This is a genomic window from Gilvimarinus polysaccharolyticus (assembly GCF_001187555.1).
GTDB lineage: Bacteria > Pseudomonadota > Gammaproteobacteria > Pseudomonadales > Cellvibrionaceae > Gilvimarinus > Gilvimarinus polysaccharolyticus.
The window spans coordinates 613,262-728,604 of the sequence record NZ_LFIJ01000002.1 but is presented as its reverse complement, the minus strand read 5'-3'; the positions used below and the strand labels follow the sequence as shown (position 1 = coordinate 728,604).

Below are 115,343 nucleotides of genomic sequence, written 5' to 3'. Positions count from 1 at the left end.
GATAATCAGGCGGGCGTTAATATTACCGCCACCAAACTGCTCGGCAAGATCGGCGGTCGAGCCCGTGCCCAACTCATCGGGCAGCCCGTCACGGCGGCGCAACCATGTGTAAGGGCCGCCATAATGGGCAATATATAGTGTGAGGTGATCACTCATTGTCTGTCGTTTGTCCGATAGTCGTGGGCGTTGCCGCCCGTTCGAGGTCGAGTATATAGTCGTACACATCACGGCGCGCAGTAACGGTAATTTTTCCTTCTTCGCGCTGCAACAAGCTCTGCATGCTGCGGCGTTGGTCACCCAACTGCACACGAGTTGTCACCCTAAAAAAATTACTCGCCGTGGCGGCGTAACTGTCATCGACTTTGTCGCCAACAACTGAATCCCAAGCTGGGTTGTCGGCAAATAAATTTTCCGGACCGTATTCAATGCCGGCCTCTTGCATCACTTGACCCACCTGCTCAAGCGTTAACGGTGTCAAAGAATCTTTGGTGTTAAACGTACGCAACAATTGCGGATGAATCGTATTGACGTTTAACTTGCTCTCCGACTGTAACACCGTAATAAATGGTCGCAACAGCGCCATTAACTCACCGGTCATAGACTTCACCATACGCAGCTCTTCTACGCTGGTAAAAGCGCCGGCGTTAGGCGGCAAGTACATGGGGTCGAGTGACTGATAGTAATCGCGCTCGGCGCCGTTATAGCCGCTTATGTCATTATCGGTATCAGTCCAATCCACCATCGCCTCCAGCAGGCTAATGGCTTGCTCTTCGGTTATTGGATACTGCTCTGGAAAACTTTGCAGTAAACGCAAAAAGTGCTTTTGCGGTGTACTAAAACGTTCAGGGTCGTTAGGCGCACCATCCGTCTTTTTAAAGTTCTCGGTGACGGTTACAACGTCGTTGAGATTTATTTTTGCCGACGCGTCTTCTATTTGCGCCAAAATCACCCCGCCCTCTATCGGAAACGGTGGCAGCTCTTGTGCCCAAGGCTCTAGCAAGCTGTCGACGGTAAGCTCTTCATCTAACTCTAGAAAATAAATCGCCAAACTCTCAGCACCGGATAAATACGCCCGCGCCTGCGCACCGTGCCAGCGCGCCTCGGCACGGGCCATACTAAGCTGATAATCCCGCGAAGCTTTTATCGCAAAACCCGTCACCATCGCCACCACTAAGATGGCAAGTATTAACACTGAACCGCGTTGGCGGCGAGGTAAGTTAGTGGGCCAAATCATATAGGCGCTCACTCATCAAACCATCTTCTAACTCTATGGTAATCAGCACCGCCAAGGGCGTGCTGGTATCAAGTTGGCTCTGGCCACTCGCGGGCCAGCTCTCGTCCCAATCGCGAGCGTAATCGTCGCCCTCTAGCACGCCTTGGTCCTGTTGCTGGGCGCGCTGTTCAGACAAAAACCTCAGCTCCAACTTAGTAATACCGGTAAGCATTTTTTGCTGAATCATATCTTCGGTAAACTGCCAATCTGCGATTGCCAGGTTGCGCTCGGGGCGATAATCACGCCACAAAATACCGTCTTTTATGCGGTAAATCACTTGCTGCAAATCACTGCGCGGGCGGTTCATTGGGTTGAGCCAATTGGCGCGAGTAAACTGCAACACCAGCTGTTCAGCCGAGATGTTGTCGTACACGCTGGCGCCACGCACTGGGCGCAATAAGCCACCGGCCACGTTAGGGTCATTACTGGCGTTTACTGGGTTTAGAATGTTGCGTAAATCCTGTCCCAACACTTGCCAGGTGCGATCCAGTTCATTAACCCGAGCCATAACATCGGCGCTGGCGGTGGCGCTGCGCGAGGCGACACTAAAACTTTGAAAACTAAATGTCATAATCACGGCAGTAATCGCCACCACGACCACCACTTCAACTAACGTAAAGCCTTTTTGACGACTAGGTTTATTCATTGATAAACCCCGTAAGGGTCGCAAGAAAGTCGTCTTTGTTATCGATCAATGCTACGCGGATATCAAGTCGTTTAAAATTTTCGACCTCAGTCTCTTGGGTTTCTAACTCCCAGTACCACTTTTGACCACCGCGCGTAACCTCACCATTTTGAGTGTCGGGCAGGTTATATTGCTCGACCAATGCACGGCGCATTTGCAGCCGCGTCAGTTGGTTTTCGGCTATCCAAAACGCTTGGGTTTTTTCGCGAGTAAAGCCCGCACCTTGCAGTTGGCTGGTAATCAGCATCATCAGCGCCGGCAGTGCGGTGGCAACAATCGCCAACGCTACCATCACTTCAATTAAGGTAAAGCCGCGCAGGTTTTTCACAGCTCACGCTCCTGCTCGGCTAGCTCTTGCTCGCGGCTTAACCAGCGAATACCGCCCATCATGTCGATCTCGACGCGTTCCACTTGGTCGCTGTCAAAGCGGGTGAACAGGGCCATTTCTAAGCGGGTAGATTCGCCGCTGGGATAAAACATTAATACCGGCTTAGGCGTTGTTTCGCGCTCGTCGTACTCGTAGGGCTCGCCCTCTATTACCAGCTCCAGCTCCAGTGTCGAGCGCAGACATTGATCACCTAAAAAATCGCTCACCGGCTGCCAACTGCTGTTGCGAAACCGGCGCCATTGATAGCACCAAGTATCACCATCACGGGCCGCACGGGGTTCGGCAAACAGCCCAATCACATCACCGGTGAGTACGGTTTGTTCGGCGACAAACTCGGCCTGTAAGATAAATTTGTCCACCGCCTCTTCTAATTCGGTGGTGTCATCTGGCGCAAACGCCAGGGTTGCCATACCCGCACTCAAACCGATGATCATAACCACAATCATAATTTCGATCAGGGTGAAACCTGTTTGGCGCGAGCGGCGCAACATATCAATTATTGCTCTTCGGGCTGATCCCAGACGCTGATATCGGTACTCTGACCTTCACCACCGGTGACGCCATCGGCGCCTAGCGTGTAAATATCGTACTCACGAGTCTCGCCCGGACTAATAAATAAGTAATGCCTGCCCCATGGGTCCATGGGCAGCTGATCGAGATAGCCGGTTGCACGCCAGTTGCGTGGCACAGGGCTAAGGGCGGGTTTAGTCACCAAAGCATCCAAACCTTGCTCACTGGAGGGATAAACATAGTTATCGATACGGTAAAGGTTAAGCGCCGTTTGAATGTTTTTAAAATCGGCTTTAACTTTATTGATGCGCGCTTCATCGGCGCGATCCAATACCATTGGCGCGACAATACTCGCCAACAGGCCAATAATGACCACCACTACCATAATTTCTATCAAACTAAAGCCGCGCTGGCGGCCGGTTGTTGCCATCATTTGTTGTACCTCTAGTTAACGATAAGTAATTAACAGAACAAGCCTTTAATTACAGATATTACAAAACTATATTGGCCTAACGTTGGGCGCTAAATTACCCTAAACCATTTTATTCATTTCAAAAATTGGCTGCAAAATTGCCAGTACAATGACCAGTACCGCGCCGCCCATCAAGACAATAGTAGCCGGCTCCATCAGCCCTAATGATACCGCCAACACCATTTCCAGCTCGCGCTGCTGATCGCGCGCAGCGTGCTCTAATTGCGTTGGCAACGTGCCGTTGGTTTCACCACTGGCCACCATTTGCACTAGCAGCGGCGGAAAGCAGTTGGCTTTTTCCATAGCGCGATTAAGCGCAGCACCCTCGTGCACCTGATTGGCGATATTCTCACAAGCCTCTTGCAGCACAAGGTTAGTCATCACTTGACCGGCAATACGCAACGCTTGCAGCAGCGGTACACCACTGGACATTAACAGACTTAAGGTCGCGGCAAAACGGGCCGAATTAGATTGATTAACCACATTGCCGATAACCGGCAACTTGAGCATAATTTTGTGCCAGCGGCGCTGTCGCGTTTTATTTTTAAGCCACCGCTTAATTCCATAAAAGGCGGCGGCTACCGCCACCAACACCCAAATACCATAGCTGACAATAAAGTCACTGCTGGCAATTAAGCCGCGGGTTAATAATGGCAATTCACGTTTTGAGTGGCTAAACAAACTGACTAAATCTGGCACGACAAACGCCATTAGCCCGACAATCACTGCGACACTCATCACCAACAGCACGATCGGGTAGATCATGGCGGTTTTCAGGCGCGATTTAAGTTGCTGTGAGTTAAGCGTATGTTCGGCTAAGCGATCCAACACCGGGCCCAAAAAGCCTGAGCTTTCACCGGCGCGCACCATGGCGCGATACATGTCGTCAAACGAGCCGGGGTGTTCGGCCAGCGCTTGAGCAAAACTAAAACCCTCTAATACTTTGGTGCGAATCTGCAGCACGACTTGTTTAACCGCCGGCCGTTGCGCCTGTTTGGCAGTGGCCTGCAAGGCTTCATCGAGCGGCAAGCCGGAACTAATCAAAGAGGCTAACTGACGAGTAACGAGTGTTAAATCACGGCTTTTAAGTTTAGGTTGGGCGGTGGGCAAAAAACTCAAACGGCCGCTGCTGTTATTACCGCCGCGCACTTTGGCATTGCCGGCATCATTAACTTCTAGCGGCTTTAGCTTTTTAGCACGCAGCTGAGCGCGCACTTGGCGCTCCGAGTCGCCCTCCATCATTCCTTTAACGGTTTTACCCGATTCGCTTAACGCACGATAACTGTAAGCTCCCATAAGGTTCTCGGCCTAACCTGCGGTGGTAACCCGCAGGACCTCCTCTAGACTGGTGATGCCTTCGATAACTAAGCGGCGGCCATCATCGCTAATGGAGTCAGAATGCTTACGCGCCTCGGCAATCAGCTCTTGCTCGCCGGCCTCTTCGTGAATGAGGTGGCGCATGTGCTCGTTGATTTCGACCAACTCGTAAATCCCTTTACGGCCGCGATAGCCCATTTGGTTGCATTTGCTACAACCTGCGGGACGATAAATCGTTTGCCCAGCTGGCAGTTTAAGCATCTCGCGCTCGGCCTCGACCGGCTCGTAAAGCTCTTTACACGCCTGGCACAGCTTGCGCACTAGGCGCTGGGCCATCACGACCTCAACGCTGGAGGCGAGTAAAAAGGGCTCTACCCCCATGTCTTTTAAACGCATGATGGCGCCAATGGCGGTGTTGGTGTGTAAAGTTGAGAGCACCAAGTGACCGGTTAAACTGGCTTGAATAGCAATATCGGCGGTTTCTGAGTCGCGAATCTCACCGATCATCACCACATCCGGATCTTGTCGCAAAATAGCGCGCAAGCCACGGGCAAAAGTCATATCGACTTTGCTGTTGACCTGAGTTTGGCCAATCCCCTGGAGCAAATACTCGATAGGGTCCTCAATGGTCATAATATTGCGGCTCGGGTGGTTGATATGACTCAAGCCCGAGTAAAGCGTGGTGGTTTTACCCGAGCCGGTCGGCCCAGTCACCAAAATAATACCGTGGGGCCGACCCAAGGCGCGCGCAAAACGCTCTTGCACTTGCGGCGGCATTTGCAAATCTTTGAGCGACAGTTGGCCGGCGGCTTGATCTAACAGCCGCAACACGATGCGCTCGCCGTGCGCCGAGGGAATCGTCGACACCCGAATATCCACTGCGTGACCGGCCAAGCGTACGGTAATACGGCCATCTTGTGGCAGGCGTTTTTCGGCAATATCCAGTCGCGCCATAACCTTTAGGCGCGACACCAGCACCGGTGCCAGTTCGGCTTTGGGCGAGAGCACCTCGCTCAACACGCCATCGATCCGAAACCGTACAGAGACGCGATCTTCAAACGATTCTAAGTGAATATCCGAGGCTTCTTCGCGCACCGCTTGCGAGAGAATGGCGTTAATCAAACGGATGATGGGGGCGTCATCATCACCGGCCAAAAGGTCGGTGCGGTCGGCCAGATCATCGGCCATGGAGGATAAATCGAATTCGTTGCCTAAGTCTTCGGCGGCGCGCTGGGCGGCGCCATCACTGCTTTGATACTCGCGCGTTAAGCGCTGCTGAAACACATCGGCGGGCAACTCTTCAAGACTCATAGCGCCGTCAAAATAACGCGACAACTCGGTCAGCACATCGAGCGTTAAGCCCGGCTTGTGCAACACGGTATGCGGTTGTTCTGGATCGATCATCACGCCGTGATCGGAGGCATAGCTAAACGGCAGGCGCGGGCTGTCACCTGCGCTGGCGGCCAGCTCTTGTTCTTCATCCTCAACAATAGCGCTTTGCTCAAACTCTTCGGGCATATCAGCCAGCTCAGAAATCTCGCTATTCACCGCTTACTCCTTGGCCTTAGCACGGCCTTCGGTGGGCGGAATTTTATCTGCTTCGCCGCCAGTGGCGTCATCGGGCTCGGTGGCCTCTTCTTGGTATTGATACTGAGCTTGCACCCGACGCAGTTGCTCCTCCCACTCGGGCAACATGGGTAAATCGTCTCGTCTTGTTAACAAGTTAGTGTTACTGCGGCGCTCGAGCATTTCTTCGCGAATATGACGATATTTATCAGCCGTAGCACCCGTTAACATCGCATCGTCCGGCATCACACTGGCGCGAATAAATACCATCAAGTTGGTTTTTGTTTTAACCGTGCTTTGGCTTTTAAATAAGTTACCTAAAATAGGAATATCACCCAATAACGGCACTTTGGATTCACTGATACTGACGTTATCCTGAATCAACCCCCCCAGTACGATAATCGCCCCCGAGGCCGCCATCACTTGGGTGTTAATTTTACGTGTGTTGGTAATTAAACCATTGGCGTCTGAGGTAGGGTCGACACTGGAAATTTCTTGCGCGATATCCATCACCACTGTGTCGCCGTCGTTTACATGAGGCGTAACCGTTAGCAAAATCCCTACGTCTTTACGCTCTATTGTTTGGAAAGGGTTAGTGGGGTTACTGCTACCGGTACCCGTGCCGGTATAAGAGCCGGTCACAAAGGGGACGTTTTTACCCACCGAAATTTCGGCTTCGTGGTTATCGGTGGTAAGCAAACTAGGCGTCGATAGAATATTGGTAGAGCCGTTCTCTTTGAGTAATTTTAATACCGCCAGCATATCGGTATTGCCACCGATGCGACCAACCCCAAAGACTTGGCCGGCAATTCCGGCGAGACCGGAAGCAAGAGTGGCCGTGGCGCTATCGTCATCGGCCAATACCCCTGCGGCCACACTACCCAACGCGGCCCGCTCTGAGCCACCCAACGTCGAGCTACCAAAACCGGAGTCACCACCGTTGTACATCCACTCGATGCCAATCTCTTTCGAGTCGCCCTCTTCCAATTCGACAATGATCGCCTCAACCAACACTTGCGCGCGGCGTATATCCAAACTTTCGACCAACACCATCAGCGATTGCAAAGTATCGCCATCGGCGGTAATTAAAATGGCATTGGTGTCTTCATCGGCTTGAACACTGGCTTTAATTTGGTTGCTAGAAGATGACTTACCGTCTCCCGCTTCCATTTTTTGCATGTTCTGCAACACGCCGTTAAGCACCGTGGCAACTTGCTCGGCTTTGGCGTACTTGAGGTATTCGACCCGCACATTAGAGTTGGTGATTTGCGGCCGATCGAGGCGGCGAATCAGCATTTTAATGCGCTCGCGCTGCATATCATCGCCGTTAACCAACACACCGTTAATACGAGTATCGGCTACCACGGTGACTGGCGCACTGGCATTACCGCGCTGAGCATCGGGCTTTTCTAACTGCTGAATCACTTTAACGATGGCATCGGCTTGCGCGTAGCGCAGCTCTACCAGCTCGGTGCTAACCACTGCGGCTTTGTCGATTTGCGCGATCACTTTTAGCAGGCGCTCAATATTGGCGCGGGTGTCGGTGACGATAATGGCGTTGCTTGGGTCGTACGCTGATATATGCCCGTGCTGTGGCACCAACGGGCGCAACACCGGCAGCAATTTAGCGGCGCTAATGTTCTCCAGTTGTACTACCTGGGTCATATACATATCTTGCGCGTTAAGATTGGTGCCTGTTTCTTGGGTCGGAATCGCCAGCGAACGAGCATCGCGATTAGGCACAATCCGCACCACCTCGCCATTTTCGACAGCGGTAAAGCCGTGCACATCTAAGATCGACAAAAACAAACCGTAGAGCTCGTCGCCATTTACTGGGGCGTTCGATATCACTTTTACCTGACCGCGCACTTTAGGGTCGATAACGATTGTTTTACCGGTAGCCTCGGCGATAAATTTAATCACCTCTTGGATATCGGAATCTTTAAAGTTTACCGTCCAAGTCTGCTCGGCACTGATCACCGCCGCTGGCAGCGCTAGGCTGGCCACTAACAGCGCGACTTTGATTCGCTTGACGCTCGATCTCACTACTAACCTCACTTATTCTAGCTCCACATCAATAGTCACGGTTTCACCATCGCGCTCGATCTCGAGGCTGGCAGAAGTGGTTTGACCCAAATTACGATAAATTTCCATGATTTTGCCGGGATTATCCAAGGCGGTGCCATTTACACCGGTAACCACATCGCCCGCCTTAAGGCCCGCGGCATTAAAAGCGTCGGGGTTGCGCCCAGGGCGCACTCGGTAACCTTTGATCTGGCCGTTTTCACGGTGAATATTAAAGGCCACTACATCCGATAAATTTTGGCTAATTTGCTCAACTACAGCACCAGAGCTGGTGGCATTGACTTGATCGGCCTCAAGCGGGCCCTGTACCGCCGCTTCGGTCTCGTCATTTTCATTATATTGTTGTTCGTCGCCTTCCCAGCTGCGGCTGGCAGCAGGCGGTGGGTCATAACGCACTTGTCGGCGCGGGACGTTAGGGTCTTCTTTGTAGAGCCAAAGCGATTCGTACTGGCCGTTGTTGTCCAAAATAACCCGCAGGCTCAACACTTTGGCAACTTTCACACCGCGCTGGTTTTCGATTTCATCACCCGGGCCGTATATGGCTTGAGCTTTTGCATCGGCAATAATAGCCCGAGCCGACGCATCCACGCTGGAGCCAATAATTCCACTCAACACCAACGACAACTTGGTATCTACCGCTTCATCTTCGATTTGCGGCTGCAATGGTTGAACCGGCTCGTTAACCTGGGCTTCTGTCTCAGCGCCGGCACCGGCGCCAAACAGTGACAACTGACGCAATTCATTTATATTGACGTCGCCCATACGCGGGCCAGTGTTAGTACTAACCAGGGCATTAGCCGAAATTTCGGCAGCGGGAATCTCAGGGGTCGGCACCAACAGCCAAAACAGCTGTGCCAGTGAATGGGTGAGCCAAAGCAGAATCAAAAGACCTGCTAGCTGTTTCCAGCGCCGCTCGGAAACTCGGCGAAATGCTTGAGAGGTGCGGCGCTGAACATTGCCAAGCCGATCTCCGCCTGTCATACCGGGTTTTTGCGTTGTGAAATTCTGCATAAGTATTCGTTTATTAGAGCCTGTTTTACAGCGTTATGCTCTTAACTTGCAGGCTAACCTACATGCAGCGGTATGTGCCGAAGATACAAACTTTTTATTTGCCTTCCATCCACTGGAACCGACCGATTGTACTGCAACACCCGTTGAAAAGCGAAGCCCACAAATGCCCCAATGGGATGTGACGCAAAACTTTTTTGGCACAGCAATAATCCGATAAATGCCGCGACAGAGCCATTGTGACCGTTTTTTACCGCCGAGATTCAACTCAATACACAATTTTTAACCGTCCACTCAACCCGTTTGGACGCTGAGTAACCCGCTTGCTATATTGCTACATCTATTTAGCTGGAAGATGCACCTGTGCCGGTTTATTTAACGTCTACTAGGCTAGACCGGTAAACTTGTTTTTACGCGCCAACATTAATACGCCCGTTTTGTTACACCCATAAGAAGGATAATCAAACATGCGCTCACGCCTACCCATCATCCTAATGGCTTTAACCCTGTCCGCGGCCAGCACACAGGCCGATATACTCTGGCAGGCCGACTTTGAAACTGGCGACTTGTCCCAGTGGTCATACATCAGCAACCCCGTGGGAGCAAGCGTGACCACAAGCTGTACATACCAAGGTGAGTACGCCGGGCAGATTGCTATTACCGGTGCCGAACAGTACCTCTGGCACGGCAACGAGGCGCTTAATCGCAGCGAATTTAATTATAAGCCGGCGGCCACCGGTGAGGGCGACAGCACCTTTTTAGGCTGGAGTTTTTTCTTACCCGAACCACTGCTCGCGGTAAAACACGAGATAGGCTATTGGGAATCGGACAACAGCTGGCAGCAACAAATGCGTTTTAACCTAATTGGCGACACTTTAAGCTTTAGCCGTTCAAACGCCGCCGAGCCTTACTGGAGCCAGCCCGGCTTTGCCAGTGCTGGCGTATGGCACGATGTCGCCATGACCATACACTGGTCAACCGACCCGGCCATTGGCTACGCCGAAATCTGGCTCGATGGCAAACCTCAGGGCCGCATCAACTTGCAAACCCGAGTCAACGATAACGATGCCATGTTTACTCAGATTGGCTTACTGCGCCAGCGCATCGATACTCGCGAGGTGATTTTGATCGACAATGTCCGCGCAGCCGATAATATGGCCGATGTACTCGCTGCTTTTAACCCAGAAGAGCCTAAATTTTGCCCTTAAGCACGGCCACCAAAAGCCGCTGCTGACGTTTTGGAGCCTTAATGCGCCTTGAGTTTATCTCGTCTATTCACGCCGTTAGCGCAGCGCAGTGGAACGCATTACTGAGTTGCGATTATCCGTTTGCACGCCACGAGTTTCTCGCAGCACTAGAAGACAGCCAGGCCGTGGATGGCGACAGTGGTTGGCACAGTCGTCACCTGCTGGTGTATGACGACGACACCCTCACAACAGCACTGCCAGGCTACATAAAAACACACTCCTATGGCGAGTATGTGTTCGACTGGGCATGGGCCGAGGCCTACCAACGCTACGGCCAACACTATTACCCCAAATGGATTGCCGCGATTCCTTTTACCCCATGTCGCGGCCCGCGCCTATTGGGCAACTCCAGCCCAGAACGCATCACAGCGCTAGGCCATGCCCTCAGTGATTACTGCCAAAGCGAAGGGTTATCGGGCTGGCACTGCCTGTTCCCCGAGCAGGCGGTAAGCGATGCACTAACCTGCAACAGCGCTCAGCGGCTCGGTTGTCAGTTTCACTGGTTTAATCGCGCTTACCGCTCGTTCGACGATTTTGTCGCCACTTTTGCCTCACGAAAACGTAAAAATGTACTCAAAGAGCGGCGTCGTGTGGGCGAACAAGGCTTTAGCTTTAGCACGTTAAGCGGCGCCGAGCTTACCCCCGAGCACTGGCAATTTTTTCACCAGCTGTATCAACACACCTACTTAAAACGCAGTGGGCATGGGGGCTATTTAAATGCCGCGTTTTTTCAGGCGCTGGGCGCCAGCCTTGCCGAGCACTGCGTTATGGTACTGGCCCACCACGACTCACAAACTGTGGCCGCGGCCCTGTATTTACGCGATAACCAAACCCTTTATGGACGCTATTGGGGCTGCCTAGAAGAGTTTGACTTTTTGCACTTTGAGACCTGCTATTATCAGGGCATTGATTACGCCATTGCCCAAGGCATCACGCGCTTTGACGGCGGCGCTCAGGGCGAACATAAAATCGCCCGCGGCTTTGAGCCAGTGCTGACTTACTCTAATCATCACCTGAGCGACAAGCGTTTTGCCGATGCAGTACAGAGCTTTGTGACCGAAGAGGGCGCCATGACTCGGGGCTACTATAAAGATGCTCAAGCACATTTGCCCTACGCCCAAACCGAGTTCACAGCGGCATTGAAACCTCAGCCCGACCTTACACCTCAGCCCAAAGATAAGGATTAAGCCTTGCAGCAGCTACTGGCGCGCGCCAACCTCTTTAACATACTCGACAAAATTGATCGCGAGGCCCCCTCATACGAGCTAAATCGCCCCCAAGCGCTACGGCGAGTATTTATCACCTTAGCCTGTGTTTGCGTTTGTTTATTGCTGGTGCACTACGGCAAATACTCTACCAACCTTATCTGGCTGTTGCGCCATAGCGCCGAGTTATTAGGCCAGCCAGCCGACCAGCTAGTACGCCAACTGCAACAATCAGGCTGGCTGCAACTGGTCGGGTACACCTGGTGGAGCTCGGTGCATTTAGTGGGTTATGTGTTGCTGCCCTGGCTGGTGATTCGACACCTGTTAAAGCTGCGAATGCGCGATATGGGCTGGCGCTTGGCAGAGACTCGCGAGCACTGGCTAGGTTATGTACTACTGGCGACGCCGATCTTATTGTTCGTTTATTTAGTCAGTCTAGGGGAGGATTTTGTTAACCATTACCCGTTTTACTCGCTAGCAGGGCGCAGCTGGTTAGATCTACTTGCCTGGGAATGCCTTTATATTGGCCAGTTTATTTTTTTAGAGTTCTTCTTTCGCGGCTTTTTACTCAACGCCCTGCGCCCAGCACTGGGCGCCAACGCTATTTGGGTGATGTGCGTACCCTACCTAATGATCCACTTTCCCAAGCTTTGGCTGGAGGCCACCGGCGCGATTTTATTTGGCTTATTTTTAGGCATTTTAGCGCTGCGTTCGCGATCTATCTGGGGCGGGGTCGCGGTACACGTCAGCATCGCGCTATCGATGGATATTGCCGCACTAATACGTAAAGAGGCGCTACCCGAGCTATGGTGGCCAGGCTTATAACAAGCGTAGGCATTCCCTGCAACGCCGATAAGCGGTAGAATTTGCGCCGTTACTATCACCAACACTATCACCGGCATCGTCGCCCAGCTAAACGCTAGCAACATCAATAGCAAGCCGTGGGCGCTACATAAGGGCAGAGCAATGGGAAGAGCATTCCAAAACCGCAAAGAATCCATGGCCAAGACCTCGGACGCCAAGGCCAAGGTTTACAGCAAATACGGCCGCGAGATATACGTCTGCGCCAAACAAGGCGGCGTAGAGCCTGCGGGCAACCTAACGCTGCGCAGCTTAATCGAGCGCGCTAAAAAAGATCAGGTACCCAGTCACGTCATCGAAAAAGCGCTGGATAAAGCCAAAGGCGGCGCAGGAGAAGACTTTTCGTCAGCGCGTTACGAAGGTTTTGGCCCCGGTAATGTTATGGTGATTGTCGACTGTTTAACCGACAACCCCAACCGTACCATCGGCGATGTTCGCACCTGCTTTAACAAAACCAAAAGTAAGTTGGGCACCTCGGGCACTGTTAGCCACATGTTTGATCACAGCGCCATTTTTGTGTTTGCCGGCGAAGACGAAGAGGCGGTTTTAGAAGTGTTAATGATGGCCGACGTGGACGTGACCGACATTGAGTCCGAGGATGGCAAAATTACCGTATTTGCCCCCAATACCGAATACGCCAAAGTGCGCAACGCCCTAAGCGAAGCTTATGAAGGCATCGACTTTGAGGTGGACGAGATTCAGTTTGTACCGCAAACCGTCACCGAGATTTCTGGCGACGACGTAGAAATGTTTGAAAAGCTGGTCGACATGCTGAACGACACCGATGACGTGCAACGGGTTTATCACAACGCCGAAATTAAAGCGTAGCCGCACCCGCTATCACATAAAAAAGGCGCAGATATAGCTCTGCGCCTTTTTTTGATCTTCACTTTAAGCTTTCGGCAGTGAGCCAATTCAACTTACGAATCACGATCACTCACTTCCTCGCCTTCATCAGCAATAATGATTTCTACCCGGCGGTTCTGTAAGCGTCCTGCCTGGGAGTCATTATTGGCAACGGCATGCGCCTCACCATAGCCGCGCGTTCTTACTCGACTTTCATCGACACCGCCTTGCACTAAAGTATCTTTAACAGATGCCGCGCGGCGCTCAGACAAATCTTGATTGTAACTATCGGCACCGGTGTTATCGGTAAAGCCTTCAATTAAGACTTTGCGCTTAGGGTATTCGTTTAAGAAATCGGCCACTCGCTGTAAAGTGCGCTCCGAGCCCGACTTTATGGTCGCCTTATCTACTTCAAACAAAATATTTCCCAAGGTTAGCACCAAACCACGCTCGGTTTGCTCGGTACTAATATTTTGCAAATCATTTTCAAGTTTATTAGCACGGGTCGCCATCTGTTGCGCATACGCCTCAGCGGCTTGTGCTCGCTCTTCTGCCAAACGGGCTCGCTCTGCCGATTCTTTGGCTTGCGCTGCGGAGTCTTTGGCACGTTGATCCATTTGCTGCGCACGCATTGAAGCTTTCTGGGCCTCTGAGGTGCGAGCCGCTATAATCAAGTTTTTACGTTTCGCATCAGCCTGCTCGACGATCTCATCCGAGGCTTTCATGCGTGCCATCTCAGCCGCGATATCAATTTTACGGTCAACTAAATAAACCTGATGACTCACCGCATTAGGCTCGGCATCTGCGCGCAACAGGGCTTCTAATTTATCCAGTGACTCTTCGGCTTCGCGCAGTTTAATGGGCGCATAACGATTGGCTTGATCAATTGTTGTAACATTATCAAGCTCGGCACGTAAGCGTACCAAGCGCTCATCTGGAGAGTCGGCCGTGGTGGCGCAACCAGTTGCTAAAATCGCTGCCAATGTAGCGCTAAACAATGCCTTTTTGTGATTTTTTATACCGTACATAATTCTATCCTCTGCGTTAGCGGTCGATTACTGCTGGTTATTTTTCACTTCCTGCTCTAGCACTCGCAGATTTTCTTCAACCTGGTCGGCCGCTCGTTCTGATTTTTTGGCGTGCGACTTAGCAATAGCCAAGTCTGAGTCAGCAACTGATCGTTCCAGCCACTGACTGGCTTTAGCGTTGTCTTTTTTTGCTATTGCCGCATTCGCTTTGTCTAAATTTTGTTTTGCATCGCGCAGTGCTAACGGCGCATGTTTTTCGGCGTTTAAACTGCGCGCCTGCTCGACACCAGCCTCGGCCTGAGACAGCAAAATATTAGGCACAGGGGCGTTGTTCGCACATGCCGTTAATGCAAATACGGTCATTAAAATTGTGAAAAATCCAGTTTTTATCCGTCGCATAGTTTTTCTCCGAGTCTTTGTAAGTGCTACAATTATTCTGTAACAACACAAGCAAAATAGCCGCTCAGCGGCCTAATAAGCTTATTCAAAGGGAGTATTGCAAGGGCAGTGCCAGCCTAGCCGGCCGGCGTATCAAGCAGTAATTGCGTTGCCCAAGGCGAACAACGCAATGGCTTACAGGGAAGGGGAGGTTATAGCTTCCAGCGCGGGGGCCGAGCCCATAGACTCATAGACATTCACTAGGGTTATAAAGTAATCGCGCTTAGCGGTCACGATCAACTCATTGGCACTAAACCAGGTTTGCTGCGCCAACAACAAGTTAATAAAGTCGGTATCACCGGCCTCGTAACGGATTTTAGACAAATCATATAAAGCGCGGCTGTTATCAAATGTTTGTTCGCTAATCTCCAATTGCTGTACACGGGTTTGGTAATCTTGCAGTTGATCGAGCACATCGCGATAAGCATCGGCAACCGTGTATAGATAGTTGGCGCGATTGATATCTGCGTCCAACTCGGCAATACGCACCTGTGCTTTTGCTTGACCGCCATCCAATAGCAACACCGAGACGGCCTCGCCCAAGCTACCCGCCCAATCGCTAGCACCAGACAAAACACCACTCAAGCCCCAACTAGCACTTAACGATAAATCAGGCCAACGAGACACTTCGGCTTGATGCAACAGGCTTTGATCTTCGCGCAATGCCAATTGCGCAATTTGAATGTCCGGCCGCTGCTCGAGCAGTTCGGCCGGTTGCAGCGCGGCGATATTTGGTGCATGAAAGTCAGAAAATGTCGTTTTTAGAGCCGCTGGAGTTAAATCGGTATCGCCAAGAAGTAACGCCAAAGCACGCTCGTTAACGGCCACACTTTGTTCTAGATTAATTAATTTACTGCGCGCATTTAGCACCACATTTTTTTGCTGACGCAACTCAATGCCTGAGGCGGAGCCGGCCTCAAATGTTAACTCAAATAACTCCAACAACTTAACACTGGCATCATAGTTTTGCTCGGCCACATTACGCAGCTCGTTAAGTGCTAACGTTTGCACATAGGTGCGAATAAACTGCGCCTGTAACGATATCATTAAGCTGCGCTGTTGCCAGCGCTGTACTTGCAGCTGAATTTCACGCTGATCATCTTGTGCCGCACGCGCGCCCCACAAATCGACCGTGTAACTGGCGCTAAAATTTAAACTATTACTATCGGATGTTTTACCGTATTCATCGTAGTTATCACGATTACTCAAAGCGCCGCTTAAACTCGGCCAATGATTAGCTGCAGTGGAACGTTGTAACTGTTGCGCCCGCTCGATACGCAACTTTGCAATATCTAAATCAAGGTTGTTCTCACGCAGCTGAGCTAACAGTGTTTGTAACTCATCTGGCAACACCGTAACCCAAGCACCTAACGTCTCGGCATCATCGGCCTGAATCCCATGTTGCGTTAAAGCTTGGTTATACACCGCAGCCGTATTGTTAGTGGGCAGCTCAATATCGGGGTTGTACGCACAACCTGCCGCACACAAACTTACAGCGAGTAATGTTTTTCGCATTCGATTACTCCTCCGCCAGCGCGGTAATAGGACTGAGGGATGCGGCCTTGCGAGCCGGAATGTAACCAAAAATCAACCCCACCATAATTGATGTGGCAAACGCGAGCAGCGCCGGCAGTGCGGTAAACGCCACCGCGACACCAAAGTAGCTGATAATAAAAGCGCCACCAAAACCCGCCAAGATGCCGAGGGTGCCACCGCAGATACACACCACTAACGCCTCGATATTAAATTGCCGCAAAATATCTCCGGGTTTGGCGCCAGTGGCAATGCGTAAACCAATTTCGCGGCGACGCTCGGAAACATTCACCAACATAATATTCATAACCCCGATACCGCCAACAAATAACGAGATTGCGGCAATTGAGCCCAACAATAACGTCAAGGTGTTTTGTGCTTCGGTGACAGTTTCTACCAACGATTCTGTGGAGCGAACCATGACATCCTCTTCACTGTGTCGCGCGAGTAGCAAATCCTCAACTTCCTGCTCAAGCCGGGTGACATCTTCCGTCGTTTCGGCTTTAACGGTAATCGTACTGAGGTAATCCCGACCAAAAAACTTTAACCGCGCAGTGGTGATAGGAATCAGTACTTCATCATCCATGTCTCCTCCCATCGGGTCGGCGCCTTTCGCTTGAAGCACACCAATAACTTGATACGGAGTGCTGTTAACCAACACATAGCGGCCGATAGGGTCTTCGCTGGCAGTAAATAAGTTATCGCGAATCGTGGCACCAATAACCATCACCGATGCAAATTGATCGACATCCTTTTGATTAAAAAAGATGCCTTGCGACAACTGCCAGTCGCGCACCGAAAAATATTCTGGTGTGGCGCCTTTAATACCGCCAGAGTAGTCGTTGCCGCCAAAACGTAACGTTGCGCGAGTGCTACGCTCCGGCGCAACAGCCACGACTCCAGGTATTTGTGCAATAGCCGCAGCATCATCTAACGTTAAAGTGGCAATATCACCACTGCCGCGGCGTAAATTAGCGCCACCGGGACGCACCGATATTAAGTTGGTACCGATAGATTCTATACGCCCCAGAACCTCAGCTTTGCCGCCTTCACCTATGGCAATCATAAGAACCACGGAAGCTACGCCAATAATAATTCCCAACAAAGTTAATAAAGTACGAAACAAATTTACCCGCAGTGATGCGGCCGCAATGCGGATCGATTCGAACACACTAATATTGGGAAAGACTTTAATACGATTGCGTACAGGTGTGTCGCTATGCTGTTTCGGCGTCGGATATTTTAGCTCGGTATGATCATCGATGACTAAACCGTCTTTTAACGAGATAACGCGATTGGCCTGTTGCGCAATTTCTTTGTCGTGAGTAATCAGAATAACCGTTACCCCTTGCTGATTAAACTCGCGTAATAGCTCCAGAACTTGCGCGCCGCTATTGCTATCGAGGGCACCGGTAGGTTCATCGGCAAGAATAACCTCGGCGCCATTAACCAGTGCCCGCGCTATAGATACGCGCTGCTGCTGCCCACCCGATAATTCGCTGGGTTTGTGCTCCGCACGCTCGGCCATCCCCAATTGTGCCAGCAACTGCATGGCATGGGGTTGACGTTCATTGCGCGGCAACTGGCGGTAAATGCCGGGCATAGCAACGTTTTCCCACGCGTTGTAATTGGCCAGCAATTGATAACGCTGAAACACAAAACCGAAGGTGCTTAAACGCAGCGCTGACAATTCATCATTGTTAAGTTTAGCAACATCAATACCGCCCACCCGATAGCAACCAGCGGTAGGCTTATCGAGGCAACCAAGAATATTCATAAGAGTGGACTTGCCCGAGCCGGACTGCCCCATAATGGCAACAAACTCGCCCTGCTCAATAGTGAGCGATACATCGCTTAGGGCATTAACAGTGATTTCACCCAACGAGTAGGAGCGGCTAATATTATCCAGCTGTATTAATGGATCAGAAGCCACCACGACGACCACCTCTATTATCCGACATGCCGCCTTTGGGCATGCCCCCCCCAGCACGGGCATTTGCTTTGCTGTCGTCACGGTTACCGGCGACGACAACGTCACCCACCTGTAAACCACTAATAACTTCGGCTTGAGTGCGAGTGCGCACGCCAATCTCTACCGGTACTGGCTCAAATTGACCGGGGGCAGTTTGCTTTACCACCCGACTGCCTCGACGACCGTCTCGAATAGCACCCACTGGAATAGTCACAACTTCCTCTGCGCGACTTTCCACAAAAAAAGTTTGTGCCGTCATCGAGTCCATTAGCCGCGAGTTACGATTTTTGATATCAATCAGGACTTGATAAAGAACAACATCGTTTACCACCTCTGGGGTTGGTAATACTTGACGCACGGTAGAGTTCCAGCGCTCATCTGGATTGCCCAATGTTGCAAAGTAAACATCCATACCTGGTTGAATACGCGTGACATCTGCCTCAGATACTTCAGCGCGCAAGGTCAGTACATCGAGGTTGGCGATTTTCATAATCAACGGAGCATTTTGATTGGCATTAAGCGTTTGCCCCTCGCGCACAGCAATCGACACCACGGTGCCAGTCATGGGCGCGTAAATTTTGGCGTAGTTTAACGTTGCTCGATCGCCTTCGAGCGATGCTTCATCGGCGCGAATCTCCGCCTCCATAGCACGGATGCTCGCGTTAATGGTTTTTACATCTGTTTGACTGCTGGTTAAGGTATCTTGGCTAATCGCATTTTGCGCAAATAAACGCGTGTTGCGGGCTTTTCGTTCTTCAGCCAGATAACTTTCAGCCTGTAGCTTTTCGAGTTGAGCACGCTTATTTTCTAAACTCGCTGTCGCGCCCATTACCTTGGTTTCAAACACAGTCGCGTCAATTTCCGCCAACAAATCACCGCGCTGCACCAAATCACCGACCTCGACCGCTAGTGATTTAAGCTGCCCCGATACCTGCGCCCCAACTTCTACGTATTCTTTTGGCTCAAGCGTACCACTGGCGGCAATGACGTTTTCCACTGTGCCAATTTCCACCTCGTATAAAATATAATCGGGCACTTGGCCCGGTTTTAAATAAAGGTATGTGCTATAGCCGATTGCCGCTAATACAACAACCAAAATAAAAATTTTCTGCCAAAGCCGAGCGAATAGAATTTTCATATCGAGAACACTAATGTTTAAAAATAAAGAGTTGATGAGTATGTATTCTACCCATGCACACTTGGTAGTGGTTAATTTATACAATTGTTTACGTTGCTCAAGAATATGAGCTGATGTCCTTCAAATTCCGCAACCTCATTCGGCTGGACGGCCATACTGAAATCACGCTATTTCAAGCGCGGGACAGCGGCAACATTAGTAAACCGAAAGAGTATGTCAGGGAGAGCTAAATGAATTTATTAGTAACAGTGCCGCTCGGAAAATTCTTGCCACTGCTGAAACGGCGCCTCGGCATTGCTAAGCGCTAAATGGTAAAAAGGTATCTGCCGTTCGGGGCCTGGGATATTAACTTCGCGATACACCAGGGAATCATCAAACCCGGCTTTTGATGCTTGCTCACGACTGGCAGCAAAAATAACTTTATCGGCACGGGCCCAATAAATAGCGCCCAAACACATAGGGCAGGGCTCGCAGCTGGCGTAAATCGTACAGCCCGTTAATTGATGATCATCCAGTATCTGGCAAGCCTTACGAATAACGGCCACCTCGGCGTGAGCCGTGGGGTCGCGATCGCGCGTCACGCTGTTGCAAGCCTCGGCAATAATTTCACCCTCTTTCACTACTAGCGCACTAAACGGGCCACCGCCACTACTGGCAGACTCGCAAGCAAGCTCAAGGCAACGCGCAAGCAATGCACTATCATCGATAGAGGTAGGGTGCTTCATTGTCGATCCATAATAGTTTCGGTTAACCTAAATCCCTTGCGCACACATTAACTAATAAGCCGTGATAACAATTCAAACTTACTTGCCTCGGTATCGACAAAGCGCAATACCACTTTCACCGCTCGGCTTTCTGGACGCGATTCGGCCGCCTGTAAAGAGTGAACATAGGCATTAAGCTGGAGGTGCTCAGTGTCATTGCCAACATCTAATACCACTTGGTCAAACAAGGCCGGTACATGGCTGTCGCGAGCGACCAGCGCGCTAAACGCTTGCAGTGATATCTCGCGCACAATGCAACCCACAGGGGCCTGATTACTGTCAAAGCGCAGCTGCGCCTTCAGTTTATTTTTGACCGATTTAGGCGCTTTTTCGACCGCTGCCGGTGCCGCTTTGGGTGCGGCACCAAAGCCCGCTGTTAGCACATCAACCGAGGCGTTGGCCATGCGCGCAACACCCCCACGATCGGCACCACCCGAACCCGGAGGGGCAGGCAATTTGTCGATTTTTTTTAACTGTTTGGTGACTTTAGCGATCAGCTCATCGGGGGTAAATGGCTTGCTTAAATAATCCGATACTCCCGCTTGTACGGCTTTGATAACGTGACTGCGGTCGCCACGACTAGAGATCATAATAAACGGTGTGCTTTTATAGCGCTCGTCGCCGCGGATACTGGCGAGCAGCTCTGCGCCGTTCATATTGGGCATTTCCCAATCTGACAGCACCAAATCCATGGTCTGTATTTTAAGCTGGGCAAGTGCACGGTTGCCATCGGGGGCCTCAAACACCTCAACACCGGGCAGTTGCTCGCGCAGGTGTTTTTTGACCATGTCGCGGATAAAGCTGGCGTCATCGACCACCAGTATGCGTAATGCCATAGAGCACTCCTTTATATTGCCGTCTTTACACAGTAGCTTATGGCGTGCCCAAGTGAATAGGCAATTAGCGTTAATCTACCTTGCGAGTAAACACCCAATCGCGTTCAGACGATAGCTCTTGTACAAAACCGTAGCCATCAACGTCAAAGCTTTTTAGGTCTTCGGCCGATGTTAGACGATTCTTAATGGCATACGCGCTCATTAAGCCACGGGCCTTTTTCGCATAAAAGCTAATAATTTTATATTGGCCGTTTTTCCAATCTTTAAAGATCGGGGTAATCACCTCACCGCTCAACTGTTTTGGTTTAATGGCTTTAAAGTACTCATTAGAGGCCAAGTTAACCAAACTGGTGCTGTTAACCGCCGCCAATTGCTGGTTAACCGCGCAGGTCAGCTGATCGCCCCAAAACTGATAGAGGTTGGCACCGCGACTATTGTTAAACTTGGTACCCATTTCTAGACGATAGGGCTGAATCAAATCCAGCGGCCGCAGCAAGCCATACAAGCCCGAGAGAATACGCAAATGCTTTTGCGCAAAGGCAAAATCGCGCGCGCTAAAGGTGTCGGCCGCCATGCCTGTATATACGTCGCCCTGAAACGCCAATACCGCTTGCTTTGCATTACTCGGCTTAAAAGGGGTTTGCCATGCCTGAAAGCGATCAAAGTTCAACACTCCGAGCTTGTCAGAGATATGCATCAAGCCCGATATATCGGCTGGCGACAGGGCTTTTAACTCGTTGATCAACACCTGCGAGTCGGTTAAAAAATCGCTCTCGGTGTGTGTCTCAGTCACCGGAGTGGATTCAAAATCCAGCGTCTTCGCTGGGGAGATCAGCATTAACATACAGGGCACCTTTATCGATCTGGGGTTATCACCGAGCTACTCGGGCTTGAGGATGTCCAACCACCAATTTAATGGGGTGGTGCCGTCGGCGGGGTCGTAGACGTTGCCGTACTGCCAAGCGTTATCATCGCTATTGATCGCGTTAAAAACCGCCTCTATCTCTGTAAAACCACAGCTCACGTGCAGTGTGTACACCAGCATCCGCGGCGTTTCGATGTCTAAATCGCCGCCCAGCTTAGCCACCGGTCCGCTCAGTTGATCGGCCAGCGCCTGAATATCGCCTTTGCAAAATACTTGCACAGCAACATTGCCACTGTGGGTTAAAATCTCAAACTCACGCTTATCCGGCTCACAACGAATCACATCGCCGCTGGCAATACCTTTAATAAAGGCCGGTGAGCGCACTAATTGTACCGAGTTATCGTCCAGCACTTTTACCGGGATACGCTCGACCATCGGTTGGCCATCGGGACGCAAGCCGGCAAACAGCTCGACCGCCTGAAGTGTTTGCATGAATACCTCGTTGGGTTAAATTTGTGACATTATAACCACCAAAACACGATCACCGTGCGATCATAGCCGGCAGATCAACAGAAATACCCTTAAAGCTCGCCGCATAATAATTGGAGGCATCTGTGAAGTATTGGATACAACTCGCCCTGCTGGCATCTCTGGCAATCCTAACGACCGGCTGCAGCGTCAATCCGGTAACCGGTCAAAATGAGCTGTCGCTGATGTCGCCCGCGCAAGAGGTTGCCCTTGGTGCGCAGCAGTACACGCCCAGCCAGCAGTCGCAAGGAGGCCGCTATGTGGTCGACCCAGATCTAAACGTATACGTTAACAAAGTTGGGCAAAAACTGGCAGCCGTAAGCGACCGACGCGAGCTACCTTACGAGTTTGTGGTATTAAACAACGATGTACCCAACGCCTGGGCACTGCCCGGCGGCAAGATCGCCATTAACCGCGGGCTGTTAGTGTTGCTGGGCGATGAAGCTGAACTGGCTGCGGTACTGGGCCATGAAATCGTCCACGCGGCGGCTCGCCACGGTGCTAAACAACAAACCCAAGGCACACTGCTTAACGCCGGCCTTATGGCCGCTGGGGTAGCGCTGGCCAGCCAAGATCAACAAACCGCAGGACTTGCGGTAGGCGCGCTGGGCGTAGGCGCCCAAGCATGGCAGGCACGTTACGGCCGCGATCAAGAGCTGGAGTCAGACCAATACGGCATTGAATATATGGTGCGTGCCGGTTACGACCCACAAGGTGCGGTTGAACTGCAAAAGACCTTCGTTAAGCTCTCTGAGGGACAGCAAGCGAATTGGATGGAAAGCTTTTTTGCCAGCCACCCTCCCTCGCAACAGCGGGTCGAAATCAACAAAAAACTGGCCGCACAACGCCCCGGCGGCGCGCGCAACAAAACCGAGTACCAGCGTGCCATCGCCCAGCTTAAAAGCGATCAGAGCGCTTACGCCGACTATCAAAAAGCGTTACAAGCACTTAGCGCAGAAAACGTCGCCGAGGCCAAGCAACTCACCGATCGCGCTCTTGCCAAGCAGCCCAAAGAGAATCTGTTTTGGGAGCTAAAAGGCCGTATCGCAGCCAATGAGAAAGACTTTGCCGGCTCGGAGCAAGCTTTTAGCAAGTCGATTGCGGCTAATCCTGAGTACTTTCGTCCTTATATATATCGCGCTTTAGCGTATCGTCAGCTCGATAAACCCGATGCTTCGGCCAGCGATTTAGACAAGAGCATGCAACTGCTGCCCACCCAAATTGCCAGCTTCTATTTAGGTGAATACGCGCTGCAAAAAGGCGATAAGCAAAAAGCCGTTGCTTACTTTCAGCAAGCCGTCCAGGGCGGGGGCGAAATCGGCCAAGCGGCTCAAGCTCAGCTGCAAAAACTACAACAGCCGCAATAAACGGTATAATGCCCCCCATTAGCCAGCAGCGTTGCTGCTGGCAGATCACACTGAAACAATAATAACGATGGCGCAAATTGTGCGCCCGGACGCCATGAGTACACCTATCGCTCCCGTTAACCCCTTGACCGGCGCACCCCCGCGCTTGTTGCTAGCACTTGATGCAATTACCGAATTCACCGGTCGCGCCACCGCTTGGTTAACACTGATTATGGTGATCGCCACAGTGGCCGTCGTGGTACTGCGGCGACTGTTTGACACCGGCTCTATCGGCCTGCAAGAGTCCGTCACCTATATGCATGCGGCGGTATTTTTACTGGGCGCAGGGTACGCCCTCAAACACGGCGCACAGGTACGAGTCGATGTGTTTTACCGACGCTTTACTAGGCGAACTCAAGCCTGGGTTGACGCCATAGGCACGCTTGTTTTTACTTTGCCCTTTGCAATTTTTGTCGGCTGGATCAGCCTCGACTTTGTCGCGGGCTCGTGGCACGTAACCGAGCGCTCGACCGATGCCGGCGGGCTTGCCTATGTTTACTTACTAAAATCTTTAGTGCTGGTATTTGCCGTCTCTTTAACCTTGGCAGCCTTGGCCGAACTATTGCGAGCAAGCTGGATGCTAACAAGCGCGGCGCCAATAAATAACCAACACCACACCGGAGCCAATCATGTTGATTGAGTTTTTACCCCTGTGGATGTTCACCGCCGTTTGCCTAGCCTTAATGCTGGGCTACCCCGTCGCTTTTACCTTGGCCGGTATGGCACTGCTGTTTGCCGGCGGCGGCATTATCGCCGGCGTATTTGAGCCATCTTTACTGCAAACCTTTCCCAGCCGTATTTACGGCATCATGAACAACTACACCTTGGTGGCGGTGCCGTTATTTGTGTTTATGGGGGTTATGCTGGAGAAATCCCGCCTAGCCGAAACGCTGTTAAGCAATATGGCACGCGCCTGCGGCCGCTTGCCAGGCGGGCTAGGGTTATCGGTTATTTTGGTCGGCGCGCTGCTTGCAGCCAGTACCGGTATCGTCGGCGCCACCGTTGTCACTATGGGTTTAATATCACTACCGACGATGCTGCGCCACGGCTACCATCCGTCGCTAGCCACCGGCACCATCTGCGCCACCGGCACCTTAGGGCAAATTATTCCGCCGTCTATCGCATTAGTGCTGCTGGGCGATGTGCTGTCCAACGCCTATCAGCAAGCGCAATTGCGCCTTGGGGTACTCAATTTACAAACTGTCTCTGTGGGCGACTTATTTGTCGGTGCGGTCATCCCAGGTCTGCTGTTAGTCGTGTTATACATCACTTATCTATTAGTGGTTGCTCGGCTTTCGCCCGACAAAGCGCCTAGCTTACCCAGTGATGCAAACCATGATTCTGAGCAGCCCAGCGAGCTAACCGGCGGCCGCTTATGGTTATCGCTGGTACCGGTACTGGTACTAATTACTCTGGTGTTAGGCTCGATTCTTAGCGGTATTGCCACCGCTACCGAGGCGGCTGGGGTTGGTGCCATGGGCGCATTAATCTTAGCCGCCAGCCAGCGCTTGCTGTCGCGGGAACGGTTGATCGATGTATTGCGCTCAACCACCCGTATCAGCGCTATGATCTTTACCATCTTACTGGGTGCATCGTTATTCTCATTGGTGTTTCGCGGCTTTGGCGGTGAAGAGTTAATCCACACCCTGTTTAATAGCTTACCCGGTGGGCACATAGGCGCGCTGCTGGTGGTGATGCTGGTGATCTTCTTGCTGGGTTTTATTCTCGACTTTATCGAGATCACTTTTGTGGTGGTGCCTATTGTCGGGCCAGTGCTACTGGCCATGGGGATCGATCCTATCTGGCTCGGCATTATGATCGCCATCAACCTGCAAACGTCCTTTTTAACACCGCCATTTGGCTTTGCGCTGTTTTATCTGCGCGGTGTAGCACCCGATTCCGTCGCCACCGCCGATATTTATCGCGGGGTTGCACCGTTTATCGCCCTGCAATTGTGTTTACTGGCAGCGCTGGCGATCTGGCCGGCACTGGTGACTTGGTTGCCATCGGTTATGCGCTAAAACCGCATCGCGAAATGTCAGGCAGCGCATATGCTGCGTAGCCACCGGCGATCTAACAGGCCGTAAAATTAGGCACAGATGAGCTGACTGGAGCCGCCAAGCACCAACCAACCTTATTTCTTGCTTGGCTGTACTTTACTTCACACAATAATCAGGGCGTCTCTGCTATATTTAGCACTTGGCTTTTGCCACCATTAATAACGCACATAGGACACAAGGTAACCCTACTATGGCCATGCACGGTCTTGACATTAATCCGACTCCCAACGGCGAGCTAACACTGCAAACGCTTTCTATGCCTGCCGACACCAACCCTTACGGCGATATCTTTGGTGGTTGGCTGATGTCACAAATGGACATTGGCGGCGCCATCTTGGCGCAGCAAATTGCCCGTGGCCGGATCACTACCGTAGCCGTAGGTAATATGGCATTTTTACGCCCGGTACCCGTGGGCGCTACGGTCAGTGTTTATGCCGATGCCACTGACGTGGGCCGCAGCTCTATTCACATCACTATCGAAGTGTGGATCAAAATAGCCCGCACTGGTGAGGTGGCTAAAGTCACCGAGGGCGAGTTTGTCTATGTTGCTATTGATGACAACGGCCGCACCCGACCAGTGCCGCGCGACTAAGAATTGTAAAATTTATCAACTAAAGCGACTATTTTGGGCACTTGCAGCAAACCTCTGACAATTCTTAACCATGCGCCGACAGCGGCTTTGCTAGCCTAGCACTGCAAACAATAACGCCGGCAAACGGAATCGGACTCATGTTAAAAGACACACGCGCAGGTTTTGGCTTTATTAGTATTGCCATACACTGGCTTAGCGCACTGGCTATCGTATTTTTGTTTGGCCTTGGTATTTATATGGTCGACCTTGGCTACTACGACCCTTGGTATCACAAAGGTCCGACTCTACACGTCAGTATTGGCCTGCTGCTTTTGCTGGTAACACTAGCGCGTTTACTCTGGCGTTTATGTAACCCCAAGCCTGTCGCACTGGCGAGGCAAAACAAATGGCAGCTAAGAGCCGCGGCGGCTTTAAAGATCGTCTTATATTCACTGCTATTAACGCTGCTATTAACCGGTTATCTTGTAACCAGTGCCGAGGGCAAAGGTCCAGAGCTGTTCGGTTGGTTAACCTTTCCGGTATTTTTACAAATCAATGCCGCGCAAGTGGATATCGCCGGCTTTGTACATCGTATATTTGGCTGGCTTATTGTTATCTTTGCAGCACTGCATGGCTTGGCCGCACTGGTACATCATTTTATTTATCGCGACCGCACCTTACTGCGGATGCTTAAACCCGTCGCAAAAACAGACTCACCGTAATTCTGTTAAAACTCAAGGAGTACACCATGAACGTAGCAAATGGTTGGATAAAGAAAACACTGGCCGGCGTCATACTCGCAAGCAGTGCCGTTGCTGCCAGCTCTAGCATGGCTGCCGATTACGTGATCGACACTAAAGGCGCTCACGCTTCTATTAACTTTCAGGTGCAACATTTAGGTTACAGCTGGCTGCTAGGGCGTTTTAATAACTTTAGCGGCAACTTTAGCTACGATGCCGAAAACCTTGCCGCCAGCAGCATCAACGTCACCATCGACACCACCAGTGTCGACAGCAACCACGCCGAGCGAGATAAACACCTGCGCGGTAACGACTTTTTAGCGGTAGATAAATTTCCAGAAGCTACTTTTGTCAGTAAAAGCATTAGCAACATAGATGACAACGGCGAAGAATTTGATATCGTCGGCGACTTAACTCTGCACGGTGTTACTAAAGAAATCACCATCGAAGTCGAAAAAGTTGGCGAAGGTAAAGACCCTTGGGGCGGTTACCGGGTCGGTTTTGAAGGCGAAGCTGAATTCTTAATGAAAGACTTTGGTATCACCAAAGATTTAGGCCCAGCATCACAAACCGTTGAGCTTAAACTGCATATCGAAGGTATTCGTCAATAAGACGTTAGCCGGTAAGTAAAAGGCCGCTCTTGTGCGCAAGAGCGGCCTTTTTTATGTCAGAAATATAGCCAGACACAACCCTCCCAGCTTATAACAAGACCTCTTTGCTCACTTTTACTTGGCTAACCAATCCGTCCTTAGCGGCGAGGCTGCTATTAGCCGCCAACGTGTATACCTGCACTAAAGATATAGCGCATCTGGTCGATAGCGTGGCAGACTTATAAAGGATATTGATATGAAAAGGCTTATAGTTCGTGTGGCGTCAATTATCGCCGTACCCATACTTTTGGTGTCGTTAAATGGTTGCGGAATACTTAGATGCACCTTGTGTTCAAACGGGGAAGCAAGTGCAAGCGCCCAAGCTAATATTACCCATATGGGTAATACAATTGAGCCGCTTATTATTACCGCTACTGGATTTGGCGCACCAGATAATCAGAACCAAAACAAACCGCAACAAACACTTATGGCCATGAGAGCCTCAGAGGTAGATGCTTATCGGACCTTGGCCGAGCGGGTTCAAGGGGTACAAATTTCAGCATCGACAAAAGTAGCTGATTTTGTGACCAACTATGACCACTTGCGCGCAGTAGTCGATAGTTACATCCAACAATCTAGGATTATCTCGCAAGGCTTAACAAACCAAGGGTACTATGAAACCACCCTGTCTTTAACACTAGGCCAAGATTTCTTTCAAAATTTTACGGCGGCCTCTAGCGTTAAAGGCGCGCCAACGACAAAAGCTCATAATCCTGCCCTCGAGCGTCGTATAAGCACCTTATCTACCACAGACTCGCATTACGATACCGGCAACGGTCAAAGGCAAGTGTGGCCCGAATGACTTGGTCAAAGATGTTGCGATCAATGCTGCTAACGACCCAATTGGTAATTCTCTTGGGGGGCTGGCAGTTTGCCTATGGTGATGTCATTAGCGCTGAAGGCCGCAGCCCACTGGGCAGTGATATTCAGGCGGCCCGACAGAGCGCCTATGAGGACGCAATCAGAAATGCTCTTATCAAGTTCGGCAGCCAGGTTAATAGCCTCACAGACGTAAATAACGGCGTATTGGTCAGTGATCGGGTCAACTTACGAGCACTGGGCAAGGTTAGCGATGTTGAGGTGTTAGATGAGCGGCAACATAACGGCATCTACGTCGTCGCCATCAAAGCTGTGGTGAGCGACGAACAAGACTGCAGCTCCCCTAATCGGCTTCATTACAATAAGAACGTATTACTAACGGGGTTTCCAAGGGCGCGGCCAGAATCCTCCCGGGTAGGGCAACTGCACAATATTGATACTGATTTTTCAGCAGAGCTCTCGCAACGACTTTATCCCGCCTACAATGTTCTTGTGCAAGATGAGCCATCCGTCGTACTGTCAAACCAGACGCGCTATGAAAGCTCTAACTTCCAAACCTCTGATACGGTAAAAAATCTAGCAAAAAAATATCAAGTGCAACTAGTGGTTTCGGGATCGATTCTGGATATGTCCATGCTTTATCCAGATGACTACTTTCGCAAAACTCATGCGACTAGATTCAGCCAATCACTTTCAGACTTTTTTTCATCCAAAAGTACGGATGAAGTAAAAGAAGACGTCAGAGCAAGGCACTTTGCCTTTCGAATGGTAGTCCATGATGGAATTTCAGGGTCACCCATTTTTGATAAAAGTTATTCCGATATTGGCATATGGAGCGCGAACTATACAGAAGAGACTGGATTTGGCACCCCTCGATTTTGGAAGACTGCATACGGGGCAATGGTTAACTCGCTAATAGAAAATGCTATTAATGATCTAGGGGAAAAAATAAACTGCCAACCCTTTATGGTTCCCGCTCAGCCAAGCGATACAGACAACAGCGTGTATCTATTTGCCGGCGCCAACCACGGTATAAAGGTAGGGGATACATTAGATATTAACAACCAAAGCGGTGGCTACCTTCCAAGTCTAAGCAACACCTCGTACGCTGGCCCATACCCGCCTGACTACAAAACCTTACAGGCCGAAAGGGCAACACTAACCGTTACCCAGGTGTATCCAACCTATAGCGTCGGGGTATCTAGTGACATTTTAACGAAAGGTGTTCGGTATCTTGCCATATCATGGTAATGAAATTTTATAACCACTAAACTCTCGCCGATAGACATCTCCAAAAGCTCGTGAAATTATTTATTTTTGCGAGCTTTTACAAATCTACAACAAGAAAAATAGAATTATGCCTTAGGCCTGCCGTCATCAAAAAAATTATTAACCAAGCTGTATGCAGCAGTTATTGATCCAACCTTTTTAAGTTTCGGCCCCTAGGCTCATCGCCCTCATAAAGCACCGCGTCAGAATGTAAAAACTGCGCAGCGGCCGCTGAATCTTTTACCTTAATAGCGCTACGCGCTAACATGTCTGACTCAAACTCAGTTAATACACTGTCTCTAATGCCCGCTTCGCGCCATAAAGATAACGGCCTACAACCGATTACTATTGCCCGAGCCAGCGCCAACGCATCTAGTAACGCTTGATTCGCACCTTGGCCTTTGAATGGGCTCATAGGGTGGGCGGCATCACCTATAAGAGTAATTGGCGCGCCTGTGTTTAATAATTCCGGCTCAAGTAACTCGCGGTCATACACCGGATAACCCGATACCAACGCCGTTTTAGTAGCGCTTAAAATTTGCGGAATAGGATCGTGCCACTGAGTTCTACGATATGCCTCTTCTTTTAATGCTTGAGCGCCTTGATCACTCAGCGCCCGAGCCTCGGCCTCTGGTATTGGAAAGCTAAGCTGCCACATTACCGAATCCGAATCATAAGGCATTATATAAATACGCTCATTGCCATTGGCGGTTTGAAATACCGTGGCAGAATCCAACAGATCATGTTTAAGACCGTCTAGATCCGCTAACGGACAAATGCCCAAAATTACCATACAGCCTAAATAACGCAAAGGCGTGGCATGCTCGCCTATCAGTAACTCGCGCACCGCACTACGAATACCATCGGCCCCCACCACAAGATCAGCTGTAGCCTGCTCAATCGCCCCGTTGACTTGAAAGCTTAAGTCAACACCTCCGCCATCACGCACCTTAACATCAACTAACCTATGCCCCCAACGCACCGCATCATGACTCCCGAGTTGTTGCAGTAACGCAAAGCGCAAAGACTGACGGGCAATATGCAAATTAGTACGCTTGGGAAGTGCATTATCCGCAGACTGCATCCACTTTCTCATGCCCCATTCACCAACTACTTTGCCTGCCGTGGTATGCACCAAGTGCCTTGTGGAAACAACTTTACCGTCTAAAGAAAAGAGACCTAACCCCTCAATGGCTTTACTCGCTTGCTGCAGTGTTAATCCATATCCTTGAGATCGAATATTAAAGCCGCTATCACGCTCATAAAGCGTAAAAGGAATCGCGCGGTGCAAACAAGCTACCGCCAACGCAACTCCGCCTATTCCGGCGCCCACAATAGCAACATGCGGGTAGTTTTCTGTATTGGCTACAGGGGCGGCCGCAGAATAAACCAACCCCGATCCGCTACAATTTAAGCAGTCATCAAGATGATTTTTAGGCCGAACAGGAGCTAGCCCCGTGCTCTGCATCTTTACAAATTCATCCAACTCTCTCTGATAACGCAGCCGTACTTTTTTTCGCAGTCTTCGACTTTTTTTACCGCGACCCTGACACTCCAGACAAACAGTCCAGCTAGTTAATGGTTTTTTCAATGGTATATTTCTTTGTTTATGGTTCTAGTTTGGCCTATATCTAACGCCCTTTAACAGGCTATTTTTAGCACAAGATCAATCATCATACACATCTTTAAATATTAACATTTTCCATATTTTTTGTTCGTTATCATTAGGAAAACCGCATTTTTTGCTAAACTTAGTCGTATCTTTATAGGTACCAAAAATCCTGTCCCAAATCGGTATATCACTGAAATTATACTTATGGACACCCAACGCATGATGAATAGAGTGCAACTCAGGTGTTTGAACAAAATATCTAAGCCATTTTGGTGTTTTCACATTGGCGTGATAAAAATACTCTCCAATTGCTGCGAACAGGTTATACCAAATAGAGCCCAACAAAGAACAACCCAAAATAGGAAAAAGAATAATAGCCGTAATAAATGAATTAATAAAAATCTCTAGTGGGTGCTTATAAAAAGACGTTAACATTTCAATTCGTGAAGCCGAATGATGGATTTGATGAAATACAACCCAAAACCCCTTGACATGCCTTAAACGATGCCACCAATAAAATACGAATGTACCTACAAACCATCCTACAAAACCCTGGAGAACAGGTGACCCGATATTTTCCAAATCAACAATCGAACCACCTGAAAAAACAGATATCCAAAGTTTTCCTGCAACTAAGGTAATGACTAATTGAGTCATATTTATTGCGATAGACCGAAGATACCAACCTTTAGAAATTGGCAACGACCTCCCCGGAAGAATTCTTTCCCAAAAAAGAAAAACTCCAGTAACAATTATTATTAATATTGTAGGTAGTGTCATTAATTTTCACTTTTAAATTTGTCATAACATCTTAGGGGCATTTACCTAACCCCCATTCAATTAAAAAATATTTACTATAAATACAAAAATCATTAAATGACTTAGCCACCACCAACCAATCGATTAAGCTGTCTCTGTATCGCATCATTTTCTTTTTCTAAAATTTCTTTTTGTCGCATCAAATCAACAATAACGGCCACGGCCACCCAATCTATTTCTAAATCGAGGTATAACCGCAACGCTTTTTTAATCCAGTAAACACTAGTCGTTTCAAACAACCACTCATTATTTTCCAGCTCTCCAATCGGAACAACTATCTTATAATTGACAATATCAATAATATACTCACTTTTTATGCCTTCAATCTGGCATAACTCTTCGTAAGAAATTTTTGTTAGAGTTTTAGTCATGATTCACACCCCATTCTTTTCTAGGGTCAAAATGTTCACTGGCAGAAAGCTCTTGCCAGAGCTCTTTTCCTTTCTCAGTTGTTGTCGCAGGCATAACGATCTTTACAACGACCAAAAGATCGCCCACTGTGGATTTCGTTTTTAATCCCTTACCTTTAACTCTAAGTTTTTTCCCCGAGGAAGTATTAGGCGGAATCGAAAGGCTTACTTTCCCGTCCAGAGTGGGAACCGTAATTTTAGCCCCCAACGCTGCCTCCCAAGGGGCTAAAGGCAATGTAATTGAAAGGTTGTGATCCGTAACATCAAACAGCGGATGAGGCACGATTTTAATATGTAAATATAAGTCGCCAGCAGGGCCGCCATACAAACTGGGCTTGCCTTGGCCAACCAAACGAATTTTTTCACCGTCCACAACACCTAAAGGTATTTTTACTTTTAAATGCTTTTTAGAAGGCTTTTCATTGCTGTTGCTGGCAGGCAACATAAACTCGACTTCTTTTTTTGTTTCGTTGACGGTCTCTTCCAAAAAAATTGGTAATTCCAGCTCAACATCTTGCCCTTTCACTTGTCGAGCTTTCTCTGAATTTTCGTATGATTGATTTCTAGCACCAAAGACCGAGTTAAAAAACTCAGAGTAATCCCCATCAAAAGAAGCTCCGCCTTGATGACCAGAATAGGAAGACTGCCGATTAGGGGGCGGCTGAAAGCCCCGAGAAGACCGAGCATTATACTCGCAGAGCTCATCGAATTCTGCCCTAAGCTTTTCATCTTTAAGAACATGGTAAGCCTCGGCTACTTCTTTAAATTTTTCTTCCGCGCCTTTATCTGGGTTCATATCTGGATGGTATTGACGCGCCAGCTTACGATAAGCCGTTTTAATGGCTTTGGTATCGGCATCTTTATCAACACCAAGTACTTTGTAATAGTCTTTAAATTCCATAATTATCATAACTCAGCGTATAAATTAACGAACCACCATTTAGGCATCTCTATACATCCAGCTTCAGTAGTCTTTTTGGCATAGAATAATGTGCAACGTGGCAATACATTTTAGAGCGATGCGCCAAGAGCTTAAAGGCAAGGTAAAGAGTGTACCCTGTTTTCAGGGCGTCTACGCCAAAACGCGCCTAAAAACTCGGCATGTCGTTTTCGGTGACTTGGGCATTGCACTACGGTTTGGGGCCGGCGAGTTACACTCGCCATACCGGTTTATCCTCAGTGTTATCAAGGTGCGCTGCCCACCAACATGTGCGCGCAAAAAGATTGTGCCAAACCGTTTCTGTGATAATCTGTAATGGCATATAATACTGTTTATCTACGTCCACATGCAGGTGGCTAACAAAGCACACGCGCCCCGCCAAGCACTCATTAACGGACTCCACTGTGCCTCGCAAATACTCGGCAGCATCAGCTGCCTAACAGCGCCCAGCTCGGTATCACAAACAATATAACGATCGGCGGGGTGAGATTACCATAAGCTCTGAGCTTAGTAACTGCCATTGCCAACGCCTCTCATGGCCTGAGCGCGCTTAGGCACATCGTCGCGCTTATTGGCGTGCGGTAAAATGCTCTTAATGAAAAGGGCTATTACTCTACGCGTAAAAGCAAAAGCCATTTTTGTGTACTGTTGCTTATTTCTCCCACAGCCGCAATACTTTCTGATAGCTCGATCGCACTTTGTTGCACCGCCTTCAGGGGCTTTAGCGCGCCTCTATCAGTCAGGCAAAAGGTTCAGCAGCTTGATAAACTTTTCTTCTTGATGGGCCTAGCTTTGATATTTTCTATAACCGGCACCAAGAATCAAGCAAACCAATGACCGCTGTTATAAATCGGAAGCCAATAAACTTTGCCTTTAATTCGTATTTTCTTAAAAACAATGGTCTCCCCGTGAGCATCCAAGAGGCCACGATAATGACCAACACTTACCTCAAGCTCGCCGCCTAAATTTGTTATTACGATAGTTCTTTTATAGCCTTTAACAGCGGGATACAGGCGATCCATAGCGAGTTCTATCTGCTCGTTTTTGAGCAACAATCTATCATTATAAAAGTGTGAAATAAGAATTTCTTGGTATACACGGTTATCGAGGCACGCCATACCAAATATGGCTTCGCTATACGCATAGTATTCTTTCCAACTCGGAAATTTATCTTCATAGTAACCGTTTAGGAATATCTCTTTAGCAAGCTTCACTGCGCTGTCACTCTCGGACAGCAAGAAATTGCTAAATCCAAACATGTGCGCCCCCCAATTAGATGACTCGAGCTTCTCTGCCATCCATGATATCGAAGATTTAACTCTATCGGTTCTTTTGTAATGGGCAGCCTCCAACCGCTTGAGCTCACAGTGCCCCGAAACTCCTCTAGCGGTTCTCTCTCGCATTACAGCTCGCCCCACTTGATACACACTATTGGCATTATATAAATCAGCTAAAGGCCAAAGCTCCTTATGAACTTTCTCTAGCGCCTCATAAACATTATCGGTTAACCGCAAGTCGCTACGCCTTCTGCATTCGGTTAACCTCGCATAAATTTTAGACTGAGAAGTAATGTCGAGCTCTAATTTCCGCTCAGAAATAAACTTATCAATCAAACTCAAAGCATCCGAATCCCTCCCAGCCCTACAGTACTGACTGACCAGACGTTCAACTACACCCGCAACCATGCCCCCGTCTTTTGAACAACGAAAACAATAATTTTCTTCTTTTCGATAAAAGTAATGTCGTAAAAAATACTCAAAAATCTGGATTGAAGTATCGCCACTCAAAAATTCACCGTATGGTATATAAAATAATGAAAAGCTAACTAAATCTTTATTTTCAGGCGTAAACTCTGCCGTCAACAATGCACGTTTTATATAAATTCGATCGTCGGTATCTTCTTTCCTGCGCAGACGGATAATCTCATCCCGACTCTCAAACGGGCTAAACTCTTGTCCAAACTCATCCCACCAGGTGGGCTTATCGACAGAATCAAATATTGGTGGCACATCCGAATTGGCGGCTGCAGCCAAGCAGGCTATGCCTGCAACAAGCACTATTATAAAAATCCGTATATAGTTCACAACCAACCACCTAACCATTGATATCTCATTAAAAATTTAAACTAAGAGTAAGCGAGCCAAATAAAACTTTCGGGTACATTATCGCTAATGGTCTTTATGCGCATAGCTCGCCTCACCAGTCAGGCTTATCGACAGAATCAAGCATTGAAGGAATAGCCACATTAACAGGTATCACCAAGAAGAACATGCTTACAAAAACGCTACTTTACATGCTCCTTATTCATTTACCTTCTTAAAAATTATCACCGTTATCATCCGGTACCGATTTAATCAAATCTTCACGATACACTTGCGATGGAGGTATAGGCCCTTCTGGAATTAAAGAAAAAAACAGAAAAATAAGCCCGCACATAGCCCCAGAGACGAGAAAAAAACAAACCCAGCATTCAATCTTAGTTAAGAACGGAAACAATATAAGTGCCGATATAGTATAACCAACAAATGATGACCTGATGGGCTTAGAAACACTAGGGACATATACTTCATCATAGTTTTTATGAGATACAACTTTTATCCGTATTTCTTGCCCAACCCGAAACGTTAAGTACTTATTAGTCCAGTCCGAAGTAAGAGCATGATTATTAAGCTTTAAAGGCAAGTCATATTTAATCGCCAACCTTCGATCAACCCTCTCCTTATTGTTTTCGTGATCGCCTTGCTTGGCATATCGACATTCAGATACACTGAGAACTCTACCCACAGTATTAACTGAATTATATTTTACTAAAAAGCCTACAACTAAGAATATTGACGATATAAAAATACCAACAAACCAAGCCAAAATATATAATAAGCTATAACCAAGAATTAAGTTATTTACAATAAAGTTGACTGTGCCAGATAAAAATCAATCATCTCCTTACCCTAGAAGCGAAAATTTTTAATATATTCATCAATTTTAATTCGTGCCATTTTTACTCATGATTTTTTATTATACGTCCATTAAGATTCGCCCTTAGACTTGCACAACAGATGCAATCTAATCGCCTCTTGAGCGTATGGAAACCTACCTATCATCTTGCCGTATGTTCACGAACATTATAATAAGTCTGCTCTGACACTTTATGCCAAGCACCCGCCTTAGCCTGAAACGTTTTATACGATTCCCACACTTTGGCGAACATGGCGTCTTGCTTGGCTTGCTCGATAAACACCTGCTCGGTAATACGGCGCAGCTCTAAGAGAACTTCATCGGGTAGGCGGCGCAGTTGCACACCGTGTTCGTTTACCAACGCTTCCAGTGCGGCATTGTTGGTCGCGGTGTATTGGTCAAGCATATCTTGGTTCATAGCGCGTGAGGCGTAGGTAACGATGGCCTGCAAATCTTGTGGTAACGATTCAAACGCGCTTTTGTTAACTATCAGCTCCATGCTGGAGCCCGGCTCGTGCCAACCTGGATAGTAATAATATTTTGCGACTTGATGAAAGCCAAAGGCTAAATCGTTGGCGGGGCCAACCCACTCGGCGGCGTCGATCACACCGGTTTGTAATGCGGTGTAGAGCTCGCCACCTGGAATGTTGACCGATGTACCGCCAGCGCGATTAAACACTTCACCCGCCAGCCCTGGTATACGCATTTTTAAACCACGTAAATCATCTAAGGTGTTGATTTCTTTATTAAACCAACCGGCCATTTGAATGCCCGTATTACCCGCTGAAAATGGAATTAGGTTAAAAGGGGCATACAGTTCACGCCACAGCTCTAGACCACCACCGTGAGACAGCCAACCATTCATCTCCTGCGCGTTCATGCCGAAAGGTACGGTAGTAAAAAATTGGCTGGCGGATGCTTTGCCGCGCCAGTAATAGGCGCCACCATGACCCATTTCGACACTGCCCGATGACACCGCGTCAAACACGCCCATGGCGGGCACTATTTCACCAGCGCCGTGCACATGAATTGTCAGCCGCCCATGACTCATCTCACCGACGACGCGGGCAAACTCTTCGGCGGTCGTACCTAAGCCCGGAAAGTTTTTTGGCCAGGTTGTGACCATCCGCCACTTAAACTGTTCACCTGCCACCTCTTGGCCTACAAGCCGAGCTGTACCCTGCTCGGTTTTGGCCAGCACCAAGGCGGCAAACAACACAACACATAGCGCAATAAGGGTGAGAATAACAAGGGGATTAAAATTATAACGGGGTGCTGTATTCATAATTTTTATTTTTAGTAAAACAATAAGATCAGGCAGCAATAATAACAAAGCTTACCAGTAGCCGCGAGCAGCATTCATTGCTTGCTCGCGCCACTAAATATCTAGCGTACTATGGCCTCAAGTTTGGCGTACTGCACGACCAACCATTTAACACCTTCATCGCTAAAGTTTATTTGCACCCGCGTGCTCGAACCCGAACCTTCGAAGTGAACAATAACACCTTCACCGAATTTTTTATGGGTAACACGCTGACCTAAACGAAACCCAGTATCCGAGCCAGAATCACTCAAGCGCAAGCCTTTGGGTTTAGCTGGCGCCTTGCTTTGCGAACGAACAGGGCGGGTGACGGTGCTTTTAATCCGCACCTCATCTAAATACTCATTGGGGATCTCTTTAACAAAACGCGACAGCGCGTTAAAGGTTTCGCCACCGTGTAAACGTCGGGTTTCGGCGTAACAGATAAAGAGTTTTTGCATCGCTCGGGTAATACCCACGTAGGCAAGCCGGCGCTCTTCTTCTAGACGGTCGGGATCTTCGACTGACATTTTGTGAGGGAATAAATTCTCCTCTACCCCAGCCATAAACACCAACGGAAACTCCAAGCCTTTGGCCGAGTGCAATGTCATTAATTGCACGGCATCTTCAAACTCATCGGCCTGAGCTTCACCAGCATCCAACGCGGCTGTGTCTAAAAATTGCTGTAGCACCGGCAACTCATCGTCGGGGGCTTCAAACACTCGGCAGGCGGTGATCAATTCCTCGAGGTTTTCGGCGCGCGCTTGGCCCTTTTCGCCTTTCTCTTTTTTATGAAACTCTAGCAGCCCTGTGGTCTCTAGTACCGACTCGGCCAGCTGATCGAGTTTTAGCTCGGCGCTTTTTTCGGCCAATGTTTCGACCAGCTTAATAAAGCCGGCGAGGGCATTGCCCGCACGAGCGGTCATTACGCGGTTGGCCAACATTTGCTCGGAGGCTTGCCACAATGAGCAACCATGCTCGCGCGCAAAAGCGCGAATATCATCGACCGTTTTACCACCGATGCCTCGTGTTGGCGTGTTGATAACACGCTCAAAGGCTGCGTCGTCATCACGGTGGCTCGCTAACCGCATATACGACAAGGCATTTTTAATTTCTAAGCGATCGTAAAAGCGTTGCCCGCCATAAATACGGTAAGGCACTGCCTCACGCAGTAATGCTTCCTCTAATACTCGCGACTGAGCGTTAGAGCGATACAAAATTGCGCAGCTATCTTTGCGATTGCCTTTGGCTGTCCAGTCGTTGATACGCTCGACAATAAAGCGCGCTTCGTCTTGCTCGTTAAACGCGGCATACAGCGAGATAGGCTCGCCGTCGTCACCATCGGTCCACAACTCTTTACCCATACGGCCAGAGTTATTGGCGATCACGGCATTGGCGGCATTAAGAATATTGCCGGTCGAGCGGTAGTTTTGCTCGAGCTTAATCGTCGTGGTGCCGGGATAGTCTTCACTAAAACGGCGAATATTTTCGACTTTAGCACCGCGCCAACCGTAAATTGACTGATCGTCATCGCCCACCGCGGTAACAAAACAGCTCTCGCCAGCCAGCACTCGCAACCAGGCGTACTGCACCGAGTTAGTATCTTGAAACTCGTCGACCAAAATAAACGGAAAACGCCCCTGATAGTGCGCCAAAATGGCGGGCTTGTTCAGCCACAGCTCGTGCGCGCGCAACAGTAGCTCAGCAAAGTCTAGCAAACCTCCACGCTGGCAATCGGCCTCGTAAGCGGCATAAACAGACGCCATTGTGCGTGTAAACGGATCGGAGCTGGCCTGCAGATGCTCGGCTCGTACGCCCTCGTCTTTTTGCCCGTTAATAAACCACTGAGCTTGTCTCGGAGGCCATTGCTCGGCATCTAAGCCAAGGTTTTGGTAGACGCGCTTAATAAGTCGCAGCTGATCGTCGCTATCTAGGATTTGAAAATTTTGCGGCAAATTAGCGTCTTTCCAGTGGGCCTTTAACAGCCTGTGCGCCAATCCATGAAACGTGCCCACCCACATGCTATGGGTATTGATTGGGGTACCACTGTCGCGAAAACTCTCCTCCAACCGTGCGCGCATCTCGCGAGCGGCCTTATTGGTAAAAGTTACCGCTAAAATGCTATAGGGCGATACGCCTTGGGTTTGCACCAACCAGGCGATACGATGCACCAATACGCGGGTTTTACCACTGCCGGCGCCGGCAAGGATCAGCTGGTTTCCAGCCTCAGCGGTAACGGCTTCACGCTGGGCATCGTTTAAATTTGCGACGAGATGAGGAGCATCCATGAGTCAGTTCTGGCATCTTAGTGTATGGTAGGGCACTTGCCCTGACGGAGGCGACAGCATACCATTTTACTGTAAATTTACACAGTGTCGGTATGACGGACGCCAAATGGCCCCCTAAAAACAACAAATAATAGGAGCAGAACCCACGTGGATCTTCACCATCATATCCGCCTGATGGCCGGATACAACCAGCGCTTAAACCACCAAGTCTTTAGCGCCGCAGCGCGTTTAGATGCCGATGCCCTCGCGGCCGACACCGGGGCTTTTTTTGGCTCGATTATGGGCACCCTGAACCATATGGTGGTCACCGATCTATTATGGTTAGCGCGCTTTGCGCAACACGCCAGTAGCTACAAAAGCCTACAAGCACTAAGCGAACTACCCACCCCCGAGCGCCTTGACCAACAGCTTTACCCAACATTTGCCGCCCTAGGTGCAGCGCGCGGACTAATAGACAGCGTGATTATCGAGTGGAGCGTCGACGAGTTGCAAAGCTCAGACCTACAGCGCTCGCTTACCTACCACAACAGTCAAGGCGAAGCCTCCGAGCGGGATTTTGGCGAGTTGGTGATGCATCTGTTCAACCACCAAACCCACCACCGCGGTCAAGCGAGCACCCTGTTAAACCAGCGCGGGCTAGATATCGGTGTGACCGATTTTTTAATCGATATTCCAAGGTTGGACGAGGCGAGCTAAATCCACACCAAGAATAGCTAGCGGCGCTTGATTCTAGCCCAAGTGTCCCCATCTAGTGTTTCAAACCAGATCTTTTAATAACCGTGACAAATAGTGAGTTATGACTGAAGTTTACCTTCTGCAAAACCAAGACAAACTCTTTTTAAGTAAACAGCGCACGTGGCTTGATGGCCGCGACCCCGCCGTTCTGTACCGCAGCCCAAATAAGGATGAGGCGGTAAATGAGATGTTTGAAGCCAGCTCTAAAGACTACCGCCAGCGGGTATCACTTGTGAGCTGCCCTTTAAACGAGCGGCGCAACCCCATTATTGACCCAGATATTTTGCCGCCACCGCAGCCTAAACGGCGCGATGAAAGCTCGCTAGAGCTAGACTTAGATACCACCGATACCCAAACCACTAACAGCGAAACCGAGGCCTCCCCCATCGATACCGCAGCGGCTCCCGAGCCGGAATCCGGTACAATTACCCCATCGCAAGTGTGACCAACATGGCCGGGATTACTTATTTTTACGAACTCAGGCCACTTTCACGGTGGCTCTAAGTTTGCTAACTGCACTACACTCAACACTTTAGGGCTACCCACCCAGCGCCTGGCGCCACTACCGCACCCGTGTACGGGCTGCAGAGGAAAACGTTTTGTCCCAATTTGATGCGCAATTACAGGCGTTCTCTGGCGCTAAAGCCAACCAAACATTGCGCGGTATTTTGCGCGGCATAGAAAAAGAATGCTTGCGGATCAGCCCCACCGGCCAGTTAGCGCAAACCAGCCACCCCACAGGGCTTGGCTCGGCGCTTACCCACCCGCATATCACCACCGATTACTCCGAGGCACTACTGGAATTTATTACCGAGCCCCAAGCCTCCATTAGCGCGCTGTTAGGCCAGCTTGATGACGTGCATCGCTATACTTACAGCCAACTGGGCGACGAATATTTATGGCCGGCCAGTATGCCCTGCGCACTAAAAACCGACAGCGATATTCCCGTTGCTCGCTACGGCAGCTCTAATAGCGGAGCCATGAAAACTGTTTACCGCTTGGGGCTAGGGCACCGCTACGGCCGCGCCATGCAAACCATTGCCGGTGTACATTACAATTTTTCGCTACCCGATGATTTTTGGCGTGAACTGGCCGCCGAAATGGGTAATAAGCAGAGCCTACAAGACTTTAAAACCGATCGTTATTTTGCGCTAATTCGTAACTTCCGGCGCTATTTTTGGCTGTTGGTATATTTGTTTGGCGCCGCCCCAGCGGTATGCCGCAGTTTTGTGCGTGGTCGCGAACACAGCCTCGAACCCTTCGGTCAAGACGACCATACCTTACACACCCCCAACGCCACTTCTTTACGCATGGGCGATTTAGGCTATCAAAGTGATGCTCAGCAATCACTGGTGGTGTGCTATAACAACATCGACAACTACCTACAAACACTATGCGGCGCGATCACCCAGCCCCACACCGAATACCAAAACATCGGCCTTAAAGACGAAGCCGGTAACTATAAACAGTTAAACACCAGCCTCTTGCAGATAGAAAACGAGTTTTACAGCACCATTCGCCCCAAACGCACGGCTAAATCTGGCCAGACGGCGCTGCAAGCGCTGCAACTTGGCGGGGTGGAGTATGTTGAAGTACGCTGCATCGATTTAAACCCATTCGAGCCGCTGGGCGTGAGCGAAACGCAGCTGCATTACTTAGATGCTTTTTTGCTGTTTTGCCTACTGCAAGACAGCCCAGAGGCTACCGATCAAGAGTATCAATGGCTGCAGGATAACCAAGCCCGTATCGTCTACCACGGCCGCGACCCAGAACTGATGTTGCGCCGCAACAGTGGTGAGGTAAACATGCGCGAGTGGGCCGAACAACTGCAACAAGGGGTAGAGCGTTGCGCCGTGTTGCTAGATCAAGCCAACGGCAGCACCGCATACCAAAGTGCCTGTACCGAACAGCGACAAAAACTCACAGGAGAGCGGGTCACTCCGGCGGCACAAGTTTTAAACGAGCTCGGCGAGCACAATCAAACCTACTACGCCCACACGCTAACATTGGCCGAACAACACCGAGATTACTTTGCCGCGCGCCCACTAGAGCCGCAGCAACAAGCACACTTTGCGCAACTGGCCGAGCAATCAAAACAACAGCAATTAGCCGTAGAGGCCGCCGATCGCGAGAGCTTCGATGAGTATCTTGCCACCTACTACAGCCAATACACGTGTTGCGGCGGAGCCTCCGCCGCTACTTCTGAACAATCAGGTTGTTAAAGTAAACCTCTAGCACCTCGGCATCGGCCTGCTCAGACTCCAGCAGCGCGATTATCTCGGCCTTGGCCGTCTCGCGCAGCTGGTTAACCCCCTGCTGCGTAGTAATGCCATCTTCTGTTTGGCGGCTAAACAACATCACCATAGCGTTGCGCAACAATGGCATATGATGGCGTACCGCCGCCGCCGTGTGAACATCGTTTACCCGCACCGAAAGCTCTGTTTTTAAATATTTTAAACGCCCCGCACCACCGTAATTCACCACAAACATTGGCTGCATTGGTATATAAATAGAGCCTTCCACCGGCTTAGTGTCAGGCTCTTGGGCCTGCACCATAACCGCCAATAGTAGCGTTAACACCAATAGTAGCGGACGAAATATTGTGGCGGCTTGGGCCATGAAGTGCTCCTGTGTATTAATCTGCTATTTATTCGCGCGTGTGGCTAAAATAACATCTAACAAACGCTACGTGTTCGGATCATTTAACCATTAGAGCTAACGCTATCGGCTAGCATATCCTTTACTTAACCAGCCCGCCGGAGATTCGAGCCTATGGCACTGTGGGACGGCGTATGATCGTGCTAAGATTGTCGCATACGGCATTAAGCCTGACTGTTAGGAATATATCATGTTAGAGAATTGCAATGGCGCAAAAGAGCGTTGGGGCGGAGTCAGCCAGATCATCGACCGCTGGCTACACGAGCGGCAAGAAATGCTGGTTAAGTATTGCGCGCTATCAGAAACCCAAACCGAAGACAGCGACGAGCGTGGCACTAGATTGCGCCGCCTGTGTCAGATCATGGTCGATTACGTTTCTGCCGGACACTTTGAGGTGTACGACCAGCTAGTACGCGAAGGCCGTGAATTTGGTGACGAGCAAGCGCTCAAAGAAGCCAGCGAACGCTTTAAAGACGTCGATGCCACCACCGAGCAAATTCTCGACTTTAATGACAAATACCAAGAAACCGACGATTTATCGACACTTGATGCCGATTTGTCGGCATTGGGCGAGGCACTAGAAGCACGCTTTAGCGGTGAAGATCGCATGATTGCCGTGCTGCACGATGCCAACAAAGATCTTGCTCAAGCCACTTAATCCGCCTCCGACGCCCGGCGTTAACGCGCCTTGGGCGTCACTTTGATCTTGTCATCCCGAATGATAAAAAAACTACTGTTTAGCGCCATACTATTACCCCTATTAAGCGCCTGTAGCCCAGAACCTGCAGCCGAGCTAAAAGTTGCCAACCGCAGCATACAGTCGGCCAGTCTGGCGCGCGATGGTAGCCACGCCGTAATCGGCTCGACCTACCAAGGTGGTAGCTTCTGGCAAATAAATCCAGGCGAACGTCTTTATGACTGGGATCACGGCGACGACACCACCCGTTTAATTTTACACAGCGCCATCTCTAGCGATGGCGGCTGGGCTATTACCGCAGACCACCAAACACTGGTGCTCTGGAATACCAGCAGCGGTAAGTCGGTAGCCTATTGGCGAATTAGCTCAGAAATTCGCGCCATGGCTTTGGGGCGCTTTGGCAATATCGCCCTGTTAGGGCTAGCCGATGGTCGTGCGGTATTGTACGACGTGCGCCACGGCGGCACGTTTGGCACTTTTAGCCACAACACTCCAGTCAATGCCGTTGCTTTAAGCGATGACTTAAGCTTGGCACTAACCGGCAGCGACGCTAATACCGCGCATTTATGGGATACCCAATCCGGCCTGCAATTACAGCAACGCGACTTTGACGACCCAATTCAGCAAGTTGCCCTAAGCCCTAATGGCAAACGCGCTTTTGTCGCCGCGCGTTACAACCGAGTAGAGTTGTTTGATACCAGCAGCGGCGAGCTAGAATGGCAATTGCCACTGGGCCACGAGCGCATCATTCGCGGCATTAGTATAAGCACCGCTCGTTTTAGCGACGACGGCGACTACCTGCTAACCGGCCGCCCCGATGGCCGCGTACAACTGTGGGATATCACCACGCAACAACAGCTATACCACTGGCAAATGCCCAAGCTCAGCGCTTGGCAGCCCAGCCCCACCTCTATTTTAGACGTAAGCTTTACCGCCGATGCCAATCGCTATCGCGCCATTAGCGGCAACGGTTTTATTTATACGCTCAGCTATTAAGCTTTAACTGCAAATATAAATAACAGCCACAAAAAAGCCGGACTTAAATAGTCCGGCTTTTTTGTGGCTAACGCTAAAGCTTACTCAGCGGCAGGGGCTTCTGCAGGCTCAACCTCTAACAACTCAACCTCAAAGATCAGAGTAGAGTTAGGCGCAATACCTTGATTGCCACCAGGGCCGTAAGCTAGATCAGACGGGATATACAGCTCGTATTTAGCACCAGTCTTCATCAACTGTAAACCTTCGGTCCAGCCAGCAATAACTTGATTTAAGGCAAATGTAGCAGGCTGCTCACGGGCGTAAGAGCTATCAAACTCGGTGCCATCTAACAGCGTACCGCGGTAGTGTACGGTTACCGTATCTTGTGCGCTTGGGCTTACGCCATCACCGGCTTCAAGCACTTTATACTGCAAGCCGCTCTCGGTGATCATCACACCTTCTTTACCGGCGTTTTCAGCCAAAAAGGCTTCGCCTTCAGCTTTTTGAGCGTCGGCCAGTTCTTTTTGCTTTTGCTGTTGCAGTTCCATCTGTTGCTCTTGGAAGGTTTGCATCACCGTTTGCAGCTCTTCTTCTGTCAGCGCCGGCTCTTTATCGTCGCGTACATCGGTAAGCGCCTGCGTAAAGGCTTCTACTTCGATTGGCACATCGCGCTGCTTAAAGTTAGTCGCCATGTTAAGCGCAATAGCGTAATTAACTTTTTGCTCTAAGGTCGTCAAGTTAGCGCTGGCAGTATTCGCAGCTGCAGTATCGGTAGCTTCTGTACCGCTTTCATTACAACCAACCATCACGGCTGCCGAGCAGATAACACCGGCCATCAGTAAACGCTTATTAAACATACAATACCTATCTATTAGTGTGAATTTATTGTGTCGACTGCAATGGAGCTTTCACATCACAGCATGCCAGCCCACCCGGCACTCAGAAAAAAGCCCATCCATGTTATACCAACTGTACCCCCCTGTGGGCGTTTAGATTGATAAATGCCAATTGTATACCGCTATTGATGGGGAGTTAACGCACAAATTCAATCGTTAAAGCTTAATTTTGCACTTATGACGTACACAATTTATACGCTAAGATCTACAATATACTCTCGGAATTACCCTTTCTGTAACACTCCGTTGAATATTCTTTGATAACACCTAAGGGTTTCACTATGGCTGCCAAGAAAACATCTGCTGTGTCTGTCGCGCAACTTGAAAAAGACATCGCGGCGGTTAGCGCCCAGCTCGCCACAGCGCGCACCAAAAAACTAACCGACGCCGACAAAGCTTTGTCGAGCGCCCAAAAACAACTGACTGCGGCACAAAAAAAGCTCGCGACTTTGCGCACCCGCAAAGCGGCCGCACAAAAAGCCAAAGCGACTACCGCGGCAAAGGCTCGCTTAGCAAAAGCCACTGAGGCTGTTAATGCTCAAGTTAAAGTCCTAGAGAGCTGTAAAGCGCAGGTAACTACCGCTAAGGCAGATAAAGCAGAAGCCAAAAAAGAGCTGGCTTTTGCCGCTACGCTAAAACGCGAGCAAGCCAAACTGTTAAAAGCCAGCACTAAAAAACCCGCGACTAAACGCACCGCCAAAGCGGCAGAGGCGAAAACAACCACAGCCAAACCAGTCACGGCAAAAAAGACAGCTAAGGCAAGCGGCGTAAAAACGAAAGCTAAGACCGCGGCCACGACCAAACCGGCCCCAGCTAAAAGAGCTCCTAGCGAGGCCAAACCCAAAGCTAAAAAAGCGCCGGCAGCAAAAAAGCCGCAGGCCACTAAAAAGCCTAAGGCTAAAGCTCCCGCCGCGCCGACCTCGGCCAGTACTCCACTGCCGGCGGCAGAGCCGGTGCAACAACAAACTTTTATGGGGATTCCCGAGCCGGTGGCTATACCGCAGCCAACGACCTCTGGGCTCAGCCCAAAACCGCTGCCCAACCACATTGGTACCGGCATGATCGAGCCTCGTGATGGTGAGCTGTTAAAGCCTACCCCCGTGCCTGATGCACCAGCCGTTCCAGCTCCAAGCTCTGGCAGCTTATTCGACGAAGATTAAAATGCCTGTAGCGCATCCTGCAACAACAGCAGGGTGCGCTCAACCAGCGGCGCTGGCACATCGCACGCTGCCAAGTAGTCCCGTAGCCGTGGCAGCTGCGGAGCCGATAGTCCCACCGGCCACGACTGGCTCCGCTCGGCCAACTGTTCTATCTCCCAGCGCTCGGCAGTTAACTCGGCCTCTTTAATACGCTCTCGACACTCAGCTTGCGATGCATTTAACGGCGCCTGTAATTTTACCCAGCGGCGCGCCGCACGCAGCGGCGCCACCACTTGCTCATGCCACGTAGCTGTTGCGGCAAGAGTTTCTGCCAGCGGCACGGAGCCTACCTCTTTGCCACTCAGATCCAACCAACATATAAATAGCAAGATCGGAACACGCACTTGGTGTTCATCCTGTAACTGCAAGCATTGCACCTCTATATGGGGCCGCTGATAAAGCTTAAGAGCAAAATCCCATAGCGGACTGGGTAAAACGTCAGCCATTACTGTGTGTTCTCCTGTGCTTTCACGCCTGCCTTAGATAGAATGCGCGACATGATTACACTACAGCAAATTAGTTTACAGCGCGGCCCTAAGTTTTTGTTAAGCGAGACAGATCTGGCGATCTTTCCGGGACAAAAAATCGGCCTAATTGGCCCCAATGGTTGCGGCAAATCGTCACTGTTTAAATTGCTGCTGGGCCAGCTTGGAGCCGATACCGGCACCGTCTCATTGCCCAGCGATTGGCGCTTAGCGCACATGGCGCAAGAGGTGTCCGATACCGACCGCACCGCACAAGATTACGTGCTTGATGGCGACGAGGCGTTGCGCGAGCTGGAAGCTAAGATTGCTGCTGCCAGTGACGATGGTGAAAAACTCGCCAACCTGTTTGGTGCCATGGAGCAAATGGACGCCTACACCGCGCCGGCTCGCGCGGCACAATTACTGAGCGGTTTGGGCTTTGCCAGCACCGACCTTAACCGCCCCGTTAGCGATTTCTCGGGCGGCTGGCGGATTCGCCTTAACCTAGCCCGCGCGCTGATGTGCCCATCGGATTTACTGTTACTGGATGAGCCCACCAACCACTTGGACTTAGACGCCACCTTATGGCTTGAGCAATGGTTGCAACGCTACGCTGGTACTTTGCTGATTATCTCGCACGATCGCGATTTTTTAGATAATGTGATCGAACGTATTGTCAGTATCGAATCGAGCAAGCTGGTGGCCTACAGCGGCAACTACTCCGCCTACGAGCGCCAGCGCGCCGAGCGCTTATCGCAGCAACAGGCGGCATTTGCCAAACAGCAAGAGCGCGTTGCCCATATCGAAGATTACATTCGCCGCTTTAGAGCCAAGGCTACCAAAGCCAAGCAGGCGCAAAGCCGTATTAAACAGCTGGAGCGGATGGAGACTATCGCACCGGCCCACGTGGATTCACCGTTTACCTTCACCTTCACCGCCTCAGATAAGGTATCGGATCCGTTAATCGTATTGCGCGAAATGACCATTGGCTACCCAGGCCGCCAAGTGCTGGGCGGGGTGGATATCAACATCGCGCCGGCCACTCGGATTGGTTTACTCGGCCCCAACGGCGCGGGTAAATCGAGCTTAATTAAAACCTTGGCAGGCACACTGGCGCCACTAACTGGCGAGCGCGTTACCGGTGAACATTTTAAATTAGGCTATTTTGCCCAGCACCAACTCGAAGCGCTGGACATGAACGCCTCACCGGCCCTGCATTTACAACGCATTAGCCCCAAGGCTCGCGAGCAAGAAGTTCGCAACTTTTTAGGCAGCTTTGATTTTATTGGCGAGCGCGCCTTTGAGCCCATTCACCACTTCTCCGGCGGCGAGAAAGCGCGCCTAGCACTGGCGATTATCGCCTGGCAAAAGCCCAACGTATTGTTGCTCGATGAGCCCACTAACCACTTAGATTTAGAAATGCGCCAAGCGCTGACCATGGCGCTGCAAGATTTTGCCGGCGCGGTAATTGTGGTGTCGCACGATCGTCACTTACTGCGCAACACGGTCGATGAATGGCTACTGATTGCCGATGGCACCGTCGAAGAATTTGACGGCGATTTAGACGATTATTACCGCTGGTTACTGGCGCGTAAAACCAGCGGTAATAAGACCGCCAACGAACCTAGCGTCAACCTCGCAGCCAAGCCCGCGCAAGATAAAAAAGCCCTACGGCAAGAGGCCGCCGCCAAACGTGACGCGCGCAAACCCATTGCCAACCGCATTAAAAAACTAGAGGCCGAGTTAGAAAAGCTGCAACGCAGTGCTGCTGCACTAGAGACCGAGCTGGCCGATACCGAACTGTACGAAGAACAAAACAAAACTCGCCTGCAAAAATTGCTGCAAAAGCAAATTGACCTACAAAAGCAAACCGACGACAGTGAAGAGCAGTGGTTAGAAGCGCAGGCCGAGCTTGAAGAGTTAGACGATTAAAACGAGCCAAAACGGGCTTTAACCGCGGGCGACAACTCCCCAAATGGCCGTAAAAACGTATAGGCGCAGTATCTTAGCTAAGTTATGATTGCTGAGTTAATAACGATACGTGCCTCATTTCACCTTAAACAATTGGCTAATGCTTATGAAAATGCGCCCATCCAAGGGTTTTACACTCATCGAGCTTATCGCCGTTATTGTCATCCTGGGTATTCTAGCGGCGGCGGTAGTGCCGCGCTTTATCGACCTTAAAAAAGCCTCTATCGAAACCACAATGGAGGCCATAACCGGCGCGGTTAAAAGCGCAGCCACTATGGTTTACGCCAAAGCCGAGGTGGAGCGGGTGGCCGATTTAGCCAGCAGCAGCGTCATGGTCGAGGGCACCAGTATCGCCACCGTATATGGCTACCCCGCCGGTACCGCGGCAGGTATTGATGCAATGATAAGCTCGGGGGGGTGGCAAAAACGTGCCAGTGTTTTTAGTGGCGCCTGGGTATACTGGCACGGCGTTATTCAAGAAGACGCAGGCGTGGCGCAATGCTATATACGCTATCGTCAATCCACCGGCCCAGGCCTAGCGCCGGTGATCGATGTGCAAACTTCAGGCTGCTAATCAGTGGACGGTTCTTGCTCTGGCAAGCTCAACCAAAACGGCATTAACGGCAAACCACTGCGACTTTTTACACGGGCTTCAGCGGGAAAATCTGCCCAACCGTAACGAACTTGCGTCGGTGCTTTCACTTTATCGCTCCACACCAAAGCGTGATCTTTTTGCAACTGCGCTTGGGCCCAGACAAATTCACCATCTCGGCCGGCAATAGCAAAACCGCTAGGCTCACCTTTACTCACCAAACCCTGTGTCGCATGAGCAAAACTAATCAGGATCTTATCGCCCTCGATACTCATACGATAAGCGGCGGGGCTGTCGACGGCGAGCTTTGTCTCACCGTAAACCAATTGACGAGCGGCTAACGCCAAACGGTCAGCCACAGCTTTTTTGTTGAGCGGATGAATGTCATTCCACTCACCCAAACCCAAATTCACCGTCAACGCGGTATTCGGCTCACTCAACACATGAGTTTGTGAATCGCGCAGCACCGCCCAGTCACTGGGTTGGTTGGCATCATTTGTCGGTGCGCCAAAGCCCGGTAATTGCGCGACAATAAACGGCAATCTAGGGCGCTTAAAATGCTTGCGCCAATCGCGCACTAAGGCCGGCAGCAGCCGGGCGTATTCGGCCGCCGCACTCACATTAGATTCGCCCTGATACCAGATCACACCTTTAAAAGGCATATTAAACAATGGCGCAAGCATAGCGTTATACATGCCCACCGGCTGTAAAAAGTCCCAAAAAGTGGTGGCTGGCGTCGGCGTGTAATTAACGCCAACCCGATACTGCCACTGGCCGCTTAGGTCGATGGATTGACCGGCCAACTCCAGCGCATAGGGTTTATCTCGCACAAAGCCGCCATCTTTGTTATTGGTAATCAAGCGCACGGTAATGTCGTTGGCACCAGCGTTAAGTAAGCCTTGGGGCACATTATAAATACGCGGCGGGTACTGGTAGGTAATATTGCCCACTTGCTGCCCATTAACGTAAGCGATGTCGGCATCGACAATACGCCCTAAGCGCAAAATGGCAGTTTGGCCGGCAGCAGACTCGGGCAGCGTTACGGTTTTTTTCAGCCAAACTACCCCATTGATTTCACCTACACCGCGCTCAGACCAAAGGCCTGGCATGCTTATCGGGTGCCACTCATTGTCAGCATCAGCTGCCAGCCAATTATCAGCTAAGCCTTTGTCGTGTTTATTGATATAGCCATACCACGTATCACTGGCTTTACGGTCGGCAGCCTTTTGGCGATCAACATAGCCAGGTTTCGCATTTTGCTCCGCTTGTTTTAAATAATTAGGGAACGCTTGCAAAGCCTCGGGGCTCATCCACGATTGTGCAGTCGAGCCACCGTATGCAGCGGTAACGATGCCAATGGGGACGCCTTCAGATTGCTCCAACGCTTTAGCAAAAAAGTAACCCACTGCGGAAAACTCCGGCAGGCTATCCGGCCCAGCCGCTACCCAACTCCCCTCCGGCACATCGGTTTGCGGGGTTTGGTAATCGACCACTTTAGGCACTTTAAATTGACGAATGCGGGTATTGGCCGACGCGGCAATCTCATCGGCGTATTTTTCGGCGACCCGAGCCATAGGCAACTCCATATTCGACTGGCCAGAGGCGAGCCAAACATCACCAAAATAAATATCATCCAGTTGAATGCGGTTATTGCCTATTAATGTCACTTTATGAGGCCCGCCAGCGGCGTAAACTTTGCCGCTTAAATGCCACTTACCTGTGCTATCGGCTTGAGTTGTTACGCTCGGTTCACCATCAACACTGACTGTTACGGCTTCACCGGGTTCGGCCGTCCCCCACAAGGTTAACGGTTGTTCACGCTGCAAAATCGCACCGTTCGACAACACTTTGGGCAAGCTGATATCGGCAACTGCGGGCAGCGATGCAGTCGTGACGGCAGCTGCAAGTGACGCGGTTAAAAGCAGACGCGGGTGGATACTTTTCATCATGGGCAAATACTCACAGGCAAGCGCGTATGGCGAACGCTCACGATACTTATAATGGTCTGTGTGACTTTAACAAAAGCTTGGCGAACTCGCTATCCGCCCAGCAACCCCAACCAAAGAATCGCCATACCTGCAGCGGTAACCACCACGACACCCGCCACATTCAAGGCCAAGCCGGCCCGTGCCATTTGCGCGATACGCAGCTCACCCGAACTAAATACTATGGCATTGGGAGGCGTCGCCACAGGCAGCATAAAAGCGCAGCTGGCAGCAATAGCCGCTGGCGCCGCGAGGACCATAGGCGGTAAATTCAGCGCAAGCGCTAATGCGCCTAGCAGCGGCAAAAAAGCCGCCGTAGTGGCGGTATTGCTGGTAATTTCGGTTAACATGACAATCGTTAACACAACCGCCGCAACAATCAGCAACGCCGGCCACTGGGCGAGCACGGCCAGCGCGCCGGCAATAGCATCGGCTAAACCACTCGATTGCACGATACCCGCAAGCGCCAAGCCGCCACCAAACAACAATAAAATGCCCCACGGTAAGGTTTTGGCGACATCCCAATTCATTAACCGGTTTTGCGATGCATCACCCGCGGGTAAAACGTGCAGCAACACCACCGAGGCAATGGCGATTCCCGCGTCACTAATCGCGCCTTGTGGGAGACACTGGGCTAATAAAGGGCGGGTTACCCACGCCAGTGCCGTTAAAGCAAACACCACCGCAACCCGCTTTTCCATGGTGCTCATTGGCCCCAATTGTTGCAGCCGTTGGGCAAAGTGCTGGCGATGATTGCCCGCCGAGCTGTTCTCTGTTCGCACCATGCGCGCCAGCCACAGCCAACTTAATAACAACATCAGCAGCGCCACAGGTAAACCCACTACCAGCCATTGGCCAAAGCCAATCTCAACACCGTATTGCTGGCTCATAAACGCCGCCAACAACGCGTTAGGCGGGGTGCCAATTAACGTCGCCATACCGCCGATACTAGCGCTATAGGCCAATGCCAGCAGTAGCGCTGGCCCATAGTGGGCGTTTACTTTCTCGCCGCCACCTGAGCCGCGTAAAGCGATGACCGACAGCGCGATGGGCAACATCATAATAGCGGTGGCGGTGTTGCTCACCCACATACTTAAAAATGCGGTGGCCAACATAAAACCGGCAATCTCAGAGGCCGGGGTACCGCCAATAGCGCGTAAAATCCACAGTGCAATACGCTCGTGTAAGCCCCAGCGCTGAATCGCCAAACCCAATACAAAGCCGCCCAAGAACAAAAAGATTAACGGATGCGCATAAGACGCCGTTACCCCACGCACGGCGGCCAACCCCAACAGTGGCGCCAAAACGATGGGCAATAACGCGGTAACCGCCAGCGGCAGCGCCTCGCTCATCCAGCACAGCGCCATCAACCACGCGAGCCCCAAAGTGTGCCACGCCGGATCACTTAAGCCGCTGGGGGCGGGGAAAATCAGACTGATAGCAAGCCCCAACAGCCCCAGCCATAAGCCGATGCGTTGAGCGCTAAATAAAGAGCGGGCAGAATTTGAAGGTTGCGTCACGGGTAATTTTTATCGCCGGTTTTATATTATTAGCTCATCATAACCAACGAAATGGGCGAGCGCGAATAGCCGCTAGTATTTACCCGCCAGTACCGTAAAAAAGTGCCCGTGCTTGTCGCCACCCTGCAGCGTCGCGCCGGGCTCGTCCAGCTCCTGCCAAGAGTGAACCGTGAAAGGTTCGAGTAATTGTTTTACCTCGGCGTCATAGCCATAGACGGTATAGCCTTGCGAGCGTAAATAGGGAATATCCAAGCCCGAGCCACAGCCGGAATCCACTGCGACTTTGGGGGGCTGACCGGCCGCTAACCCAGCCGTTTGTTCGGTAAAATCGCGATGGGGAAACCCCTCGGGGCGAGCGTAAAAATCGCGCCAGCTTTCGCGCGAGCGGGGCGCCGCTAGTGACTTTTGGCGTGTCTGACATCATGCCTACTTATCATCCAAGCCACGAATATAACCTCGTGGTGATCAGATGTATCCGCCACCACAGCTTTTACACACGAGCTAGCCCCGGCCGCCGCGCTGATTAACTATGCGTTCAAGAGTATTAATATTGCGCTGCAATTCACCACTGGGTTGCTCGCGATATGAATCGCGCAGCAACGCCAAAGACTCGCGGTAGCGCTCTTGGTTGATTAGCGCCTGAGCTTTTCCCATTAGCGCTTGCTGCCGGTAACCGGGCAGTGCGGCGGCGCGGGAGTAAAGCATTTCGGCCTCGGCGTAGGCTTGAGCGTTAGTTTTAAGTCGCGCCAAGCCAACGATAGCATCGGCAAAACTGGGGTCGAGCTCAATGGCGTTTTGCATGGCGGCCATAGCGCTTTTTTGCTCGCCATTGTGCTCGGCAAGGCGCGCTTTTAAATGCAAGCGGCGAGCGTTATCTGTGCTACTCAGTTTACTTTGATAAACCTCTATCTGAGTCAGTAATTGAGACGCGGCACGCCACTGCTCTTCACTCATCATCCAGTTGGCAAGGCGGCTTAAGTAACCCATATTAATATCGCCAGCGGCGAGGTTTTTATCCAGCAGCTCAAGCGCGCGCGCAAAGCTACCCGACTGCATATGCAATTGCGCGGCAGCTTGGCGATTGGCACTACTGACGCCGCCCAAACGCATCGCCACCTCTAAGCTGCTTAATGCCTGATCGGAATGATGCTGGCGCAATTGCACCTGGGCGCGCTGCAGCCACAGCTCGGTGTCATCGCTGCGCTGGTTAATTAAATCGCCCAGCAACGCCTCGGCGCTGTCGTACTGGCCCGATTGAGTCAGCGCGTAAAGCAAGCCCGACTGCCAATCGCGGTTATCCGGATCGAGCACCAACGCCTGCTGGTACGCTTGCACGGCGGCAAAACTTTGACCGGCTTTTAAATTGATATAACCCAAGTAGCCGTAGGTGGTTGAGTCAGTAATCCCCAAACTTACCGCACGCGCCAGCGCAGTACGCGCCTCGCTGTAACTTTCTTCAGCAATGGCCACAAGTGCTAATGCTCGGTGGGCGCGGGCAAACTCGGGCAAGATTTTTAAGGCCGCGCGATAGCTCTGCGCAGCGGCTTGGTTATCTCCCAGTTGCTGTTCTATTTGGCCGCGAATTAACCACAGCGCCGCGCTTGGCTCATCACTTTGCTGTGCTTTTAGCAGCGCCAGCGCCTCGCGGTATTGCTCGGCTTGTAACAGCGGATGCAGCTGTAATGCTAACGGCTGCTCACTAGGCGATAAGCTTGCCTCGCGCTCGGCCAAAACCGCGCGGCCGGCCGGTAACTGCCACTTAGGTGGCGTGATCTCAAGGGTGATATGCGGGTCGCTGCCAACGGCGGCGAACACCTGACTGACAACGCTAAACGCACTGGCGGCCAGTAGCGATAACAACATTAAACGAATATTCATTTGGCAAACTCCACAGGCCAGGTAAACACGGCGCGAACTGGCTGCCCCTGTTTGGTCGGGCTGGTAAAACGGGTTTTTTGCACCACTTTATCAATCAGTGGCTGCAATTCGGGGTAGGGGTTAGAGCGCACGCCACGCAAGCTGACATGGCCGCGCTCATCAATCATCACATCCAGCTCCACCGTCGCCTGAGTAATGCCTCGGCGCACTAAGCTATTGGGAAACACCGTGCGCGGGCTATTCACCACCTGCGGCAGCTGATCCAACTCGGCCAAACCAAAGGCTTGCCAATTAACCGTTAACTGAGTGTTCCACTCGGGTGAGCTGGCCAGTTGCGGCGCTTCTGGCTCGGCCAACTCCAACCGTGCATTAAGCTCTGGCACCCCCAGCTCGACACTGGCACCGCCACCGGCAATATTTAACTCGACGGCGGTAGCGGTGCTTTGCTGTTGGCTTTGCGGTTTAGGTGGTGGCGGAGGCGGCGGTGGGGCCGATAACTCGATACTGCGCACGCTGACTTGCTCGGACTGAAACAGTGATTGGTTTTGCAGCCACTGCTCGGCACCGATTAAAATCGCCACCAGCAGTACGCCTAAGCTCAGGGCAATGGCTCGTCGGTGCGTACTTTTCATTAGCGGCTCTGGGTCGCGATATTAACGCTGGTGGCACCACCGAGCTTAGCCTCGTCGATCACCTCGACCAACAACTGCGTAGGTACTTGCTTGTCGGCCTGCACCACCACCGGCGGTGGTTCCGTGCGGCTTTGTTGCGCCAGCGCAGCGCGCACACCGGCAACACCAATATTGGTGCCGTCGTACATCACCTCACCGGCGCTGGTGATGGCAATAAGCATCACCTGCTTTTGCAGCTGTTCGCTAGATACCGCTTGGGGCTTATCGACCTCGACACCGGTTTCACGCACAAACACGGTGGTGACAATAAAGAAGATCAGCAGAATAAACACCACATCCAAAAGCGGCGATAGATCGATGCCGGTTTGGTGGGTTTCTTCTAAACGCTGGTGCAAACTCGGCTTCACGCTTGGGCTACCTGCAAACGGCTCCAGCTGGTGGCGCGGCGGCGCAACCAACCTAGCAGCATCCAACCCGGCACCACCATCAGCAGCCCCAATTGCGTGGTTATTAAGGCGTCGGCAATGCCCGTAGTGAGTAGCGCTTGCGGGTCCAGTTGACCGCTGGCCATGCCCTTAAAGGTTACCAACAAGCCGGCAATAGTACCCAGTAAACCCAGTAGCGGTAACGCCGCCAACATCGGGTTAAGCGCCGCCAACCAGTGCTGCACTTGTTGGTGCCAGTCGCTACTTTGCGGCTGCAGTAATAAATCTAAAATCAGGCCATAAACCACCACAGCCAAAACAATAATCAACCAAATAATCAGGTTATCCCAATGTAGGTTCACGCCTGTGCTCCTTGAGATTTTTGCTCGGTCTCGATTTGGCTAAATTTAATCGCGTCGGTCTCCAGCTGGCTGTAATAAGACTTTACCCAGCGCTGTAGTACGGCGTGCAATAACAGCGCGGGAATCGCCACCACCAAACCCAGCTCGGTGGTGATCAGCGCCTCAGAAATACCGCCACTGACGACCGCCGGATCACCGGCACCAAACAGCGTCATCATTTTGAAGGTTTTAATCATCCCCGACACGGTGCCGAGCAGCCCCAACAAGGGCGAGACAGCGGCAGTAATAGCGATAGCACCCAACCAGTACTCCAAGCGGTGTTTGTGCGTAAGCAAGCAGGCAAATAAACGATCATCGCGCTGCTGCGAGGTGCCACTGACGCGAGTAATTTCGATCATCTCGCGCTGCGCCCCTTGAGCTTGCTGGGACAGCTTACCTAGGGCCGCATCGCCCTCACCATTTTGCACCAGCTTTTCGCAGCGCTCGGCCAGTGCTGGCAAAAGTTTTGGTTCGCGCCACAATTGCAGTGCTTTAGCTAAGCCAATCACCAGGGCAAACAGGGCAAAAGCTAAAATCGGCAACACCCAGACACCCCCCTTGGTTAAATGCCCCAGCACAGGCTCTTTGTTTTGCGCCAGCGCCAACGCACGGTTTAAGGTCGGGTCAAAACTGACATCGCCCCGGCCGGTGCGTTGCAACTGCTGCAACTGAGCTAACTGTCCGCGGTTAAACGCCAGTGCCGCCATCGGCATTGGCTGTTCATCGCTGCGTTGCAATAAACCACCGCGCTCGGTATCGGTTTGGATATACCACTCCACCGGGCCAACTTTAATTTGCGCAGCGCTGACCACCTCACCATCCAAGCTTACTAACGATGCCGTGTGCCACTCGGGGTACAGTTGTTGCTCCATACCCTGCACGCGCAACTGTAACCAATCGAGCCCAGCGGCAAAGCTTTTGCGTACCGGTAAATCCCGCTCGCGACCATGGGCGAGTTGCTGATGTTGGCTGGCCAATAAGTTGTGTTGATAACGGCCCTGATTACGCCACTCGGCCAAGCGTTCGCGCAGTTGATCCAAGCTTAAGGTTTGCTCATCAGCCAAACGACGGGCTACAGCGGTATCTTTACGTAAATTGCGTACATCGTCGCTTAAATTGTGTAATTTTTTGCCTAACGCCATTCGTTCGACGGTAAGTTGCTTTTGCGTTTTTGCCAGCTGTAGCTGCGCGCTTTTAATATCCGCCAGCAGCGATGCCTCAACTTTGTTCGGCAAACCATCGGCATACACCATCGTCGAACACAGCAGCAAGGGCAGCAAACTGCGCAGTATTATTATCGCCAAGCTCATTGGCCACCTCCTACCGCGATAGCCAGTGGTGCGGGCACCACCGCCGGCTCGCGCTCGCCCTTAAGCATGGCGACCATAGCGCGCACATCGACCGGATCGATATCCGCCTGCTCTTGCCATTGCCAACCGCTGGCGGTAGCAGTACCACGACCAAAGTATTGATTATCCGCGCTGATATACCAGCCTTGAGCGACCCCCAAATAAACTTGATCGGCCAAGATTTCGCGGCCATCAGCCAATGTCATCGCACTGGTATTAAGCGCAACACGCGCATTAAAGCTGTCGAAGTCAGCGACCAAGGCCAGTAATGCCTGTAACCGCTCGCTACTATCGAGCGCATCTGCGCCGAGCTTGGCTAGTGGCTCGCGCCACTTAGCAGCCAGCGGGGGCGGTAATTGCGGCGCGACCCTTTGTAGCTGTTGGTAGGTGCGCTCTAATTGGCTCTCAAGCGCCTGCTGATCAGTTTCCATTTGCTCTTGCTCAAGCAACAGTTGCGCGCGGGCTTCGTCTACCTCACTGCGCTCGCCCTTATTAGCCGCTAGCGCCTGCTTTAATTGTTGTTGCTCGATCTTTAATAGCGACACTTGCTGGCGCAAGGCCTCCTCGGTTAACGCCCAGTCGGTTTGCACCTGATTGCGCTGTTGCTCAAGGCCAACCCACTGGGCGACCAACTGCTCGGCAGCAGCCGTCGCCGGCTCGGCCTGAATCAACCCAGACAAAATAAGCAGGCTAGATCCCAGTAATAAGCGACAAAATAAAAAAGGGGAGTTCATGGGGCAGGTGCGTCCAATTTAGCTAAGTAACAAATGGTTCCATAATATTTAGCAATGGTAACGCAAATCGTTTTCATTTACATCTATTTCGAGTTAAGATAATGAGAATGGGTCGCATTAAAGGCGATCTCGCCCTGATCACAACCCCATCAACTCAAAGGACCACCTTATGAACTACCGTCACCTTCCCGTTACTATCGGCCTCGTCCAACGTTGTGCGCTCGCCAGCGCTGTAGGCCTTGCCATTAGCAGTACCGCCTTTGCACAAACCTCTGGGGAAGGTACGGTTTTAGAGAAAACACGCATCGAAAGCAGCGACCAGCACAGCTATAAAGTCGATGCCATTAACTCCCCCAAGCGCACCCAACCGATTCTGGATACCGCCGCCACTCAATATGTTCTCACCGAACAAGTAATGGACGATCAAGGAGTTGATTCATTGCAGCAGGCATTGCGCAACGTGCCCGGCATTACCATTGCAGCGGGCGAAGGGGGCACTAACCCTGGTGACAATTTAAGTATTCGCGGCTTCGACAGCAGCGAAAATATTTACACTGATGGCGTGCGTGACACCGCTGTGTATGAGCGCGATATTTACAACTTGGAGCAACTAGAAGTCACCCTCGGCCCCTCGTCGAGCTACAGTGGTCGCGGCTCAACTGGCGGCTCGGTTAACTTAATCACAAAAACCGCTAAATTCGATACCGCCCATCGCGGTACGGTTAAAGCAGGCACCGACGACCAACTGCGCGCCACCATCGATCTCAACCAACAACTGAGCGATACTGTTGCCGCTCGGGTAAACCTATTGCTCGAAGACAGTGGCACCCCAGGCCGCGATGTAGTCGAGAACACCTCTGTCGGTATCGCGCCATCGCTGGCCATGCAGCTGGGCGAGACAACTCGGTTAGATCTATACGGTGAATACTTAAGTCAGGACAATATTCCCGACTTTGGCATTCCCATGTTTACCAACGACAGCGGCGAAGTTTATATCCCCGACGGTTTAGCCGATAATTTTTACGGCTTTGCTAACGGCCGCGATACCGAAGAGGTTGACGTTGCGTCTTTGTCTGGAAAAATCAGCCACGACATCAGCGACAACACCCGTTTAACCAGCTTATTAAAATACGCCGAGAGCGATTTGTTTTACGTGCGCACCTCGCCACGCTTAAGCCGTACCGACGCCGATAATTTTGTCCGCCGCGACGATATTAAAAGTAAATCGCAAGCTCGTGATGTTGTCACCAGCTTAACCGACATCACCACCCACTTTACTACCGGCGCGGTACAGCACGACTTAAATATCGGTGTGGAATTTACCCAAGAAAATCTAGACCAGTATGTAGTTAGCGTTACAAGCGGTGATTACCCTGTCGATACACCACTGCTAAACCCTAACCCAAACGACACTTGGCTTGGCGACATTAATGAAGACAAAAGCCAAATACGCGGCTCAGAAAGTGAAACTTACGCAATCTACGCGTTTGATACTCTAACGTTAAACCAGTACTGGGAATTAACCGGTGGCGTACGTTTAGAACAATTTGATTTAACCTACAGCCAGAACTACACCAGCAGTGGCCGCGGTGGCGAGACTCCGCCTTTCTCTCTGGACAGCAGTGATACCATGCTTAGCTGGAGCGCCTCGACAGTCTTCAAACCGGCTAAAAATGGCTCGATTTATTTTGGCGTAGGCACTGCTTTTACCCCAGCGGGTAACGGTTTAACCTTAAGCACCACAACGGCAGATCTCGACCCGGAAGAAGCGCTAAGTTACGAGCTGGGCACTAAATGGGATCTGTTTGGCAGTAACTTGCTGGCATCGGCGGCGGTATTCCGCACCGTGCGCACCAATGCGCAAACCACCGACGCCGATGGCGAAGGCATTGTGCTGGACGGCGAGCAACAAGTAGACGGCATTGAATTTGGGCTAACGGGCAACATTACCGATGCACTGCAAATTCAAGCGTCGGCCGCGATCATGGACACTGAGGTGACCAAATCAAACGATGCCGACGAACAGGGCAACGATCTGGTACTGACGCCCGAGAACACCTTAAGCATTTGGGCCAACTACACCGTAACCGACAGCTTAAAAGTCGCAGGCGGAGTACAACATATGGGCGAGTATTCGGTCAGCGATAGCGTCACCGTCCCCAGCTATCAAGTGCTACAATTGATGGTTTCTTACCAGCTAAACGACGCTATCTCGTTCCAGCTAAACGGTGACAACTTAACTGACGAGCGCTATATTTCATCTTCACGCCCTGGTGGTCACGCCTATGTGGGAGACGGTCGTTCAGTCACCCTAGGTGCAAACTTTAGCTTTTAAAACCACAAGCAACACCCGCCACAACAATTAACGGCGAGTTATAAAACAGCCCTAGCATTTGTTAGGGCTGTTTTTATTTTTATAACGAGGAAACCCTATGCTCCATCGTATCGCATCGGTACTGACCAAGGCGCAAGTGCAACACGCCCGCGAACGCCTGGCCGAAAGTAGCTGGATCGATGGCCGAGTAACCGCTGGATTTCAATCGGCACAAACGAAACACAATATTCAACTACCCGAGAACTCACCGGCTGCCCGCGAGCTTGGCGATATGATTTTAGCCGCGCTGGGAGCCAATCCACATTTTATGTCGGCGGCGCTGCCCAATAAAATATTTCCACCGCTATTTAACTGTTATCGCGAAGGTCACAGCTTTGGTAACCATGTCGACAATGCCATTCGTCCCGTGCGTGGTACAGCGGTAAAAATTCGCACCGATTTGTCTATGACTCTGTTTTTATCAGAGCCCGATGAATACGATGGTGGAGAATTAATTATGGAGGATACCTACGGCAACCAGAGTGTTAAATTAGCCGCAGGTGATTTAGTTTTATACCCCTCGACCAGCCTACACCGAGTCGAAGCCATTACTCGAGGCCAGCGAATTTCATCATTCTTTTGGCTGCAAAGCATGATCAGAAGCGACGAGCAACGCCGAATTTTATTTGATTTAGATCAATCCATTCAGGGCATCACCAGCGATTATCCGCAAGATCCACGGCTGGTATCACTCACTGGCGTATACCATAACTTGTTGCGCCAATGGGGGGAGTGCTAAGCACAATCGTTTATGTTTATAACCCTGCTGACACATGCCACCGAGCTTAATAAAACCAGCAATACCGGACAATTAGTATTGGCGGTATTAGCACAGCAAGATGCACTGAGCTGTGAACGGGTGATTTGGCAGCGCAAGCTGCCTTGCGCTACATTGCTTGCGCGCATTAACGCTATGCCTAGCGCGTTGGTGTATCCCTCATTGGACGATCAGCCGCCATTACCTTTAACCGAACCGTTACCTGCTCATATTATTTTGCTCGACGCCACGTGGCAGCAGGCCCGTAAGATGTACAACCAAAGTCCTTACTTACACCCACTCAAGCATTTAGAGCTAAAACCAGAGCGCGCCTCACAGTATCGGTTGCGGCGCAACCAACGTGAATACGGTTTGTGTACCAGTGAATGTGTTGCGCAATTATTGCGACTTGAAAACAGACCCGTGCTAGCCGAGCAGCTTGATACCGAGCTTGCTCTAAAACAAACTCGGTAATGTGCATTTACGGAGTGACGCGGCGCCAGTGCTCATACTCAACACGCTCATCGTTAACAAAGCGTTCGGTGTGCCAGCTGTTGCCCTCAAGACGATAACGAAACTCGTAAGAATCGTTCCCTACCTCACCAAACGAGGCGATGTTTGGCGTTTCTGTGTAATGAGTGTCGGTGGCACTATAAGGGCCGCTGGCGGCAGCCCAAAATTCACCATCGCGCTTAGAGACAAACGAGAAATGATCTGCATTAATCACCTTAACACCGACAAACTTCTCCTCGTGGTAATCCAGCATCTCACCTGCGACGTTTTTAAATTCACCGCCGACTAACTCCCAGGTACCTGTTAGATCTTCTGCATAAAGATAGTTTGCGTTAAACACCAAAAATAATGCGAGCAGTTTATGTTGTAAATTCATTAGCCGAACCTTTGTCAATATAACGTTAATATCAAAGGATCATCTATCAGGCTTTATATTTTTTTCTATTGTAGCAAAGCTTAGCTGGCTGCACTGGCTTTTTCAGCATCACCTTCGGCCGGACGGGTAAAGGCCTCAAACATTAAATAAGTAGGTATCGCGATAGCCAAGGGAATCAAATAAAATACGCAGCGATAGGCAAATAAACTACCCAAAATTGTGCTTTTATCAACTTGACCGGCAAGCAACGCTAAAAATACTGCCTCTAATACACCAAGACCACCCGGAATATGAGTAATCACACCCGCCAAACTGCTCACCAACAGTACCGCAAATACAGTTGCAAAGTTAACATCATCGGCTAAAAACTGATAAATCACCGTAGCCATGAGCGTCCAATGAATACAAGCCACTACCAGCTGCAACAAGGCAATCTTCACCGAAGGTAAAGTCAGCGTTGTATCACGCACTTGAAACTCACGTTTTTTGGAAAACCCACACGCTCCAAGATAGGCCAAAACCACTAAAACAAAGGCCACACCAATAAATTGTAAGTGAACAGAATTTACCACCCAGCTGTCGGGCGGGTTGATCTGACCCGAGACAAACAAACCACCAGCCAATAAAATGTACCCCAGCCAGTTGGTGGCAATGCTAATACCTAAAATTTTGGTTACGTCTCCAGCCTTTACCCCTAAACGCGAGTACAACCGATAACGAAAGGCTATACCACCGACCAGTGAACTAAGGTTTAAATTAAAGGCATAACTTAACCAAGCCACAAACCACGTTTTAGCCATGCTTACCTTTAACCCCAAAAGATACCGACCAAACAGATCGTAGCTGGCGTACACAAAATAACACAACACACCCAAACCTAAACCGGTTGCCAAGGTCAGCATAGAGGTGTTTTTTAAAGTCTCGAGTACTTTCCCCCACTCGATAGTGGTGGCTTGCTGATAAAGTAAATAAGCCACTAAGCCAAAAAATATCAGCGTCAAACTATTTTTTACCCAGGTCCAATTAACCCAACTAGAGATGCTGTGCCATTTATCGATAAGCCCATGGTAATTTTTTTTATGACTAATATTCACCATAATTAAACCTCAATTTCTTTGGATTCAATATCGGCGATATTGTCATAATCCTGTTTGCGCGTGACCCGACGAGCGTGTTTCGATTCGGGATACTGCCGGCGTAAACTGGCATTAGGAGTACGTCCATCACCAGTATCAAAGTCTCGCTTTAACTCACGAATTTTAGGCGTGTGAGCCGGAAACAAACCGGCGAATGTTGGAAAGTGACGTAGCGAATGATACATAAAAAAATCTTTTACTAAATAGTACCAATGCCGGCGCTCAAGCCAATCTGATTCAATTTTACGGCTGTTTTTTTCTAATTCAGATATTTGATCGGCAAGCTGTCCATTAAAGGTTTGATCGCGCACAATAATGTTGGCCTCAAGATTAAACGCAAGGCTCAACGGGTCAAGATTGCTCGAACCGATCGTCGACCACTGATCGTCAATAATGGCAATTTTGGCATGCAACGGCCGGTCGCTATACTCGTAAATTTTTACGCCGTTGCGAACCAACACATCATACAAAGCTCGCGCCATTGGCAAGGCAAATGGAATATCCGGGTCTCCCTGCAACACCAACCTTACATCCACACCTCGTTTGGCAGCTTTACGCAAAGCACGGATAAAACGATAACCAGGAAAAAAGTAAGCATTGGCAATCCAAACCCTATTTTTAGCCTCGCGAATACCCGCCAAATAGGCTTTTTCAATATCGCTGCGGTTGCGACGATTATCCCGCGAGACAAAAGCCATAGGTGTAGTGCCGGGTTTTGCTGGGGCGCTCAACTGTGTAACAAGTTCTTGTAAGTGCTCATCTTTGGCATCGCGGACATAACTTTTACACAACTCGCGCAGCTCATTAACAATCGGCCCTTCCAACTCAACAGAATAATCTTGCTTACCCTCTGGGCCACTGCTGATCATATGATCGTTACACATATTGATACCGCCAATAAATCCATAAGTGGCGTCAATAACTGCAAGCTTGCGATGCAAGCGACGAAACAACTTAGGACGACCGCTGTACCACTCGGGCTGTGGATCGTAGATTTGAAATACAATCCCGGCAGCTGTTAGCTGCTCGATATACTCGGAGTTTAAATAGTGACTGCCCCAACTATCGGCGGTAACACTTACCCAGACGCCGCGCTGGGCGGCGGCCACTAATGCGTTTTTTAGTGCATTACCAATACGGTCATCTTCGAGAATAAATGTCTCTATAAATATTTCTCGTTTCGCGTGTTTAATACGTCGTAGCAATTGTGGAAAAAATTCTTCGCCATTGATTAACAACTGCAAACGATTACTGTCGCAAAAATGACCTTTAAACTGACGAATTCCAAACATAATAGGCTCCGATTAAAATTCCACTTCGGCCAATAACGGCGCATGATCTGACAAACGAGACCACGGCTTACTGGACAGCACGATAGGCATATGAGTCTCGGCGCCGCGTACATAAATACGGTCAAGCCGCAACAAAGGGAACAGGGCGGGGAAGGTGCGCGGTGGCTTGCCATAGGCATCGGTAAACACCTCCTGCATCCCCGCGCTATCTTTCAATATGGTCTGGGATTTTTGTCGCCAATCATTAAAATCACCCGCGACGATCACTGTCTCGCCAGCAGGAATAGCATTGACGTGCTCACACAACTGCTTTAATTGAATTTGACGATGAGGCTCACGCAGGCTCAGGTGAACACAGATTGCGTGTATGGTTTGACCATTTTGAGCATCAATTTGGCAGTGCAATAAGCCGCGCTTTTCAATGCCATTTAAAGACATGTCCCAATTATTCCAGCTTTTAATAGGGTACTTACTAAGCAACGCATTGCCGTGATGCCCCTCCTGATACACTGCATTGCGACCATAGGCAAAGTCTTGCCAGATCTCATCGGCTAAAAATTCATACTGCGGCTGTTTCGGCCAAACGGCGGCGTGACGCTCCGACCAACTTTGATGTTCACCTTGAACCTCTTGCAAGAACACTAAGTCGGCCGACACCAAACGCACCGCCTCGCGCAATTCATGCAACATAAATTTGCGATTAAAGGTAGTGAAACCCTTATGGGTATTGATTGTTAGTATTTTTAAACAGGTCACGCCATCCCCCCGGTGCACGGAAATCTTTACACGCGCATTGCAAATAACACACGTTAAGCTTGCGATTTAAGCCAAAAATGGCAAAGAAAACCGCAGAACAGGTGATATTGCAGGATTGATGCCGAAATGTGTACGAGGACGTCAAGCGTGATAAATGGGTGTCTCTATCAAGCTCTGATTGGCAAGCTCTGGGGCCTTAGCTGTAACGCTGATAACTCCAATAACCAACGGCTAAAATAGCGGCCGTAAACACTGCACTTATCGCAGCCGCCAACAGTAGCCAATTTTGCGCCGCCACGTCATTAATTACAGCCGCGGCATTACCCCAAGGAAACACCCAAGCGACCAATAACATCACTACCGCAGCAACGCTAACGTTAGCCCACAACAACCGACGCCGGCTAACAGGCACCGGCAAGCGCGCCATTACCGCAGCACTAAAACCATCGTCATCCAAATATGGCTCTTGCTCGGCAAGCGTTTGCTCAAGCCAAATGTCTAGTTTATCCGCGCTCATTGCACACCTCTTGCTGCCAATCGTGCAGTATCGTTTTAAGTTTAGTCTTGCCGCGTAAAACGTGGGATTTAATTGTACCTAGAGGTAATTTCATTAGCTGTGCCGCTTCTTCATTACTGTAGCCAAGCCGATAGGTTAAGTGCAGCGCTTCGCGCTGAGGCGCGCTCAGCTGCACCATAGCGCGATTTAAATCGCGCCCATCCATAGCCGGCCCACCGCTTGTCAGTTGCGCTTGCGTGCGCTCGACCAACTCACTGTTCGGCTCGGGAATATTACGCCGATAATGGCTCATTAAACTGTTGCGGGCTATTTGATACAGCCAAGTGAAAAACGCCGACTGCCGCTTAAAGCCGGGCAGTGCGTGGTAGGCTTTTATAAACGCATCCTGCGCGATATCGTCTGCCAGAGCGTGATCGCCAGCGCACTGCTGGCGCAGCGCTTGACGCAGGCGCGACTGATAGCGCAGCACCAGCTGGCTATAGGCGTGCCGGTCACGTCCTTTAACGACGCGCTCAATTAGAATCTCGTCACTGAGTTCCATCAGGAGTTTATTCGCCGTCGCGGGCTTGCTCGGCACGTGAATCTTGCCAAAGCTTATAATTAACCGCCCCCATGGCAATCGGTATCAATGCCAACACCGCAACATCTAGCCCTGCGGCAAAAAACAGCGCAACAAACGCCGCTCCGCCGACCCACAGTAGGTACAAGCTGCGGCGATATAAAGGGTCGCCCCCGGTAGCTTTAGTTGCACCAGTAAACAGCGACTCAGGCACCGGCTGCCCGCCTTCGATCAAACGATTAATGATCTCGAGCTGTAATCGTTTGCGTCGCTCTAACGCAACCATCAAGATGCCAAGACACATAATTGGAGTAGAAAACACCATAAAAATAGCAAATAACGGCACTAAGCTGTCCACGATTAACTCCCCTATCTTTCTAAGTCTAATTAACTCAACAACAACGAGCGATGACTATGGATCAAAAATAACTTCCTAATAGACGCTCACACTAGGCAATTAGATGCAGGGCTCAACAAATAGAGAACCCTATGGACACAAAAAAGCCACCCGAAGGTGGCTTTTTAATCAAGTCAGAGCGGTTACTCCATCTCCTCCAGCTCTTTGCCTTTGGTCTCGCGCACCATAAAGATCACGAAGAACACCGACAAGGCCGCAAAGAAGGCGTAAATACTGTAGGCCGCGGACAAACCAATACCCGCCAACATAATGGGGAAACTCCAAGTAATCAGGAAGTTAGCCAACCATTGAGCCAGACCTGCAATAGCAAGACCCGAACCGCGAATCTGGTTGGGGAACATCTCACCCAACATAATCCACACCACAGGGCCCCAAGATAAATTAAACAAAAATACGTAAGCATTAGCGCCAAACAACGCGGTTAAGCCTGCATCGTCCGATAACTGCAAGTTGCCGGCAGCATCAACGGGTGCGCCCGAAAAGGCGTAGGCAACCACACTTAAGCTAATCGCCATACCGGCCGAGCCAAACCACAACAATGGTTTACGGCCAATTTTGTCCACTAAGAAGAAGGTAATAAAACAGGCGGCAATACTAATACTACCGGACAACACATTTACCAACAACGCTTGGCTCTCAGTGAAGCCTGCGGCCTCCCACAATACTGCACCGTAGTAGAACACCACGTTAATGCCGACAAACTGTTGCAAAATTGCCAAGCCCAAACCGATCCACACCACAGGGCGAACACGGCCTGCCGTTTTATCGATAAGATCGGAAAAGCGCGGACGGTGATGATCAGCGGCCATCGAATCGCCAATCTCAGTTAACTTAGCCGTGCCATCTACCGTGCCATACAAACGCACCAGTACTTCACGGGCTTTCTCGGTTTTGCCACTGGCCACCAAAAAGCGTGGGCTCTCGGGTATTGCCAACAAGGCAATAAAGAAGATACCGGCAGGAATCAGCTCAACCCAGAACATCCAACGCCAGGTCTCATAACCCAGCCAAAACTCAGCGGTCGAGCCGCCGGCCGACTCGGCCAAAAAGTAGTTACTAAAGAAAGACGCGGTAAGACCCGAGATAATCGCAATTTGCTGTACCGAAGTCAGCATACCGCGATAGCGCGCCAGCGCTACTTCACTAATATAAGCCGGCGCCATTACCGAGGCGGCACCTACAGCCAAACCACCTAAAATGCGATACACCACAAACTCACCGGTAGAGCCGGCAACACCCGAACCCCAGGCTGAAATAATAAACAGTACCGACGAGATAATTAACAGCGCTTTACGACCGTAACGATCCGCCAAACGACCAGCAAACAGAGCACCGGCGGCGCAACCGAGCAGCATCGATGAGACGCTAAACCCAGTACCGGCTGACTCAGAGTCGAAGGCGATCTGTAAGCCTTTAACCGTACCGTTAATAACACCGCTGTCATAGCCAAACAGAAAACCGCCTATCGTGGCGATAACACTGATGAAAATAATAAATCCTGTACTGCCCTGTTCAGAGCTGACTGAATTATTCATGGAGAATACCTAATTATTAATTATGTTATTAGCGCAATATGTGTATTACGCGGTCTATGGCTCGGGCCGAAAACTCCGGCAGACACGTACCGATCATAAACACTATAGATGCGCGTCACAAGCAGCCAACGGCGTAAAATGGCCGCTTGGGCCAGTTGTTACGCGCTTATAGTCAATAATACCCTAAGTTGTTAGGGTTTGAGTAGTACAACAGAGGAGATAGTTGAAATTAGCCCGATCTCTGCCCGCTAAGCACTGCAACAGCAGATCACAAAAGGACGAGCATCGAGTGCTCGATTGAATACCGCAGACACCAGCAAGCTCATTGTCAGCTTGGCATCAACACGTGCCACGAGTACGATTAAGGGCTACAGCCTGTAGCATACGCAACACATAAACCGCCGTGTTTAACGGCGTATTTGTCACAATCTTGCGGGGCTCAATTACGGCCAGATCAACCATAAAGTAGAGTTTATTCATGGACAAATTATTACTCTTACCTATGTTAGTCCACATATTACTGGTTGCACTACTGTATGTTTTGCTGACGGTTATGCGAGCCCCTAAGGTGTGGGGAATAGCGGCTAATACTGACGGCAGCAACCCTTTCGCCAGCATGGAGTTAAGGGTAAGCGCCAACCTTTCCAATCAGTTCGAATGGCCGGTATTATTTTATGCCGCGTGCATCATTGTTGTTTGTCGCCCAGAGCTTTATCAATCCAGCCAATTATACTGTGCTTGGCTCTTTATATTTGGTCGGATAGCGCATAGCATCATTCAAATATTTACCACTAACATTCGGCTTCGGGGCACGATCTTTAGCATTAATTTTATTGCGGTAATATTAATGTGGATAACGCTTGGAGCTAATATTTTTAGTCAATAACAGCCCAAAAATACTCTAAATGTTTACAGAGTATTAAACCTTTAGGAGTAAAAAATGAAAGATTTAGAATACGCAGGATTTTGGATTAGAGTTGCGGCCGCGCTGATTGATACACTTTTAATAATGATCATTATCCTGCCTATATTAACCTTAATCTACGGCAAAGAATATTGGCTAGGCGATACACCTCCCTATGATTTCTGGAACCTAATGCTCAACTACATTCTACCCGCGCTAGCGGTACTTATTTTTTGGGTCTATAAATCGGCCACACCGGGGAAAATGGCTCTGCGCTTAAAAATAGTCGACGCCAAAACAGGGCTGGCGGTTTCACCCGGTCGGCTGCTTGGCCGATACTTAGGTTATTATGTCGCCACCATCCCTTTTCTTCTTGGCATAATTTGGGTAGGAATCGATAAGAAAAAACAAGGCTGGCACGATAAATTGGCAGGAACAGTCGTAGTTAAGAGCACTCAAAAAGAGCCGGTAGTTTTTAACTCTCAAGCTTAAAAACAAGCTAACTCTTAAGTTTAAACGCCCTGCACGCCAATCGGCACAGGGCGTTTAGTCACAAACAATAGGTTAAACCATTCAATCAACAAAAATATTTATGAATGTTGGCATGTATGGCTCATATTAATAAAGAACCGCATTAAGCAACAGCACGCCGGTTAAACCTGCCACACCCACAATAGATTCCATCAAAGTCCACGACAGCAAGGTCTGTTTAATACTCAAATTAAAGTACTCTTTGTACATCCAAAATCCAGAATCATTAACATGCGAGCACATTAAACTTCCCGCACCAATCGCTAAAATCATTAAATTAGCATCTACTCCGGTAGCACTAACCACCGGCACCATAATACCCGCCGCGGTAAGCCCGGCAACCGTAGCCGAACCTAAACAAATACGAATAACCGTCGCAATTAACCAGCCGAGCAACAACGGATTAATATTGACGCCCTGCAATACATCGGCAATCGTTACACTGACACCACTGGCAATAAACACCTGTTTTAGCGCCCCGGCACCGGCCACGATCAACAAAATGACCGCAATATCTTTTACCGCTTCACCATAGTGATTCATCAGCGCCGCAATCGAGGTACCGCGACGAACCCCCAAGGTGTAACTTGCAATCATCAACGCCAACAGCATAACCACCAACGGGTGACTGACAAACCGTAACAGTGATTCTTGTTGTGGCGTTGTCGCCAAATCGGGCAATACCGTTGAGCTGGCAATCAAAATAACCGGCAGTAACGCCGTCACAAAACAATTCAAACCGCTCGGCAACTGTTCTGACGATTTATCCGAAGGTATAAAGGTTTTTAAAGGCTCTGATTTAATGCTTTTAAGTGTTTTAGCAAACAGCGGGCCTGCAAGTATCATAGTGGGCAATGCCACTACCAACCCCAGCAGTAATGTTTTGCCCATATCGGCATCAAACATAGGCACCATAGCTGTGGGCGACGGGTGGGGTGGTAAAAATCCGTGTGTCACCGATAGCGCGGCCAACAGCGGAATACCCAAATATACCGCCGGTAAGCCCGAGCGATACACCACCGAAAAAACCAACGGCACCAACAACACAAACCCGACGTTGTAAAAGAGAGGAATCCCCACAATAAAGCCGGTCAGCATCAGCGCCCAGGTAATGTACTTATCACCACAGGCCGCCATCAAAACTTCAGCAATTTTTTGCGCGGCGCCACTGGCCGCCACCAGCTTGCCGAACATCGCCCCCAAGCAAACAATAGTCACCAACCCACCCAGGGTGCCTCCTATACCAGCCTCAACAACAGATGGGATCTCAGAGGCGGGCAAGCCAAGCATCAAGCCGGCAAATAAGGATGACACCAAAAAGGCCAAAAAGGGGTGAAGCTTTAACCAGACAATTAAAACAATCAGCAGAACGATAGTCGCTACAACAGCAAGCAATTCCATAGTAAACCCTATACTTTATATTTATTGTCACGAGTTTAGAGGAATTCGATATTTATACCAACCCAATACCGCCCTAACACTGCGCCGGACTTAAAATGGGTATTTGGTGTAAAATGCACCGACCAGAAAAACAGAAGACAATCAATGAACGACAACCGAAATATTATTGCGCGTTTACGCGAACAGATTCCGTCATTTGAATGTGTCCCAGGCTGCCATGATTGCTGCGGCCCGGTAACCACCTCATCTGAGGAGATGTCACGCCTACCGGTTAAAACTGAAGCGGAGCACGATGCGGCATTAAATGATTACAACTGCGTTCACCTAGGGCCCAATGGTTGCACCGTGTATGGTGAACGCCCCTTAATCTGCCGCCTGTTTGGCACAACGCCCAAGATGCCTTGCCCCAATGATCGACGTCCAGAGCAGATGATTGACAGCAAGGTAGAGCAGCAGATTCATTACTACATTGCCAACACTCGGCAAGTTCTGGTGTAATTGATCTCGACCGGATATCTAAGCACTACATATCTAGACATCTAGCACCATCCACTCAAAACGAACACTTGTATGCAAGTTGCTATCGCACCTCTAACATTCACCGTGTTTTTACTTTTATCGGCCTGTGTACGTTACCAGCCAAGTACTGCGACAACAACGGTACATCACTATCGCTGCAATAGTGACGAAACCATTACAGCCACCTACGTCACCCACGACTCGGCCGTCATCCAATACAAAAACATTCAGTACGATATGAAGATTGCGGTTTCTGGCAGCGGCTCGCGTTACGTTAACAGCGAATTCGTGTGGTGGACGAAAGGCTTGGGGCGCGGCTCTGAAGGCACTCTTTTTCTGCCTATTGTCAATGGTGCTTCGGGGCCAATGATTGAGCTTTGTCGCCATTCATAAGTTCATTAGGTAAGCCTAGCGGCCGATCAAATCGGGCGGCTAAAAACTTAAGGTTTATGGTTTAATTCTATACATTTTACTGGCCTTCGCTCTAACACTCATCATTTATGTGGACGCCCGACAAATGTCTCGGTATCGTCATAAGCTATCTGAGGCTATAGGGGGTACCGTGTTTACATTAAAACGCAAAGGTGATTACCGTTTGCAGCTGGCCCGCACATTAAAAAAGCCGGGGCAGTATAAAGTCGAGCTGTATCTATTCACTCCTCATGAAGAGCGATTTTCTTCTCGAACACTGACCGAGCAACAATTCTTCTTCAACTCTCTAGAGCATCGCTTTGGCTTACTGGGGCTGCCCGATAAAGACCGGATAGGTAAAGCCGGTAGCGCATTCGCCTTGCTCTCGCCACACTACGAAATCATGTATGGCTCTTGGTTGTTTCAATACCGGGCCTCGGTCGACCGCTTACGTCAGCAAATCCAAAATGCCGAGCTTACCGCCGACCCGCTAAAACGCGCCCTGCGCTTGATCCAGAATTTTTCCCAACGGCTGCGTCAATCTACCCCCGAACAAAGTAATCAACAGCGTTACTTTAGGCTGGTGGATGTTTATTTTTCTTGGCATGCCGAGCAGTTTTTACTGGAATGTAAAACACTCGAGGGATTTTCTGAGTTAGATCAAGAGCTCAAAGATGCAATTCAGGAATTTCTACAACTGGAGTATTCTCACCGCCGCGAGATGAAATACCTAGTCGACTTTCGCGGCACACCCACTCGGGTGTGGAACCGTATGAATTTGTACCTACGGCTACTAGAGTTTCCCGTGGTACTGCGCTCTAAAGTGACCGAACTAGGTGCCGGTACGCGCAAGTTGGTTAAAGCGGCCTCCACCATGTTCGTCATGTCGCTGTTCACTTATCTGCTGTTCAACCTGCGTGACGATCACCAACAATTATCGCTAGCACTACTGTTAGGTATCGCACTGATCTATGCACTTCGCGATGTGTTGCGCGACGACATTATTGATAGTGCAACCAATTGGCTACGCAAAGACAAACCGCGCTGGAAACTGCGCTTACTCATGCCCTACACCAGCAAACTATTGGCACTACAAAAGGCTTGGCTAGACTACCGCAAACGACCCGAGCTCTCGCAACAGATAATCGACTGTACCGACAAGTGGACCACCACCATTGAGGAGCGGCAAATTATCTGTTATCGCTCGGTGTTAAATTTGGATAAAACCTCACTCGAGCAAAATCAGATACAAGAGCGTATTAGTTTAAACTGCGAAGAGCTGTGCGAAATGATTCAAGCCACCAGGAACAAACTCTTCGCCTGGGAAGATCCAGATGACCTGACCTCTACGGTTCAGGCTCACCCCATCGAAAAACAACACGACTACAATCTGTTATTGGTGTGTTCAGATCTCGATCAGGGCTACGCTACAGCGCAGCGCTGGCGCTTGCGTTTAGGAACCAATGGTATAGCACAATGTGAAAGCAAAAAATCGCACTGGCCCACACCGGAGGAGCAGCAGAGAAGAACTAGGTTGCAACGCCTGAGCGGTTATTTTCGCAAAAACTAATAACCGACGGTAAAGTACACCCAGCGGTTAATACCAAAAAGAAAAATACAACCGAATCACGTTGGCATCAAAGCCATACAAGGATTCTTCGCCAACGGCGGCTTCGCTATCGAGCACATTGCGAAAGTCGTCGTAATCAAACTGAAAATTATCCCAATACAAGTTAACGGTGCTTTTTTCAAATATCGATAGCCAACGCTCGGGCAGGGTGTAGGTAACACCCAAACCAAAACTGTTAGAGCTAAATTCGCTTAATTCTTTATCGCGCGCTAAAAAATTCTGCGCATCGCGAAAGGGAAACAAGTCCGAATAAAAATCAGCTTGGCTTTGACTGTAAGCGCGGTATTTAGCCTCAACCAACCAATCTTGGCCCACGGTGTGTAAATAACGCAGCTCTATGTTGGTGGCCGAGATACCCCAACTATCATCGTGGTAGCGGGCATCGGCACGCACTGACGCGCGCCACGGCAAATAGTAAATACCCCGTACGCTAAAAGCATCGGAGTTGCGAGTTAATGGATACACTTCACTCTGGTAGCTATAACCCCGTGGCACGCTGCTGTCTTTATAACGCGCTTGACGGTAAGGGTTATTTAAAAAGCCTTCATCTATAATCGATTCGGCACTAACCACGGCAATTAACGATTTAGTTAATACCTGAGACAAGCTTAAGCGGTAGCGATAATTTTTCGCACTGGCCGAGAAATCTTCATTGCCATTAACACCCACCAAGTTTTCACCAAAACTCAGCCCCATACTTAGGGTGGTTAAATCGCCAAAAAATGTTTGGCTAACACCGGCACTAACCGTCTCGGCTTCGTAGTCGCTCTCGGTGCTAGAGGTATAACCCAGGCTCATTAAGGTTTTATCGTGTAGATAATCCAGGCCAATAGAATACTCGGTGCGCTCTTCGGAATACTCACTGGCGGTAGCAAGTACATCAATTGAGGCGCTAGACACCATATCCACATAGTATCCCGCCGAGATAGAAACAGTATCGGCAATATTTTTACGCACTAAGACTGACGGCCCATCAATCGTGGCACCACCGCCGTCGTAACTGTGGTACATCACATCTAAGCGGTCCGGCTGCAATACCTCGGCGGTGGTAAGTAACGGCAGCAACAGTAATAAAGCAGCAATGCCCCGCATTAACCTATTAATTACAACCACAACCGCCTCCACTGCCACCCTCTGCACCGCGCGCGGCCTCGCGCGCCTCGTATACGTGATGTAAATAACCCGCCGCAATAGGGTCGCGATCAAAGCTCATCACCTGATCGGCCAAGTGCTCACGCTCGTAGGGTTTTACCCAGGGCGTGCAGGCACAAGCACCCAGAGCCAGTAGCACTAAGCTCACGCGTGCAAGCGGGGCAATATTCATTCGCGAATCAGCTCTTTAACTTGCGCGCGATACTTTTCTTCGTCGCCCGCGCGATAGCCGCGATTAACGTAGCGAATCACACCATTACGATCAATGACCACGGTGGTGGGCATGGCATCGACGCTGTACAGTTTACTGGCGATGCTTTCAGGGTCGTACAAGATCGGAAAACCAACCCCTAGATCTTTAATCAGCTTATCGCCTGCAGTTGCATCGGATTCAACATTAACGCCATAAAGTACAAAGCCTGCACTTTCGTAGCGCTGGTGTAACGCGTCCAGTAGCGGCATCTCTTTACGACAAGGTGCACACCAGCTGGCCCAAAAATTTAACATCACGACTTGGCCGCGCTGCTCAGCCAAGCGCACATTACTACCCTGATTACTTTTTAAAGTGATGTCTGGCGCTTTAGTGCCTACCGCTTCGGCAGCGTGTGCCGAAAAAAACAATTGGCCAAGTAATAACAAACCAACACTCACCACTCGCAGTGGTTTTACAAAAGTATTTACTGCAACGCTCATGCAAAGCTCCTAAAAAAATACAGATAGGCCAATACGGCCTGCAAAATTATTGGTCTTTCGGCTTTCGCCAAACAATTCATGGCTAAACATGTGATCACGCATGCCAATATCTACCGCAAACATATCGGTTAAGTAAATTTTATAACCCGCACCCAGCGAGTAAGTGGCATAACGATTAGCGGCAAACTCGGTATTACCAGCCCCTGCCGTAATATAAAAATGGGTATTAAAAGCCATATTACGGCTTACATACACCTGTCCCGGCAATACTTTATAACCCACCGCTAAACTGTAGTAAGTCAGCTCGCGCTCTGCATCATTTAACAATTCAACCGCGCCACTTAACAGCTCGTAGCTGGTTTTTTGCGCTTCGCTTACGCCGTAAATAGCTTCGACAAAAAAATCTTCGCTAATATGGTAAGCAAGGCTTAGTCCCAATACGCTATTGCTGCCAAAATCTTCGATGCCCAACACGCCACCATAGATGCCGATCTCAAAGTTCTCGGTATCGAGCATATCCTCGGTAATTTGACGGCGCTCAATGTCGGCGCCCACTATAGGTTCAAGTGGATCATCCTGCTGCGCCAGCGCCGAGGCGGCCGGCCATATCGGTGCGGTTATCAACAGCGCCGTTAAAGCTCGCTTAGTGAATACCTTTTTAGCTAAAAACTTTCTATTTAAAAGAAAACGCTGAAGCCAACTCGCCATTCGGAAACCTCTTCATTATTAGTGCGGGTGGTTAGCAGATAATGGTTTATGTATTCGGCGCGCAGAAAAAAGCGCCGCGACAAATACACATAAGCGCCAAGGCTCGCCTGCAACACAGAGTCCTCACGATCTTCGGTATCTACCAAGGTTGCGCTGGGGTTAACTTTTATCATTCCCGCGCCCATGCGTAAAAACGGCGATACTCGCCACTCGGGAAACGGTTGATGCAATAAACCGGCGCCAATAATTTCACTGTCAGAGAATTGTCCGGCCTGCTGCGAATAGCTCGCCTCTATAGTCAGGTTGCGGGTAAAGCGGTAGCCCAAACTCATAGCGACAGAATCGGCACCGCCAAAATCACCCAGCGCGGCGCCCAACTCAAAGTGGCCCACCACCGCATCGGAGCGGTACTCATCGGTAAAATCTGGGGTTTGGCCATCGGGCCCCAAAGTGTATTGCATAGCGCTGCGCTCAACCCAACCTTTTAAACCGCGCTCAGTTGCAATTTTTATCCAACCGGCGCGGCTTTTTAATAGGGTAATAGGTTCGCCATATTCCAGCGCATGAAAAATCGGGTAACCGCGCCCGGGGCCGGTGTAGACATCGATGTAAGCACTGTCCACCGTCACCACCAGCGGCGGCTCGGCATCAAACCAATCGGCCACTGCCGGTGCAGATGCAGCGACCACGAGCAAGCCAAATAAGGTGGATGCAAGTGCGGCGCGGCTTAGTAGCGCTAAACGTTTAAGCATTACTCGGGCACATCAAATGGGTTGTTATAGTATTGCGCGCCGATATCTAACCACTCCGCCAGTAACTTGCGCTCGGCATTGTTGATTAAACCACGGTGATCAAAGGTATCTTCCATGGGATCAAACTCGGTAAATCGGTTAAAAAAGCGACCACTGGCAAAGGCGCCGCCGGACGACAAAATTTGGCTAATAGGTACGCGCTCAAACAGCGGTATTGGGTTGCCTTCGGCATCCAGTATCAACTCGCCATCTTCATCGGTGGCAAACTCACCGGTGGCGATTAAGCGCTCTTGCAGCACACCGTCTAGCAACTCTAACTCAAAGCGGGTGCGCATAAGTTGCTGGTACGACACGAGCTGATCAGTATCTGTCTCAGTCGCGCTTAAGTCTAACTGGCCGGCGGGAATCTGCACAAGGCCATCGGCATCCGCTGGGCTATGGCAACTCGTGCAGGTGTTATCAGCCAACACACTGTTATCGTCAGCGAACACTATGCGCGGCTGTTGCCACAGCGGTTGAATATGTGTCGGGTAGGCAATCGTCACTCGGCACGCCGCACTCCACTGTTGCTGGCAAGCGGCACTGGTGGGTACTCGCGCGGGATCGGGTACGTCGGCAAGCTCACTATAACGGACACTAAAGCTTGGATCTTTGGCGCGTACAGCAGGGTCTGTCCAGACATCGTTGTACACTAAATCGACCTGCGGCTTTGGTGCGCCGACAATGCGGGCGTAAACCTCGGCCATTGTTTCGCCCATCTCGGCCACATATTGCGGCTCGGTATTAGCAAACGCTAAACCACTGGTCGCCGCACCGGCATTTAACGCCACCGGACCAACATCAAGCCGCCCGTGGGGCACTTGCGAGTCGCGCTGGTGGCAACCATTACAGCTAAACGTCTCGCCGGGACGCACCTGTAACCAATTTTGGTGGCGCGGACTAATACGCATACCGCTGGCATCAAGCACCGAAATCGTAAAGGCGGTATCGGCCGGCACCAAAGCGTGCACCGAACCGTCGGGCGCCACCGGCACATAACCAATAATCTCTTTCATACCCTGAGCGCTGCTGACACCAAAGGCACTGCCCGGCACTTGTTTAATGTCTCGCGGCGGTTGCGATACCGCGCCCACTAAACGTAAAAAACGGGCAGGGCGAGCCGCCGCTACAGTTTGACCCGGATCACTCAGGGTATCGATACCCACGCCGCTGGTATCCACGCCATCTAAATCATAAACACTGCGAATATCCAGCACCCCCAAGCCTTCTTGAGCGTGTGACGGCACCGTGGGGTTATCTGTGGTGGCAGCGGTTGGGCGGGGGCCCAGCACCACTAAATCGGTGTAAATAACGTCTTCGGTCGGCACAATCACCGGCTGTTGCGAATTGTCGTCTAGGTTATAAATAAACAATCCGTACACCGGTGGCGCGGCCTCGTACTCGGCCGCTAAATTGTCATCGGTGCAGGGCACATAGCGGGAGTCACCGGTATCTGGGTCGATCTCGTCCAAACGGCACTGGCTCCAACTCACCAGTAAACGGTTGGTGTCATCAAACAGCGGCGCTAATGCCGAAAAATAACCGTGCCGCGAGATACTGCCATCAATCATCACCGGCAACACCGTCAGTTTATCTAGCGCATCGCCCTCAAAACCCAGCACCGTTTGGTCATCTTCAACGTACTCGCGGGTATCAATGGCGACCATATCGCCGCCCGGCAGCTCATCACGCGGTTTGTAAATACCCACCAACCGTCCATCTGGCATTAGCTCTGGGTTAAACAACCACGGCGTGTCCTCTTGTGCCCGCGTGTGGTAACCGTAATGGGGGCGCACATCGGTGCCATCGGGGTTACTGGTGTAGTAGCTGATGCGGTTATTGCGGTAACTATCGGCGCGGGTGTACAGCAGCTGGCCATCGTCGCGCAGCAGCGGGTCCCAATCGTGGCCCTGGTTATAACTAATTTGCCGAATATCTTCACCGGCAGCAGACATGCTGTGCAATACAAATGCAGCGCCATCGCCCGATTCGCTCTCGGCGGCATACTGAGGTTTGTTGGTATCTAACAGTAACGCGCGGCTGCGTATTTGGCGGGTCGATGAAAATACGATGCGCTCATCGGGTAGGTAGCGTGGCGATATATCATCGGCGGTCTCGGCAACAATATCCGAGCTGATCACGCGCCGCAGCTCACTGCTGGATAAGTCGTACTCCCAGATATTCCAAGTGGGCTGATCTTCGTCGGGCGCGTCCTCTATCTCGGGCGCACGCATAGCAAACAACAACCGGTCACCATCGGGGTGCGCGCTTAAATCTTTAACATCGTACTCGGCACCTGCCGCAAAGGCTTGATCGGTGATATTAATGGCCAGGGCGCTATCGGTGGCGCGGTTTTTAATCCATAAGCGCGCCCCAGGGGTAAACTCATCGCGCCCAGTCGGTATTAACGGCAACAGCTCGCCATCATCATTGCGCGGAAGCGGCCGCTCGATGTAGGCAATGGGAATATCTTTTACCACTGGGTCCGGCGCCTGGCCCGAACCGCTAGGCCCGCCACCACCGCCGCCACAACCGGCCAATAAAACGGCAAGTAACGAGGCCGACATGAAACGGCGAGCACAAACCCGCGACAAGGCATCCGAAGGCGATATAAGCGGCGGCGTTACAGCGTGTGTTGTCATTGACCATCCTAGCTGGGTACAAAGGTTGATTGTCCGGCAATCGCGACAATAAATCTTTGTCGCCAGTCACGCTGTGTGCCAACACGGACGCTGAGCATCTCAATTTATATAAACTTTTGTTACGATCTTGCTAATCTGTGATTGGGTAGACACCCACAGACGGCCGAATAACACAGGCTTGAGCGTTAATCCGCCTATAATAAGCCACAACTTGCAAGACCTAGATTAAAACACAAACCCAGCAACTGCCACAGCATCAAACCATTTGGAGCCACCCATGCCGCTCTGTTCGCCTCTTAACTTACGCCACTGCGCTCTAGCGTTAAGCCTAAGTTTACTCGCCGCCACGGCCACAGCCGGCCCCCGCGAACAAGCGTTGACCATACACTCGCGCATCGCCGGAGTACCGCCCAGCCCCGCTGTACTAACACAAATGAGCCAACTCATTAGCAGTGGCGATACCGCGCAAGCGGTGCGCATCGCGATGGACAACGACGGCTTTTACCGCGCCACCTTAAAAACCTGGGTAACGCCCTGGACCAACCGCGATATGACCGCCTTTGCCCCGCTCAACGATTACACGGCCACAGTGATGGGGCTGATACGCGACGAAGCGGATTTTCGCGATGTACTGGTCGCCGATGTACTGTACACCGGCGACGCCAGCTTAGGGCTGCCCGCTTACAGCCCTAACGACAACGCCCACTACCAAGCGCTGCAAGACAGCGACGCCAAACTGGGCGAATCGCTGGTACGGCAAACACAATCGCAACTAACCGACATACCCGCCGCCGCCACCGCTGGAGTAATAACCAGCCGCGCTGCCGCTAAGGCGTTTTTTATCGCCGGCACCAACCGCGCGATGTTCCGCTTTACGTTGCTCAATCATTTATGTCGCGATTTAGAACAAGTACACGACGTTACCCGCACCCCCGATCGAGTTCGCCAAGATATCAGCCGCAGCCCCGGCGGTGACAGTCGCGTGTTTTTAAATAACTGCGTTGGCTGCCACGCCGGCATGGACCCAATGGCGCAAGCGTTTGCCTACTACGATTACGAATACGATGCCAACACCGACCCTGATGCCGAGCGCGGTGCGATCCACTACAACAGCGATGGTACAACCGATCCGGTAACCGGCAACCGCACCGAAGCTAAATATCATATTAACGCCCGCACTTTTGCGCCGGGCTACATTACCCCCAACGACAACTGGCTAAACTACTGGCGCGAGGGGCCCAATGCTATTCTCGAATGGGACCCAACCTTAGCCGGCAGCGGCAGTGGCGCCAAAAGCCTGGGCCGCGAGCTGGCCAACACCGGCGCCTTTGCCAGTTGCCAAGTAGAAAAAGTGTTTACTCAAGTCTGCCTGCGCAAACCCGGCAACGCCGCCGACCGCGCACTGGTTAGCAATGCCAGCGCCGCTTTTGCCGCCAGTGGCTACAACTTAAAACAGGTGTTTATCGACACCGCCGACTACTGCAAAGGTGAATAACATGGCGGCTCGGATAAATACTTTGTCTAAATCAATGCTCGGATTCATCGCCGCGGCCGCTCTTGTTGGCTGCGGCTCTGGCAGTGGCGAAGCCACCAGCAGCAACGTTCCACCCGACGTGGGCGATAACACCGGCAATCCAGGGGTTGTTTATAACGGCCCCGCGCCACTCACCGAAGACGTGCAAAACTTTAAGTTGTACCTATGGGATAACCTAGCGCTCGCCGAGCGCTGCGGCGCCTGCCATGTGGTGGGCGGCAACAGCCCTATGTTTGTTCGCACCGACGACATCAACCAAGCCTACCAAGCGGCCGTACCGCTGGTCGATTTACACACCCCGCAGCTGTCCAGCATGGTCAGCAAAGTAGCCGGTGGCCACAACTGTTGGCTCGATAGTGATACCGCCTGCGCCGATATTATTACCGGCTATATTACCGAGTGGGCCGCCGCCGCTGGCAGCATCAGCAACGAGATCATCCTCACCGCCCCCGAGATTAAAGAAGTGGGCGGCAGTAAAAACTTTCCTGCCGATAACAGCGATTACGCCGCCACCGTGTACCCGCTAGTCAGCCAGTTTTGCAGCAGCTGCCACGCCGAGGGTGCACCCTTAATGCAGCAACCCTATATTGGCAGCGCCGATGTGCAAACCTCATACGAGGCCGCCCGCAGCCGCATGCGGTTGGATGACCCAGCCCGCTCGCGGTTAGTTGAGCGGCTCGCGGCCGAATCGCACAACTGCTGGAGCAGCTCTTGCGCCAGCGATGCCAGCGCCATGACCGACGCCATTGCCGCGTTTGCCAATCTGGTGCCGGTCACCGAGATCGACCCCGCACTGGTCACCAGCAAAGCGCTGCAACTAGGCGACGGCACGGCCGCCAGCGCTAACGGCCGTGTTGATAACTACGTAATAGCGCGCTACGAATTTAAAACCGGCAGTGGCAGCACCGCCTACGACACCAGCGGTGTTAACCCCGCCGCCGATTTAACCCTGTATGGCGATGTCGACTGGCTATCCAGCTGGGGGCTGCGCATTAACAACGGCAAAGCCCAGGCATCAACCTTACCCAGCCGTAAATTGTTCGATCAAATTAGCAGCACCGGCGAGTACTCCATCGAGGCGTGGGTCATTCCCTCCAACATCAGCCAAGAGGACGCCCGCATTGTCAGCTACTCGGGCAGCACCCAAGTGCGCAACTTTGCGTTAGATCAAAATCTGTATAACTACACCCACTACCATCGCAGCTCCAGCACCGATGGCAACGGTATGCCGGCGCTCAACACGCTGGATGCCGACGAGCGCGCCCAAGCCAGCTTGCAACACGTGGTCATCACCTTTGATCCGGTGGGTGGCCGCCGCATTTACGTCGATGGCGAATTTACCGGCGATACCGATCCTATCGCCGCCGGCAACCTGAACGAGTGGGACCCAAGCTTTGCGCTGGTAATTGGCAACGAAGTTTCGTCCGACCGTTTATGGAACGGCGCGCTGCGCTTTTTGGCGATTCACAATCGTGCGTTATCGAGCGAGGCTATTGCCAGCAACTTCGCCGCAGGCGTTGGCGAGACTTACTACCTGCTGTTTAGCATTAGCGATTTAATTAACGTCACCGATGCCTACATCGTGTTTCAGGTGCAGCAGTTTGACGATTACAGCTACTTGTTTAGCGAACCGTTTTTTACCCGCTTAAGCGATGACCCCATCCCCACCGTAGCCGTTAAAGGTATTCGTATTGGCGTTAACGGCCGCGAGGCCATCGTCGGCCAAGTGTTTGCCGCGCTCGATAGCGAAATTAACGCCGCCGAATACACCGAGGGAATACAACCGTTATCGCGTCAAGGTGCCGTGGTCGCGCTAGAGCAGGGCAGCGAGTTGGACACCTTCTTTATTACCTTCGATTTACTCGGCGAGCACACCTTTGCCCGAGTCGAGGCCGGGCCACCGGTGCCGCAACCGCCGGCCGATATTGCCGATCAGCCCAGCTTGGGCTTAAAAAGCTTTGCCAGCATTAACGCCTCGCTGTCAGCCATGACCGGCATCAACCACACCAACGCAGCGGTGCAAACCACCTACGCCAAAGTCGAGCAACAACTGCCCACCACCAGCGGGCTAGATACCTTTGTCGCGGCGCAGCAAATGGGCATCACCCAGCTGGCCGTGGCTTACTGCAACGCACTGGTCAATGACACAAGCGAGCGCGCAAACTTCTTCCCCGGCTTTAATTTTACCGCCGCTCCGGCCGCCGCCTTTAATGCCACAGGCCGCAGCCAAATTATCGACCCGCTGCTTAACGCCCTAGTGGCAGGCGACACCGGCGGCGCACTTAGCACCCAAGCCAATCCGGCCACCCTGCGCGCCGAGTTAAACAACTTAATCGATACCATGAGCGCCTGCGGCAGCAGTTGCAGCGCCGACCGTACCGCCACCACCGTCAAAGCCACCTGCGCCGCCGCCCTTGGCAGCGCCGTGATGCTAGTTCACTAACGGAGCAGACCGCACTATGAGTAAATATCGCACGCCTCTGCATCCGGATGCACCGCTTAAACTCAACAGCCATCACCGGCCCGTTACTCGGCGCGATTTAATTGCCCAAGGGTTTCGCGCCGGGGGCGCCACATTAACCGGCGCATCTATGCTTAGCTTGCTGGCGGGCAACGCCAACGCGGCGCTGTCACCCGACATAAACGCCATGCGCCAAGCCTGCGGCATTGCCAGCCAAGGCGCGGGTAAAATTCCGTTTATCTGCTTCGATCTAGCCGGCGGCGCCAGCATGGCTGGCTCTAACGTACTGATTGGCGGCCCAGGCGGGCAACTAGATACGCTATCGGCCAGCGGCTATAACAAGCAGGGCCTGCCCGCCGATATGACCCCCAACAGCAGCACCGGCGATTTTGTTAACCGCGATTTGGGCCTAGCGTTTCACAGCGACAGCGGCATGCTGCGCGGTATTTTAGAGCGCGCCGCGCCCGGCACCGTGGCGGCGGTTAACGGCGCGGTGATTCCCGCCCGCTCCGAAAACGACACCGGCAACAACCCCCACAACCCCATGTACGGCATTAATCGCGCCGGCGCCAATGGCTCGCTGCTGTCATTAATTGGCTCGCGCGCCAGCGACTCGGGCGGCAACTCTATGGCACCGGCCATGTTGTTAAACCCCGAGGCTCGCCCCACCAAAGTCGACCGCCCAAGCGATGTGACAGGCCTGGTGGATGTAGGCGATCTAGTCAGTTTATTAAGCCAATCCGACACCGTCGCGGTAATGGAATCGATGGTGCGTTTAAGCAATGCCAAACTGGGTGCAATAGATACCGGCAGCAACCGCGATGCCGCACTAAAAGAATTAATGCGTTGCGGCTATGTTAAAAGCGCCGACCTTGCCGACCGCTTTGGCAACCCCGCTGCCATCGACCCAATCGCCGATGCCGACATTGTTGGCGCCAGCGGTATTTTTAGTTTTGACGAATTCGATAACGACAGCGAGTTTCGCAAAACCGCCTCGGTAATGAAGCTGGTTATGAGCGGTTACGCCGGCGCTGGCACCATTACTATGGGCGGTTACGACTACCACACCGGCGATCGCTCCACCGGCGAGATTCGCGACTTACGCGCCGGCCGCTGCATTGGCGCCTGCCTAGAATACGCCGCACGCATGGGTGTGCCGGTAATGATTTATGTATTCTCCGACGGCTCGGTATTCTCTAACGGCACGCTCGATGAATCCGTTGAGGGCCGAGGCAAAGGTGTTTGGACCGGCGACAACCAACAAACCGCCGCCAGCTACTTTTTGGTGTACAACCCCAATGGCCGCCCCACTATTGCCGGCGGCTCAGAATCCGTGCAAGCAGTGCATCAACAACTCGGGTTTATGCGCAACAGCGGCGATGTCGAAACCGCCTCAAGCCCAGCGGCCAATAACGTCAACTTGTTGGTCGAGACGTTGGTGCTGAATTATATGGCGCTGCACGGGGAGCAGAATTTATTCTCTACGCTGTTTCCGCAGCATGGGTTGGGCAATGCCACGGCGTTGGATCGGATGACGGCGATGAATCCGATTTGTGATGGGACTATTGGGAATTTGGTTTAGGGCGCTGTGCGCGCTTTTTGTTTAAAGCTCTATACTTTCTGGATTTGAGCTAGAGATTAGCTTGTTCCAGTTTTCTAGTTGGGTGCGCTCTGTCGCCGCGCGGGCGAGTTACTTCTTGCGATGCGGCAAGAAGTAACCAATGCTGCTCCTGCGCGTCCTTGCGCCCGCTGCATTAATGAATCCCTTCACGTCAACGCTACTTCGTCGTTAGCTTTTATACCATCCCACTAGATAAGCTAAGCTCAAACTTACGATCGCATAAAAACAGTTGAATAATAACTTATATGTTATTATTATGAGCAAAAGGGAGTTTGATCTGTGGTATTGCCGGTAATCCAGCGAAAAACCCAAGAGTATTTAGTTAAGGATGGCCGAGCGCCATTTCGAGATTGGCTGATGGGGCTCAAAGATACTAGAGTGCAGGTAAAAATCACCAAGGCTGTAACTCAAATGGAAGCTGGAAACTTTGGCGATCATAAGCCCATTACAGGTGGTAATGGTTTGCAGGAGCGCAGAATCAACTACGGCCCAGGTTATCGAATTTATTACATCACCGAAGGCGATGAGTTGATCGTAAGCGCCAAACCAACCACCCGGTTATGATTGGTTTAACTTGATGCTAGCGTTCCATGGCAGTAGCGCCTCGATCGACTCAACACTTTGCGCATTGGGCAGCTCTTTAAAAACCACTTTCAAGTAATCATACGGATTCAGGCCGTTGGCCTTGGCCGTTTCGATTAAGCTATAAAGATTGGCGCTGGCATTGGCACCGGCCTGGCTATTAGAGAACAACCAGTTCTTCCGCCCCACGGTAAACGGACGTATGGCATTCTCTGCCCGGTTGTTATCGATCGGGTAAGCACCGCCGTCCAGATAGCGGACAAGCCTATCCCACTGATTATGCAGGTAGAGTAATGCCTTGCCGATCGCGCTTTGCGGCGGCACATTAGGCAGGCTTTTTTCCAGCCAGGCTCGCAGTTTGTTGATGACGGGTTTCGCCTCTTGTTGCCGCCTTCGGTAGCGCTCATCTGGCGGCTGATCCTTTATGGATTTTTCTAAGGCGTACAGTTTTTGGATGAGCGCCAAGCCCTGATCGGCTTTGCCAGCTTTGCCTTTTTTCTGGACGGTTTTGGCGTCCATGAATTTGCGCCGGGCGTGAGCCCAGCACCCTAAGCGGGTGATGCGGTAGTCTGTACACGCTTTTCCATAGCCTTCGTAACCATCGACCATGATGGCACCCACACTCGCATCGAGTAAATCCAGCGGCACCGACTGACGCCGGGAGTCGGCGTAGTGGAACAGCACGGTGGGACTGGCAGCGAAGCTGCCCATCACCCACATGTAGCTTTGGCTCTCAGCGGTTTTCCCTGGCTCGTTGAGAACCTGTACGGTGGTTTCGTCCAAGTGGATGACAGGCTGCGCTAACAGCTTGTCATGCAAGAGATTAATCAGCGGCTGCACCAGCTGCCCCGAACGGATCATCCAGTTGGCAAGGTTGGTTCGGTCCAGGGCTAACCCGGCGCGTTTAAAGATCTCACTCTGGCGGTACAGTGGCAGTGCATCGCAGTATTTCTGGGTAGCCACATAAGCGAGCAGCCCTGCACTGGCGATACTTTTTTCAATGGGCTGTTTGGGTTTGGTGGCGGTGACGTGGTGCTTTTCGCAGCAAGGGCACACGTACTTCTGGCGCCGATGGACGATCACCTTGGCCTGGGCGGGGATGATATCCAGTTGCTCGTGGTCTTCAGTGCCGATAGCCTTTAGCTCGGCGCCATCGTGCGGGCACACCCGCTCGGATTCAGGCAACTCATACAACACCTCTTCACGCGGAAGGTTCGCCGGTAGGCTGACCCGTGGTTGCTTACGGCGAGTATGAGACGGGACATCAATGGTGTCTTCTTGTGTGGCTTCAGCGGGTTCGCTCGCCTCGCCTTTCTCTGCCGATTCGGCTTCATTGAACAGCCCTAGATCGAGCTGATCCTTAGAGAGCTTTTCACTGCTGGCAGAGAACTGCTTGCGTTGAAATTGTTTAATGAGTTCTTCGAGGGTGCTGATGCGACTCGCACGGCTTTTTAAAAGCGTTTCTTGTTCTTCAAGTTGCGCTTCAAGCTCTTTGATTTTGTGTTCAAGCGGTGCGATTTCTGACATGCCGCTATTTTACCAAAACTCATCAACGAACGTCTCGGTAAAACAGCGTTTCATGCGGTTTTAATTGAGCGATATCAAACCCGCGCAAGAGCCATTGCCACTGTTCGTGATCCAGTACCACAGGATCTTCCGGCAAGCGCTTGGGCCACTTAAACTTATCGCGCTCTAAGCGCTTTTGCCACAGAGCAAAACCCGTCTCATCCCAGTACAACACCTTAAGTTGACTGCGCTTTTTGTTGCAGAAGACAAACAGCGCAGGATCAAAAGGCGAAATCGCCATCTCATCCTGAACGATAACGCTTAATCCGTTAATCGCTTTGCGAAAGTCTACCGGCTCGCGGTGTAGGTAGACCTTAATATCTGCCGGCCACTGGATCATGCAGCCAAAGCCTTGACCAGTTGTGCGATAGTGTCCACATCGCCGGCGGGAAGCTTCACCGCGACAGAGCCGTAGTGTATCGTTGCCTCACCGGACGGCTTAGGCTCGGCCAGTACGGTTCGGGAAAACCTACTTGGTTCAGGACGAGCTTTAAGCTTTGTCCGTCGCAGGCTGAAGTATTTAGCGTTGAGCCCACGTTCGGCACAGAACTTGGCTTGAGTTAATCCGCTTTGCTCGAACTCCTCGATCAGAGTCAGCCAGTCGGATTGGCTGCGATGCTTTTTCATGTGAACCTCCTATTGATGAAAGCTGGGAGGTTACTGGCCTAGGATTGATTCGTATAGTGGGTGGTTGGTTTGGCGCTTACAGTTGATCATATTGTTCGCAGGCAGCGATAAATCAGATCAACAGGCGGTTATCGATACCGCTAAAACGTATTTAACCGATTACAGAGCGAGAAAGCGAGATACAGCTTTCTCGCTTAGAAAATCTAGGGCGCTGCCTACAATAAAGGCGCCACAAAAAAGTAAACGATGAGGTAACCTCAAATGGCCTTAACCCGAGAATTTAAAGATACCGTTATGGAGCTTTGCAAAGACCCTGCGTATCGCAAAGGGTTATTGCTAGAGGCTCTGGAATCTTACCTTGAAGGCGATATCGTCGTCGGTAACTCCATGCTTCGCGATTACCTTAACGGCACACAAGCCTTTGCCGAGATCGCACATAACTTGCAAATTCAAGAGGCGGGGCTTCGTCGCATGGTTAGCCCCAGCGGCAATGCTACCGCTAAGAATTTATTCCGGCTGTTTAAAGCCTGTCAGGATCGCGAAGGAATTCACTCGGCGGATGAATTTTTGGGGTATGCGGCTTAGCCCTATCGTTACAAAACTAACTTTCAAAATGTGACTTGTAAGGCCTGACGCCATTCCGTAACTCAGATCTAAACTGACAGACGCCGGTTAACAGCACCGCTGGGGTCAGGTCTTGAATTGTGAATCAACTATAAACTTAACCATCGAAAATTGAATCTGACCATTCGAGAAAGCGCAACAGAATCGAGTTTTGTCTTTTCCCCACAGAAACCACAGGCCCAAGAATTTTATTTATGACGCTAACGCGTTAGCAATATCCTTTAGTGCTAGGCAATGATTATTTACGAAAACTGGGGCAGATAAAGCTAATTACTCAAGAAAATTCACAATTCAAGACCTGACCCCAATGTTCTTACAATTCAAGACCTGACCCCAATGTTTCGTGTTTCGTGATCACTGGCAAAACAGACTTGTGGATTATTGCCACGCTGAATGACGTGTTAAGGCATTGCTGCAGGGCCAATTCGAAGAAGGCGAGCCATGGTTCATCCTTGAATCCTAGTGAGTGCGTTTTAATTGAAACAATGGCACAAAATTTCAGCACCAAAAAAGAGAATTAATGCGCCATAAGTTTCATCTGACCCCAGTTTCCTTATGCCAAGCGAAATAAAAATCAAACAATTTTGACCCAATTAAGCATAATCAGAGAGCCAAAAAATAATTAACTCTTCTATGAGCTAGAAATGGACTTCAGTAAGCTTTTCCCAATTGCTTTTCCCAAAGCCACTGGAACTGCATTTCCAATCATTTTTCCAATAGATGAAAAATATACTTTTTCACTAGGCTTAACAAATTGATAGCTTTTAGGAAAAGTTTGCAGCATCGCTGCCTCTCGTAACGAGATTGCTCGGTGTTGCTGCGGATGCCCGAACCTACCGTTTCCATATCCATAACTTTGCGTAGTAATGGTAGGACTAGGCTCATCCCAACTCATTCTTGCATATACACTTACATAACCCCTGCCTGAAGATTTTCGATGGCACTCTGCCTTTAGATCCTCCGGCCAATCGTGCCACGTCCCGCCCGGGCGGGACGTTCTAATTCTTTTCATATTTAATAGCGAAAGACCAGCCGCCACATGCAAACTATCTTTTTCATCTTTTTGTCCAGCTTCCAGTTTTGGCAGCCGACCAATAGTGTCTCTTACTGTTTTGTAATTTCTGGGCAATCTGGTAGGTTTTATAAATTTTATTTCGCCAATCTTTGAGGCGATCAATACATGTCTACTTCGACCTTGAGGCATACCATAATCAGGACAATATATTTTCTTTGCCCAGACCTTGTATCCCTTTTCCTCAAGACTAGAAACAAAATCATGATAAACCTCATGCCGAGTCACATCCGGAACATTTTCCATAGTTACAAGTTCAGGCAGCATCTCATCTATTAAGCTTGAAAAAGCATAAAGTAAAGGCCATTTTTTATCGTTTTTTACATCCCTCCCTTGCGAGTAGGTGGAAAACGGTTGACAGGGAGCACAACCAGCAAGAAGTCGTATGCATCCGCTCGGGTACAACTTTCCTAAATCATAACCTTTCAAATTCTGTACATCTTCATTATAAAAAACGGCACCTTTGTTATTATGCTCATAGGCGTGTTTACAGGAGGCCTCAATATCAAAACCTGCCACCACATCAACTCCGGATTTTATAAGTCCATGAGTCAATCCGCCCGCGCCACAAAACAAATCAATTGCACATATTTTTTTCATAAATAGCGCTCTATACTACAGCTACGACTCTTTGAATTTCTTGAATCAGGTCATTCTTTGATTTTGAATTATACCCTAAGGACTTTGTAATTCCTTCAACTTTTTCGATGAGTCGATTTAATTCATGAGTGTTAAGCTCTATATCTCCATTTTCATCAATTATTAGGTTAGACCAAACCACATCAATATCTAAAGGTTTTTTGGGCATAAAACTATTTATATTAAAAACTTCATGCTCGCTCTTTGTTATCCAACCAGCACCAACTTCGGACAAAGCAGGCCAACTTAACGCCATGGAATCGCTCGTAATGTAAACTACATAAATTTTTTCTGTTGAATAACTTTCAACGAAAAACTCTCTAAGATAGTCAAATATTGGAGTCTTATTCGGTATTACAGATAAGTGATTGTCGGAGGATGTATATATTATTTCCTCCGCCTTAATGCCATTAAAAATAAGTAGATTATATATAAAGTCGCAAACAACCTTATCTTTGTTCGAATGGCTTAACAACAACTTCTTTTTTGATTCGTCAATAGATTTTTTAATTCCCATTGAGGGAAGGTTCTTGTTGATTTCTCTTTCAATAAGACTCTTCAACCTCTCAGAATCAACTCCCTCGCCAGAAAACATTTTGACTATTTCATTAGCTGCTGAACTAGACGCATTACTTTTAAAAGAATCAATCTGCTTTCTCAACTCCGCCTCTCTTTTAGAGTTCTTTTCATTCTTCTGTTTGTCCTTTTCATTTTTAAGCAATGAAGCATACTTAACTCTCATAGACACGGCTTTAGGAAGCAAATCATCTCTCACATATTTAATAACTTCTTGATAACGTCTGTCCTCAGTTTTGTAGCCCTGCCTGTTACTTAGTGCCATATCTGGCAAAGATGTTTCCTCGAACAAATCGACATGAAGTTGGCCAACTACGTATAACTCCGACATCGCATTCTTCCCAACAATCGGTAGTATATTGTATTCACCAAGCTTGTTATTAGAGAGTAGCGATATAAAATTGTCTGGAAAATCATTGGTATTTTTCTTTCTTCCTTTAGTTGACCTATATACACCTATCCACCCACATACTTCCAGATCAAATACGTCTTCTTCTCCATCTTTACACTCTAATTTAAGAGATATTTTTTTGCTTTCCAAATTCTTTAGAAGATCTTTATTAAAATTATCGTTATCATTTAGTTTACTGTTGAAGTTCTTCGATAAGCTTTTGTATTGATCGCCCAAGGTAATCAACCCACCCAACCCCCTAATAAGCTCTTCCTCAAAAGAATCTATTACAACACTTTTTGATCCAATCAGTACATGAATACGAAACTCTTTGTTCACATGAGGAAATATCTTTAATAGGTTGTTTTTTACAGCACTCAGAGTTTTGTGAAGCGTATATTGAGGTGTCTTCATCACCACAGATGTTCCATTTTCTTGTATTCTTTTAAATTTTATGGACTCATCAGGTATGGGATCTAGAAGATTGTCATCATTGACGTTTCTCGAAAGAACAAAACCAGATTTCTCACCGTTTTTAATAGTTTTTATCTCAACATTAGAAGATACCGATAGAGCCGCTAGCTTACCAACACCTTTTCTTCCCATTTTTCTTCTTTTTCTACTACTCCCTTCAACATAATCCTGATCTTTCTCCGTACGCGTCTCATTCGCTACATTTAAATACTGATTAATATCACCATCCGCATACGACATTCCCGATCCGTCATCTTCTACGGTTAAGCTTCCTTTCTCTTGAATTATATAAACGTTTTTTGCATTCGCATCATATGCATTTGCTATTAGCTCAGCTAATATGAAATATATATTTGTATAGAGGCTTGGGCCGAGCAGCTCCAATATTCTTGGGTCAATTGAGATTCTATATTCTTTCTTATCTTTCACAGCAATAATCCATATAGTCTGATGAATTAACGATTGGTAAAACTAGCAAGGCGCAAACTACTAGTGTCAGGCCTTACATTTCACAAAGCTAACAAACCATCAGGGTCAAGTCTTGCCTTTTGCCTTACGCACTAAAACCCAAGGTTCACGCCTTTGATTTATGAACCACCAAGATTCATAAACTATTAATGTCGCGAATGATTTGACTAACTAAAAGGAGGGGGAAAACACTGCGTTAAACCCTGGGCCAAGCCCTTATTATCTCACCTTCCAAATTGGCTAAATCTTGGTTTATCGTGGCTTGCCATTTTGGCAAGCGGCCCTTGCAGGCGATAAACCTTACGCGTTATGCGCTATGTGGCAAATCGTGCCATGGATTAGGGTGTTTGGCAACCTTGTGGGACCGGGTTGTTTTAGTCCGTTGACAGGCTTTACAGGGCACAGGATAATTAGCGCTGGGCTTGTTGGGCGCCCGCCTCGCAAAAGTGATTCACCAATCGTATCTACAATCTGGCAAGCTTTGCTTGCATATCATCTCTGGCCGATAGCGAGTAGGTCACTGTATTGGAGGCGATATGCATACACCATCCCATTCCCCTGGTTCTTCCTCGGCAGTTGTCGAGTCGTTTTTGCGCGAGGCCAAAAGGCTGCAGCGCGCGGCATGCTCTGGCGATCTTGCCGATTGTTTGCCGGTTTTGCGGCGTTTGATTGCCCAACAGGTATTTACCGGTGTGACCTTACCCCAGCTGCGCCGGCGGCAAGATTTTGTGCAGCGCAAACATACGTTGCAGTTGCTTGCGCTTGAGGCGGGCTATATAAGTTGGGCTGAGTGCCGTAGGGCGCTGGAAGCCTTATCCACTGAGCGGGCAGAGCAGTACAACATTGCATTGCGCTATGCGGGGTACCCTAATCATTGGTTTTCATCGCTGCAAGAGGCTAGGGCGTTTGCATTTCAGCATGGGGGCTACCCTTTAGCTTATGGCCGCCAGGGGGTTGTGATTCCCGCAGGTCATCACAGCCACTAAGTAAATCAATGGGCCAAGCTGAAGTTTATGGTGCAATAGTTACCCGCGCTTTCTTGACCGGCCCACTCTAGCAGCCCGAGCTCGTCTACCCGTTAGGCTAGCCAATCATCTATATATCGATGATTGGCTAGCACTTAAAGGTAAGCTTCGTCTGACCGCGCTTGTCTTCTGCCGACTTTCTGCAATTCTTCAGAATGGTTTATGGCTTCACGGTCTGCCAAGGCTTTGCGTCGCACGTGGGGTAGTTTTTACAGCTTTTTAGACAGCCGCGGCACGGAAGCCGCCATGATGTTTGGCCACTACTCACACTATTGTTGGCTTGGCTTAGTGATTGTTTGTTCTTTGCAGTTGATAGGTTGGTGTGTGAATCGCTCATAGTAGTCCCCTTTTGCAGAAGATACGTATGAGCGAATGATTTAGATGACGTACGCAGCCATTAAAACGCCCTAGAATGGCCGATATAGCCGGAAGAAGTAGAGAGAGACGAAGCTTCTAGCACAAATAATCACGCCAATACCGGCGCCCCTTACCCGCAGGCCGAACTCTTCGAGGTAACGAAAGAATTGATTCTGCAGATATATCAAGGTCGAAGACCATTGGAGCCTGGCCTTTGATTGTGGTCTCCCCTAATCCATCAGCACAACCTGCGCTATATACATTAAGCTGGCTCAAAGATCCCCTCAATAGTTTCATCAAAAACCGCCGCAATCGCAAAGGCGAGGTGCAGTGAGGGGTCGTGCTTGCCTCGCTCTATAGCGTTGATGGCCTGCCTAGAAACGCCTAAACGTGTACCTAACTCCTCCTGTGACCAACCTTTTTCCGCTCGCAATATCTTAATTTTATTGTTCAACGTTGTTCTCCATTAAAAGCAAATGGAGAATGAGACCATGACCACCAAAAACCACCGGTAATACAAACGCTAAACTGACGCTAGGCATAGGTATTTTCATGGCCAACATGCCGTAAGCAAAGGTCACAAAGCAAACAATACCAATAACCCATAAAAATGCCTCGCCGGTTAGGCGCTGCATGTATTCATCTAAAGCACGAAATCGAGCACGATAGATAATAAAGGCCCAGAACAATGGTAGCACCGGCAAAAGTGTTACCGCGATTAACAGCCAAGTAGGCAGTTCAAGCAACTCTATCGATATTGTCTGCACCGCTATCAATACTAAAAAGATAAGCATCGTCAGCATAAAACGTTTCATAAACCAACTTTCCGTACAACTTTTTGTGTCCATATGGCCACCTCGTTATAAAATTTTTGAGAGGTCCTCAGGTAAACCCAACGCTTTCATGCCAGAGTAATGATCCTCCGAGATATGTAATGTATACCTTACACATCATTAGTGTCAAGCTTACCTTACATAATAAGTATAAAAGCGAACGATTGATAAATGGGTAAGCGGAGCTTAGATGAAAGTTATAGCGGCAAAATCATCACAAAAATACCGACCGGCCCTTATTTGCTGACCGAGTTCTTCGCCCGGCCAACGAAAACAAAGGCGCAGGTCTTGAATTGTGAATCAACTATAAACTTAACCATCTAAAATTGAATCTGACGATTCGTGAGAGCGCAACAGAGTCAACTCTTGTCTTTTCCCCAACAGAGCTTTTAATGTTGCGGCTTTTCTACTCTTAATTTTTACTACTAAAAAAGCCCTAACCTACATAGGTAGATTAGGGCTAATAGCGAGGTGGCCTATTCAACCGCAGCAACTTGCCGCGAGCGGGCGACCCGTAATAGTTAGTGCATGCTAATGTTATCGCTCGACTAGCACTCGAACCACTTTGTTGTATTGACGATGATCAAACTCGCCAGTGGCCATACCTGCATCATCCATAACTGGGAAGACAAAGCGCGGGGTCATAACAACCTCGTAGTTGTAATCGCCGGCTGGGCGAACCTCTACTTCTAGAAAGCCGTAGTGCTTGCCGCCTGATACTAATTTATTACCGTCCCACACCTCAGGAGCATCGCCGTGCGCACTCCAATGTGAGGCTTGCGCATCTGCTGGCAGTAAGTCGAAAGGTACGTAGTCGGTGGTGGGTGGATAACCTGGCCCGCGCAAACCATCGCCGGCAAAGCCCACATCCCAGTAGCTCACGCCATCAATGTTGACGTATTCAAGCAGTTCATCGTGCCCAGAAAGCACAGCGGTTACGCCGTAACGTTCAAACAGCTCGTGATAGATACGCATAGGCATACCGGACTGGCTATCTTCGCCATTGGCAATACCGGCAGAGCCAGAGGGCAGACTGTGAACACCGGTGCCAAAGGCGCTGTGATGATACTGCACAAAAATAACCTGACCTTGTGCTTGCGCGTCGGCCAACTCACTCAATGCCCAGTTCCACTGCTCAGTACCGCGGTTAAAATCTGGTACACGTGAAGCAGCGCCATCGATATACAAGTTGGTATCCTGGCTGGGGTCGGCATCGTTACCGTTAGAGGAATCCAACGTGATTAATGTCACCGGGCCGTAATCAACTCGATAGTAGCGTTTTTGATAGCGATCATCACTGGCATGGTTAGTGGGCAAATCCCAATAAGTGTTCCACTTATCGTAAGAGAGCATTGACGCCTCGGCGTTATAGCCTGGATACTCAGGGTGCCAATAGTTTTCATGGTTGCCAAGCGCTGGGAATATCGGGGTAGAAGACGCTAACGTGCCCCACTCACCGGCACTGTGTCGCCAAAACTCATCCCAATCTAACTGACGGCCACCTTTTTCTACCAAATCGCCGGCAATCACCCAAAAGTCGGGGCTTCTTAACTCTGCATACGTCAGGTTAGCTTTGTAGCCAGTGGTTTGGTCTACAGGATATTGACGGGTATAGGTATCAGGGTCTGTCCCTAATTTTTCTCCGCCGAGCGCCAATGCATTGGCCGTCCAGCGAACGGTTTTTTCGGTCGACTCTGGTTCGGTTTCCATATCCGACATAGTCACAAAGCGAATAGCCTCACGGCTTTCTTTACTGGGTGATGTTTTAAAGTTTGCTGTGAATTCATCAGCACCGGGCTGCAGCACGGTGTAGTCATACGATGTTCCAGACTCAAGCCCATCGATTTTCACATAGTGTTTATACACAGCTTGAGGCGCCTGCCCATCGGCAACATCAGCATGTGTGGCACCAAAGTTTGACTCACCGTGAATATAATCGATCTCAGATGTGCCGTAGGTTAAAGCATCGGTCATTTGTATTTCAGATTGGAATGATCCAATGCCGTCAACCTCAACAGTTGCCGACTCGGCAGCACTGCCAAACCAAGTCACACTAATTGAACTGGTAGTGGGATTTTGCACGTAAGGTAAAATATTAATCGTGGTTGCTTCTACTGGGGTTGGCGCTTCTACCACCGGGGCTTCCACAACGGGGGGATCCACAACAGCCGTGGAGCTATCTGAATCGCCACCGCAACCCACTAGAACACTCACCCCTACCGCTAAGGCAGACTGTAAAAAACATGGTTTCATTACATCATTTCCTAAATTAATTAAAAAAACAAATCCATTTCTATTTCATCAGCCAATAGCGATAAAACCTGCATGCCAAAGACGATTATTTATATAAATAATCGTCAATAAAAATACCAATAGTTACATGCTGATCAATCAGAAACTGGGGTGATTCCGTATGAAGGGTCTTGTCCTTAAGGGCTAGAGCAGAGTAATTTGAGATTGTGGCGCTTTGGTTACGACAATATTAATTATTTAATTTAGGAGTATCGCGCGGTTAGAGTAGGCATGTTTATTTAAGGCTAAATCGTGTCAGATGAAACTGATGGAGCATATCTCTACACGTCACGTTTCCTATGTGCCTCGTTGGCCGACCCGCATGCTTTGACTTGGTCGTTTATGTAGCGTTTTTTGACTTTTTAGCCACACCCCAACTAGTATAGGAATCTTCCCAAGAGTCGATTTGTACAAGGAGTGTCAATATGACCGGTTCTAACATGTCCCTTCGCGATTATCTTACTCAGGTATACCCACTCGCTCAGTCTGATTTAGACACCATGAGTGATGCTGCAGTAAACGAATTTTTCAATTCACTGGGCTTTTACTTTCAACTTAGCCCGCAACCTACCGATGCTATTCCGCCAGGAAAAATTTCCCCGCGCAATCAGGCCGAGCTACCGCAGCTTGGCGAGCTGTACTGGCCCTCAGTGATCAATCCACAGGGCTTTTGGTGCCGCAACCCATATGACCCAACCGCTCCCCTTAACAACAAGTACGTCAACGGATTTGCATCCGGCAGTCGGGTAGAGGTGTGCCACTCAAATGTTTACGATGGCAGCTTGGGGGTTTACTACTATTTGGCACCAGGCTCGGGCGTTGCGGTTGACCTTGGCAAAACTCTAGTGGCCCGAAACAAGTTAGATGCACTGCGCAAGCTAGGTTGTAACAACGATCAGATTGCAAATGCACTGAATACCCCTGATACCGCATACTGGCCTTACTACACCGGTGGTCAGCTACCACCGGCGGGCAGTCAAAAGTTATTCAGAAATTTAGTATCGGACTATGTGGCAGAAAATGGCGTGACTACCGAAACGGCGCAAAACGAGATTATTGATGCGGCGATTGACGAGACCAACTACCTCTATGGCCGCGTCAATGACACCGGCTGGCAGGTAGATGTGGATAATTTTAAGCTGGCAAAAAACGCCGGTTACGATACTGTACAGCTGACCACCCAAGCTAATATGAATAACGGCTGGGCGTTTGAGATTATCGACTTGCGAGTGGTCGCAGACGGTAATTTGCAAACCACGATGACTCATTTAAACCAGTATCACTCCATTGTGAATCCTTTTAATACCAACAGCTACAAACCGGTTAACAACACCTGGCCCTATTACAATTTATACGCGAAAGGCACGCTATCTGAAATCGCGCGCGATTACCCATCCTATCAGGGGCGTTTTCCCTTTTCTGGGCCGGGTTTTATCAGACCTTCAGCAATTCCCGGTTATCCTTGCTAATTAGCCTTAGACCGGTCAGTTGCGACTACGCAGTTTCGTTAATACAGTGGCCGCTTAATACCGGCCGAAAATAAGGCAGAACGGGACCAGGTCTTGATACTTGAATACATCTTTCAAGACTTGGGCTCTGCCACCAGTGGCAGGCTTATCTTACAATCATACCGCGCAGTAACGTCGCGACCTCAAGCATTCATTTCGCCTTGTAATTCTTTTAGTTGATCAAGAATACGAATAAATTTCTCGCCCAAGGGTGTAACCACGTACTCGACTTTTGGTGGAACTTCGTTATATTCGATACGCTTTAGAATTCCGAATTCAATGTTCTTTCTCAGGCAATCGTTAAGTACTTTCGTTGACAGGCCTTCAACACTTCTCACCATTTCTCCTGGTCGATTGATATTCTCAGCCAACAACTGATAGACCGTAAGTGACCATTTACACCTAAAAACACTCTCTAACATTCGTGCGCTTTTCTCAGGTGGCGAGCTTCGAGAAAATAATTTTTCGTTATTAATCATAAAGATGCACCCAACTGTACCTACCTTACTTATTTGTACCTACTTTTTACCAACAACCGATACTTGTAACCTTCTACCTCACTTTACAAGAGCTTAGAAGGACTATCAGATGAAAAATTCAAGTCAACCCACAGCACTGATTATTGGTGGATCAAGCGGAATGGGACTAGAAAGCGCAAAACTACTATTAAACCGCAATATAAAAACGATCATTGTAGGGCGCAACCTAGAAAAACTTGCAAAAGCGAAACAAGAACTTTCTGCATTTGGTGACATTGAAACAATGCAAGCAGACCTCTATAAAGCCGAAGATCAGCGAGCTATTATTGAGTTTGCTAACAACACAGATTATCACATTAAGTATTTACTTAATTCAGCTGGTTACTTCAAACCCTTGCCGTTCGTCGAACATGGTAATGATGACTACGATACTTATCAAGAATTAAACCGAGCCATATTCTTTGTATCGCAAGCAGTAGCCAAAAATATGATTCGCAATGGCAGTGGTTCAATAGTCAATATCGGCTCTATGTGGGCGAAACAAGCCATTAAAGCCACGCCATCTTCAGCATATTCAATGGCAAAGGCAGGCTTACATGCACTTACACAGCACATGGCAATGGAACTGGCAGATCACAATATTCGAGTGAACGCGGTCTCGCCAGCCTTAGTTAAATCAACAATATTCGAGTCATTTATTGACCCAGTAGCAATGGATGAAACGCTTGCAACCTTCAACGGTTTCCATCCCATAGGAAGGATAGGCCAACCCGAGGATATAGCTAAAACTGTCGACTTTTTATTAAGTGACAACGCAAGTTGGGTCACCGGCGCCATTTGGGATATTGATGGAGGGGTAATAGCTGGTCGGAATTAAGTGTAGCAGGTAACCAGTATTTTTTGGTTACCTGCTTGATAGCGAAGCGACTAATTTAAGAAGAGCCACTAAAATTAGCCGCCGTTAGTGAAAGGAGGGGTTAAGACCTAAGCTCTGCCTTGCTGAAAACTGACTAAATTTTGGTTTATCGTACCTGCCTCTGTAATGCGGGTACGATTGGCCTAGTGCTATAAATATACTACATCTTAATCCGATAATCTTTGCTCGCGATTTTAGCAACATATGGCAAATACGTTTTTTCTGGATTTGCATAACTTTCTTTAAGGCTCTGTGTTACTACTTTTACATGCGCGTTATATTTTACTTTGAGCATTTCATAATTTTTACCGTTTTTATCATCGCCATAAACCATGTTGATGCCTTCCTCGGAATCTTGGTAGACCACCCATTTACGATCAATCCTCTTCATATCTACTGTCACACTAGTCGAAATTCGTTCTAATGTGATTTTAGCTAAACGATCGGTAACAATGTCATGAAACACTCGATCTACATGGTTGCGAAAAATCGACGCGCGTGACTGCATGGTAAAAAACTTATCAGACTCGTTAGGGTTTTTGGTTTTGTAGTCCACCATTGCCGCTTCTTGATAGAGTAGAATGTGCATGCTTGTTGCCAACATATAGGACTGTAACCCTACACGCTCAAATCGCTCTTGTGAGAGAACACCTATAACCGCGTACAGTGACTGAGAATATTGTTCCAATATCGTATAAAGTGCTTTTCGATCCTCCATATCACTTAAGTCACTTTTCGCTTTACGATTCAGATAGTCGATTGTTAAGTAAGAGATGATTCCATCTAAGCGCCCAGCAAATTCGGTTACCGTATTTTCGGTTATCTCCTTTTTCATAACGTTAGCAATGGTCTTGGCTAAGTCTTCTGAATCCGGACCGAATAAAGCTTCACTGACGGCTTTAAAAATTGACGCACCAACTTTGCTGCCTGCACTGCTCGCGGCGGAGCTTAAAATTTTAAGTAGGATTTTTGCTACCAAACTTTCGCCACCGGTTAAGCGGGGGCTAGGTAAGCTCGCAATCTCATCCACCACCATGTTGTTCACTAAACCCTCGTCGGTAATCAAGGTTCCTTCAAATAAGTGGATAGTGATTGCATAGTTGGTGGTTCGCACTAAGGCGCCAGTCCCCTCCGGAACATCCTCATATGCTTGGCTAAGGTAGCTGAACACATCGGACTCTATAGTTTCTCCGGGGATTAACGGCGCGCTCGAGTGAAGATCCGCCAAAGCACAGTGTTTAGACAGTTCAATAATTCGATGAGCTCGTTCATCTAGCTCAAAAAATTGATCTCTACTGGCAAGTTTTGGCAGTTGGTCATCTTGCATTGGCCCACGCTGTACCTGTTTATTTAACTCGTCTAGCGACAAGCTACCGGGCTCTGCTTCCCTCATCAATTTCGCTGTACCATGCAACTTTTGCAGTACATAGTCCGCCGGTGCCGATGTAAACAATTGTTTAAAAATAATGTAGCTCATACTAAATCACCTCCGTTTCCTTGGTTGGCTGAAAACGCATCCTAGACAATTGTTATCGAATCAAGAAAACACTATCGGAGTCGGGTCATTGATTTATGACGCCCTAGATAGGATTAACCAACAATTAATTCTACGATTGATCTAGCTGTCTGGCGGAGAGAGAGGGGAAATTCTGCGCTAAATCCTAGGCTAATCCCTTAATTATCTCACCATCCAAGCTGGCTAAATCTTGGTTTATCGTGGCTTGCCATCTTGGCAGGCGGGTTTTATATACGATAAACCTTACGCGCTGTGGGACTTATCCTGCCAGCGTTAGGCGGTGTTGGCAACTGTTTGCAGGGGGCTTTTGTGCCAACTTTGGAGCCAGCTTGTTTGATAATTTCAGAAAAATATAAAGGTATTCACATACTCGATTGTCAGGACTGCTCTTAACTCTTTATGTCGCAGCTGGCTACCTTCAACCGCACGACTCTATGCTCGCACATTTATGTCTGTGATGAGATTGTAGCAAATTTCATTTTTACCCAAAAAGCAATACAAACGATAACGATTGTCGTTTATAGTGTCGGTTTTACCCTCAGTCTTTCGAGATAAACCATGAAAATTAGCCAGAAATTACTCGCAGCCTTGCTGGCCAGCGGCACCCCTTTAGCGATTGCTCAAGACTCTAACGTCGATGCTACCCAGTCGAGCACCGAACCTGCAATGGAGGAGATGGTGGTAACCGGGCAACGCTCACAAGTAGAGTTGCTGGAGGAGTACAGCGGCGGGCAAGTTGCCCGCGGCGGCCGTGCCGGCTTGTTGGGTAATCTGGATTTTCTCGATGTGCCTTTCTCAGGCACAGCCTATACCGCCTCTCTGGCGGCAGCGCAGCAGGCAGAAAGTATTGGCGATGTTTTACAGAATGATCCCGTGGTGCGGGTTGCCAAAGGTTTTGGCAACTTCCAAGAGGTATATATCCTGCGGGGCTTTCCGGTTTATTCCGATGATATTACCTTGAACGGGGTTTACGGTATTTTGCCTCGGCAGTTTGTCGCCGTCGAGCTGGTTGAGCGTGTGGAGGTGTTTCGCGGGGCCAATGCTTTTTTAAATGGGGCGGCACCCGGCGGCAGTGGTGTTGGGGGCACGGTTAATTTAGTACCCAAGCGGGCCCCCTCCGGTGGCGTTAAACGACTGACAGCTGGGTATGAATCTGACAGTCAGTACCAAACAGCTCTTGATGTGGGCCATCGCTTTGGTCAGGACGAGGCTTGGGGCATTCGCGTTAATGCCGTTCGCCGTGATGGTGAAGCCGCCATTGATAATCAAGAGCGCGAGCTAAATGTGCTCTCGCTAGGTACGGATTATGCGGGCGAGCGCTTTCGTTTTACGGCTGATTTTGGTCATCAGGACAATCATGTTGACCAACCGTTGCCCCAGGTCACACCATTGGGCGATATTCCACAAGCGCCAGAGGCCAGCCGTAATTTTGCTCAGCCTTGGACCTATAGCGATGAGAAGCAAACCTTTGGGGTGATTCGCGGCGAGTACGATGTGAATGATGCGGTTAAGGTGTGGCTGGCCGGTGGTGCGCGCAGCGGTGAAGAAGCAAACCTACTGGCTAACCCTAAATCCGATGCTGAGGGCAATCTATCCTCTAGTCGTTTTGACAATACCCGCGAAGATGATGTGGTCTCTCTTGATGGCGGCGTGGAGCTGACATTTACCACCGGCACGACGGATCATACCTTAGTGTTTTCGGCCTCTTCTGTGGCGCTAGAGTCGAAGAACGCTTTTGCCTTTTACCTAACGCCCTTTACCTCGGATCTTTATGACCCACTTGTGGCTACACCGCCGCAAACCGGTATTTTTCCAGGGGGTGATTTGAATGACCCGCTGCTAACGGAAAAAACCCAAAATAAAAGCCTTGCGCTAGCGTACACGGCGACACTGCTGGATGACCGCCTGTTAGCCACTGTGGGCCTGCGTCATCAGAGCATTACCACCAATACATTTGATTACAACGATGGCTCAGAGCTATCCGGTTATGATGCGTCGAAGGTAACTCCAGCCCTTGGTTTGGTGTGGAAAGCGTCGGAAAATTTATCCTTTTATGGCAACTATGCCGAGAGCTTACAGCCGGGCTCTGTTGTACCGGCTACCAGTGGCGGTGTAATCATCAGCAATGCGGGTGAGGTTATTGACCCATTAACCGGCGAGCAAGTTGAGCTGGGCGTTAAGTATGATGCCGGTGCTTTTGGCGCTACGGTAAGTGCATTTACGCTGGAGCGGGCCAATACCATCTTGGTTGATCAGCGCATTACGACCTCTGGCCAGCAAGAGAACAAAGGCATTGAAGCCAGCCTGTTTGGCGAGCCCACCGAAGGTGTCCGTGTGATTGGCGGAGCCACTTATTTAAAATCAGAACTTGCTCGCACTCAAGATGGACTTAATCAGGGTAACTCTCCAATTGGTGTGCCAGAGCTACAAGCTAACGTCAACGTCGAGTGGGATGTGTTAGCGGCGGCAGGCTTAACGCTTGAAGCGCGACTGGTGTACACCGACAGCCAATATGCCAACGCAGACAACACGGTAGAGCTGGATAGCTGGCAGCGTTTTGATCTAGGGGCTCGCTACACAACGATGTTTAATAACAAACCGATAACCCTTCGCGCTCGCCTAGACAACGTGTTTGATGAACAGTACTGGGCTTCGACGGGCGGGTTTCCGGGCGCCAATTATCTTATTTTAGGTAATCCGCGTACGCTGTCAGTATCTGCTTCGATTGATTTTTAATGCTACGGTAGCGCGATGAAAACCAAGAGCATTTTTATCTGGAGCTGGGTCCACACGTGGTCCAGCCTGATATCCACTATTTTTTTAGTCATGCTCTGCGTGACCGGCTTGCCGTTGATCTTTCATGATGATATCGATACAGCACTTAACCCCGATGTCTGGGAGCCGGCTAACCCCGCGGGCGAGCACTTAGACCTCGACCAAGTGCTGGCGTTGTCACTGGATAACCGCCCCGGCGAAGTCCCCATTTATATGAGCTTTGATACTGCGAGGCCCGTGGTTAATGTCACTACCGCCCCAAGCGCCTCTGCTCCCGGCTCGCAAATGCATTTTGCTTCGTTCGATCTAACCAGTGGCAACCTAGTGCCTCCGGCCGATGTTGGCGAGGGCGTGATGGAATTTATCTTACAGCTGCATACCGATATGTTTTTGGCTTTGCCCGGCATGTTATTTTTGGGGTTAATGGGTTTTACAGGCGTGGTCGCGGTGGTGTCCGGCGCGGTCTTGTATGCACCGTTTATGCGTAAACAAAATTTTGGCGTAATCCGGCGGCAAAAATCCAAACGTGTAAAGTGGCTGGATTATCATAATTTTCTTGGCGTGGCGACCCTTGCTTGGGTGTTGGTAGTGACCGTCACCGGGGTGATCAACGCGTTAGAAACACCACTGATTGATGCTTGGAGAGATCGCGAGCTAGGCCAATTAATTTCACAAAACACGACTACCAGCCTGACAAAAGATAAGGCCAGCTTGGATGCGGCCGTAAAAGAAGCCGTATTAGCCGCACCCGACATGACATTACAATTTGTCGCGTTTCCCGGTAGTGCGTACTCTAGCTCAGCCCATTATGCGATTTTTTTACATGGCGATACGCCATTGACTGAACATTTGATCACTCCGGTTTTAGTCAATGCCGGTACTGGCCAGATTGCCGGCCAAAAAGAAATGCCTTGGTATATTAAAGCGCTGTCTTTGTCGCGGCCATTACACTTTGGCGATTACGGCGGCTTAACGCAAAAGATTGTCTGGGCGGTATTGGATATATCGTTACTTATCGTATTGCTGTCTGGCCTGTACTTATGGTGGAAAAAACATCGTACTCGCGACTCTGAAGCGACAAGTGGTAAAGGTATCGCCCTGTGAAGCGACAAAAAGTACGCAATTTATTAGAGATATACAAATCCCCTGCTGTTATTTTTATTCTAACACTGGGCGGGCTAATGACATCACTACTAACAGAAGGGTGGATGGATCTTGTCGGGGTCTTGGCAACCGCGTCATCACTACTGATCATTATTTGGGGGTTTATCAACCCAAGATCAGGCGCTTAAAATAAGCCGGGTAAGATTGAAAAGCCCCTGAGTTTATCGGACACTCAAATTAATAGACTTACTACCGGAGTGAAAGATGACCGTCTTACTTTTACCTTTCGTGCTTAACCAAGCACCGTCTATGGCGATGCCTGTTCGCGCTTGTAACGGCTAATCGATAACGCCGCAGGCGATTCGCTTGCCGCCACCACCGAGCTTAGACGGCGTGTCAGAGTAGTTGTCGCCACCACTGTGAATCATCAACGCTTTCTCATCCAAATCACTTAGTTGCAATCGTGGTGCAAGAACAGCGTTAGTCGCTTCTCCATTTTGTGAAACATACAGAGCCGGCAAGTCGCCTAAATGGCCTTCACCCCAAGGGGCGCCATGTTTATCGATATTAACTGGATCATAGTGTCCACCCGCTGCGCCAGCGGGTGTGCCATCTTCGCCGGCCTCGCAACTGCCACTGCTGTGTAAATGAAAGCCATGAATGCCCGGCGTCAAGCCGGATAATTCTGGCTTAAACAAAATACCGTACTGATTGTGTTCGATGTGCATTTCACCCAGCACCTGCGAGGTTCCTTCGGCATCAACGCTATACATAGTAATCGACGCGGTCTCGGCAGCGGCTTGAGTGACGACTAGCGAGCAACAAGCGGCGGCTAAAGTCTTTAAATACAACATAACTGTCTCCCTTTGACTGAAAGTGATGCGTGCGCAAAACATCACGCACAGGCAACCGCTAACAAGCAACGTCAATGCCACCTATGAAGAAATCAGCCATCATCATCTAAGGCCTGCATAAGAAGGCGATACAGAGCTTTATCTGTTTATGGAATGTGTTAATGACACAAAAGTTTTGTAATTGTCGCAAAACGAAGCAACTAATCTTTAAGAGAAAATTGACTCAACGAGCTTATAAAAATCAAGATCATCAGGTTCAAGCCTTACTTTTTGTCACACACACCTAAACCCCGAGTTTGGTCCTAATTATTTCATCTTCCAAATCGGCAAGTCTTGGTTTATCGTGACGTATCGTTTTGGCTCATACCCTAAGTAAAGCGAATCATGCATGGTTAAGCGCCGGCCCAACCGCGACAACCTAAGATTGGTTGGCATCATTTAAGGTCCAGCACGATTAGCCTTAAAAATAAATAACAGGTCAGACATATGAGAGTTATAACATCGATAATCTTGATTTTTCTTTTTAGCCAAGGCTGTTTAGCACAACACTCGATAGAATCCCAATCTGACCGCTTACATCAATATTCTGGACATTGGGTTAGCAGCGCCCACATCGATACAGATAAGGTCGATACATTTCCAGCTATTAAGATGAATAATATTTCGCTCATGGATAACCAATCAATGCAGGTGGAGGTATTACAATATCAAAATGGCGAATACCAACCAATACTAACCGAACTGATTGGATACGATTCAAAAAGTGATCAAGTTATCGCGCTAGGGCAAAATCAAGAAGGTGTTATTTTTAAAGGAAAGGGACGATTTACATCTGAAAACAAATGGAAAATGCTAGATGTCGATATGCTGGGTAACTTTTATTTAGCTGTCGAGTTTGATTTTCAAACCCCGACCAATGTATTGCTTGAAGGGTTTGATGAGTCAGGGAAAAGCCTTTGGCAAACTCGTTATATAAAATCTAACCCAAAAGATAAAAATATTGGCGTTCAATTAGTATCGGTACACAAAGAGATGCAGAAAGACCCTGTAGCCACCTTGCGGGAACTTGGACGAATGGGCTATAGCTATGTAGAAACATTTGTTTATGATGATGGTACTTTTTATGGGATGTCACCAACCGATTTTCGTAACCTCGTAGAAGCCAGCGGAATGCAATTTTTAGGCTCTATGACATTTCATGATCTTCCCGCCAGTGATGACTGGAGCAGAGCTTTAAAATGGTGGTCAAAAACGATCGATGACCATGTAGCAGCCGGCGTACAATATTTAACAACGTCTAACAATCAATTAAAAACCGTAACGACCAAGGCCGAACTTAAACGCTATAGTGATTATTATAATGCGATAGGAGAGCTATGCCGTAAAAAGGGGATAAGCTTCGCGTTTCATAATCATGCCGATGAATTTAACAGGGTAGAAGGTGTGCGGATCTATGACTACTTTTTAGAGAACACCAACCCAGAATATGTTTCCTTTCAGGCTGACATTTATTGGATGCACGTAGGTGGAGTAAAACCAGTAGAATATTTTAAAAAACACCCAAACCGATTTTTAAGCTGGCACATAAAAGACTATAAAGAGCTAGGTGCCAGCGGGAAAATTAACTGGGAAGAATTGTTTAATCACCCAGAGTTTGACGCGCCAAAATATAGAGTCGCAGAGGTAGAGGATTATTCTTACCCACCAATGTATAGCGTCCAGCTGGCATGGGAGTATTTATATTATCAGATGCTAAAGTAATTATTGGGCGGCACAATTAACCTAAAGCCAGTGGTAAGCATTTACTGCCACACAAGCAGTGCTAAAAATATTAATTATTGTAGTTTGACGCTTGGCGACGGGCTTTAGGTTATAACACAGGATAGAATCAATAATTTGGGCGTTTCAGGGGTATCTAACATTAAATATCTGTGGCTAGTAATTTTTTCAGTGGTTTTGGTCTGGTCTGGCATAAACCCCAAAGATCAATTCACATGGTTTTTAGAAGTTGTGCCAACTATTATTGGCGTTATTTTAATCGCCACCACCTATAAGTCTTTTAAGCTGACGCCAATATTGTATTTTTTTATACTGGCACACTGCCTTGTGTTAATGGTCGGCGGTCATTATACCTATGCAGAAGTGCCGTTATTTGATGGCTTGTTTGGCGCAGAAAGAAACAACTACGATAAAGTAGGTCACTTTTTTCAGGGTTTTGTACCGGCCTTATTAGCCAGAGAAATACTCATACGTAAAGGTATCGTAAATGGAGACTTTTGGCGCAATATTATTATCGTATCGTTTTGTTTAGCCTTCAGTGCATTTTATGAGCTTATTGAATGGTGGGTAGCCCTTGGTACAGGCGAAGATGCGGAGGCATTTTTAGGCACACAAGGTTATATTTGGGATACGCAATCAGATATGGGGCTGGCTTTACTGGGGGCAATATGTGCGCTGCTTACTCTATCTACCGTTCATAATAAGCAATTAAATCTACCCTAAATTAAAAGCTCGATACACTATACTGTCAGGTGATGACGGAGCTGAGCGCAAGCTTGTATACCAATAACCACCTTACATGGCGCCATACCTAGGTGGCGCATATCGCACGGCTTAACCTAGAAACGGTACTAATATCGTTAAGATCAATGCCTATTGGCAATTACAACCCTATACTACACTGCCACCATTCCCAACAAACCCAAAACCGTTTATAGTCTTAGCTCTGCCAAGTAGGAAGGAGAGGTACTAGACTCATCAGGTGATATGCACGTGTTTCCTCATCGCTTCAATACTAAGCCTTCATAAAATTACGGCTCATCCTTCTTACCGAAGCAGCTCTCGGCAATGAACACTTAAAAATTGATCTATAAATTCCTGCTGTTAATGATTTAAATTTAAAAAATAGAAACCATTCTTATGAATAACAAAGAATTTATTTATAACCGTATTCGTATTTACACTGGAAAAGATTTTGACCCTATGGATGATGAACAGGTAGAAAAGATTTTGCGCGCTAAATTTAATATATTTCTACCGCAAAGAACATCCATCAATGAATCGTTAAAATCAACCACAAGTGATCATGAAATATTAAGTCTTATTTTGCAGTATCGCGCGACGGAAGAATAATTATTAGCCACAACCTCAATAGACTTGTGGCATTAATAAAATATAATGGATTATTATGATCAAACTTAGCTTTTTACAGTGGGCAACGCTTGCCTCTGAACTTCTGTCTTTTTGGCTAATCTACCAACTGTGGAAAACCTCAGACTATTTGTTCTTTAAAGCAACTCGTACCGCTTTAACATTAATTCCTATCTTAGGCCCATTATTTTATCTATTTACCGCCAAACCACCTAATAATATGCCAGCGCATTTACGAGACAAACCTAACAGTACCGACTACGTCGATCTCGGCCACAGACCTAATTACACCGAGAAATGGCAACAACAACGCCCTGAGCTAGCAAAGAAAATTCGCCAGCTAAAGAACTCTTTAGGTAAAAAATATTAACGCCAATAATGCTTACTGAAATGCATTAGAAACCCACTCTGACTAATTACTGTATAGTTATAAATTATTAAAAATAAAAAATGTGACGCAGTTTTATTGTTAATTTATATTTTATGCACCCCACACATAAGTAAGAATGTTTTACTCACTATAAATTATTTTTTAGTAAATATTACAAATTATTCAATCACCATCATGCTAACTCGCCCAGATCAGGCGCTTTAAAAACCGGCACGGTTCATGCTCCTGCTAGTCCAGTACATTTTAATGTCTACTTAAGTAACTAGGAGTCTACTATGAAAACCGTGAAACAGTCGCTATTAAGTATCGTTATTGCTACTGGCCTTGCCTCTACGGGTGTTTACGCCGCCGAGCAAAAACCTCAAGCACCCACTGCACCAGCAATGCCAGAACAAGCGGCACCAGCAATAAACGTAAGTGACGAGCAAGTAGGAGATTTTGTTGCAGCGTATGTTGCTGTGCAAACGTTAAACCAGGAGTACGCCACAAAGCTTCAGGCCACCAGCGATAATCCAGAAAAATCTCAACAGCTACAGAAAGAAGCTCAAAGTGACATGCAGGCGGCCATTACCGAAACAGGCCTAAGCTTAGATGAGTACAAAAAAATCGCGCTTGCAGCTAATGATAACGAGCAACTGCGTCAGAGAATTTCATCGGCGATTAACGAAAGCACCACGGCACCGTCCGATAGCTAAACTTATGCCACGCGGGTATTCAACCCGCGTGGCTTTTATTGCAACTAGCCGAGCCTTCTATTCCTCACAAAGCACTAAACTACCGATACATCTTTACCTTCCGTCAACTATGCTCACCAAACACAAGATAATTACCGTTATTAGGGGTAACATTAGCGCCATACAACAGACTATGCTGCACCCCGGCACTATCTCAGCACTATCTCGGCAGTACTATGACTATTAACGTTAAAAACCTATCCGAACCCACAGTGACATGCTCTACCTGTAAAGCTTGCTGTTGCCGCTTAGAGGTGCTGCTAATTAGCGAAACAGGTGTACCCAAAAAACATATCGCCACAGATAAATGGGGTGGCGAAACCATGCTGCGCTTAAACGACGGCTGGTGCTCGGCGCTCGACCGAAAAACTATGTTGTGCACCATCTACGAAAACCGCCCTTGGATTTGCCGCGAATTTGAAATGGGCTCTTACGAGTGTTTGGAGGAACGGGCCGAAGGCATGTGATAAAACATCAACGCTATACTTGATTGCACATTAAGTCTCTAACCAACCAATGGCTGACACCGGCCACTGGTTGTTTTATAATCAACAATCTTTTATAGCCCCGTAACCGTAAAATGATTCAACCGGCCTCATTTTTCAGCACTATAGCGCCGCTTAAGGCATACAACAGCGAGCCCGCATCGTTTGCTAACGCACGCCCAAACCTTAGCCTCGCAAACAACGGACTGCAGCCCTTAGAGCGAATCAACCGTGCCCCGCAGACCAAGCCTGACAACTTAGATCAAAATCCAGAGGACCAAACCAAGACCGCACAGAATGCTCTGGATTTTATTGATACTATTTTAACCAACGGGGAGTTTTTACCGGTTACCAGCACCCCCCTAGAGCCGGCGTCCTCAGATAATCCCAGCTCGAAAAATCACAATTTTAACGGCCAGACGTCTAACGCTGCCGTGACAGCTATCAGCTTAAACACTCAAAACATGGCTAATGTTCGAGCCGCCGCCCACGCTTGGCAACAAAATTTACCCGAGCGAATCAATACCGATGCCTTACCGGACGCCATCACCTCTTATCTTAAGGTACAAACGGGCGACACTCCTGCGTTGGGGCTATCACTGTTTGCATAACCTGTATCCGAATCTATTGATGTAAAAGTTAACATCTACACTCATGCCACCATTGATGACTCTGTGTTTTATCAAGTAGAGGCTCCAACTCGAGTGGTTATGTACGCCAGCTGGTGTGGTTACTGCAAAAAAGCTCGGCGTTACTTTCGCGCCAACAACATTCCGTTTACCGAATACGATATCGAAAAATAATCAAGCCGCGCGTAAACGTTACGATAAACTTGGAGGAAAAGGGATTCCGGTGATATTAGCTGGCGGTAAACGCATGAATGGCTTTAGCCCAGCAAGCTTTAATAGAATTTATCAGAAAAAATAAATAATCTTTAACATTATCACCACATTCTTATCAAACTCTTATTTTTATGAATTAGCTTTATTCACGAAAAATCTGACACATGATTTAACTCATTAAAATAGCCGCTAATTTTTTAACACAAACAATACACCATGCTCATCACGGGTAACAATGTCAAACTCTGACTCATAGGTATCTGGATTAAATTTCGGATATCTATGCGTCGAAATCACTAACATTTTACTATTAAAGCTTTTAAGCTGCTGCTTCATTGCTTTAGGCGACAGCGGGGTGCAGCCCTGATTATTACAATTTACCCGATCTCGGTAGCGACCTACACCATACCAATCTCCAATCGTCACTCCCGAGAAAAAATAAACTGCATTTTCAAAACCTAATTGCATTAAGCGTGAACCATACTGGTTAATATGTTTATCTGCCGCTAAGAATAATTGTACTCCTGGCCGATTATTATATTTTTCTCTATCACCATAATTAAATAAATAATCTACCCGTCGCTCAATAGCAGCGATTATATCCCGGTCACGATACTGATAAAAAACACCAGAAACAAACAATAACAAAGTAAGGCCACCTGACAAAACCATGACTGCGGGCCGTTTAAATACTCTTAAAAACTGTAAGTATTGCTCTAAAAAATAATAGCCTCTGGATAACGTATAGGCACTTAATGCCATGCCCACCCCATAAATAGGAGACAAATATCGATCTACTTGAGATACATAAAACCAAAACAAAAAATACAGAATAAAAATAACTTGTAGCATTCTAATCAAGCGCGGCACTTTTGTTAAACATAAACTAACAAAGGCCAAAACCCATAATACAACCCCTGCCGTCCATAAACTTAATGGCAAGTAGAGCAAATTACGAGTAACACCAAATGTTTTTTGCTCGCCATACTGAGAGGCAAGATCTACTGCATCCCACAAAAAATACCCAAAATACGGCCCACCGGCTGGATGTACCGGATCACCCGAGATAATAAAACTGCGTAAATACCAACCCACACCGGTAATTAAAGTAAGCAGCGAAAACCACAATACCGTTTTAATATCGCGACTGGAAAACACCAAATAAATACCCAATAAAGCCACAAAAACACCGCCAAACAACTTACTGCCCGCCGCGGTTCCAGCTAAAATCGCACTTATTAATACCCACCCAAATCCTTGTGACTGCCTATGCTTTTCATACCAGCATGCCAAAGCCAATGAGGCAGCAAAGCAAAACAGTGCAAGCCCGTTATCTACATAGGCATAGCCTAACGTCTCACGTACCGGCTGCAGTATAAAAAGCAATAAGCCGGTTATCGCGCCCCACAACCATTGGCCACTGAAGTGTTGACTTACCCCCATTAAACCTAGTGCCATAACAAATAGAGGAAGAGTACAAAACAACTGGGCGAGAGTTGCATCACCAAACAACAACCCTACAACCATTAATAAATTGATGTTTTGCGGAAACAAACCAAAACGCACGTACTCATGTAATACCAGCGATTGTTGCTCTAAGTAGTGACGCGCCAGGGGTAGTTGATACATCGTATCGTCCCAAACACCTGGCGAGTGGTAAGATACGAGCAGTACTAATAGAAAAAATAATATCGCCGATAAAAGTGCTAAGAAGTTGCAACGAAGAGTAGGCAGGCGGTTTGTCGATGATGCGAAACACCACAAAAATAATACGCTAAGGCATAATATTATCCCAGCTGTAACCATTACCGCACCACTGGTTAAACAGCCCACTAATGCTAATATAAACAGTAAAAATATTTGTAACGAAAGCCCTAAAGATAAAACAAAAAAACCATACAGTGCCGTATTATTTACCAAAATACTGTCGCGCTGTAATACTCTCGCCACACTTAGGCCAGCAGCACCCAATATGCTGGCATGGCCAAGCAACAATAATGCCTTAAAAGCTAGGCTAATTAGCTCTAGTAACATAAATGTATTCCCTGTCCGATAGCTTTATACCTGCGAGGCTTACTACCAATTATTAATATAGCGGTGTGAAGAAGTCAGCGGCCAAGCTACAATAACCTTAAACTCTAAAAGATATGGATTATGCCCAATACCGACCCTGCCAACCGTATTGCTGTTATTTTGCCGGCTTACAATGAAAGCGCGACTATCGCGCCGACTATTGAGGCCTTTTATGCGCAACTGCCCGACGCTGAGTTTATAGTGGTTGATAATAACTCAAGCGATGATACCGGAGCCATCGCTC

Annotated in this window: 113 protein-coding genes (2 of these 113 running past the window's edge); 48 read left to right on the top strand and 65 right to left on the bottom strand. The window is 49.4% G+C overall.

Annotated features, from left to right (window positions below; genetic code table 11):
* From gspL to gspC, 10 genes are all read right to left on the bottom strand, one after another.
* A protein-coding gene (gspL, locus tag GILYN3_RS11740) for a type II secretion system protein GspL (protein WP_049723155.1) crosses the window boundary here: on the bottom strand, positions 1-156 show its 5' end (the start). The gene continues 1,107 nt to the left of window position 1, outside the view; 156 of the gene's 1,263 nt are visible here — the first part of the coding sequence; the start codon lies at positions 154-156; the stop codon falls past the left edge of the window.
* Complete coding sequence (gene gspK / locus GILYN3_RS11735) at positions 149-1,234, bottom strand: type II secretion system minor pseudopilin GspK (protein ID WP_049723154.1); 1,086 nt, start codon at positions 1,232-1,234, stop codon at positions 149-151. The genes gspL and gspK overlap by 8 nt, the downstream gene beginning before the upstream one ends.
* Positions 1,218-1,919: a type II secretion system minor pseudopilin GspJ gene (gspJ, locus tag GILYN3_RS11730; RefSeq protein ID WP_049723153.1), complete on the bottom strand. Its 702-nt coding sequence runs from the start codon at positions 1,917-1,919 to the stop codon at positions 1,218-1,220. The genes gspK and gspJ overlap by 17 nt, the downstream gene beginning before the upstream one ends.
* Entirely contained in the window at positions 1,912-2,286 is a 375-nt protein-coding gene (gene gspI, locus GILYN3_RS11725) for a type II secretion system minor pseudopilin GspI (protein WP_049723152.1), read from the bottom strand. Before gspI ends, gspJ begins: the two co-directional genes overlap by 8 nt.
* The gene (locus tag GILYN3_RS11720) at positions 2,283-2,837 is read right to left on the bottom strand and encodes a prepilin-type N-terminal cleavage/methylation domain-containing protein (RefSeq protein WP_049723151.1); all 555 of its coding nucleotides are present in this window, start codon (positions 2,835-2,837) and stop codon (positions 2,283-2,285) included. The genes gspI and GILYN3_RS11720 overlap by 4 nt, the downstream gene beginning before the upstream one ends.
* A 5-nt stretch (positions 2,838-2,842) precedes the next feature.
* Positions 2,843-3,286, bottom strand: coding sequence for a type II secretion system major pseudopilin GspG (gspG, locus tag GILYN3_RS11715; protein ID WP_049723942.1), 444 nt, complete (start codon positions 3,284-3,286; stop codon positions 2,843-2,845).
* Positions 3,287-3,388: 102 nt separating this feature from the next.
* The gene (gspF, locus tag GILYN3_RS11710) at positions 3,389-4,624 is read right to left on the bottom strand and encodes a type II secretion system inner membrane protein GspF (protein ID WP_049723150.1); all 1,236 of its coding nucleotides are present in this window, start codon (positions 4,622-4,624) and stop codon (positions 3,389-3,391) included.
* A 12-nt stretch (positions 4,625-4,636) separates the two neighbouring features.
* Positions 4,637-6,163 carry a type II secretion system ATPase GspE gene (gene gspE, locus GILYN3_RS11705; protein ID WP_049723941.1) on the bottom strand — a complete coding sequence of 509 codons (1,527 nt, stop codon included), beginning with the start codon at positions 6,161-6,163 and terminating at the stop codon, positions 4,637-4,639.
* Between the two features lie 33 nt (positions 6,164-6,196).
* Entirely contained in the window at positions 6,197-8,257 is a 2,061-nt protein-coding gene (gene gspD / locus GILYN3_RS11700) for a type II secretion system secretin GspD (RefSeq protein ID WP_232305582.1), read from the bottom strand.
* A gap of 12 nt (positions 8,258-8,269) precedes the next feature.
* Positions 8,270-9,307 carry a type II secretion system protein GspC gene (gspC, locus tag GILYN3_RS11695; RefSeq protein WP_049723148.1) on the bottom strand — a complete coding sequence of 346 codons (1,038 nt, stop codon included), beginning with the start codon at positions 9,305-9,307 and terminating at the stop codon, positions 8,270-8,272.
* Positions 9,308-9,771: 464 nt separating this feature from the next.
* Here gspC and GILYN3_RS11690 point away from each other — a divergent pair, with 464 nt between their 5' ends.
* The 4 genes from GILYN3_RS11690 to GILYN3_RS11675 all read left to right on the top strand — a co-directional run bounded on the left by GILYN3_RS11690 (position 9,772) and on the right by GILYN3_RS11675 (position 13,445).
* The gene (locus GILYN3_RS11690) at positions 9,772-10,512 is read left to right on the top strand and encodes a polysaccharide lyase (RefSeq protein WP_049723147.1); all 741 of its coding nucleotides are present in this window, start codon (positions 9,772-9,774) and stop codon (positions 10,510-10,512) included.
* A 41-nt stretch (positions 10,513-10,553) separates the two neighbouring features.
* A complete protein-coding gene (locus GILYN3_RS11685) occupies positions 10,554-11,738 on the top strand; it encodes a GNAT family N-acetyltransferase (protein ID WP_049723146.1) in 1,185 nt (394 codons plus the stop codon).
* A 3-nt stretch (positions 11,739-11,741) separates the two neighbouring features.
* A complete protein-coding gene (locus GILYN3_RS11680; protein ID WP_049723145.1) occupies positions 11,742-12,581 on the top strand; it encodes a CPBP family intramembrane glutamic endopeptidase in 840 nt (279 codons plus the stop codon).
* A 141-nt stretch (positions 12,582-12,722) separates the two neighbouring features.
* Positions 12,723-13,445 carry a YebC/PmpR family DNA-binding transcriptional regulator gene (locus GILYN3_RS11675; RefSeq protein WP_049723144.1) on the top strand — a complete coding sequence of 241 codons (723 nt, stop codon included), beginning with the start codon at positions 12,723-12,725 and terminating at the stop codon, positions 13,443-13,445.
* A gap of 92 nt (positions 13,446-13,537) precedes the next feature.
* Here the strand turns inward: GILYN3_RS11675 and GILYN3_RS11670 are convergent, their stop codons facing one another.
* The 9 genes from GILYN3_RS11670 to GILYN3_RS11630 form a co-directional block, all read right to left on the bottom strand.
* Entirely contained in the window at positions 13,538-14,491 is a 954-nt protein-coding gene (locus GILYN3_RS11670; RefSeq protein ID WP_049723143.1) for an OmpA family protein, read from the bottom strand.
* A 27-nt stretch (positions 14,492-14,518) separates the two neighbouring features.
* On the bottom strand, positions 14,519-14,890 hold the full coding sequence (locus tag GILYN3_RS11665) for a DUF4398 domain-containing protein (RefSeq protein ID WP_084005393.1): 372 nt from the start codon (positions 14,888-14,890) through the stop codon (positions 14,519-14,521).
* 174 nt (positions 14,891-15,064) lie between these two features.
* Positions 15,065-16,444: a TolC family protein gene (locus tag GILYN3_RS11660; protein ID WP_049723141.1), complete on the bottom strand. Its 1,380-nt coding sequence runs from the start codon at positions 16,442-16,444 to the stop codon at positions 15,065-15,067.
* A gap of 4 nt (positions 16,445-16,448) precedes the next feature.
* The gene (locus tag GILYN3_RS11655; protein WP_232305581.1) at positions 16,449-18,398 is read right to left on the bottom strand and encodes a MacB family efflux pump subunit; all 1,950 of its coding nucleotides are present in this window, start codon (positions 18,396-18,398) and stop codon (positions 16,449-16,451) included.
* The gene (locus GILYN3_RS11650; RefSeq protein WP_049723140.1) at positions 18,385-19,572 is read right to left on the bottom strand and encodes an efflux RND transporter periplasmic adaptor subunit; all 1,188 of its coding nucleotides are present in this window, start codon (positions 19,570-19,572) and stop codon (positions 18,385-18,387) included. Before GILYN3_RS11650 ends, GILYN3_RS11655 begins: the two co-directional genes overlap by 14 nt.
* A gap of 239 nt (positions 19,573-19,811) precedes the next feature.
* Positions 19,812-20,297 (bottom strand): nucleoside deaminase, encoded by a 486-nt coding sequence (locus GILYN3_RS11645; RefSeq protein ID WP_049723139.1) that lies wholly within the window; start codon positions 20,295-20,297, stop codon positions 19,812-19,814.
* Positions 20,298-20,344: 47 nt separating this feature from the next.
* Complete coding sequence (locus tag GILYN3_RS11640) at positions 20,345-21,172, bottom strand: response regulator (RefSeq protein WP_049723138.1); 828 nt, start codon at positions 21,170-21,172, stop codon at positions 20,345-20,347.
* A gap of 70 nt (positions 21,173-21,242) precedes the next feature.
* Positions 21,243-22,016, bottom strand: a complete 774-nt coding sequence (yaaA, locus tag GILYN3_RS11635; RefSeq protein WP_049723137.1) for a peroxide stress protein YaaA — start codon at positions 22,014-22,016, stop codon at positions 21,243-21,245.
* 36 nt (positions 22,017-22,052) lie between these two features.
* Positions 22,053-22,529, bottom strand: a complete 477-nt coding sequence (locus GILYN3_RS11630) for a DUF4265 domain-containing protein (RefSeq protein ID WP_049723136.1) — start codon at positions 22,527-22,529, stop codon at positions 22,053-22,055.
* A 122-nt stretch (positions 22,530-22,651) separates the two neighbouring features.
* On the opposite strand from GILYN3_RS11630, the gene GILYN3_RS11625 reads away from it, so the two are divergent.
* The 8 genes from GILYN3_RS11625 (at position 22,652) to GILYN3_RS11590 (ending at position 30,062) form a co-directional block, all read left to right on the top strand.
* Positions 22,652-23,932: a M48 family metalloprotease gene (locus GILYN3_RS11625; RefSeq protein WP_084005389.1), complete on the top strand. Its 1,281-nt coding sequence runs from the start codon at positions 22,652-22,654 to the stop codon at positions 23,930-23,932.
* Between the two features lie 79 nt (positions 23,933-24,011).
* Positions 24,012-24,611, top strand: a complete 600-nt coding sequence (locus GILYN3_RS11620; protein ID WP_232305580.1) for a TRAP transporter small permease subunit — start codon at positions 24,012-24,014, stop codon at positions 24,609-24,611.
* Entirely contained in the window at positions 24,601-25,992 is a 1,392-nt protein-coding gene (locus GILYN3_RS11615; RefSeq protein WP_198147351.1) for a TRAP transporter large permease, read from the top strand. Before GILYN3_RS11620 ends, GILYN3_RS11615 begins: the two co-directional genes overlap by 11 nt.
* 229 nt (positions 25,993-26,221) lie before the next feature.
* The gene (locus tag GILYN3_RS11610) at positions 26,222-26,623 is read left to right on the top strand and encodes an acyl-CoA thioesterase (protein WP_408606316.1); all 402 of its coding nucleotides are present in this window, start codon (positions 26,222-26,224) and stop codon (positions 26,621-26,623) included.
* A 137-nt stretch (positions 26,624-26,760) separates the two neighbouring features.
* A complete protein-coding gene (locus GILYN3_RS11605) occupies positions 26,761-27,324 on the top strand; it encodes a cytochrome b (protein ID WP_049723134.1) in 564 nt (187 codons plus the stop codon).
* Positions 27,325-27,350: 26 nt separating this feature from the next.
* Entirely contained in the window at positions 27,351-27,953 is a 603-nt protein-coding gene (locus GILYN3_RS11600) for a YceI family protein (RefSeq protein ID WP_049723133.1), read from the top strand.
* A 235-nt stretch (positions 27,954-28,188) separates the two neighbouring features.
* Positions 28,189-28,794, top strand: a complete 606-nt coding sequence (locus GILYN3_RS11595) for an LPP20 family lipoprotein (RefSeq protein WP_084005385.1) — start codon at positions 28,189-28,191, stop codon at positions 28,792-28,794.
* Complete coding sequence (locus GILYN3_RS11590) at positions 28,791-30,062, top strand: flagellar assembly protein T N-terminal domain-containing protein (protein ID WP_049723131.1); 1,272 nt, start codon at positions 28,791-28,793, stop codon at positions 30,060-30,062. Before GILYN3_RS11595 ends, GILYN3_RS11590 begins: the two co-directional genes overlap by 4 nt.
* Before the next feature lie 160 nt (positions 30,063-30,222).
* Here the strand turns inward: GILYN3_RS11590 and GILYN3_RS11585 are convergent, their stop codons facing one another.
* From GILYN3_RS11585 to uvrD, 7 genes are all read right to left on the bottom strand, one after another.
* Entirely contained in the window at positions 30,223-31,473 is a 1,251-nt protein-coding gene (locus tag GILYN3_RS11585) for an FAD-dependent monooxygenase (protein ID WP_232305579.1), read from the bottom strand.
* A 273-nt stretch (positions 31,474-31,746) separates the two neighbouring features.
* Entirely contained in the window at positions 31,747-32,472 is a 726-nt protein-coding gene (locus GILYN3_RS11580) for a sterol desaturase family protein (protein WP_049723129.1), read from the bottom strand.
* 101 nt (positions 32,473-32,573) lie between these two features.
* Positions 32,574-32,882, bottom strand: a complete 309-nt coding sequence (locus GILYN3_RS11575; protein ID WP_049723128.1) for a chaperone modulator CbpM — start codon at positions 32,880-32,882, stop codon at positions 32,574-32,576.
* Positions 32,875-33,822 carry a DnaJ C-terminal domain-containing protein gene (locus tag GILYN3_RS11570; RefSeq protein ID WP_049723127.1) on the bottom strand — a complete coding sequence of 316 codons (948 nt, stop codon included), beginning with the start codon at positions 33,820-33,822 and terminating at the stop codon, positions 32,875-32,877. Before GILYN3_RS11570 ends, GILYN3_RS11575 begins: the two co-directional genes overlap by 8 nt.
* 860 nt (positions 33,823-34,682) lie before the next feature.
* Positions 34,683-35,945 (bottom strand): hypothetical protein, encoded by a 1,263-nt coding sequence (locus GILYN3_RS11560; protein WP_049723125.1) that lies wholly within the window; start codon positions 35,943-35,945, stop codon positions 34,683-34,685.
* A 1,013-nt stretch (positions 35,946-36,958) separates the two neighbouring features.
* Complete coding sequence (locus GILYN3_RS11555) at positions 36,959-38,101, bottom strand: TRAP transporter substrate-binding protein (RefSeq protein ID WP_049723936.1); 1,143 nt, start codon at positions 38,099-38,101, stop codon at positions 36,959-36,961.
* A 101-nt stretch (positions 38,102-38,202) separates the two neighbouring features.
* Positions 38,203-40,404, bottom strand: a complete 2,202-nt coding sequence (gene uvrD, locus GILYN3_RS11550) for a DNA helicase II (RefSeq protein WP_049723124.1) — start codon at positions 40,402-40,404, stop codon at positions 38,203-38,205.
* A 147-nt stretch (positions 40,405-40,551) separates the two neighbouring features.
* Between uvrD and GILYN3_RS11545 the strand changes: the two genes are divergently transcribed.
* The 3 genes from GILYN3_RS11545 to gshA all read left to right on the top strand — a co-directional run bounded on the left by GILYN3_RS11545 (position 40,552) and on the right by gshA (position 43,361).
* On the top strand, positions 40,552-41,100 hold the full coding sequence (locus tag GILYN3_RS11545; protein ID WP_084005383.1) for a DinB family protein: 549 nt from the start codon (positions 40,552-40,554) through the stop codon (positions 41,098-41,100).
* 100 nt (positions 41,101-41,200) lie between these two features.
* Complete coding sequence (locus GILYN3_RS11540) at positions 41,201-41,584, top strand: hypothetical protein (protein WP_198147350.1); 384 nt, start codon at positions 41,201-41,203, stop codon at positions 41,582-41,584.
* A gap of 154 nt (positions 41,585-41,738) precedes the next feature.
* On the top strand, positions 41,739-43,361 hold the full coding sequence (gshA, locus tag GILYN3_RS11535) for a glutamate--cysteine ligase (RefSeq protein WP_049723122.1): 1,623 nt from the start codon (positions 41,739-41,741) through the stop codon (positions 43,359-43,361).
* On the opposite strand, the gene GILYN3_RS11530 is transcribed toward gshA, so the two are convergent.
* Positions 43,336-43,758 carry a flagellar basal body-associated FliL family protein gene (locus GILYN3_RS11530; RefSeq protein ID WP_232305578.1) on the bottom strand — a complete coding sequence of 141 codons (423 nt, stop codon included), beginning with the start codon at positions 43,756-43,758 and terminating at the stop codon, positions 43,336-43,338. The genes gshA and GILYN3_RS11530 overlap by 26 nt on opposite strands.
* A gap of 229 nt (positions 43,759-43,987) precedes the next feature.
* On the opposite strand from GILYN3_RS11530, the gene GILYN3_RS11525 reads away from it, so the two are divergent.
* Positions 43,988-44,455: an Rsd/AlgQ family anti-sigma factor gene (locus tag GILYN3_RS11525; RefSeq protein WP_049723121.1), complete on the top strand. Its 468-nt coding sequence runs from the start codon at positions 43,988-43,990 to the stop codon at positions 44,453-44,455.
* A gap of 42 nt (positions 44,456-44,497) precedes the next feature.
* The gene (locus GILYN3_RS11520) at positions 44,498-45,490 is read left to right on the top strand and encodes a WD40 repeat domain-containing protein (protein ID WP_198147349.1); all 993 of its coding nucleotides are present in this window, start codon (positions 44,498-44,500) and stop codon (positions 45,488-45,490) included.
* Positions 45,491-45,570: 80 nt separating this feature from the next.
* Here the strand turns inward: GILYN3_RS11520 and GILYN3_RS11515 are convergent, their stop codons facing one another.
* Positions 45,571-46,326 (bottom strand): FKBP-type peptidyl-prolyl cis-trans isomerase, encoded by a 756-nt coding sequence (locus GILYN3_RS11515; protein ID WP_049723119.1) that lies wholly within the window; start codon positions 46,324-46,326, stop codon positions 45,571-45,573.
* A gap of 320 nt (positions 46,327-46,646) precedes the next feature.
* Here GILYN3_RS11515 and GILYN3_RS11510 point away from each other — a divergent pair, with 320 nt between their 5' ends.
* The gene (locus tag GILYN3_RS11510; RefSeq protein ID WP_049723118.1) at positions 46,647-47,525 is read left to right on the top strand and encodes a hypothetical protein; all 879 of its coding nucleotides are present in this window, start codon (positions 46,647-46,649) and stop codon (positions 47,523-47,525) included.
* On the opposite strand, the gene GILYN3_RS11505 is transcribed toward GILYN3_RS11510, so the two are convergent.
* Complete coding sequence (locus GILYN3_RS11505) at positions 47,522-48,010, bottom strand: TIGR02444 family protein (protein WP_049723117.1); 489 nt, start codon at positions 48,008-48,010, stop codon at positions 47,522-47,524. The genes GILYN3_RS11510 and GILYN3_RS11505 overlap by 4 nt on opposite strands.
* Before the next feature lie 51 nt (positions 48,011-48,061).
* Between GILYN3_RS11505 and GILYN3_RS11500 the strand changes: the two genes are divergently transcribed.
* Together GILYN3_RS11500 and GILYN3_RS17010 are read left to right on the top strand one after the other, a co-directional pair.
* Positions 48,062-49,960 carry an ATP-binding cassette domain-containing protein gene (locus GILYN3_RS11500; protein ID WP_049723934.1) on the top strand — a complete coding sequence of 633 codons (1,899 nt, stop codon included), beginning with the start codon at positions 48,062-48,064 and terminating at the stop codon, positions 49,958-49,960.
* Between the two features lie 145 nt (positions 49,961-50,105).
* On the top strand, positions 50,106-50,573 hold the full coding sequence (locus tag GILYN3_RS17010; RefSeq protein ID WP_049723116.1) for a type II secretion system protein: 468 nt from the start codon (positions 50,106-50,108) through the stop codon (positions 50,571-50,573).
* On the opposite strand, the gene GILYN3_RS11490 is transcribed toward GILYN3_RS17010, so the two are convergent.
* The 9 genes from GILYN3_RS11490 to GILYN3_RS11450 all read right to left on the bottom strand — a co-directional run bounded on the left by GILYN3_RS11490 (position 50,570) and on the right by GILYN3_RS11450 (position 59,515).
* Positions 50,570-52,540 (bottom strand): sialate O-acetylesterase, encoded by a 1,971-nt coding sequence (locus GILYN3_RS11490; protein ID WP_084005379.1) that lies wholly within the window; start codon positions 52,538-52,540, stop codon positions 50,570-50,572. The two genes, GILYN3_RS17010 and GILYN3_RS11490, sit on opposite strands and share 4 nt — an antisense overlap.
* Before the next feature lie 89 nt (positions 52,541-52,629).
* A complete protein-coding gene (locus tag GILYN3_RS11485) occupies positions 52,630-54,096 on the bottom strand; it encodes an SLC13 family permease (RefSeq protein ID WP_049723114.1) in 1,467 nt (488 codons plus the stop codon).
* A 72-nt stretch (positions 54,097-54,168) separates the two neighbouring features.
* Positions 54,169-54,372: a class I SAM-dependent methyltransferase gene (locus tag GILYN3_RS11480; protein WP_049723113.1), complete on the bottom strand. Its 204-nt coding sequence runs from the start codon at positions 54,370-54,372 to the stop codon at positions 54,169-54,171.
* 225 nt (positions 54,373-54,597) lie between these two features.
* A complete protein-coding gene (locus GILYN3_RS11475; protein WP_049723112.1) occupies positions 54,598-55,974 on the bottom strand; it encodes a tetratricopeptide repeat protein in 1,377 nt (458 codons plus the stop codon).
* A complete protein-coding gene (locus GILYN3_RS11470) occupies positions 55,971-56,606 on the bottom strand; it encodes an energy transducer TonB (RefSeq protein WP_049723111.1) in 636 nt (211 codons plus the stop codon). The genes GILYN3_RS11475 and GILYN3_RS11470 overlap by 4 nt, the downstream gene beginning before the upstream one ends.
* Entirely contained in the window at positions 56,606-57,013 is a 408-nt protein-coding gene (locus GILYN3_RS11465) for an ExbD/TolR family protein (RefSeq protein ID WP_049723110.1), read from the bottom strand. The genes GILYN3_RS11470 and GILYN3_RS11465 overlap by 1 nt, the downstream gene beginning before the upstream one ends.
* Complete coding sequence (locus GILYN3_RS11460; RefSeq protein ID WP_049723109.1) at positions 57,010-57,393, bottom strand: MotA/TolQ/ExbB proton channel family protein; 384 nt, start codon at positions 57,391-57,393, stop codon at positions 57,010-57,012. Before GILYN3_RS11460 ends, GILYN3_RS11465 begins: the two co-directional genes overlap by 4 nt.
* A complete protein-coding gene (locus tag GILYN3_RS11455) occupies positions 57,390-58,742 on the bottom strand; it encodes a MotA/TolQ/ExbB proton channel family protein (protein WP_049723108.1) in 1,353 nt (450 codons plus the stop codon). The genes GILYN3_RS11460 and GILYN3_RS11455 overlap by 4 nt, the downstream gene beginning before the upstream one ends.
* Positions 58,739-59,515 carry a DUF3450 family protein gene (locus GILYN3_RS11450; RefSeq protein WP_049723107.1) on the bottom strand — a complete coding sequence of 259 codons (777 nt, stop codon included), beginning with the start codon at positions 59,513-59,515 and terminating at the stop codon, positions 58,739-58,741. The genes GILYN3_RS11455 and GILYN3_RS11450 overlap by 4 nt, the downstream gene beginning before the upstream one ends.
* Positions 59,516-59,684: 169 nt before the next feature.
* On the opposite strand from GILYN3_RS11450, the gene GILYN3_RS11445 reads away from it, so the two are divergent.
* From GILYN3_RS11445 to GILYN3_RS11435, 3 genes are all read left to right on the top strand, one after another.
* Positions 59,685-61,850 (top strand): TonB-dependent receptor, encoded by a 2,166-nt coding sequence (locus GILYN3_RS11445; RefSeq protein WP_049723106.1) that lies wholly within the window; start codon positions 59,685-59,687, stop codon positions 61,848-61,850.
* Between the two features lie 97 nt (positions 61,851-61,947).
* A complete protein-coding gene (locus tag GILYN3_RS11440; protein ID WP_049723105.1) occupies positions 61,948-62,628 on the top strand; it encodes a Fe2+-dependent dioxygenase in 681 nt (226 codons plus the stop codon).
* Positions 62,629-62,640: 12 nt separating this feature from the next.
* The gene (locus tag GILYN3_RS11435; protein ID WP_049723104.1) at positions 62,641-63,120 is read left to right on the top strand and encodes a tRNA-uridine aminocarboxypropyltransferase; all 480 of its coding nucleotides are present in this window, start codon (positions 62,641-62,643) and stop codon (positions 63,118-63,120) included.
* A gap of 7 nt (positions 63,121-63,127) precedes the next feature.
* Here GILYN3_RS11435 and GILYN3_RS11430 read toward each other — a convergent pair whose 3' ends face one another.
* From GILYN3_RS11430 to GILYN3_RS11395, 8 genes are all read right to left on the bottom strand, one after another.
* Positions 63,128-63,535, bottom strand: a complete 408-nt coding sequence (locus tag GILYN3_RS11430) for a hypothetical protein (RefSeq protein WP_049723103.1) — start codon at positions 63,533-63,535, stop codon at positions 63,128-63,130.
* A gap of 80 nt (positions 63,536-63,615) precedes the next feature.
* Positions 63,616-64,632 carry a lysylphosphatidylglycerol synthase domain-containing protein gene (locus GILYN3_RS11425; RefSeq protein WP_049723102.1) on the bottom strand — a complete coding sequence of 339 codons (1,017 nt, stop codon included), beginning with the start codon at positions 64,630-64,632 and terminating at the stop codon, positions 63,616-63,618.
* 2 nt (positions 64,633-64,634) lie between these two features.
* Positions 64,635-65,963, bottom strand: coding sequence for a cardiolipin synthase ClsB (gene clsB / locus GILYN3_RS11420; protein WP_049723101.1), 1,329 nt, complete (start codon positions 65,961-65,963; stop codon positions 64,635-64,637).
* Between the two features lie 12 nt (positions 65,964-65,975).
* Positions 65,976-66,719 (bottom strand): endonuclease/exonuclease/phosphatase family protein, encoded by a 744-nt coding sequence (locus GILYN3_RS11415; RefSeq protein WP_232305577.1) that lies wholly within the window; start codon positions 66,717-66,719, stop codon positions 65,976-65,978.
* Between the two features lie 196 nt (positions 66,720-66,915).
* Positions 66,916-67,236: a DUF5056 domain-containing protein gene (locus GILYN3_RS11410; protein ID WP_049723099.1), complete on the bottom strand. Its 321-nt coding sequence runs from the start codon at positions 67,234-67,236 to the stop codon at positions 66,916-66,918.
* Positions 67,223-67,777: an RNA polymerase sigma factor gene (locus tag GILYN3_RS11405; protein ID WP_049723098.1), complete on the bottom strand. Its 555-nt coding sequence runs from the start codon at positions 67,775-67,777 to the stop codon at positions 67,223-67,225. Before GILYN3_RS11405 ends, GILYN3_RS11410 begins: the two co-directional genes overlap by 14 nt.
* Positions 67,778-67,784: 7 nt before the next feature.
* Entirely contained in the window at positions 67,785-68,153 is a 369-nt protein-coding gene (locus tag GILYN3_RS11400; RefSeq protein ID WP_049723097.1) for a DUF6249 domain-containing protein, read from the bottom strand.
* Between the two features lie 182 nt (positions 68,154-68,335).
* A complete protein-coding gene (locus GILYN3_RS11395; protein ID WP_049723096.1) occupies positions 68,336-69,748 on the bottom strand; it encodes a sugar porter family MFS transporter in 1,413 nt (470 codons plus the stop codon).
* 478 nt (positions 69,749-70,226) lie between these two features.
* Here GILYN3_RS11395 and GILYN3_RS17080 point away from each other — a divergent pair, with 478 nt between their 5' ends.
* Together GILYN3_RS17080 and GILYN3_RS11385 are read left to right on the top strand one after the other, a co-directional pair.
* A complete protein-coding gene (locus tag GILYN3_RS17080; RefSeq protein ID WP_049723095.1) occupies positions 70,227-70,634 on the top strand; it encodes an MAPEG family protein in 408 nt (135 codons plus the stop codon).
* Positions 70,635-70,688: 54 nt separating this feature from the next.
* On the top strand, positions 70,689-71,144 hold the full coding sequence (locus GILYN3_RS11385) for an RDD family protein (RefSeq protein ID WP_049723094.1): 456 nt from the start codon (positions 70,689-70,691) through the stop codon (positions 71,142-71,144).
* 126 nt (positions 71,145-71,270) lie between these two features.
* Here the strand turns inward: GILYN3_RS11385 and GILYN3_RS11380 are convergent, their stop codons facing one another.
* Complete coding sequence (locus GILYN3_RS11380) at positions 71,271-72,584, bottom strand: gluconate:H+ symporter (RefSeq protein WP_049723093.1); 1,314 nt, start codon at positions 72,582-72,584, stop codon at positions 71,271-71,273.
* 144 nt (positions 72,585-72,728) lie between these two features.
* Here GILYN3_RS11380 and GILYN3_RS11375 point away from each other — a divergent pair, with 144 nt between their 5' ends.
* From GILYN3_RS11375 to GILYN3_RS11365, 3 genes are all read left to right on the top strand, one after another.
* Complete coding sequence (locus GILYN3_RS11375) at positions 72,729-73,082, top strand: YkgJ family cysteine cluster protein (protein ID WP_049723092.1); 354 nt, start codon at positions 72,729-72,731, stop codon at positions 73,080-73,082.
* Between the two features lie 72 nt (positions 73,083-73,154).
* The gene (locus GILYN3_RS11370; RefSeq protein ID WP_049723091.1) at positions 73,155-73,496 is read left to right on the top strand and encodes an MliC family protein; all 342 of its coding nucleotides are present in this window, start codon (positions 73,155-73,157) and stop codon (positions 73,494-73,496) included.
* A 169-nt stretch (positions 73,497-73,665) separates the two neighbouring features.
* Entirely contained in the window at positions 73,666-75,084 is a 1,419-nt protein-coding gene (locus tag GILYN3_RS11365) for a hypothetical protein (RefSeq protein WP_049723090.1), read from the top strand.
* A gap of 27 nt (positions 75,085-75,111) precedes the next feature.
* Here GILYN3_RS11365 and GILYN3_RS11360 read toward each other — a convergent pair whose 3' ends face one another.
* The 6 genes from GILYN3_RS11360 to GILYN3_RS11335 are packed head-to-tail and all read right to left on the bottom strand — an operon-like array spanning position 75,112 to position 81,130.
* Entirely contained in the window at positions 75,112-76,257 is a 1,146-nt protein-coding gene (locus GILYN3_RS11360; protein WP_198147348.1) for a DUF3570 domain-containing protein, read from the bottom strand.
* Complete coding sequence (locus tag GILYN3_RS11355) at positions 76,244-76,468, bottom strand: DUF4266 domain-containing protein (RefSeq protein ID WP_049723088.1); 225 nt, start codon at positions 76,466-76,468, stop codon at positions 76,244-76,246. The genes GILYN3_RS11360 and GILYN3_RS11355 overlap by 14 nt, the downstream gene beginning before the upstream one ends.
* Entirely contained in the window at positions 76,465-76,989 is a 525-nt protein-coding gene (locus GILYN3_RS11350) for a TlpA family protein disulfide reductase (protein ID WP_084005377.1), read from the bottom strand. The genes GILYN3_RS11355 and GILYN3_RS11350 overlap by 4 nt, the downstream gene beginning before the upstream one ends.
* A gap of 9 nt (positions 76,990-76,998) precedes the next feature.
* Positions 76,999-77,697: an outer membrane beta-barrel domain-containing protein gene (locus GILYN3_RS11345; RefSeq protein ID WP_049723087.1), complete on the bottom strand. Its 699-nt coding sequence runs from the start codon at positions 77,695-77,697 to the stop codon at positions 76,999-77,001.
* Positions 77,667-78,449 (bottom strand): SH3 domain-containing protein, encoded by a 783-nt coding sequence (locus GILYN3_RS11340; protein ID WP_049723086.1) that lies wholly within the window; start codon positions 78,447-78,449, stop codon positions 77,667-77,669. Before GILYN3_RS11340 ends, GILYN3_RS11345 begins: the two co-directional genes overlap by 31 nt.
* Positions 78,449-81,130: an HzsA-related protein gene (locus GILYN3_RS11335; RefSeq protein WP_049723085.1), complete on the bottom strand. Its 2,682-nt coding sequence runs from the start codon at positions 81,128-81,130 to the stop codon at positions 78,449-78,451. The genes GILYN3_RS11340 and GILYN3_RS11335 overlap by 1 nt, the downstream gene beginning before the upstream one ends.
* A 277-nt stretch (positions 81,131-81,407) precedes the next feature.
* Here GILYN3_RS11335 and GILYN3_RS11330 point away from each other — a divergent pair, with 277 nt between their 5' ends.
* From GILYN3_RS11330 to GILYN3_RS11315, 4 genes are all read left to right on the top strand, one after another.
* Positions 81,408-82,625, top strand: coding sequence for a hypothetical protein (locus tag GILYN3_RS11330; RefSeq protein WP_049723084.1), 1,218 nt, complete (start codon positions 81,408-81,410; stop codon positions 82,623-82,625).
* Position 82,626: 1 nt separating this feature from the next.
* On the top strand, positions 82,627-85,107 hold the full coding sequence (locus GILYN3_RS11325) for a LamG domain-containing protein (RefSeq protein WP_084005375.1): 2,481 nt from the start codon (positions 82,627-82,629) through the stop codon (positions 85,105-85,107).
* Between the two features lie 16 nt (positions 85,108-85,123).
* The gene (locus GILYN3_RS11320) at positions 85,124-86,707 is read left to right on the top strand and encodes a hypothetical protein (RefSeq protein WP_049723083.1); all 1,584 of its coding nucleotides are present in this window, start codon (positions 85,124-85,126) and stop codon (positions 86,705-86,707) included.
* 318 nt (positions 86,708-87,025) lie between these two features.
* On the top strand, positions 87,026-87,310 hold the full coding sequence (locus GILYN3_RS11315; RefSeq protein WP_232305576.1) for a type II toxin-antitoxin system RelE/ParE family toxin: 285 nt from the start codon (positions 87,026-87,028) through the stop codon (positions 87,308-87,310).
* Here GILYN3_RS11315 and tnpC read toward each other — a convergent pair.
* From tnpC to tnpA, 3 genes are read right to left on the bottom strand one after another with little or no spacing between them, the layout of a single operon-like run.
* Positions 87,305-88,855 (bottom strand): IS66 family transposase, encoded by a 1,551-nt coding sequence (gene tnpC / locus GILYN3_RS11310; protein WP_049721473.1) that lies wholly within the window; start codon positions 88,853-88,855, stop codon positions 87,305-87,307. The genes GILYN3_RS11315 and tnpC overlap by 6 nt on opposite strands.
* Before the next feature lie 22 nt (positions 88,856-88,877).
* A complete protein-coding gene (tnpB, locus tag GILYN3_RS11305; RefSeq protein WP_049721474.1) occupies positions 88,878-89,234 on the bottom strand; it encodes an IS66 family insertion sequence element accessory protein TnpB in 357 nt (118 codons plus the stop codon).
* The gene (gene tnpA / locus GILYN3_RS11300) at positions 89,231-89,521 is read right to left on the bottom strand and encodes an IS66 family insertion sequence element accessory protein TnpA (RefSeq protein ID WP_049721475.1); all 291 of its coding nucleotides are present in this window, start codon (positions 89,519-89,521) and stop codon (positions 89,231-89,233) included. The genes tnpB and tnpA overlap by 4 nt, the downstream gene beginning before the upstream one ends.
* A 261-nt stretch (positions 89,522-89,782) precedes the next feature.
* On the opposite strand from tnpA, the gene GILYN3_RS11295 reads away from it, so the two are divergent.
* Positions 89,783-90,106: a hypothetical protein gene (locus tag GILYN3_RS11295; RefSeq protein WP_049723082.1), complete on the top strand. Its 324-nt coding sequence runs from the start codon at positions 89,783-89,785 to the stop codon at positions 90,104-90,106.
* 670 nt (positions 90,107-90,776) lie between these two features.
* Here GILYN3_RS11295 and GILYN3_RS11290 read toward each other — a convergent pair.
* On the bottom strand, positions 90,777-91,817 hold the full coding sequence (locus tag GILYN3_RS11290; RefSeq protein ID WP_049723081.1) for a DNA cytosine methyltransferase: 1,041 nt from the start codon (positions 91,815-91,817) through the stop codon (positions 90,777-90,779).
* A 10-nt stretch (positions 91,818-91,827) separates the two neighbouring features.
* Positions 91,828-93,726 carry an ATP-binding protein gene (locus tag GILYN3_RS11285; RefSeq protein ID WP_049723080.1) on the bottom strand — a complete coding sequence of 633 codons (1,899 nt, stop codon included), beginning with the start codon at positions 93,724-93,726 and terminating at the stop codon, positions 91,828-91,830.
* 575 nt (positions 93,727-94,301) lie between these two features.
* Between GILYN3_RS11285 and GILYN3_RS11280 the strand changes: the two genes are divergently transcribed.
* Positions 94,302-94,751 carry a hypothetical protein gene (locus tag GILYN3_RS11280; protein ID WP_049723079.1) on the top strand — a complete coding sequence of 150 codons (450 nt, stop codon included), beginning with the start codon at positions 94,302-94,304 and terminating at the stop codon, positions 94,749-94,751.
* Positions 94,752-94,952: 201 nt separating this feature from the next.
* Positions 94,953-95,129: a hypothetical protein gene (locus GILYN3_RS16665; RefSeq protein ID WP_157484926.1), complete on the top strand. Its 177-nt coding sequence runs from the start codon at positions 94,953-94,955 to the stop codon at positions 95,127-95,129.
* Positions 95,130-95,409: 280 nt separating this feature from the next.
* Here the strand turns inward: GILYN3_RS16665 and GILYN3_RS11275 are convergent, their stop codons facing one another.
* From GILYN3_RS11275 to GILYN3_RS11265, 3 genes are all read right to left on the bottom strand, one after another.
* A complete protein-coding gene (locus GILYN3_RS11275; protein ID WP_049723078.1) occupies positions 95,410-95,601 on the bottom strand; it encodes a helix-turn-helix transcriptional regulator in 192 nt (63 codons plus the stop codon).
* Positions 95,591-95,962, bottom strand: coding sequence for a hypothetical protein (locus tag GILYN3_RS11270; protein WP_157484925.1), 372 nt, complete (start codon positions 95,960-95,962; stop codon positions 95,591-95,593). Before GILYN3_RS11270 ends, GILYN3_RS11275 begins: the two co-directional genes overlap by 11 nt.
* Before the next feature lie 555 nt (positions 95,963-96,517).
* Positions 96,518-98,233 (bottom strand): metallophosphoesterase family protein, encoded by a 1,716-nt coding sequence (locus GILYN3_RS11265; protein WP_049723076.1) that lies wholly within the window; start codon positions 98,231-98,233, stop codon positions 96,518-96,520.
* Between the two features lie 464 nt (positions 98,234-98,697).
* Here GILYN3_RS11265 and GILYN3_RS11260 point away from each other — a divergent pair, with 464 nt between their 5' ends.
* Positions 98,698-99,741 carry a hypothetical protein gene (locus tag GILYN3_RS11260; protein WP_049723075.1) on the top strand — a complete coding sequence of 348 codons (1,044 nt, stop codon included), beginning with the start codon at positions 98,698-98,700 and terminating at the stop codon, positions 99,739-99,741.
* 182 nt (positions 99,742-99,923) lie between these two features.
* Here GILYN3_RS11260 and GILYN3_RS11255 read toward each other — a convergent pair whose 3' ends face one another.
* The gene (locus tag GILYN3_RS11255; protein WP_049723074.1) at positions 99,924-100,259 is read right to left on the bottom strand and encodes a winged helix-turn-helix transcriptional regulator; all 336 of its coding nucleotides are present in this window, start codon (positions 100,257-100,259) and stop codon (positions 99,924-99,926) included.
* A gap of 109 nt (positions 100,260-100,368) precedes the next feature.
* Here GILYN3_RS11255 and GILYN3_RS11250 point away from each other — a divergent pair, with 109 nt between their 5' ends.
* Positions 100,369-101,136, top strand: a complete 768-nt coding sequence (locus tag GILYN3_RS11250) for an SDR family NAD(P)-dependent oxidoreductase (RefSeq protein ID WP_049723073.1) — start codon at positions 100,369-100,371, stop codon at positions 101,134-101,136.
* Between the two features lie 199 nt (positions 101,137-101,335).
* Here GILYN3_RS11250 and GILYN3_RS11245 read toward each other — a convergent pair whose 3' ends face one another.
* Complete coding sequence (locus GILYN3_RS11245; RefSeq protein ID WP_049723072.1) at positions 101,336-102,652, bottom strand: hypothetical protein; 1,317 nt, start codon at positions 102,650-102,652, stop codon at positions 101,336-101,338.
* Between the two features lie 597 nt (positions 102,653-103,249).
* On the opposite strand from GILYN3_RS11245, the gene GILYN3_RS11240 reads away from it, so the two are divergent.
* Positions 103,250-105,427 (top strand): TonB-dependent receptor, encoded by a 2,178-nt coding sequence (locus GILYN3_RS11240; RefSeq protein WP_049723071.1) that lies wholly within the window; start codon positions 103,250-103,252, stop codon positions 105,425-105,427.
* 15 nt (positions 105,428-105,442) lie between these two features.
* On the top strand, positions 105,443-106,570 hold the full coding sequence (locus GILYN3_RS11235; RefSeq protein ID WP_049723070.1) for a PepSY-associated TM helix domain-containing protein: 1,128 nt from the start codon (positions 105,443-105,445) through the stop codon (positions 106,568-106,570).
* 338 nt (positions 106,571-106,908) lie between these two features.
* On the opposite strand, the gene sodC is transcribed toward GILYN3_RS11235, so the two are convergent.
* Positions 106,909-107,424, bottom strand: coding sequence for a superoxide dismutase family protein (sodC, locus tag GILYN3_RS11230; RefSeq protein ID WP_049723069.1), 516 nt, complete (start codon positions 107,422-107,424; stop codon positions 106,909-106,911).
* 486 nt (positions 107,425-107,910) lie between these two features.
* Between sodC and GILYN3_RS11225 the strand changes: the two genes are divergently transcribed.
* From GILYN3_RS11225 to GILYN3_RS16730, 8 genes are all read left to right on the top strand, one after another.
* Complete coding sequence (locus GILYN3_RS11225; protein ID WP_084005373.1) at positions 107,911-109,185, top strand: sugar phosphate isomerase/epimerase family protein; 1,275 nt, start codon at positions 107,911-107,913, stop codon at positions 109,183-109,185.
* A gap of 135 nt (positions 109,186-109,320) precedes the next feature.
* Complete coding sequence (locus GILYN3_RS11220) at positions 109,321-109,926, top strand: DUF2238 domain-containing protein (RefSeq protein WP_232305575.1); 606 nt, start codon at positions 109,321-109,323, stop codon at positions 109,924-109,926.
* Between the two features lie 417 nt (positions 109,927-110,343).
* Entirely contained in the window at positions 110,344-110,556 is a 213-nt protein-coding gene (locus GILYN3_RS11215) for a hypothetical protein (RefSeq protein ID WP_049723067.1), read from the top strand.
* Positions 110,557-110,611: 55 nt separating this feature from the next.
* Positions 110,612-110,944 (top strand): hypothetical protein, encoded by a 333-nt coding sequence (locus tag GILYN3_RS11210; protein WP_049723066.1) that lies wholly within the window; start codon positions 110,612-110,614, stop codon positions 110,942-110,944.
* Positions 110,945-111,240: 296 nt separating this feature from the next.
* A complete protein-coding gene (locus tag GILYN3_RS11205; protein ID WP_049723065.1) occupies positions 111,241-111,660 on the top strand; it encodes a DUF4168 domain-containing protein in 420 nt (139 codons plus the stop codon).
* A 215-nt stretch (positions 111,661-111,875) separates the two neighbouring features.
* Positions 111,876-112,166 carry a YkgJ family cysteine cluster protein gene (locus tag GILYN3_RS11200; RefSeq protein ID WP_049723064.1) on the top strand — a complete coding sequence of 97 codons (291 nt, stop codon included), beginning with the start codon at positions 111,876-111,878 and terminating at the stop codon, positions 112,164-112,166.
* Positions 112,167-112,279: 113 nt separating this feature from the next.
* Entirely contained in the window at positions 112,280-112,795 is a 516-nt protein-coding gene (locus tag GILYN3_RS11195) for a hypothetical protein (protein ID WP_049723063.1), read from the top strand.
* 63 nt (positions 112,796-112,858) lie between these two features.
* Positions 112,859-112,987 (top strand): glutaredoxin family protein, encoded by a 129-nt coding sequence (locus tag GILYN3_RS16730; RefSeq protein ID WP_198147347.1) that lies wholly within the window; start codon positions 112,859-112,861, stop codon positions 112,985-112,987.
* A 228-nt stretch (positions 112,988-113,215) separates the two neighbouring features.
* Here GILYN3_RS16730 and GILYN3_RS11190 read toward each other — a convergent pair whose 3' ends face one another.
* Complete coding sequence (locus tag GILYN3_RS11190; protein ID WP_157484924.1) at positions 113,216-114,655, bottom strand: hypothetical protein; 1,440 nt, start codon at positions 114,653-114,655, stop codon at positions 113,216-113,218.
* Between the two features lie 525 nt (positions 114,656-115,180).
* On the opposite strand from GILYN3_RS11190, the gene GILYN3_RS11185 reads away from it, so the two are divergent.
* On the top strand, positions 115,181-115,343 hold the start of the coding sequence (locus tag GILYN3_RS11185; RefSeq protein ID WP_049723061.1) for a glycosyltransferase family 2 protein. It continues 815 nt past the right edge of the window; only the first 163 of its 978 coding nucleotides appear in the window; its start codon is at positions 115,181-115,183; the stop codon falls past the right edge of the window.

Bases quoted from the DNA above. Each gene is read 5' to 3' on its own strand.
- gspK (WP_049723154.1), bottom strand. From the start codon at position 1,234: ATGATTTGGCCCACTAACTTACCTCGCCGCCAACGCGGTTCAGTGTTA.
- gspJ (WP_049723153.1), bottom strand. From the start codon at position 1,919: ATGAATAAACCTAGTCGTCAAAAAGGCTTTACGTTAGTTGAAGTGGTG.
- GILYN3_RS11720 (WP_049723151.1), bottom strand. From the start codon at position 2,837: ATGTTGCGCCGCTCGCGCCAAACAGGTTTCACCCTGATCGAAATTATG.
- gspG (WP_049723942.1), bottom strand. From the start codon at position 3,286: ATGGCAACAACCGGCCGCCAGCGCGGCTTTAGTTTGATAGAAATTATG.
- gspF (WP_049723150.1), bottom strand. From the start codon at position 4,624: ATGGGAGCTTACAGTTATCGTGCGTTAAGCGAATCGGGTAAAACCGTT.
- gspE (WP_049723941.1), bottom strand. From the start codon at position 6,163: ATGCCCGAAGAGTTTGAGCAAAGCGCTATTGTTGAGGATGAAGAACAA.
- gspC (WP_049723148.1), bottom strand. From the start codon at position 9,307: ATGCAGAATTTCACAACGCAAAAACCCGGTATGACAGGCGGAGATCGG.
- GILYN3_RS11690 (WP_049723147.1), top strand. From the start codon at position 9,772: ATGCGCTCACGCCTACCCATCATCCTAATGGCTTTAACCCTGTCCGCG.
- GILYN3_RS11685 (WP_049723146.1), top strand. From the start codon at position 10,554: ATGCGCCTTGAGTTTATCTCGTCTATTCACGCCGTTAGCGCAGCGCAG.
- GILYN3_RS11675 (WP_049723144.1), top strand. From the start codon at position 12,723: ATGGGAAGAGCATTCCAAAACCGCAAAGAATCCATGGCCAAGACCTCG.
- GILYN3_RS11670 (WP_049723143.1), bottom strand. From the start codon at position 14,491: ATGTACGGTATAAAAAATCACAAAAAGGCATTGTTTAGCGCTACATTG.
- GILYN3_RS11665 (WP_084005393.1), bottom strand. From the start codon at position 14,890: ATGCGACGGATAAAAACTGGATTTTTCACAATTTTAATGACCGTATTT.
- GILYN3_RS11660 (WP_049723141.1), bottom strand. From the start codon at position 16,444: ATGCGAAAAACATTACTCGCTGTAAGTTTGTGTGCGGCAGGTTGTGCG.
- GILYN3_RS11650 (WP_049723140.1), bottom strand. From the start codon at position 19,572: ATGAAAATTCTATTCGCTCGGCTTTGGCAGAAAATTTTTATTTTGGTT.
- GILYN3_RS11645 (WP_049723139.1), bottom strand. From the start codon at position 20,297: ATGAAGCACCCTACCTCTATCGATGATAGTGCATTGCTTGCGCGTTGC.
- GILYN3_RS11640 (WP_049723138.1), bottom strand. From the start codon at position 21,172: ATGGCATTACGCATACTGGTGGTCGATGACGCCAGCTTTATCCGCGAC.
- yaaA (WP_049723137.1), bottom strand. From the start codon at position 22,016: ATGTTAATGCTGATCTCCCCAGCGAAGACGCTGGATTTTGAATCCACT.
- GILYN3_RS11630 (WP_049723136.1), bottom strand. From the start codon at position 22,529: ATGCAAACACTTCAGGCGGTCGAGCTGTTTGCCGGCTTGCGTCCCGAT.
- GILYN3_RS11615 (WP_198147351.1), top strand. From the start codon at position 24,601: ATGTTGATTGAGTTTTTACCCCTGTGGATGTTCACCGCCGTTTGCCTA.
- GILYN3_RS11610 (WP_408606316.1), top strand. From the start codon at position 26,222: ATGGCCATGCACGGTCTTGACATTAATCCGACTCCCAACGGCGAGCTA.
- GILYN3_RS11605 (WP_049723134.1), top strand. From the start codon at position 26,761: ATGTTAAAAGACACACGCGCAGGTTTTGGCTTTATTAGTATTGCCATA.
- GILYN3_RS11600 (WP_049723133.1), top strand. From the start codon at position 27,351: ATGAACGTAGCAAATGGTTGGATAAAGAAAACACTGGCCGGCGTCATA.
- GILYN3_RS11595 (WP_084005385.1), top strand. From the start codon at position 28,189: ATGAAAAGGCTTATAGTTCGTGTGGCGTCAATTATCGCCGTACCCATA.
- GILYN3_RS11590 (WP_049723131.1), top strand. From the start codon at position 28,791: ATGACTTGGTCAAAGATGTTGCGATCAATGCTGCTAACGACCCAATTG.
- GILYN3_RS11580 (WP_049723129.1), bottom strand. From the start codon at position 32,472: ATGACACTACCTACAATATTAATAATAATTGTTACTGGAGTTTTTCTT.
- GILYN3_RS11575 (WP_049723128.1), bottom strand. From the start codon at position 32,882: ATGACTAAAACTCTAACAAAAATTTCTTACGAAGAGTTATGCCAGATT.
- GILYN3_RS11570 (WP_049723127.1), bottom strand. From the start codon at position 33,822: ATGGAATTTAAAGACTATTACAAAGTACTTGGTGTTGATAAAGATGCC.
- GILYN3_RS11555 (WP_049723936.1), bottom strand. From the start codon at position 38,101: ATGAATACAGCACCCCGTTATAATTTTAATCCCCTTGTTATTCTCACC.
- uvrD (WP_049723124.1), bottom strand. From the start codon at position 40,404: ATGGATGCTCCTCATCTCGTCGCAAATTTAAACGATGCCCAGCGTGAA.
- GILYN3_RS11540 (WP_198147350.1), top strand. From the start codon at position 41,201: ATGACTGAAGTTTACCTTCTGCAAAACCAAGACAAACTCTTTTTAAGT.
- GILYN3_RS11530 (WP_232305578.1), bottom strand. From the start codon at position 43,758: ATGGCCCAAGCCGCCACAATATTTCGTCCGCTACTATTGGTGTTAACG.
- GILYN3_RS11525 (WP_049723121.1), top strand. From the start codon at position 43,988: ATGTTAGAGAATTGCAATGGCGCAAAAGAGCGTTGGGGCGGAGTCAGC.
- GILYN3_RS11515 (WP_049723119.1), bottom strand. From the start codon at position 46,326: ATGTTTAATAAGCGTTTACTGATGGCCGGTGTTATCTGCTCGGCAGCC.
- GILYN3_RS11510 (WP_049723118.1), top strand. From the start codon at position 46,647: ATGGCTGCCAAGAAAACATCTGCTGTGTCTGTCGCGCAACTTGAAAAA.
- GILYN3_RS11505 (WP_049723117.1), bottom strand. From the start codon at position 48,010: ATGGCTGACGTTTTACCCAGTCCGCTATGGGATTTTGCTCTTAAGCTT.
- GILYN3_RS11500 (WP_049723934.1), top strand. From the start codon at position 48,062: ATGATTACACTACAGCAAATTAGTTTACAGCGCGGCCCTAAGTTTTTG.
- GILYN3_RS17010 (WP_049723116.1), top strand. From the start codon at position 50,106: ATGAAAATGCGCCCATCCAAGGGTTTTACACTCATCGAGCTTATCGCC.
- GILYN3_RS11490 (WP_084005379.1), bottom strand. From the start codon at position 52,540: ATGATGAAAAGTATCCACCCGCGTCTGCTTTTAACCGCGTCACTTGCA.
- GILYN3_RS11475 (WP_049723112.1), bottom strand. From the start codon at position 55,974: ATGAATATTCGTTTAATGTTGTTATCGCTACTGGCCGCCAGTGCGTTT.
- GILYN3_RS11470 (WP_049723111.1), bottom strand. From the start codon at position 56,606: ATGAAAAGTACGCACCGACGAGCCATTGCCCTGAGCTTAGGCGTACTG.
- GILYN3_RS11455 (WP_049723108.1), bottom strand. From the start codon at position 58,742: ATGAGCTTGGCGATAATAATACTGCGCAGTTTGCTGCCCTTGCTGCTG.
- GILYN3_RS11450 (WP_049723107.1), bottom strand. From the start codon at position 59,515: ATGAACTCCCCTTTTTTATTTTGTCGCTTATTACTGGGATCTAGCCTG.
- GILYN3_RS11445 (WP_049723106.1), top strand. From the start codon at position 59,685: ATGAACTACCGTCACCTTCCCGTTACTATCGGCCTCGTCCAACGTTGT.
- GILYN3_RS11440 (WP_049723105.1), top strand. From the start codon at position 61,948: ATGCTCCATCGTATCGCATCGGTACTGACCAAGGCGCAAGTGCAACAC.
- GILYN3_RS11435 (WP_049723104.1), top strand. From the start codon at position 62,641: ATGTTTATAACCCTGCTGACACATGCCACCGAGCTTAATAAAACCAGC.
- GILYN3_RS11430 (WP_049723103.1), bottom strand. From the start codon at position 63,535: ATGAATTTACAACATAAACTGCTCGCATTATTTTTGGTGTTTAACGCA.
- GILYN3_RS11425 (WP_049723102.1), bottom strand. From the start codon at position 64,632: ATGGTGAATATTAGTCATAAAAAAAATTACCATGGGCTTATCGATAAA.
- clsB (WP_049723101.1), bottom strand. From the start codon at position 65,963: ATGTTTGGAATTCGTCAGTTTAAAGGTCATTTTTGCGACAGTAATCGT.
- GILYN3_RS11410 (WP_049723099.1), bottom strand. From the start codon at position 67,236: ATGAGCGCGGATAAACTAGACATTTGGCTTGAGCAAACGCTTGCCGAG.
- GILYN3_RS11405 (WP_049723098.1), bottom strand. From the start codon at position 67,777: ATGGAACTCAGTGACGAGATTCTAATTGAGCGCGTCGTTAAAGGACGT.
- GILYN3_RS11395 (WP_049723096.1), bottom strand. From the start codon at position 69,748: ATGAATAATTCAGTCAGCTCTGAACAGGGCAGTACAGGATTTATTATT.
- GILYN3_RS17080 (WP_049723095.1), top strand. From the start codon at position 70,227: ATGGACAAATTATTACTCTTACCTATGTTAGTCCACATATTACTGGTT.
- GILYN3_RS11385 (WP_049723094.1), top strand. From the start codon at position 70,689: ATGAAAGATTTAGAATACGCAGGATTTTGGATTAGAGTTGCGGCCGCG.
- GILYN3_RS11380 (WP_049723093.1), bottom strand. From the start codon at position 72,584: ATGGAATTGCTTGCTGTTGTAGCGACTATCGTTCTGCTGATTGTTTTA.
- GILYN3_RS11375 (WP_049723092.1), top strand. From the start codon at position 72,729: ATGAACGACAACCGAAATATTATTGCGCGTTTACGCGAACAGATTCCG.
- GILYN3_RS11370 (WP_049723091.1), top strand. From the start codon at position 73,155: ATGCAAGTTGCTATCGCACCTCTAACATTCACCGTGTTTTTACTTTTA.
- GILYN3_RS11355 (WP_049723088.1), bottom strand. From the start codon at position 76,468: ATGAATATTGCCCCGCTTGCACGCGTGAGCTTAGTGCTACTGGCTCTG.
- GILYN3_RS11350 (WP_084005377.1), bottom strand. From the start codon at position 76,989: ATGAGCGTTGCAGTAAATACTTTTGTAAAACCACTGCGAGTGGTGAGT.
- GILYN3_RS11345 (WP_049723087.1), bottom strand. From the start codon at position 77,697: ATGGCGAGTTGGCTTCAGCGTTTTCTTTTAAATAGAAAGTTTTTAGCT.
- GILYN3_RS11340 (WP_049723086.1), bottom strand. From the start codon at position 78,449: ATGCTTAAACGTTTAGCGCTACTAAGCCGCGCCGCACTTGCATCCACC.
- GILYN3_RS11335 (WP_049723085.1), bottom strand. From the start codon at position 81,130: ATGACAACACACGCTGTAACGCCGCCGCTTATATCGCCTTCGGATGCC.
- GILYN3_RS11330 (WP_049723084.1), top strand. From the start codon at position 81,408: ATGCCGCTCTGTTCGCCTCTTAACTTACGCCACTGCGCTCTAGCGTTA.
- GILYN3_RS11325 (WP_084005375.1), top strand. From the start codon at position 82,627: ATGGCGGCTCGGATAAATACTTTGTCTAAATCAATGCTCGGATTCATC.
- GILYN3_RS11320 (WP_049723083.1), top strand. From the start codon at position 85,124: ATGAGTAAATATCGCACGCCTCTGCATCCGGATGCACCGCTTAAACTC.
- tnpC (WP_049721473.1), bottom strand. From the start codon at position 88,855: ATGTCAGAAATCGCACCGCTTGAACACAAAATCAAAGAGCTTGAAGCG.
- tnpB (WP_049721474.1), bottom strand. From the start codon at position 89,234: ATGATCCAGTGGCCGGCAGATATTAAGGTCTACCTACACCGCGAGCCG.
- tnpA (WP_049721475.1), bottom strand. From the start codon at position 89,521: ATGAAAAAGCATCGCAGCCAATCCGACTGGCTGACTCTGATCGAGGAG.
- GILYN3_RS11295 (WP_049723082.1), top strand. From the start codon at position 89,783: ATGGCCTTAACCCGAGAATTTAAAGATACCGTTATGGAGCTTTGCAAA.
- GILYN3_RS11290 (WP_049723081.1), bottom strand. From the start codon at position 91,817: ATGAAAAAAATATGTGCAATTGATTTGTTTTGTGGCGCGGGCGGATTG.
- GILYN3_RS11280 (WP_049723079.1), top strand. From the start codon at position 94,302: ATGCATACACCATCCCATTCCCCTGGTTCTTCCTCGGCAGTTGTCGAG.
- GILYN3_RS16665 (WP_157484926.1), top strand. From the start codon at position 94,953: ATGGCTTCACGGTCTGCCAAGGCTTTGCGTCGCACGTGGGGTAGTTTT.
- GILYN3_RS11270 (WP_157484925.1), bottom strand. From the start codon at position 95,962: ATGAAACGTTTTATGCTGACGATGCTTATCTTTTTAGTATTGATAGCG.
- GILYN3_RS11265 (WP_049723076.1), bottom strand. From the start codon at position 98,233: ATGAAACCATGTTTTTTACAGTCTGCCTTAGCGGTAGGGGTGAGTGTT.
- GILYN3_RS11260 (WP_049723075.1), top strand. From the start codon at position 98,698: ATGACCGGTTCTAACATGTCCCTTCGCGATTATCTTACTCAGGTATAC.
- GILYN3_RS11255 (WP_049723074.1), bottom strand. From the start codon at position 100,259: ATGATTAATAACGAAAAATTATTTTCTCGAAGCTCGCCACCTGAGAAA.
- GILYN3_RS11250 (WP_049723073.1), top strand. From the start codon at position 100,369: ATGAAAAATTCAAGTCAACCCACAGCACTGATTATTGGTGGATCAAGC.
- GILYN3_RS11245 (WP_049723072.1), bottom strand. From the start codon at position 102,652: ATGAGCTACATTATTTTTAAACAATTGTTTACATCGGCACCGGCGGAC.
- GILYN3_RS11240 (WP_049723071.1), top strand. From the start codon at position 103,250: ATGAAAATTAGCCAGAAATTACTCGCAGCCTTGCTGGCCAGCGGCACC.
- GILYN3_RS11235 (WP_049723070.1), top strand. From the start codon at position 105,443: ATGAAAACCAAGAGCATTTTTATCTGGAGCTGGGTCCACACGTGGTCC.
- sodC (WP_049723069.1), bottom strand. From the start codon at position 107,424: ATGTTGTATTTAAAGACTTTAGCCGCCGCTTGTTGCTCGCTAGTCGTC.
- GILYN3_RS11225 (WP_084005373.1), top strand. From the start codon at position 107,911: ATGAGAGTTATAACATCGATAATCTTGATTTTTCTTTTTAGCCAAGGC.
- GILYN3_RS11215 (WP_049723067.1), top strand. From the start codon at position 110,344: ATGAATAACAAAGAATTTATTTATAACCGTATTCGTATTTACACTGGA.
- GILYN3_RS11210 (WP_049723066.1), top strand. From the start codon at position 110,612: ATGATCAAACTTAGCTTTTTACAGTGGGCAACGCTTGCCTCTGAACTT.
- GILYN3_RS11205 (WP_049723065.1), top strand. From the start codon at position 111,241: ATGAAAACCGTGAAACAGTCGCTATTAAGTATCGTTATTGCTACTGGC.
- GILYN3_RS11200 (WP_049723064.1), top strand. From the start codon at position 111,876: ATGACTATTAACGTTAAAAACCTATCCGAACCCACAGTGACATGCTCT.
- GILYN3_RS11195 (WP_049723063.1), top strand. From the start codon at position 112,280: ATGATTCAACCGGCCTCATTTTTCAGCACTATAGCGCCGCTTAAGGCA.
- GILYN3_RS11190 (WP_157484924.1), bottom strand. From the start codon at position 114,655: ATGTATCAACTACCCCTGGCGCGTCACTACTTAGAGCAACAATCGCTG.